Origin of the sequence: Sneathiella sp. P13V-1, from assembly GCF_015143595.1 — a bacterium.
GTDB lineage: Bacteria > Pseudomonadota > Alphaproteobacteria > Sneathiellales > Sneathiellaceae > Sneathiella.
Map to the genome: position 1 here is coordinate 570,759 of NZ_WYEU01000002.1, position 115,343 is coordinate 686,101.

The window sequence follows — 115,343 nt, forward strand, 5'->3', positions numbered from 1 at the left end:
CGCTCGCGGCGGGCTGCCCAATGGTGATTAAGCCAGCTGAAATGACACCATATTCCGCACTGGCTATGGCGGTACTTGCGGAACGCGCTGGAATTCCGGCGGGTATCCTCAGCATCGTGACCGGCATCCCGCAGGATATTGGCGGTGAAATGACGAGTAACCCTGATGTGGCGAAGTTGACATTCACGGGCTCCACGCCAACAGGTAAATTGTTGATGGAACAATGCGCCCGCACCGTGAAGAAAACTTCCATGGAACTTGGCGGTAACGCACCATTTATCGTGTTTGACGATGCGGATATGGATGACGCGGTTGAGGCGGCGCTGGCCTCCAAATACCGTAATGCGGGACAGACATGCGTATGTGCCAACCGTATCTATGTGCAGGAAGGCGTGTATGAGGAGTTTGCCTCTCGCCTTGCTGATCGCGTTAGGGATATGAAAGTGGGTAATGGTCTGGATGACGGTGTTGTTCAAGGACCACTCATTAACGAAGCTGCTGTTCAAAAGGTGGAAAGCCACATTGAAGACGCCCTTTCCAAAGGCGCGAAAGTGATGATTGGCGGGAAACGCCATGAACTTGGGCAGACTTTCTTTGAGCCAACCATCCTAACCGATGTTACCACAGATATGAAAGTGGCGCGGGAAGAAACCTTCGGTCCAATGGCGCCTTTATTTAAGTTTAAAACAGAAGAAGAAGCCATCAAACTTGCCAATGATACAGAATTTGGTCTGGCGGCCTATATCTGCGCCCGTGACATTGGCCGTGTTTGGCGCGTTAGCGAAGGTTTGGAATATGGTATTGTCGGCATCAATACAGGTATTATTTCAACAGAAGTCGCACCGTTCGGCGGTGTAAAACAATCCGGAATTGGCCGCGAGGGTTCAAAATACGGTATAGATGACTATCTAGAAGTGAAATACATGTGTTTAGGCGGGTTGGACAAATAAGTTTCGGGCGCACGAGCTTAATATAGAAAAGGATTAGTCCATTGTCATTTGACTATGATCTATTTGTGATTGGTGCAGGTTCCGGCGGTGTCCGGGCATCCCGCATTTCTTCATCACTTGGGGCAAAGGTCGCCATTGCTGAAGAGTATCGTGTTGGTGGTACCTGCGTTATTCGCGGGTGTGTTCCGAAGAAGATGTTTGTTTATGCAAGTCACTTTGCAGAAGATTTTGAAGACGCCAAAAATTACGGCTGGGATGTGACCCATGGTCCCCATGACTGGAAACGTCTGATTAAAAACAAAGATGCAGAAATTGATCGCCTGAACGGTATTTATCATACCATTCTGTCGAACAATAATGTGGAACTGTTTGAAGCTCGTGCTGAAATCATCGACAAAAACACGTTGAAAGTCGGTGACAAGACAGTAACGGCAAAATACATCCTGATTGCAACTGGCGGTACACCGATGATGCCGGATGTGCCGGGTATCGAACATGCCATTTCATCCAACGAAGCTTTCCATCTGGATGAGATGCCAAAGCGTGTCATCGTTGTTGGCGGCGGCTATATTGCTGTGGAATTTGCGGGCATCTTCAATGGTCTCGGCGCAGATGTGGTGCAGCTTTACCGTGGGGAGCAGATCCTGCGTGGTTTTGATCACCATGTTCAGGAAATGGTGGCGCAGGAAATCGTCAAAAAAGGCGTTGATCTTCGCACCCGTGCAAATCCTGCCAGCATCGAGAAAACCGAAAGCGGCCTGAAAGTTACGCTGGAAGATGGCAGTGTTCTGGAAACAGACGCGATCATGTATGCCACGGGCCGTAAAGCCAACACCGAAGGTCTCGGCCTTGAAAATGCCGGTGTTGAGATGAAGCCAAATGGTGCTGTGAAGGTCGATGAGTATTCCAGAACCAACGTGGATAATATCTACGCAGTTGGTGATGTGACGGATCGTATTGCCCTGACACCGGTAGCCATCCATGAAGGCATGGCCTTTGCGGAAACGGTTTTTGCCAATACTCCTCGGGCATTTGATCACAGTATTGTACCATCTGCCGTCTTCTCTCAACCACCTGTGGGGTCTGTTGGCCTGACAGAGGCTGAGGCGAGGGAGCAATATGGTGATGTGGATATCTATAAAGCTGAATTCCGTCCGCTGAAGCAGACCATCACACTCGGCAGTGAACGGGCCATGTGTAAGATCATCGTGGATCAGAAATCTGATCGTGTGCTTGGTGTGCATGTGGTTGGCGCTGATGCCGGCGAGATTATTCAAGGCGTTGGTATTGCCGTGAAAATGGGCGCAACGAAAGCGCAGTTTGATGCGACAGTTGGGGTTCACCCAACCCTTGCCGAAGAACTTGTGACCATGCGTGAGAAATATACGGGCGATTAGGCCTGTAAATTAATTCAAGATTTGGGGCCGATTTTATGCTTTTTGTATCGAGAAGCACTGAAATCGGCTCTTTTTGTTAAATTAGGCCTTGTTATCGTTTGCACTTGCGAAAAAAGGCTGTAGAAAAGATTTAATGTGTGTTGAACCGTAAATAACGCATATATGCGAACGATTATTAGGGAATAAGACGATGTCGAACAAATGGGCACCTGACAGCTGGAGAAACAAGCCAATCCGCCAGGTTCCAACTTATCAGGATGAAGCGCTTGTAAAGGCAGTGGAAAAAGATTTAGAAGGTTTTCCTCCACTCGTTTTTGCAGGTGAAGCAAGAAATTTGAAGAAACAACTCGCTGGCGTAGCCGCTGGTAACGGCTTTTTGTTACAGGGCGGTGATTGCGCGGAAAGTTTTGCAGAATTTCATCCAAATAACATTCGTGACACGTTTAAAGTCCTTCTACAGATGGCTGTGGTGCTAACCTATGGTGCCAACCGTCCTGTTGTGAAAGTTGGCCGTCTTGCGGGTCAGTTTGCGAAACCACGTTCTGCTGATATGGAAACAGTGGATGGTGTGGAACTGCCAAGTTACCGCGGTGATATTATCAACGGCTTTGATTTCACCGAAGAAGCCCGTATCCCAGACCCAAATCGTATGCTGACTGCTTATTCTCAGGCCGCGTCTACATTGAACCTGCTGCGCGCATTTGCTCAAGGTGGTTATGCTGATCTGCATCAGGTGCAGCAGTGGAACATGGGCTTTGTGGCAAGCCGACCGCAGGGTGCGCGTTACCACGAAATGGCGAACCGTATTCAGGATGCACTTGCCTTTATGGAAGCCTGCGGTATCAAGTCTGAAAACACGCCGCAGATGGCGAAAACTGATTTTTATACATCACATGAAGCGCTGCTGCTTCGTTACGAGCAGGCCCTGACACGTATCGACAGTACATCTGGCGAATATTATGACACATCCGCTCATATGCTGTGGATTGGTGACCGTACGCGCGATCCGGATGAAGCTCATGTCGAGTTCCTGCGCGGTGTTGGCAACCCTATTGGCGTGAAGGCTGGTCCATCTCAGGACCCAGACACACTTCTACGTTTGATTGACAAGCTGAACCCTGAAAATGAAGCAGGCCGCATGACTGTGATCTGCCGTTTCGGTGCTGGCAATGTTGAAAAGCACCTGCCTGCGCTGGTTCGTAAAATTGAACAGGAAGGTCGCAGCGTAGTCTGGTCATGTGACCCAATGCATGGCAATACAATTAAGTCTTCTACAGGATATAAAACCCGTCCTTTCGACCGCATTCTGACCGAAGTGAAAGAATTCTTCGGGGTTCACGCCGCAGAAGGCACTTATGGCGGAGGTGTTCATTTCGAAATGACTGGTCAGGATGTAACAGAATGTCTGGGTGGGGCATTCGAAATCACTGAGGAACGTTTGAGTGACCGTTACCACACGGCATGTGATCCGCGCCTCAATGCAAATCAGGCCTTGGAACTTGCCTTCCTGATTGCTGAAATGCTTAAAGATCAGAGAGGAAATGGAAAGGTTGCCGCTACGGCATCGTAATCCGTCATCGCTATGACACAAATTGATAAGAAATCGGATGCATTGTCCGCGATTGATGAAGTAATCGCGGCGCATACCGACCAGTATTTTAATCGCACCAAACAGATCGTTGGGGAGTTTGGGGACCAAACGGTAACCTACGCTGTCTTTATGCGTCGTCCCGTGATCTTTGCCCCGAAATTGATGCTCGACTGGCTCCACAGCATTAATGAATTGCGCGGCAATAATTTTCAAATCGAGCCCTGTTTTGAAGAAGGTGATTGGGTCGGTGCGGGTGAACCGCTTGTCTACATCACCGGCAGTTTTGTAGATCTTGTGGATCTGGAAACCTTGTATCTTCAGAAGCTGGGACCTGCCTGCGTTGCGGCCTATAATGCCTATCTGATGTGCCAAAATATGCCTAACTCTGCTTTTCTTGCCATGGATGCCCGTCATTGTGCTGGTTCTGAAATGGCAGAAATGATGGCCTATGCGGCATCTGTTGGCGGTCGCATCGCCAAGAAAGACCATAATGCAATTGGGTTCATTGGAAACGCAAACGACAGCACGGCCCATTATTTTGGTAATGAAAAAGGTCTGGGCACCATGCCGCACGCCTTAATCGGTTATGCTGGCAGTACTTTGCGGGCAGCTGAAATGTTTGTTGAACGTTATCCGGATGAAGCGCTGACTGTGCTTGTGGATTACTTCGGTAAAGAGGTGACGGATGCGCTTGCCGTCTGTGCACGTTTTCCGGAACTGGCAGCAGAAGGTAAAATCGCGGTTCGTATGGATACTCATGGTGGCCGCTTTGTGGAGGGTTTGGATCCTGCGGAAAGTTATGCTGTTCTAGAACGCCATATGCCCAAAGGCATCCGGCAGTACCGGTCCGAGCAGGAGCTTAAATGGATGGTAGGGACAGGTGTTTCCGCTGCGGCAATTTATCATATGCGGGAAAAACTGGATCAGGCTGGTTATGATAAGGTTCGCATCGTCGCATCATCAGGCTTCTCTGCAGATAAATGCCGTGTCATGGGCAGTCTAAACGCCCCAATTGACGTCATTGGAAGCGGATCCTACTTGCCTGAAAAATGGTCTGAAACTTACGCCACCGCAGATATTATTTCCTATGATGGCAAGCCAAGCGTAAAACTTGGTCGCGAGTTCTTGCTCAAGAAATAAAAACCTCTTAATCTAAAAAGAAAAGCCCTTCTATCCTTAGAAGGGCTTTTTATTTTTTAACGCAAAATCCCGCTAGCAGAAACTAATATTACGTGATATCGGTCGATCTGTATCAGGCAGTAGTAGCCCAGCCAATAAAGGCACTTGAGAAGTGTCTTAGGATAAGATTGTTCCAACTCACATATTTTATGTTTCCGCTGAGATAAGGCTACGCCTGTCAGTATTTCTTAAAGGGTCTTTTCGTGAAAAAAGCTTCCAAACTGAGAGAAAGCCAACCCAAACTGGTTGTTCGCAATACAACAACTGACGACATTGTACAAATCAGACAGTTGTATAAAAAAGTCTATCCTCACCTGTCAAATTACACAAAGGCTCAAATTCAAGCGCAAATACAACGCTTTCCAGAAGGCCAATTTGTTGTGCTATTTGAAGAGAAGGTTGTTGGTTTCTGTTCCACTTGCCGATTGCCAGAAAAGCTGGCACTGGGCAAACATAGCTGGGAAAGTATAACAGGTGGTGGCTTTGCCTCTCGGCATGATCCTAAGGGAGATTGGCTGTATGGCATCGAAATCATGGTAGACCCTGATATGCAAGGCAACAGAATAGGACAGCGACTATATAATGAACGCCGCAAACTATGTGTATCGCTTGCATTGAAAGGTATCGTTTTCGGTGGCCGTCTTCCTAACCTTGCAAAAAAATGGAAAATTGTGGGCAGTGCCGAGAATTACATTGAAATGGTTTTGAATAAATCATTTCGTGATCCCGTGCTCGGCTTTCAGGTTCGTAATGGCTTCGAGCCAATAGGTGTCCTGAAGGACTATTTCCCTGGCGATCAAGCTTCAATGGGATATGCCTCACATATGATATGGCATAACCACAAATACATTGATAACAGCACTCATCAAGCGGACCAACAACTGCTAAGAGCCAGTAACAATGTGCGTGTTTCGATTGTCCAGTATCAACAACGAAAGTTGTCCGGTTTTGACGAATTTGCAAAGCAGGTGGAGTATTTTGTTGATGTGGTAGCCGCTTATAAAGCGGACTTTGTCCTGTTTCCAGAGCTATTTACTCTGCAACTACTATCCATTGAAAATGAAGAAATACCAGCTTCAATGGCTATTGAAACACTGACCAGATATACAGCACCGCTTAAGGAACTGCTTAGTCGTTTAGCGGTGAGTTACAATATCAACATTATTGGTGGCTCGCATCCCACCAAAGATGAAAATGGCAACATCCTCAATATTTGTTACATTTGTCTACGTGATGGGTCCATTCATCAGCAGGCCAAGATACACCCGACACCGAATGAAAGTTATTGGTGGAATATTGAAGGTGGTCATGAGCTGCAAACCATTATGACGGACTGTGGCCCTATTGGGGTCTTGATATGCTACGATAGTGAATTTCCCGAATTGTCTCGGTATCTTGTGGATCAGGGGGCAGAGATCTTATTTGTACCCTTCTGCACTGATGAGCGTCAGAGTTATATGCGGGTTAGATATTGCTGTCAGGCAAGAGCCGTTGAAAACCAATGCTATGTTGCTATGGCAGGTAACGTTGGCAACTTACCTAACGTTGCGAACATGGATATCCAATATTCCCAAAGCAGCATCCTTACACCTTGCGATTTCCCTTTTTCAAGGGATGGGATCGCCGCAGATACAACGCCCAATGTAGAGACGGTGGCATTTGCGGACTTACGGATGGATAACCTTAGGGAAGCCAGACATGCGGGAACTGTTCAAAATTTGAAGGATCGCCGGTTTGATTTATATTCTGTGAGTTGGAAAGGGGAAAGCTAGGTAAGCCGAATATTTTTTAAATTAAGGAAACCTACGTCTACACAAATAGGGGAGTATCTTACCAGCTTCTGCAACTGGGTGGAGTATATTCTGTTCTTCAAAGGAATGAACTGATTTCAGTCACGGAAGGCCTGTGTAAGTATAATGCAAGATGCCAAAAATGCGCCCATTTTGGTATAATTTCTCGATTTCAGTATTGAGGTAATTTACAAATTTTTTTGCTCCCGCATTACACAGAAACCGCTCACCTGCGGTTTCAAGTTTTAGCTGGTGTTCATAGAGTTTTTGCTTGCCGCTGCTCATGTAGAATATGTTCATGTCCGGTTGGTGGATATAGGCGTATGGCGCGCGGCCAAGTTTGAGCATCTGGTAGACATCTTCGAGTTTTTTTACAGCAATAAATTTGACGCCGAGATCCTGAACTTCCAAAGGGATGGGAAAACCTTGTCTGACAACAATTGATTTTCCCTTCAGATCTTGCAGGGACCCGAACGCATTATTTTTTTCTAGGTAGGCAATTTTTCCATACACTGTGTTGAATGGGATTGATTGGATAAGATCTGTTGTGGGAAGGTTCAAACTTTCCGCAAGCTCAAAAGTCCCCGGAAAAAAGCAGGCAGGCTCCTTGGATGAAATCATGAGCTTTAGAGCTCTGGAATAGGGAAGGACATTAATCTCCACATGTTCTCGCTTCAGGGTTTCCCTCAGCATGTCAACATATGAACCTATACCATTGGCATTTACCAGCCCATCTATGTTGGGGGCATACAATTTGGGAATAGTCACATGGTCCGCATGGGCTGCGAAACTCACGAGCAATATAATCCATATACTCACAATTTTTTTGAGCATATCCAGTACCTATAACTTGATCTATTCACAAATATATTGTGGGAAACTTAACATAAGTTTTACGTGTGGTTTTCTTTTCACAAAGCAAAAGGCATCCCGTCTTGTACAATTGAGGAAAATCATCTGTTATAGAAATTCACTTATACATGCCGAAGTTGGGCTGGTGTGTCGTGATAAGTGACCTATGTCAAAAATGGTTGTCTGCAATGCTTATTCTTGACTTGATAGAGGCAAGTTGATGCCGCTACTGTAGTTTTCCAATGGAGGGAGATTGCATATATGAGGGAAGCACTTGCGGCATGTTGGCCTTTACTTTTGGGTATTGGGCTGATGATGCTGGGCAACGGAATGCAGGGAACGCTTCTGGGCCTTCGTGCCAATCTGGAAGGGTTCCCTACTGCGATAACCGGTATCATCATGTCTGGCTACTATGTCGGTTTTCTACTGGGCTCTGTATTGACACCGCGCATTCTAGGAAATGTGGGGCATGTGCGCGTGTTTGCAGCTCTTGCGTCTCTTGGGTCCACCGCCGCATTGATCCATGCTGTCTTTCCCGATCCGACAATCTGGACCATCTTTCGCGTTGTGACAGGTTTTAGCTTTGCAGGATTATACATTGTAAGCGAAAGCTGGCTGAACGATACCGCGACAAATGAAACACGCGGGCAGATTTTATCTGTTTATATGCTCGTTACCTTCATCGGTATAGCAGGTGGGCAGTTTCTTCTAACCATAGCGGATCCTGGTGGATACAGTCCCTTTATCATTGTGTCTATACTGGTTTCCCTCGCGCTTATTCCAACGGCGCTGACGGCATCCCCAATGCCAGCTGTCCAGAAAACTGAAAAACTTGGTGTGCGTCAACTTTACCGAATTTCTCCACTAGGAGTTGTTGGTATTTTGTTTGTTGGTGTGCTGCAAGGCGCTTTCTTTGCGATGGGGGCTGTATTCGGTGGATTGCAAGGGTTGACCGTGTTTCAGATTTCTATGTTCATGTCTTTGTCGGTTGTGGGTGGCGCCCTGTTCCAAATGCCTATTGGTAAAATTTCCGATATATTTGACCGGCGACAGGTATTGATGTTTTGTGCCCTCATTACAGGGGCACTTGCCCTTGCAACAGTTTATGTGGCGCAAAATTATTCAGTATATGCATTTTTAGCAATTGCTACTGTCTATGGCGGCTTCTGTATGCCTCTGTATTCCCTCTGTATCGCCCATACTAATGATCATATGGAGCCATCCCAGATGGTCGCCGCAAGTAGTGGTCTGATTTTGGTAAATGGTGCAGGGGCAATTGTTGGACCTATTATTGTCTCCAGTTTGATGGGGTGGTTTGGGGGCATCGCCTTCTATTTATTTATGGCAGCCGTATCATTTGTAATCGTTCTTTTTGCGCTATACCGGATGACGCGTCGTCAAGCCGTTCCCGAAGAGGATCAGAACGATTTTGTGGCGATGCCGGTGAGATCTGGTGTGGTCGCGGTTGGTTTGAACCCGGAAGCGGAATGGGAAGGAGAAGAGGAGGAGCTTTCCTCCGAAGCCGGTGAAGGTTCACTCACCAAGGCCTCCATGGCCATTCTGGAAGATTTATCAGATGACGATGATGAAGATGAATTAATGGATGATGGGCCTTCAATATGGAACAGGAACGGCTAAATCCCTATTTCTGAGAGAAAATTGATCCTTTCCGTTGCCGGATGAGAAAAGGGGCGGTAAAACCACCATTATGACTGATAAATTAAAAATAGCGCTGGCGCAGGCGAACCCAAAACTTGGGGATATCGAGGGTAACATTGCCCTTGCGAAAGAGTTTCGCAGTGAAGCCGAGGCCGAAGGCGCAGAACTTGTTGTCTTTCCGGAGCTGTTTATCTGCGGCTACCCGCCGGAAGATCTCGTCCTGAAACCATCCTTCATCACAGCGTGTGAGAAGGCAATGCAGGATCTTGCGGAACTGACGTTGGATGGTGGGCCAGCCATGCTGATGACGGGTCCCCTTTCTGAGAATGGAAAGCTATATAACGCGGTTTGCCTTCTTGAAGACGGTAAAGTCAGCGCGACACGTTACAAAAACAAACTTCCCAATTATGGCGTGTTTGACGAAGTGCGCGTGTTTGAGCCGGGGCCACTTCCGGGTCCGATCCCGTTTAAAGGCGTCCGCCTTGGCGTGATGATCTGTGAAGATATGTGGTTCCCAGATGTCGCCGAATGCCTGAAAGAGACAGGCGCGGAAATGCTGATCGTGCCAAATGGCAGCCCCTTCGATCATGAAAAAGGGGATGCACGTCTGAACTACGCCGTTGAGCGTGTTATGGAAACGGAATTGCCGCTTGTGTATCTGAACCAGATCGGTGGTCAGGATGAACTTGTCTTTGACGGTGGATCTTTTGTCTTGAACGGCGACAAATCTTTACCTGTTCAGATGCCCTGCTGGAAAGAAGATCTTCTGATTACAGAGTGGGAGCGGGGAGCTGACGGCTGGGCTTGCACCACCAACGAGCTGAAAGACCCTGGCAGCGCCATGTCCCGCATTTACAATGTGATGGTTCTTGGTCTTCGCGACTATGTGGAAAAGAACCGTTTTCCCGGTGTGGTCCTTGGATTGTCCGGCGGCATTGATAGCGCGCTAAGCGCTGCGGTCGCTGTGGATGCGTTGGGGGCGGATCGCGTGCATTGCGTGATGATGCCATCACGATACACATCAGAGGAAAGCCTGGACGATGCCCGCTTGTGCGCAGAATATCTTGGCGTAAAACTGGATACGGTTCCGATTGAGCCTGCGGTTGAGGCGTATAATGGGATGCTTGGGGATTTGTTCGCCGGCACCAATCAGGATATTACGGAAGAAAACATTCAATCCCGTATCCGCGGCGTTACCTTGATGGCCCTCTCCAATAAATTCGGGAAGATGGTTTTGACCACGGGTAATAAGTCCGAAATGTCCGTGGGCTACGCCACCATTTATGGTGATATGTGCGGCGGATATTCAGTGTTGAAGGATTTGTACAAAACGCTGTGCTTTGAGGCATCTGAGTGGCGGAACAATAACTTCGAAAGTCACTTCAAAGGGCCGGATGGCCTTGTGATGCCAAAAAATGTCATTGTGAAGCCACCAACCGCGGAGCTTCGCGAAGATCAAAAAGATGAAGATAGCCTGCCGCCCTATGAGGTGCTGGATGCCATCCTTCATGCTTTGGTTGAGGATGAGAAATCCTACGCAGAAATTGTAGCAGAGGGGTTTGACGGTCCGACGGTGACACGTATTCAGAACCTGCTCTATATTGCAGAATATAAACGACGTCAGGCACCGCCCGGCGTTAAAATTTCCACCCGTAACTTCGGCCGCGATCGTCGCTATCCGATTACAAACGGGTTTAGGGACAACAGATGACAACGAAATTCAGATTTGCACCAAGCCCGACAGGTTACCTTCATGTCGGTAATGCCCGTCTTGCCCTGATTAACTGGCTTTACGCCAAAAAGACAGGCGGCATCTTTTTGCTGCGTCTCGATGACACGGACGAGGAACGATCAACCGAAGAGTTTGCCAATGGCATTCAGGAAGACCTGAAATGGTTGGGGCTTGAGTGGGATGAGCTTGAGAAGCAATCAGATCGTACCGCAGCTTATGATGCGGCGTTCGATAAGCTAAAAGCAGCAGGGCGCCTCTATCCTTGTTATGAAACTGGGGATGAGCTGGAATATAAGCGCAAACGTCAGTTATCTCGTCGCCTGCCACCGGTTTATGATCGCTCCGCCTTAAAACTCACAGATGAAGAAAAAGCAGCGTTTGAAGCGGAAGGGCGCAAACCTCACTGGCGTTTCCTGCTGGATCAGGAAGTGGTCGGTTGGAACGACCACGTGCGCGGGGATGTTGAAGTTGACTGCGCCAGCATGTCTGACCCGGTATTGATCCGTTCTGATGGGCGTCCGCTTTATCATTTGCCATCTGTTGTGGATGATATCGACCTGAAAATCACCCACGTAATTCGTGGTGAAGACCATGTCTCCAACACGGCTTTGCATATTCAATTGTTCAAGGCGTTGGGTGCGGAAAAACCGGAATTTGCTCATATCCCATTGTTAATGGGGCCGGACGGCGGGCCATTGTCCAAGCGATTAGGCAGCCTGTCACTCAAAGACTTCCGCGAAGAAGGGTTGGAGCCAATGAGCATCAACTCCTTGCTCGCTCGTCTTGGTACATCCGACAATGTGGTGCCTCAGCTGGATTTGGCGGCTGTGATCGAAGGGTTCGATATTGGGCATTTCAGCCGTGCAGCCGCGAAATTTGATCCGGCAGAACTTCGTAATTTGAACGCCAAGATCATTCACGATATGCCATGGGATCAGGTTCAGGATCATCTGGGTCTTGATGGGGCAAGTGAAGATTTCTGGATGACTATTCGTGGCAATATCAATGTGGTCGGCGAGGCTGCCCTTTGGTGGAATGTGGTCAGTGGTGACGTTGCCCCCGTTGTTGAAGATCAGGATTTCTTATCCAAGGCAGCAGAATTGCTACCAGATGGGGAATTTGATGATACGACATGGAAAACTTGGACAACTGCGGTTAAAGATACGTTAGGTGTGAAGGGTAAAGCCCTTTTTATGCCATTGCGTCAGGCACTGACTGGGCAATCCCACGGACCTGAAATGAATAGAATGATCGTGCTGATCGGGCGGGAGAAAGCCGTTCTTCGATTGGCTGGTAAAACTGCGTAAATTTAAAGGACAGATAAAGTGACCATCAAACTATACAATACAGCGAAGCGCGAAGTTGAAACCTTCGTTCCCCGCGACCCCAAAAATGTGGGGATGTATGTGTGTGGTCCTACTGTCTATGACACGGCCCATATTGGTAACGCACGCCCTGCGGTGATCTTCGATGTTCTGGCACGTCTCCTGCGTCAGGAATATGGCGATGATCATGTGACTTACGTGCGTAATATCACCGATGTTGAAGATAAAATCATTGATGGTGCTGCAAAACGCGGAATTTCTATTGAAGAACTGACCAAAGAAACAACTGCGCAATATCATGCGGATATGGCCGCACTTGGAGTGGAGCTTCCAAATCGAGAGCCGAAAGCGACCGAGCATATTCAGGGGATGATCGAAATGATCGAAACTTTGATTGCCAAAGGCCACGCCTATGAAGCCGAAGGTCATGTTCTTTTCTCCGTACCGAGCATGCCAGATTATGGCAAGCTGTCTGGTCGTAACCGGGATGAAATGATCGAAGGCGCCCGTGTTGAAGTTGCCCCGTTCAAGAAGGATCCCGCTGACTTCGTTCTTTGGAAGCCATCTCCAGGCGATATGCATGGATGGGAAAGCCCCTGGGGCAAGGGGCGTCCGGGCTGGCATATCGAATGTTCAGTCATGTCTAAGGCTGAACTTGGGGAAGCCTTTGATATTCATGGCGGTGGTCGGGATCTGATCTTCCCGCATCACGAAAATGAAGTGGCGCAAAGCTGCTGTGCAAATGATGATAAAACATTTGCACGTTATTGGGTTCATAACGGCTTCCTGACTGTTGATGGCAAGAAGATGTCTAAATCCTTGGGCAATTTCTTCACGGTTCGGGATTTGTTGGAGAAAACGACCCGTCTTGAAGGTTGTGCCGGAGAGATCTACCGCTTTGTCCTGTTGAACACGGATTACCGTAAACCGCTCAACTGGACGGAAGACGGTGTGACAAATGCGGAAAATTCCCTTGATACCATTTATACGGCTTTGAAAGCCTTGGAAGGTGTTGAAGCAGATGAAACTCAGGTGGCGGAAGGTGTGATCCACCACCTTGAAAACGATCTGGATACACCCTTTGCTTTGAAAGAGTTGATCGCCATCGCGAAAGAGGCCAACAAGGCAGGTGATGCGACAGAGAAAGCCCGTTTGAAGGGGCAACTGTTGGCGGGTGCCAAACTTCTGGGACTGGCACAGCAAAGCCTTGATGACTGGTTTAAAGGCGTTCGGGATACAGGTGAGGCCGAAAACGGTTTGACCGATGAAGGTATCGATGCTCTGATCGAGGAGCGCGATGCCGCAAAGAAAAATAAAAACTATGCACGGGCCGATGAGATCCGTGATGAGCTAAAAGCTGCGGGTATTATCCTTGAGGATAGTCCGGAGGGAACAACTTGGAAGAGGGCGTAATGGCAAAAGAAAGATTATATCTATTCGACACAACGCTGCGCGACGGGGCGCAGACACAAGGCGTTGATTTCAGTGTCGAGGATAAGATCATTATTGCCGAGACCCTTGATAGGCTAGGGATTGATTATATTGAAGGTGGTTGGCCAGGGGCAAACCCGGGTGACACGGCGTTTTTTGACAAGAAGCCAAAGTTCAAAAACGCAACTTTTACTGCCTTTGGTATGACACGCCGCCCGGGCCGCAGCGCGTCTAACGACAGTGGCCTGAAAGCCGTGCTGGACGCGGAAACACCAGCGGTTTGTCTGGTGGGGAAATCCTGGGATTTTCAGGTGAAAGTCGCCCTTGGCATTGAACTTGATGAGAATGTCGACCTGATCGCCTCTTCCATCGAGGAATGTAAGCGTCTGGGCCGGGAGCCCATGTATGACGCGGAGCATTTTTTTGATGGTTATAAAGCCAATCCGGAATATGCCCTGAAATGTGCAAAAGCCGCTTATGAAGCTGGTGCGCGTTGGGTGGTTCTGTGTGATACCAATGGCGGTGCCTTGCCGCATGAGGTGGAAGAGATCGTTTCAGAAGTTGTGAAACATATCCCGGGCGATCATCTGGGTATCCACACCCACAATGATACAGAAAATGCCGTTGCCAATTCGCTGGCCGCGATCCTTGCTGGTGTGCGTCAGGTGCAAGGCACCTTGAACGGCCTTGGGGAGCGGTGTGGTAACGCCAATATGGTCAGCCTCATCCCATCCTTGATGTTGAAAGAGCCGTTCAAATCGAAATTTGATATCGGTATTTCAAAAGAGGGGCTTAAAGGTCTTCTCGGCGCGTCTCGTCTGCTGGATGAGATCCTGAACCGCACCCCAAATCGGCATCAGGCTTATGTAGGGGCGTCTGCCTTTACCCATAAAGGTGGCCTTCATGTATCTGCGGTTCAAAAAGATCCATCTACTTATGAGCATGTGGATCCGGCGCTTGTGGGTAACAAACGGGTTATTCCGGTTTCCAATCAGGCAGGCCGTTCCAACCTGATTGCTCAGTTCGAAGGCTTTGGTCTGGAAATTGATCCTAAGGATCCAAAAGTAGACCGCCTTCTGGACGAGGTGAAAGAGCGGGAATTTAACGGCTACAGCTATGATGGCGCGCCAGCAAGTTTTGAGCTGATGGCCCGTCGCCGTTTGGGGCAGGTCCCCAAATATTTCGAAGTGGAAAGTTTCCGCGTACAGGTGGAGCGACGCCATAATGCCAAAGGGGATCTGATTTCAGTCTCCGATGCGGTGGTAAAGGTGATTGTAGACGGTGAACGCCTGATGTCCGTTGCCGAAGGTAATGGTCCGGTGAACGCCCTTGATGGTGCCCTTCGCAAAGATCTGGGTAAGTACTCTGAATATCTGCAAGACTTGCGCCTTGTGGACTTTAAGGTCCGTATCCTTAGCCGGGGTACCGAAGCGATCACCCGTGTGCTGATTGAAAGCACCGATGATAGCGGTGATAGCTGGATTACAGTTGGCGTGTCGCCAAACATTGTGGACGCGTCTTTTGCGGCCCTCATTGATAGTATCAATTACAAACTGCTGCGTGATGGGGCGCCTGCTGGCACCTGATCCCACGGGAATTAAAGTAGATGTCTTTGGATAAGAACGCACCTGCCGTCATTCTGGTTGAACCCCAAATGGGGGAAAATATCGGGGCGGCGGCCCGTGCCATGTTAAATTTTGGTCTGACCGATATGCGGATTGTGAATCCGCGCGATGGCTGGCCGAACGAGCGGGCGGTGGCACTGGCCTCTCGCGCTGATATGGTTCTGGAAAATGCCCGTGTCTTTGACACAGTTGCAGAAGCAACCGAAGATCTCACGCACGTCTACGCAACGACCGCGCGCCCACGGGACATGATCAAACATGTGGCAACACCTGCGGGTGCCGCCAAAGCCATGCGCGAAATGACCGCAAAGGAAGAACGGGCAGGGATCCTGTTTGGCAAGGAAAGCTTTGGCCTTTCCAGTGATGATATTTCATATGCCGATACCATTATCACGGTGCCGCTAAACCCGGATTTTTCATCCATCAATCTGGCGCAGGCTGTGCTGCTGGTGGCGTATGAGTGGTTTCAGGCGGAAGATGAAACACTGGATCTGGTTCTTCGAAATGAAGAGCGTCCAGCCAATAAAAAAGAGATGGTGGCGCTGTTTGATCGGATTGAAAGCGCCTTGGATGCAAGGGATTATTTTGAACCCATTCAGGATCGCCGCCCGGTGATTTTGAAAAACATGCGCAATATGTTCCAACGCTTTGGCTTAATGGAATCGGATATTCGTGCCTTTCATGGTATCATCAAGGGACTGACAGCAGATAAAAAGGAAAAATAAAATGGCTGACATCACTACACGCATCGCGGATCTGGGACATATCAAGTTGCATATGGCAGAAAGCGGGGCGGGGCGTGATGATCTGGTGATCCTGCTGCACGGTTTTCCTGAGTTTTGGTACACATGGCGCAAGCAACTTCCCGTTCTTGGCGACAAGTATCACGCGGTCGCGCCTGATATGCGGGGCTATAATCTGTCTGACCGTCCGGCAAAGGCAGAAGCCTATAAGATCAATCATCTGGTAAAAGACATCCTCGCGCTTGCCGCACATTTGGGTCATGAAAGTTTCTATCTGGTCTCCCATGATTGGGGGGCGGCGGTGGCCTTTGCGCTCACCATGTTTGCGCCGGACAAGGTTAAAGGGTTGATGGTCTTAAACGGCGCGCATCCCTATATCTTCGCTAAATTGCTGGAGACGAACGAAAACCAGATCGCCCACAGCAAATACATCACCGAGTTCAACGATCCTAAGATGGAAGAGAAACTTCTTGCGGATAACTGTGACTGGCTCTGGAACTGGACCTTTGCCGAACATGAAAAGAGGGGCTTGATAACACCGGATGAGAAAGCCGAGTATATCAAAGCGTGGCAGCAACCGGGGGTCGTGACAGCCATGCTCAACTACTACCGCATGTCACCGGTACGCCCACGCCCTGCGTCAAAAGGGGAGAAGGGCCTTAATCTCGATCCCAAACAGTTTATGGTTCATGTCCCAACCTACATTTTATGGGGGGAACAGGACCACGCTTTAATGCCAGAAAACCTGGATGGCATTGAAGACTTTATCCCAGACCTCGAAATTGAACGTTTTCCAGATATCAGCCACTGGGTCACCCACGAAGCCCCCGATGTAGTGTCAGAGAAGGTGGGTGCGTTTATTGAGAAGGTAAAAGGCAGAAAATAGCGCTTTTCAGTGTTGACTTTGCAGTTTGCCTAAGTATATTGCCCACTTCTGTGCAGGCCTCGTCGGCCAGCCTTATCCTTTTTATATGATTGGAATAAGTCATGTCTAAGCGTATTAACGCAAAATACAAAATTGACCGCCGTATGGGTGAAAACATCTGGGGTCGTCCTAAGAGCCCAGTAAACACTCGTGAATATGGACCAGGCCAGCACGGCCAGAGCCGTCGCGGTAAACTCTCTGACTACGGTATCCACCTTCGTGCGAAACAGAAGCTGAAAGGCTACTACGGCAACATTACGGAAAAAGGTTTCCGTCGTCTTTATAAAGAAGCCGTTCGTATGAAAGGCGATACATCCGAAAATCTTATCGGCCTGCTTGAGCGTCGTTTGGACGCGGTTGTATACCGCATGAAATTCGTTCCAACTGTGTTCGCAGCCCGTCAGTTCGTCAACCACGGCCATGTGCTGGTAAACGGAAAGAAAGTAAACATTCCTTCTTACCAGGTTAAACCAGGTGACGTGATTGAAGTTCGCGAAAAATCCAAACAGCTTGCTATCGTTCTTGAAGCGGCTGCCCTTGCTGAGCGTGACGTTCCTGAATATGTGGACGTTGACCACAAGACAATGAAAGGCACATTCAACACAGTGCCAGCGCTGTCAGACGTTCCATACCCAGTAATCATGGAACCAAACCTGATCGTGGAATTCTACTCTCGCTAATCTCAAGCGAGACGACCTCGAACAAGAAACGCTCCGCTTTGCGGGGCGTTTTTTTGTGCCCAAATCAACGATTGATAGTTTTCTACGGGTTTTCATTTACGTAAGTAAGTGCTAATCAAAAGGGGTGTCAATCAACCGGACCGTTCAAACCATGCGCTACTTTGCCCTGAGCTTTCTCATTTTTATTGCACTTCTATCGACAGCAAGTGCAAGAACACAGGTAAATGTGGGGCTTACTTCGGTTCAACCGCCCTTCGTTGTGGATGTGGAGGCTAAAAAAGGGGTTATTTTTGATCTCCTTAAAGCCTTAAATGACACACAGGAAACATATGAGTTTCTGCCGCTCCTTTATCCTGCCCGCCGCATGCTATCTGACTATAAAACACTCAATATTCATGTTGTAGCCTTTAATAATGTGAATTGGGGGTGGGTGCAGAGAGGCGGTATCCCGAGTATAAATTTAACGAACGGTAGGGATTTGTTTGTCTCACTCGCCAAGTCAGATCCCAATAAAACAGATATCACGGATATTGGCGCTGTCAGGGGATTTCACTACGCTTTTGCAGATTATGATGCAGATAAACTTGCTCGAATGCAGAATGTCAGTCTGGTTGAAAGTGAAGCAGATGTTTTGAAACTGATCAAATTCAATCGCGTCAAAAAAGGGGTGATAAGTGAAGCATTTCTAGGATGGGTGTCAATTTCTAATCCGCAACTCTACAAGATTTTAAAGATAGATCGAGCTAACCCAGATCACACCTACCACCGGCAGCTTATAAGATTGGCATCTTCCCCGATTTCTTTGGAGGAAATCGATTTACTTCTGGAAAAAATGAAAAACAATGGTGCATTACAGGCGGTATACGATAAGTATGGCCTCAATGTTCCCGATTTTTAAACAAATCGTATGATCTGGATAAGTCGCGAAAAAGTAATATAGTGGTATGTGTTATGCGAAAATTCATTTATTCCCTTTTGATCTCGGCTTTTATTCCGGGCGTTCTTGCCGCTGATGAAAAAGAAGCCGTTTTATTTGCCTGTAATGAGTTTCCCCCTCAAAAAATGGAAAACTCTGCTGATGGCAAAAAGGGAATTGACGTGGATATTCTAGAGGCTGTTTTTCAAGACATAAATATAGATTTTGAGATCAGATACTACCCCTGGAAAAGAGCCCTGCAATTGGCGCAGAATGGGAGCGTCGATGGTCTTTGTTCCTGTTCATATACCAAGGAAAGAGAACAGTATTTCCACTACACAGAGAAAATGGGGGATGTGGGAATAGGACTGTTTTATAAAACGGGGAAATCACCTGACAATATTCTGGATAATGGGAACAGGATTGGCGTTATCAGGGGGTATGCGCTCTCCAGAGATCTGGTTAAGAAGAATGTAGAAAAAGTGGATTTTAACGATGATCTGCTGGCCCTGAGAATTTTGAATGTAAACAGGATTGAAGGTTTCTATTCATATCGCGATACCGGTCTTTATCTCCTTAGAAAGAACCCGTTGATTAAGGATATCAAGTATAAGGAGTATCATTCATCCGATTATTTTAGCTGCTTTTCAAAAGAAACGTTTAACGACAGATCCCTTGTAAACAAGTTCAACAAGGGACTGAAAAAGCTGAAAGAAAACGGTGAGTACGACAAGATCCTGAACGAGTATCGCTAGTATCGCACATTAAATAATATTTATTTTTCTAATCTGATCACGTATAGTGCTTAATAATTGGGCATAGCATATATGCCTAATGGAAGGGGCTTGTATGCTGTTCAGGTATTTCTCACCATTTTTTGTCATTTTTCTTCTACTGAGTATGAATAGTGCTTCCTACGCTGATGAAACTGAAATCATCAGAAGTGAGGTTGAAGTTTACGGTCATGTGAAGCTGCTACTTCGGGTCAGTCCAGAAGAACAGTTCAGCGTGAAAGTGTATGAACCTGAAGAAGATCATTGCGTCATCGACGATAAAAAAAGCACGGCTCATGTTGCGGAGGTCTTAAGAAGCACCGGCCATCTTTATGATGAAGGAGCCGGGGAGAGTAAATTCAGAATTGATGTGGACTACTTTGTTGGTTACGACAAAAAGAAACACTGTTTGATAAGCTACGAAGTATATTTGACCGAAAATTTCGAAGTCTCGGGTTCCTTGGTAGATGTAGTCGAGGAAATATTTGACTATGAAGAAAGCCGGCCCATCGTAAAAATCAATGGGATCATTCACGCTGAAGAGCGTGATATTGATGACGTATTCCGCGTGGAGGTTGGTTCTGCAACCAAAGAGTTGATGAAGGCAATTCATGATCTTCAAAAACACATTGCCAAGAAAGCCCTAGAAGTGAAATAAGATCTTTCTCATTCTTATCATTGGATCTGTTATCACCATGAAATTCCTGAAATCCAAATCCTACACAGGCGATCGCGCGTGGGCAGCCGCTGACATTGCGGAAATTGAAGGGGCAACCGTTCGCCTTCATTGGACCGATAAGCCCTACATTTGGCATGTGAATGACGGTGACGAAGTGTTCGCTGTATTGGATGGTGAAGTTGAAATGCGTTACCGCGAAGATGGAGAGGAAAAGTCATACTTAATGACTGTTGGAGACATTTTTCATGCGGCTTCTGGCGACGAACATGTGGCCCATCCCACAGGTGAGGCGCGCATTCTTGTGATTGAGAAAAATGGAAGTATCTAGCCGCTTTCCTAATAAAGAAGGGAAGACTACCGGGCTAGCAATAGTCTTCCCCTAGACAGGATTGGTATTCCTGGAACCTGCGAGTAATTCAGGAAAAGCCCTGTCTTACTGTTTACGCAGTCAGATCCTATCTTCAATTTTTTTTAGTTTCATTGATGTCCATCAAGGCAATGACAGGAAACTTCTTGTCTTTGTTTTCCACTTTTTGGCTTGCGTCAAAGGGTTAAGACCCATATTTCTGGCTTTAACCTGAATTTGAACAATGGTGAATTGATGTTTCTATTGGATATTCTGACGGATCCGACAGCGCTAATCGCGTTGCTCACATTGATCGTTATGGAGATCGTTCTTGGGATCGATAACCTGATTTTTGTATCCATTCTCAGTAATAAGTTGCCGGAACATCAAAGAAAAACAGGCCGAATGGTAGGGATCGGACTTGCCATGTTCTTAAGGCTCGCGTTGTTGTCGCTGATCGCAGTGATCGTTTCCCTAACCAAGCCTGTCTTTGAAATTATGGATCACGCTTTTTCATGGCGTGATTTAATCATGCTGGCAGGCGGTGCGTTTCTCGTGTGGAAGGCAACAACTGAAATTCATCATCATATGCAGGGTGCAGAAGAGGCGGAAGAAGACGGCCCATCTGTTGCGCTTGGCTTTGGTACCGTGATTTTTCAGATCCTGTTGCTGGATCTCGTCTTCTCCGTGGACAGTATCATCACGGCGGTTGGTATGACCGATCAGGTCTCCATCATGGTGATAGCAGTTGTGGTTTCAGTTGGAGTTATGCTGGTCGCTGCCAATCCATTGTCGGAGTTTATTTCCCGCAATCCAACTGTTGTCATGCTGGCGCTCAGTTTCTTACTTATGATCGGCATGACGCTTGTTGCTGATGGTTTGGGATTTCATGTTCCAAAAGGCTACATCTATGCTGCGATGGCATTTTCTGCCGCGGTGGAAACACTTAACTTACTGTCACGCCGGTTTAAAAAACGGAAAAAAATTCAAAATAGCTGACAACTCAACTGTTACATAAGAGGAAACGCTCATTATTTTCTGGTGTTAGACCGAGAATAGTACAAATTTTCTAAAGCAGCATATTTTTCTGAATGCTACGTCCTATATAGCTAGCTTAGAGATAAAGGTCTCAGGGGGCTAAGTTAGTTGAAGGAGTAGTTATCGTGAAAAAAATCACCCCCTTATTTCTTGTTTTCTTTGTTGTCCAGCCCCTTTCCACTGTGTCGGCTGATCAACTGAAGTTCTGCTTTGAAAGTTGGGAGCCTTTCCATTACTTGGCAGAAGGAAAACCTACTGGAATTCAGGTGGAGTTAGTGGACAAGGCTCTGACTTCTTTAGGACATACGGTCACTTACAAACAGCTGCCATATGCTAGGTGCATAAAAGAGGTCAAAAGAGGAACATATGATGCTATCTTGCTCACCTCTGATGAAGAGCCTCTTATTCCAACTACCGTTACGCCTGTGTTTTGGGAAATGGGATTTGTTGCTCGGCCGAATTGGTCCAGCGAGAATTATAATTCCTTAGATGTATTCAATGGCAATAAAGCGGGACTAGTTAAATCATATGATTATGGTGAGGCCGTCGCCAAAGCGTCAAAAAACTGGGATCTTGAGCCGTCCACAGATGCAATTACAAACCTAAGAAAGCTATCTGCCGGACGCATTGATTTTACTTTAGTTGATCTGCCGTGGGCGCAAATGGTGGCAAAGAGAGAAGGGCTCCAAATCAAAATACTGTCTCCCACTTTTACTTCTAGCCCGCAATATACATATTTCAATGAAGGCAAAGGTATATATGTAGCGCCTTTAAGTGCAGCGGTTCAAAGCCTGATAGAAGATGGAACAGTTGATAATCTGTACCAGAAATACCTTGGGCAAAGTTATGGTCAGATTTTGGCGCGGAACAAATCTACATATGCTCCCAAATAAAAATTAGTTGTCCTCTGACGGATTTATCAGAGATGTATCAGGCTCAGATGCATCAATGATTTTTGCGACAGAACCATGAACCTTCACCCGGCGTTCCGCAATCAATTTGAGCGCTAGCGGGTAGATGCGATGTTCCTGCACAAGAATACGGGCGGCCAGATCGTCAGGTGTGTCGTCCTGCAAAATTGGAACAGCTGCCTGAGCAATGATTGGGCCGTCATCCATTTCAGGGCGCACATAGTGAACGGTGCAGCCGGTAAAGCGCGCACCTGATTCAATGGCCCGCTCATGTACATGAAGGCCTTTAAAGGCAGGCAAAAGGGACGGATGAATGTTGACGATCCGATCTCGCCATTTGTTCACAAATTCAGCTGTTAGAAGGCGCATGAAACCTGCAAGGCAGATCAAATCAACGCGCTGTTCCGTCAAATACTCACTAATGGCCGCATCAAAATCTTCGCGATTTTCATAGTCGCGGTGATTGATGACTTTCGTAGGAATATTGTGGGAAGCCGCAAATTCCAGTCCACCTGCATCAGGGTTGTTGGACAAGACCGTGACGATCTCTGCAGGGAAGCCTTCGGCCTCACATGCCCGCACCAAAGCCTGCATGTTAGACCCACGCGAGGAAATAAGAACAGCTACTCTCACTTCAGAAATGCCTCTTCCAGATCAATAATATGAACCTGTTCCGCATCATTTTCACGTTTCACAAGGCGGCCAATTCTAGTGACGTTTTCTCCATGTTCAGATAGCAGGACCTCCAGCTTATCCGCGTTTTCAGGAGAAACGGCAACGACCATTCCCATACCGCAGTTAAATGTGGTTGCAAGTTCACGTGGGGCAATATTACCAAGTTCCGCCAGCCATTTAAACAAAGGCGGCAATTCCCACGCGTTGGCATCCAGTTCGGCCACCAGATTATCCGGCAAGATCCGCGGGATGTTTTCGTATAACCCGCCACCAGTGATATGGGAGAGCGCCTTGATATATCCGGCTCGGACGCCTTCAAGGCAGCTTTTGACGTAAATTTTTGTTGGGGCAATAAGAGCGTCACCCAGTTTTACATTTTCATCAAATGGAGCCGGAGCACCAAGATCCATTTCAAAATCTGCGATCAGACGGCGAACAAGTGAGTATCCGTTGGAATGTACACCTGTTGATGAAAGACCAAGCAAAACATCGCCTTCTTCTAAGGTGTCCGCCATCAGAAGCTGATCACGTTCCACAGCGCCAACCGTAAAGCCGGCCATGTCGTAGTCACCCTTGGCATACATACCCGGCATTTCGGCGGTTTCACCACCAATAAGTGCGCAGCCTGCCTGACGGCAACCATCTGCGATACCGGCAACGATATCGCGGGTTGCTTCAACATCGAGGCCACCAGTTGCGAAATAGTCGAGGAAGAACAAAGGTTCAGCCCCTTGCACCACCAGATCATTTACGCACATGGCAACAAGGTCGATTCCGACCGTGTCATGCTTGTTCATGTCAATCGCAAGTTTCAACTTGGTGCCAACGCCATCGGTTGCGGAAACGAGTAGCGGGTCTTTAAAACCAGCTGCTTTAAGATCGAAAAGGGCACCAAACCCGCCGAGGTCTGCGTTTGCGCCGGGGCGTTTCGTGGACGCGGCAAAAGGTTTGATCTGATCTACGAGTGAGTTACCGGCTTCAATATCGACGCCTGCGTCTTTGTAGCTGTAACTTTTTTTGGAGCTATTGCTGTTCATGGGATATGCTGTATCCAAATTCCTGATACTGTTCGGGTCAACATACTTTTTTTCTTGTGGTTTGCAATGACGGAAACACAAAATAAACTAACTCTTAGGTCAACTTTTGCAGCAATTATGCTGCTTTTCCTCACCTTTTGTGCTGGGAATGCCTTCTCTGCAGGTGAAGATTTTTATACGATTAGAGGAATTTCAGTAGATAAAACAGCGGCTTCCGCGCTTGAGGCGCGTCAACAGGCTGTTGCTGAGGGGCAGCGACGTGCTTTTTCAGCTCTTTATCGGAAGTTGACATTAAAAACTGACCGTGGAGCGATGCCTCAGCTCAGTGAAGAGGAACTGACCTCCATGATCACCGGATTTCAGGTTTCTGGTGAGAAGACGTCAGCTGGTCGGTATATTGCAGATCTCAGTTATGAATTCAGACGGGAAATGATACTGCCAATCCTAGAGGCAAATAACATTCCTTATTCTGAGAGCGTTTCCAAGCCGATTGTAGTTCTTCCTGTATTTGATGACCGTGGCGTCAAGAATTTGTGGAATGAACCAAATCCCTGGCGAGATGTGTGGTTGAACATCTTCGAAGGCGGGGCAGGACCAGAAGGAAGCCAGAGCCGAAAAGATGACTGGGCACAGACAAAGTTGCTGCCGATTGTCGTCCCGTCAGGAACTATAGACGATTTTAAGGCCATTACTGTTGATCAGGCTGTTTATCTTGATAAGGACGGGGTTGCCAACATCACAGATATTTATGGCGCGGGTGCCGTATTGGTTGCCTACGCAACATTGCAGAATAACAACGGGGTTCGTCGCCTGGATATCTCTTACCAGCGGAGTGACTTTTTAAGCCCGGCTGTTGTGGAAACCTTTACTGGTGGGGATACGGATGAAGATATCTTCCGAGCTGCCATATTTGACGTGGTGCTAAACCTTCAAGAAGGGTGGAAAGATCAGAATATTTTGGATAGATCCATCCAAAATAGGCTGGCAATAACGAGTAAAATCAATAATTTGCAGGAATGGCTTCAGATCAAAGGTACGGCGTCCAACATTCCCGCTGTACAACAAATTTCTGTTCGGGAATTATCGGTTGGCAATGTGTTTTGGGAAATTTCTTTCGTAGGTGATTTAACCCAGTTAAAAAGTGCACTCGCTCAGAGAGATCTTATCTTGCAAAACGAGGAGGGCTATTGGACCCTCGGTATGTCAGGTGAGAATTGATCCGATAAGTATTTGGAATAACATTTGTGAATATCCCCAATAGCATAACGTTGGCGCGTATCTTATTCGTGCCCCTCATTGTCTGGCTGATTCTGAAAGAAGAGCGGATGGCGGCATTTGTTGTCTTCGTCCTAAGCGGTGTATCAGATGCGCTTGACGGGCTGATTGCCAAACAATTCAACTCCGTCACCCGCCTTGGTAAATATCTTGATCCATTGGCAGACAAAATTCTACTGGTCTCAATATATGTGACCCTTGGGTTTAAGGAGGACATTCCTTCCTGGCTTGTCATTCTTGTGGTAAGCCGGGATTTGCTGATTGTAGGGGGGATCCTTTTTTCTTATCTGATGGATGTTGTTGTCAAAATCAGGCCTTCAAGAATAAGCAAGGTAAACACCTTCTTTCAGATACTGCTTGCCGCGGTTGTGTTGGGGGCAGGGGCGTTGGATCTGTCTCTGGGCTTTGTTGTACCGCTAATTGTCTATACAGTAGCCATAACAACAGTTCTGTCCGGGTTTGATTATTTGCGGATGTGGATGAGAGAATATAACCAGATCGGAGCTTGAGGCTGAATGACGTTAAAACAGCAATTTAAATTCTGGGCAATTCTAACCGCGGTTTTCGTGGCAGCCTTGGTATTGCTTAGCAATATTCTTTTGCCGTTTGTGTTGGGGATGGCCGTGGCTTACTTTCTTGATCCAGTTGCAGACAAGCTGGAAGAAAAAGGAATGGGAAGGACGACCGCCACGACACTTATTGTCGGTGCTTTTATCCTGATCAGTGCCTTGGTAATTGTATTATTGGTACCGGCTTTGCTGGACCAATTAATTGGCCTGTTAAAACGCTTGCCGGGCTATGTCATTTCCCTTTACGAACTTCTAAAGCCTCTTGTGAGCCAGGTCATTGATATTCCGGGTCTGAAAGACAGTGAAGAGTTCAAAGAAATTGTGACTAAGCAATTGGGCGGCGCAGCCAGCAATATCGGGACTTTGCTTTCTAAGCTGCTGGATCAGGGACTTGCTTTCTTCAATGTGATTTCTTTGCTGGTGATTACGCCTGTCGTGGCGTTCTACCTTCTTCGTGACTGGGACCATATTGTCGCCAAGGTGGATAGTTGGCTTCCAAGGAAAAATCTTTCAGTCCTTCGTAAGCTAGCCAAGGATATTGATGATGTGCTAGCGGGTTTTGTGCGCGGGCAATCCACAGTTTGTTTGGTGTTGGCGGTTTATTATGGGGTCGCGCTGCTGTCCGTTGGATTGGAATTTGGTCTTGTGATTGGCATTATCACAGGTCTTATTTCGTTTATTCCATTCGTAGGTGCCATCGTAGGATTTATCGCTTCGGTTGGTGTCGCTTTGTTCCAGTTCTGGCCTGATTTTGTACTTATCGGTATTGTGGGCGGTATCTTTGTTGTCGGGCAGATCCTTGAGGGATATGTCTTAACGCCAAAACTGGTTGGCGAAAAAGTAGGGCTTCATCCGGTTTGGGTGATGTTTGGCTTGCTGGCAGGCGGTAGCTTGTTTGGGTTTGTAGGTGTTTTGATTGCTGTGCCTGTTGCCGCTGTTGTGGGTGTGTTAAGCCGCTTTGCCCTGTCACAATACATTGCAAGCCCGGTATATGGACGTGACGCTGCAGAAATTCCGGAAGAAGATCTGGAATTATTAGATAAATGATGCAAATACCTTTTGAATTCGATACCCGCGCGGCAAACGGGCGGGAAGACTTTCTGGTTTCAGAACCAAACGCAGAAGCCGTTGCTTGGATTGATCGTTGGCCAGATTGGCCAGGTCCTTATTTGCTGTTGGTTGGTCCTGGTCAAAGCGGGAAATCTCATCTTGGACAGGTTTGGGCAAAAAAATCCAATGCAGTAACGCTGCAGGCCTCTGATTTGCAAGATCTGGATATCACTGCACTTAACGAACTCACGTCTCAGCCGTTACTTCTTGAAGATATTGGTGAGGGGGTGGACGAGCAGTCTTTATTCCACCTTTACAATCTCGTGAAAGAGAAGGGAAGTTGCGTTCTGATGACGTCACGAACAGTTGTAAGTGAGTGGGAGCTAACCTTACCTGATCTCAAATCCCGGATGGGGGCAGTTCAGGTGGTACGCATTGGCGAACCTGATGACATGCTTTTTAGCTCGGTTCTCTTAAAACACTTTATGGACAAGCAGTTACAGGTAACACCTGAAGTTCTGCAATATCTTGTTAGTCGCCTTGAGAGGTCATTTGAGGCGGCTTCAAAGACAGTAGATGATATCGATCTTCTGTCACTGGCGCAAAAACGAAACATTACCATTCCATTGGTACGCTCTATCTTGGAGAAAAAGGAAGAATAATATGGATTTTGGAATTAAAGGCCGCAAAGCCATCGTCTGTGCCTCAAGTAAAGGACTTGGTCGTGCCTGCGCCGAAGCATTGGCTGAAGAAGGCGTGGATCTTGTGATGACAGCACGCGGTACAGAGGCCCTGGAAAAAACGGCAGAAGAAATCCGTGCAAAATATGGTGTGAATGTCACAACCGTTGCAGGTGACATCACGACAGAAGAAGGCCGCGCAGCAGTCCTTAAAGCCTGCCCAACGCCGGACATCCTCGTGAATAACGCAGGGGGGCCACCTCCAGGTGATTTTCGCGATTGGACAGTTGAGGATTGGATGAAGGCAGTGAATGCAAATATGATCACTGCGATTGAACTGATCCGCCAAACCGTTGATCATATGGAAGCACAGAAATTTGGCCGTATTGTCAATATTACCTCTGCTGCGGTGAAGGCACCGATTGATATTCTCGGTTTGTCCAACGGTGCGCGGGCAGGTTTGACGGGTTTCGTGGCAGGAATTTCACGCAAAACAGTGGCTAACAATGTGACTATCAATGGTTTGCTTCCGGGTCCATTCGACACGGATCGTTTGGCTGCCACCATGAAACCGGCAGCTGAAGCATCTGGGCGTCCAATAGAAGAGATTGCGGCAGAACGCGCTAAGATGAACCCAGCGGGTCGTTTTGGCCTCCCAGAAGAGTTTGGAGCGGCCTGTGCTTTCCTTTGCAGTGACAAGGCTGGTTTTATTACGGGCCAGAATATTCTATTGGATGGCGGCGCGTTCCCGGGTACACTGTAAGCCAAAGAAATAAAGGGGGTCTGATGAAAAAACTTGGTTTAGCAATTGGATTGGTCGCACTGTCCGCAACTTTCGCTTCTGCTTCTGAAAGTTCCGTTTTAGGACAGTGGAAGACCGAAGGGGACAAGAGTATCGTTGAGATTTCCAAATGTGGGGATAATAAATACTGTGGTAAAATTCTTTCTTTGAAAGAACCACTTGATCAAAGTGGACAACCAAAGAAAGACATCAATAATCAGGATGATAACAAAAAAAGTCAGCCTATTGTTGGTCTTCAGATTCTCTCCAATCTTGAAAAGGCTTCGGATACCCTTTGGGAAGATGGCGACATCTACAATCCAGAAGATGGAAACACTTATAACGCCGAAATGTCTTTGAAAGACGCAAATACGTTAGAAGTTAAGGGATGTTTCCTGTTTATCTGTAAAGCTCAGACGTGGCAACGGAACGGCTAGCTGATTGTTTTTATTGAAGGGTGTCATAAAAGGGTGACATCCTTCGGTTAAGTCTTTGGGGAGATAGTGTATTAAAGTCAGGATAGAGCCGTGAATTCACCTACCAATGTCAAAAATGAACTGTCCGAAGACGTAATTAATCTTCAATCACCGCAGCGTTTCATTAACCGTGAACTGTCCTGGCTATCCTTTAACTGGCGTGTTCTGGAAGAGGCTGAAAACGAAGCCCATCCTTTATTGGAACGCCTACGATTTCTAGCGATTTCTGCCACCAATCTTGATGAGTTTTACATGGTGCGTGTCGCTGGTTTGGTGGGCCAGCTCAACGCACAAGTCCCAACGTTAAGTGATGATGGTCTGACCCCGGGTCAGGCATTAGAACAGATTGAGGACAAGGCTGGACGACTTATCGCCCAGCAACAGGAAATATGGAAAACGCTTATCCATGCGATGGATGAGGAAGGAATTTCCGTTCTTCAGGAAGGTCAGCTGACGGAAGATGAAGTGAGCTGGCTGGAAATTCATTTCGAGGAACAGATTTTCCCGCTTTTGACCCCGATGGCTATTGACCCTTCTCATCCGTTCCCCTTTATCCAAAATCTGGGATTTGGCATGATCCTTCAGATGGAAGCCCAAAAAGATGGGCCAAAACTGAACGCGCTTTTGCCTTTACCGCAAACCATCAGTCGCTTTGTGCGCTTACCTGGGGATGCCATTCGGTATATTGCCCTGGAGCATATCGTGCATTTGTTCCTGGATAAGTTGTTTCCAGGTTATACGGTTGCAGGTAAGGGCCTTTTCCGCCTCATCCGTGATAGTGATCTGGAAGTTGAAGAAGAAGCGGAAGATTTGGTTCGCTTGTTTGAGACGGCCTTGAAACGCCGCCGCCGCGGGAGTGTTATCCGCTTGAAAGTGGACAAAGGAATGCCGGAAGGTCTGGTGACGTTCCTGTCCGAAAAGTTAGGGGTGGACCGCCGGGCGATAATTGAAATTGACGGTATTCTCGGGATCTCTCATATCTCGCAATTGATTACAGCGGAACGCCCCGATCTTTGCTTTGAACCTGCAGAACCCCGCTATCCTGAACGGGTGAGAGATGCGGGCGGTAATATTCTGGAAGCCATCAGCACCAAAGATTTCGTTGTTCATCACCCTTATGAAAGTTTTGACGTGGTGGTACAGTTTCTGCGGCAAGCCGCGGCTGATCCCGATGTTGTTGCCATCAAACACACACTTTACAGAACATCTTCCGATAGCCCCATCATTAAGGCGCTGATTGAAGCGGCCGAAGCAGGTAAATCAGTAACTGCGCTTATTGAACTGAAGGCCCGGTTTGATGAAGAGGCAAACATTCGGTGGGCACGTGATCTGGAGCGGGCAGGGGCACAAGTCATCTACGGTTTCTTTGACCTTAAGACCCACGCTAAAGTGTCTGTGGTTGTTCGGCGTGAAGGAGCGGCGCTGAAAAGCTATATGCATTTTGGAACAGGCAACTATCACCCAACAAATGCGCGGATCTATACCGACTGCTCCTATTTTACGGATGATCCGGTGCTGGCAAAAGATGTGACCCTGATGTTTAATTACATTACGGGATATGCAATGCCAAAAGGTCTGTCCAAGCTCTATCTGTCACCGCATAACATGCGGAATACATTGATGGAACTGATCGACAAAGAGATCGCTTTTGCAAAAGAAGGAAAACCCGCCACCGTATGGGCGAAGATGAATTCTCTGGTAGATGCCAAAATCATCGACAAGCTCTACGAAGCCAGCAATGCAGGTGTGACAATCCGGCTTATTGTGCGCGGGATATGTTGTCTGCGGCCCGGGGTGCCAGGGATGTCAGAGAATATTCATGTGAAAAGCATCGTGGGACGTTTTCTTGAACATTCACGGATCGTATGCTTTGGAAATGGATATGAAATGCCGTCTTCAAATGCAAAAGTCTTTATCTCATCAGCGGATTGGATGCCCCGAAACTTTGATCGGCGCGTGGAAACACTTGTTCCGCTTGAGAATGAAACAGTACACCGGCAAGTGCTGGATCAGATCATGGTTGCCAACCTGAAAGACACCCAGCAGACCTGGACCCTGGATGGTGATGGGAATTACATTCGCCATCCTGACGTGAAAAAACCTTTCTCCGCGCACAACTATTTTTTGACCAATCCGTCCCTTTCAGGTAGGGGTAAAGCATTGAAGGTGAATAACCCGGTGCCAATTTTGACACCGCCAGAATAATGGTCAGAAAAAGAGTATCGTTTTGCAGGACTTTCTTGATAGGGGAAGAAGGGACCTGGTTCAATCCAGTGCACCCCGGCAGAGATTAACAGCCGTTATTGATATCGGTTCCAACTCTGTTCGTTTGGTTGTCTTTGACGGCCCATCCCGCGTACCCATGCCGAAGTTTAATGAAAAAGTGCTTTGCGGACTTGGTCGGGATCTTGGACATTCCTCTCTTCTTGGCGAAGACGCCATGGAAGAAGCGATGACCGCCTTGAAGCGTTATGCGGCGCTTGTAAATCACATGGGCATTGATCGTGTGCTTGTAGCAGCGACAGCGGCGGTTCGTGAGGCGGACAATGGTGCGGAATTTGTTTCTGACATTGAGCAGGAATGTGATCTCAACGTTCAGGTGTTGAGCGGGAAACAGGAAGCCCGCTACGCAGGACTTGGCGTTTTGTCAGGCATGCCTTACGCCAATGGCCTTGTCGGTGACCTCGGTGGTGGTAGTCTTGAGCTTGTCCGTGTTGGCGACAGCAAAATCGGGGACACAGCGACTTTGCCATTAGGTGCTTTGCGTCTGTCTCGAATGGGGATGGATGATAAAGAGCTAAAAAAATATGTCTCTAGGCAGATTAAAGAAATCAGCTGGCTGAACGACCAGAAGGGTAAGAGTTTCTATGTGGTGGGTGGTGCATGGCGTGCAATGGCCCGCTATCACATGTCCAAGACAAACCACCCGATTAACATCATTCATAACTACAAATTGAAGGTGAGTGATGTTCTTGAACTGATCGAGGATATCCTGAACAAAAGCGAAGAAGAGATTGCTGCGGTACCACTGGTTCCGAGCTCTCGGGTTTCGACCATGAAAACCGCCGCGCGGATCATGAAGCAGGTTCTTAAGACTGTTGAGCCGAAGAATGTAGTCTTTTCAGCAAATGGTCTTCGTGAAGGCATGTTGTTCTCAGAGATCAAGAAGAACGTGCGAAAGCAGGACCCGCTTCTTGAAGCATGTCGGGACATGGCAGCGAAAGAAGGCCGTTTTGCTGAACATGGTGAAGAGATTTACAACTGGTTGAAGCCCGTCTTTACAGATATTGGTGTCAAAGGCCAGCGTTTGGCGTTAGCGGCTTCTACCTTGTCTGATATCGCATGGACCATGAGCAGTGATTATCGCGCAGGACAAGCCTTCCGCCGCATTTTCCGCGCACCGTTTAGCGGTATTGGCCATAAAGGCCGTGCCATTGTCGCGCTGGCGGTGTACGCGCGTTATAATGGTAATCTGATTGGTAACGCCCCTGAAGACGGAATTGCTTTAATCGGGGAAGAAGAGCGAAATCATGCCCTTAGTCTTGGTCTTGCACTTAGATTGTCTCATACATTGAGCGGTGGTACGCAAGGCATTTTACCCCATACAAGCCTTTATATGAGCGATGAAAATCTGGTACTCAGTGTCCCCGAAGAGTTGTCAGTTCTTCTGGGAACAAATGTCGACAAGCGGCTTACAGCCTTTGCGGAAAGTAAAGGCCGCAATGCCGTTCTGAAAGTTGTCAAAGTTTGATGACGTGAATATTCTTGCCCTTGATGGTGAAGGCAATTTTCCCCGCTTTCAGATCAAGGGCATCCTTCCCAAAGACTTCATAGCGCCAGCCCTTCAAGGCCGGAACATCGGCGTCGCTACCGGCCGCGATTTTTTCAAGGTCACCTGTTGAGCAGACCAGTTTCTGTGCCACATCATTTTCTTCGCAACGCATTTTAAGCATCACGCGAAGCAAATCCATTAAAGGCCCAAGACCTTTCGGCAAAGGTTCTTTCTTGGCAACCACGGGGCACTGATCATCAGGAATAGAGCGCCCCTGTTCAATGGCAGCAAGCAGGCTTGCGCCCATATGTCCTTCTGCAAATTTATTGCCGATCCCTCGAACGTGAGAGAGCTTCTCTGCGTTTTTGGGAGGATTTGACGCGATATCCAGCAAGGCCTCGTCCCGTAAGATGCGGTTGCGCGGCATATCCTGTTTATGCGCCTGCGTTTCCCGCCAAGCGGCTACGGCTTGTAGAATGGCAAGGAAACGTGGTTTGTTATTGCGGGTTTTGATCCGCTTCCAAGCATGTTCCGGTGGCGTGAAATAAGTTTCTTCTGATTGGAGTATTTTCATTTCAGATACCAGCCAGTTGGCGCGGCCTGTCTCTTCCAAGGTGGCCTTCAGGCTTTTGTAGGCATCACGCAGGAAAGTGACGTCTGCTTCTGCATAGGAGAGCTGACGATCGGTGAGGGGGCGGCGAGACCAATCTGTAAACCTGGAGGACTTGTCGATTTGTGCTCCTGCTAATTTGGTCACCAATGTATCGTATCCGACTGACTCGCCAAACCCGCAGACCATGGCGGCAACCTGAGTGTCAAATATCGGTGTAGGAACTTTGCCCGTCAAACGATGGAAAATCTCCAAATCCTGACGACCCGCATGAAATACCTTTATAACATCTTCATTTTGAAGAAGATCGAAGAGGGGGGCCAGATCAATCCCCTTGGAGAGCGGATCTACAATGGCGGATTCATCATCACTTGCTAACTGGACAAGGCAGAGCTGCGGCCAGAAGGTGTTCTCCCTCAGAAATTCTGTATCAATGGTAATGTAAGGGTGTTGGGACAGGCGTTTACATAGGGCGTCTAGGTTTTCAGTATTTGTTATAATCTGCATATTATTTTTTCTGGTCAAAGCGCACCCTTACGCGACTGAAGAATGGTAAATTGACCCCTGTTATCCAATTCAAGTAAATTTCCTGTTCCGTTATACACAAAGAAAGTTGGCCTGCGTCAAAAAAGTATGTAATACAGGCGTCTTGATACCAGAAATTCTGGAAAATGGTCTAAAAGGTTAAAGAGAAAACTGATGCATAGCTATCGTACACATAATTGTGCCGAGTTGCGGGATACAAATGTCGGCGAAACTGTTCGCCTTTCCGGTTGGGTTCACCGTAAGAGGGACCACGGTAATTTGCTCTTTATTGACCTGCGTGACCATTATGGGATTACGCAATGCGTGATCGAAACAGATGTTGAAATCTTCAGTCAGGTTGAAGCTGTTCGTTCTGAAAGTGTGATCACCGTAACGGGTAAAGTTGTTGCCCGCAGTGACGAGACTATCAACCCAAATCTGCCAACTGGTCAGATTGAAGTTGATATCACAGATTTCGCTCTGCAGTCCGCTGCGGATGATCTGCCAATGCCGGTTTTTGGTGAACAGGAATACCCAGAGGAAATTCGTCTGCGCCACCGTTATCTGGACCTTCGCCGCGAACGTCTGCACAATAACATTGTTCTGCGCTCCCAAGTGATCTCCACTCTGCGCACCAGCATGATTGATCAGGGCTTTATGGAGTTCCAGACACCGATCCTGACAGCCTCTTCTCCAGAAGGTGCGCGTGACTTCCTGGTGCCAAGCCGAATGCACCCAGGCCAGTTCTATGCTTTGCCGCAGGCACCGCAGCAGTTTAAGCAGCTTGTCATGATGTCTGGTTTCGATCGCTACTTCCAGATCGCACCTTGTTTCCGTGATGAAGACGCGCGTGCGGACCGTAGCCCTGGCGAGTTCTACCAGCTTGATATCGAAATGGCGTTTGTAACACAGGAAGATGTGTTTAACGCGGTTGAGCCTGTGCTGACAAATGTGTTCCAGAAATTTGCGGGTGACCGTAAAGTTGAAACACCATTCCAGCGTATTCCATTTGATGACGCGATGATGAAATACGGTTCTGACAAACCAGATCTTCGTAACCCGATCATTCTGTCAGATGTAACCGAAGTCTTCCGTGGCTCAGGTTTTGGTCTGTTCGCTAAATCTGTTGAAAACGGATCCGTAGTGCGTGCAATCCCGGCACCGGGTGCTGGCGATCGCGCACGTAGCTTCTTCGACAAAATGAACGATTGGGCACGTAAAGAAGGCGCAGGTGGACTTGGTTACATCATCTTTAAAGACGGTGAAGCAAAAGGTCCGATTGCTAAAAATCTTGACGAAGATCGTCTGGCACAAATTCAGGAAATTGCCGGCGTCAAAGATGGCGATGGTATTTTCTTCGCCTGTGATAAAGAACTGGCTGCCGCTGAACTTGCTGGCAAAGCCCGTAATATCATTGGTAACGACCTTGATATCTGCGAAAAAGATGTCTTCAAATTCTGCTGGGTCATCGACTTCCCAATGTTCGAATATGACGAGAAAGAGAAGAAAATCGATTTCAGTCATAACCCGTTCTCCATGCCGCAAGGTGGTCTGGAAGCGTTGGAAAACATGGATCCGTTGGAAATCAAAGGTTACCAGTATGATATCGTCTGTAACGGTATCGAACTGTCCTCCGGTGCGATCCGTAACCACCGCCCAGAAATCATGATGAAAGCATTTGAAATTGCGGGTTATGACAGCTCTGTGGTGGAAGATCGTTTCGGTGGCATGTTGAATGCATTCCGTTACGGCGCGCCTCCGCACGGTGGTATTGCCCCAGGTGTTGACCGTATTGTTATGCTTCTTGCAGATGAGCCAAATATCCGTGAAGTTATCCTGTTCCCAATGAACCAGCAGGCACAGGATCTTATGATGCAGGCACCTGCACCTGTGCCGCCTAAGAACCTTCGGGAATTGCATATCCGGACGGTGATGCCGGAGCCAAAACCGGAAAGTTAAATCATATATTTAAAAAGCTCGCTTCGGCGGGCTTTTTATTTGCTCTTTTTTAATACATCTCCGCGTAGTCTTATCCCAATATGTATATGGGGAGACCTTCGTGGTTGAAACATCCAAATTAAATGAACTGAGAGATGACAAAGAACGCTTTGTCGCTTTTTCGTTTGCTGCAGCTGATCTTCTAATAGAGCTCGATAAGAAGGGTAATATCTGCTTCGTCTCTGGTGCCTCCAAGGGGATTACGGGCAAATCCATCGAAGAACTGATGGGCAGTTCATTTGTTGATATTCTGGATCCATTGGATCAACGTGTTGTCAGCTACCTACTCTCCAATATGAAAGAAGGGCAAAGAATTACCCCTGTATCCGCGAGAATGAGCAGTACAGATGTTTTTGCCGTGATCGGTGCCTGTAGTCTTCCCAGAACCCATGGTCATATCTATCTGACGATCAATGTAACCGGCCTTCCCGCCGCACAATCCTTATCTGTCAAGCGTGATAAAGAAACCGGTTTGCTGGAGAAAAATGATTTTCTTCAATTGGCAAATGATCAACTTTCCATCGCTGCAGATACCGGCCAGGATTTAGAACTGACATTGCTGCATCTGGATAATTTGAAGGATATGGCGGATGCCACACCTGAAAGCCAGATGGATGAATTTTTTGAGCAAATGGGCAGCATTTTAAGAAGCTACTCGGTTGGTGGTGACAGTGCGGGCCGGATCGATGGTGACAAATATGGTGTCCTGCATAGCAAAAATCTCGATGGCAAAGTTCTACAGGAAAAAGTAGAAAATATTTCCGAAGAGATCTCTCCTGGTAATGGTGTGAAGGTGTCTCCTTCCTCTGTGAGCCTTGATAAAGGTAATTTGTCTAAGGAAAATGCCAGTAATGCACTGATGTTCGTCATTAACAGTTTTGTTGATGCGGAGGATGGGACATTCGAGATTGAAAGTCTTGCAGATGGATTGCAGGGGCGGATGGAAAATACGATGAATCGTATTTCCAAACTGAAATCCGTCTTTCTGAAACATGATTTTAATCTGGTGTATCAGCCAATCGTGCATCTGGTTGATGAAAAACCTCATCATTATGAAGTGTTGTGCCGCTTTAAAGAAGGGGAGTCCCCGTTCGAGACGGTCACATTCGCGGAAGAAGTCGGTATTATTCTTGATCTGGATCTCGCGGTGTACAAAAAATCCGTGGAGTATTTGAAGAGCTTTAAGCCTAAGGGCCAAGAAACACCTCATCTGGCGGTTAACATTTCAGGACATTCAATTGAATCAAATGAGTTTATTGACTCCTTGATGCAATTGGTGAATGAAAACAAGGATGTAAGTGGCAATATTGGGTTGGAACTTACAGAAACCTCGCAGGTGAAAGACCTTGTTCGTGCAGAGCGGGTTATCCAAAAATTCCGGGAAAAAGGTATTCATGTGAGTCTGGATGACATGGGTGCGGGCGCCGCATCCTTTCAGTATATTCGGGCGTTGAATACTGACTTCGTTAAGATCGACGGCGGTTATGTGCGTGATGTATTGAATAATGATCGTGATAAAGCCATTCTTCGCAGCATGTCGCAACTCTGTCATGACCTGAAAATCGGAACCATTGCCGAAATGGTTGAAACCAAGGAGCATGTGGATCTCTTAAGGTCATTAAGAGTGGATTACGGGCAGGGATGGTTATTCAGCAAACCATTGCCTGAAATTGAAGCACCTAAAGTTAAGCGCTCCATCACTATGAATGCCAGAAGAAAAGGTTACAAAACCGGTTGGGGGTAATAAAAAAGCCCGAATCCTTGGGAGGATCCGGGCAAATTTGCGCAATACTTACTGTGCACTACTCATTACTCGTAACCTGTACTACAGGCGTTTCACTCCCCCGGAAGGCTGGACGTACCCTCGGTGAAACTACCCCTCAAAGACTTCTGACTAGGGAAAAAACAGAAGTCAGCTTAGGGACCTGTATTTGATCGGGCAGATGCGTCGTTTTTAAACCGATCAGGAACACCCGCTGGTCGAACCGCAGGTATCACACTTCATACAGGTCCCATTCCGAACAAGAGTGAAATTGCCGCATTCCGTGCAGCTATCACCCTCATATCCCTTCATACGCGCTTCCATCACTTTATCCATACGAGAGGAGGAGGCGCTTGAACTTCCACTGCTGGTTGACGTTGAAACAGTTGCCGCAGACATCGTGGCACTTGTCGCGCCGTCCGTCCCGGTTTGAACTGTTGCTGTCGCAGCACTTGCGGTCAAGTTCATGTGCGACAGCCCGCCTTGCAGAACTTCAAAATTCTTGGAGCGAATGTAACCGGTGGAAGTCAAATTAATTACATTGTCTAGTTGAGTTGACATTTCCTGACGTTCATCTTCCGCGATCTCAGCTTGAGCTTCGCCGCCGCCAATGGCATCTGTGCGAAGATCATCCAGATCCACATGGGCCAGATCATTTCGGCCGAGGTAGGAAATAGCCAGTTCGCGGAACAGATAATCCAGAATAGATGTGGACATCTTGATTGCGTCATTGCCTTCTACAATGCCTGATGGTTCAAAGCGCGTGAAAGTGTATGCCTCGACAAATTCTTCCAGTGGAACGCCGTATTGCAGTCCAATCGAGATCGCAATGGCGAAGTTATTCATCAAGCTGCGGAAGGCGGCGCCTTCTTTATGCATATCAATAAACAGCTCGCCGATTGATCCATCGTCATATTCACCAGTCCGCAAATAAACTTTGTGCCCGCCGACAACGGCTTTCTGAGTATAACCTTTACGGCGTGTTGGCAGTTTGCGGCGTCCTTGAATGACTTTTTCAACAATCCGTTCTGCAATGACGGTGCTTGCCGCCGCCGGAGATGCCTTCGCCACCTCTTCCAGTTCCATTTCATCTTCTTCATCAATGGAAATAGCAGACAATGGCTGGCTGAGCTTGGAGCCGTCACGATAGAGCGCGTTGGCTTTCAGACCCAGTTTCCAGGATAGCATGTAGGCGCTTTTACAATCTTCAACAGTGCTGGAATTTGCCATGTTAATCGTTTTGGAAATCGCACCAGAGATAAAGGGTTGAGATGCCGCCATCATGAGAATATGGCTATCAACAGAAAGGTAGCGCTTGCCGATGCGACCACATGGGTTGGCACAGTCAAAGACAGGTAGGTGCTCCTCTTTCAGGTGAGGGGCACCCTCAACAGTCATTGTACCGCAGCAATACGCATTGGCTTCTTCGATTTCTTTTTTGCTAAAACCGATGGTGGCCAGCATATCGAAGTTATAGTCGTTGAGGTCGTCAGCGTTCAGACCCAGAACATTAACGCAGAAATCTTCGCCCAATGTGAATTTGTTGAATACAAATTTGATATCGAAACTAGTGGCCAGACCTTGTTCGATGGCCTCCAGTGCATCATCACTGAAACCTTTTTCCCGAAGGGTCAGGTGGTTGACACCCGGCGCATCCTGCAAGGTTCCATGACCCACAGCATAGGCAATGATGTCATTGGTCTGCATGCGGTCGTAACCAAGTTTCTGCAGAGCTTCCGGAATGGTGCGGTTGATAATTTTGAAATAACCGCCGCCGGCAAGTTTCTTGAATTTCACTGTGGCGAAGTCGGGTTCAATCCCTGTCGTGTCACAATCCATCACTAGGCCGATTGTGCCAGTAGGTGCGATAACCGTCGCTTGCGCATTGCGATAACCATGTTCTTTACCAAGAGCCAAAGCATGATCCCATGCGTTTTGCGCAGCTTCCACCAGATCTTTATCCTGGCAGTTATCAATATCCAGTGCTACGGGATCAACAGAAAGGCCTTCATAGGCGGAAGGCGCCCCAAAGGCGGCATTGCGATGGTTGGCAACAACGCGCAGCATATCTTTAGCGTTTTTCTTGTAACCTGGGAAGGCACCCAGTTCAGCCGCCATTTCAGCACTTGTTTCGTAAGATGTACCTGTCATCAGCGCGGAGATCGCGCCGCAAAGCGCACGGCCTTCGTCACTGTCATATGGCAGACCTTGCGACATCAGAAGGCCGCCAATGTTGGCAAAGCCAAGGCCCAAAGTGCGGAATTTATAAGACAGTTTGGCAATTTCCTCTGATGGGAACTGTGCCATCAGAACAGAGATTTCCAGTGTGATTGTCCAGAGGCGACATGCGTGGATAAAGCCTTCAACATCGAAGCTTTTATCAGCACGGCGGAAATTCATAAGGTTCAGGGAAGCAAGGTTACAGGCCGTGTCATCCAGGAACATATATTCTGAGCAAGGGTTGGACGCGTTAATACGACCATCCTGCGGACATGTATGCCAATCGTTAATTGTGGTGTCATACTGCAGGCCCGGATCCGCAGATTGCCAGGCACTTTCACCGATTTTTTCCCACAGATCACGGGCTTTCACGGTTTTGGCAATTTTTCCGTCCGTGCGGCGGATCAGATTCCAATCCCCGTCGTCCTGTACGGCTTGCAGGAACTCGTCTGTCACACGAACAGAGTTGTTGGAGTTCTGTCCAGAAACGCTGAGATACGCTTCTGAGTCCCAATCAGTGTTGTAAGTGGAAAATTCAATTTCAGTGTAACCCTGTTTGGCAAATTCGATCACGCGCTGAATGTAGTTTTCTGGGACCATTGCCTTGCGGGCACCAATAATCGCTTTTCTAAGGGCTGGATTTTCAGCGGTGTTATAGGCCTCATCGCCTTCAGTTTCCGTGCAGGCTTTCATCACTTCGTTAAGATGCTTGGCGCATAACTTGGAGCCAGCAACAAGTGCAGCTACCTTTTGCTCTTCAACCGCTTTCCATTCGATATATTCTTCAATATCCGGGTGATCCACATCCAGTGTCACCATCTTGGCGGCGCGGCGTGTTGTGCCACCTGATTTGATCGCACCAGCTGCGCGGTCACCAATTTTCAGGAAGCTCATCAGGCCGGAGGATTTGCCGCCGCCGGAGAGAGATTCCCCTTCGCCGCGGATATTGGAGAAGTTGGTTCCAGTACCAGAGCCGTATTTAAAGAGGCGTGCTTCACGAACCCAGAGGTCCATAATGCCGCCATCATTTACCAGATCATCCCCCACGGACTGAATGAAGCAGGCATGTGGCTGTGGATGCTCATAGGAGTTTACGGATTTCTTCAGTTTACCGGTTTTATAGTCCACATAAGAATGGCCCTGAGCCGGTCCTGAAATGCCATAAGCCCAGTGAAGGCCGGTGTTAAACCATTGCGGGGAGTTAGGTGCCGCCATTTGTTTGGCGAGCATGTAACGCATGTCGTCGAAATAGGCTTCGGCGTCGTCTTCAGTATCGAAGTAGCCGCCTTTCCAGCCCCAATATGTCCAGGTACCTGCGAGGCGGTCAAACACTTGTGTTGCAGATGTTTCACCAATGTAGCGTTCGTCTTCTGGAAGGTCCGCCAGAGCTTCTTCGTCAGCGACCTGACGGGACAGCCAAGTTGGTACGTCTTTTTCTTCGTCAAGTTTCAGGCGGGCAGGGACGCCAGCTTTACGGAAGTATTTCTGTGCGATGATATCGCAGGCGACCTGAGACCATTCAGCAGGAACATCAATACCGTCGAGCTTAAAGACTACCGATCCATCCGGGTTTCGAATTTCACTGGTCGCCTGACGAAATTTGATTTTGGCATATGGTGATGAATTCGCATCCGTAAATCGACGTGAAACCCGCATTGAAGACCCCAATAATTAAATCATAATTGACTGCTTATTTCCCCTGCCAACGATGAGAAAGTTCAGTTTTTTCGCGGTCTGCGATCTCCCTGCGTCACCATATGTGGTGTATGTTCTCCCCGATAGCCACAAGACCTTAGCCAAGGGAAAAGTACCATGTCAACGATTCAATACTGGTTTAAAACACAATATATAGCGCCTGTGTTGCGCGACGGTTTCTATATGATGATTTTGTGGCAGTTTTTTGACACTTCCAGTTTTGCAAGAAAAAAATAGGTGCGAGATATAAAAAACATATGCCTCAAAAACAGGCAAAATTGATCGCCATATCAACGCTACAAAATAAGAATCACATTCTTGTTATCTGAATTTTACGGCATCGGCGGATTGATATGCCGCATTTACCAAATTTTTGCTTTAGATATGTAAAGTTAGACTGGACGGGAAGGGTGTTGAGTGCCATATTCCCCCGAAACTTTGTAAGTTTTCTGAGAAGAGAGAATATTATGGCGACGCTTGGAACATTGCTTTTTACATGGCGTAAGGGTGAACAAGTCGGTGAAGACGAGTTCGGTAACCGTTACTACAAGGAAAAAGGAAAACCAACAGGTGTACTGGGGCGGGAACGTCGCTGGGTGATTTACAAAGGGAAACCTGAAGCCTCCAAAGTGCCGGCTGCATGGCATATCTGGCTTCATCACACCACAGATCTGCTGCCTGCGGATCAAAATGTTGCAAAGAACAACTGGGAAGAAGATCACCTGCCAAACCTGACAGGTACTGATTTTGCTTACCATCCGGGTGGATCCGTGGTGAAACCTGGTGAACGTCAGAAAAGTACGGCTGACTATGAAGCGTGGAAGCCTGAATAAGGCGCCACATTTTTGCCAGCAATTAGAAGTAGTGCTGGTAGGGTGATTTGTGACCTGACCTAAAGGGGGTTGGTTTTGGGAAACAATATAGTTGAGACCATTATTGGTGCTGTTGTGTTGGCTTTTGCGGCCATCTTTCTTGTGTTTGCTTATAGAACAGCAGACATTGGTGCCGGCGGAAACGGACTTAACCTTATTGCCAAATTCGATCAGGTGGACGGCCTTCAAGTGGGCAGCGATGTCCGTATGAGCGGTATCAAGGTCGGTACAGTTACAAGCCAGACACTAGATACTGAATCTTATCGTGCTGTGATTGGCTTCAGTATCAATGATGAAATTAAGCTTCCTGAAGACAGTGCTGCCAAAATCGCGTCAGAAAGCCTTCTTGGCGGAAGTTATCTTGATCTGGAACCTGGTGGTGCGGAAGATATGCTGGGCGAAGGTGATGAGGTCACTTTCACTCAGAGCTCCGTCAGCCTAATGGATTTGATCGGTCAGGCCATCTTCAGCGCAACATCGGATGACGATAAATAGTCGTGCTAAGAACCTCAACTAACTATTTGAAAATTCTGAGCATTGCTGTGTTGTCGGCGGTGCTTTATGCGGGTGCCGCACAGGCAGAAGATCTGATTGGTAGTGCGGTTAAGTTGAGGGCGTTGGATAAGATCACGGGCCGCACACAGGATATCGTTATCCCCATTGATGAGGCGGTTAAGTATGGCACGTTGGACATTACCGCAAGAAAGTGCCTGAAGCGTCCGCCGGAAGAAACACCAGAGACAACAACTTTTCTGGAAATTCGTGAAACCCCACAAGATGAAGATCCGATCATTCAGTTTATGGGCTGGATGTTTGCGTCAAGTCCGGCACTGAATGCGCTTGAACACCCTGTCTATGATGTCTGGGTGATCGACTGTATTATTTCGTCTGACGAGGCGTCAGAGGCCAAGGAATAGAAGTCGCCTTCGAAGCTGAGCGCTTGATCCAGACGGCGATGATATTCTTCCCGGGAAATCTCCACCGCTCCAAGAGATGCCAGATGGTCCGTTAAGAACTGAGTATCCAGCAAATGAAAACCGCCTTTGTTAAGGCGCGCTACAAGATAGCAAAGGGCCAGTTTACTTGTATTGCTCTCTATCGAGAACATGCTTTCCCCGCAGAAAACGGCGTTAAATGACACCCCATACAGGCCACCAACCAATGTATCGTCGCGCCAAACCTCAATAGAATGGGCGTGACCTTGTTGATGCAACTCAGTGTAGAGATCAAGGATGGTTCGGTTAATCCAGGTGTTTTCACGGCCTTTTGCAGGCTTGGCGCAAGACTTCATAACTTGTCGAAAAGCCTTGTCGACCGTGACTGTGTAGGGATTTTTGCGGATCAATTTGCGCATACTGCGGGAGAGATGGAACTCATCAAGCGGGAAGATGCCGCGCCACTCAGGATCAACCCAGAAAAGGTCCGGGTCATCTTGTGATTCAGCCATGGGAAATATCCCATGGCTGTATGCAGTAAGTAGAATTTCTGGTGTCAGAACTGTCATACTAAGGTCGGAAGAAGCTGTTTAAGCCTTTCCATCAATGAATTTTTCAAGCCAGTGAATATTGTAATCACCTTTTTGGAAATCTTCATTGGCAAGTAGACGTTGATGCAGTGGCAAGGTTGTCTTGATGCCTCCTACAACAAACTCTTCCAAGGACCGGTTCAGACGCGCCATACATTCCTCACGGTTGCTTCCGTGAACAATCAGTTTGGCAATCAAGCTGTCGTAGTAAGGCGGAACGGAATAACCGGAATAAAGGGCTGAATCTACACGAACACCAAGACCCCCCGGCGCATGATATTCCAAAATAGGGCCTGGACATGCAGCAAAGGTATCTGGATCTTCCGCCGTAATACGGCATTCGATGGAATGACCGGAAAACTTGATGTCATCCTGTGTCAGGGTGAGCTTTTCACCATTGGCGACACGGATCTGCTCACGAACCAAATCAAGACCTGTGATCATTTCCGTGACCGGGTGTTCCACTTGAAGGCGCGTATTCATTTCAATGAAATAGAATTCTTCATTTTCATAGAGGAACTCGATAGTGCCTACACCCTCATAACCCATGTCGCGAATAGCAGCAGCACATTTGTCACCGATATCAGAACGAAGTTTGTCAGTGAGAGCAGGAGATGGTGTTTCTTCCAGAGCTTTCTGGTGGCGACGTTGCAATGAACAATCGCGTTCACCCAGATGAACCACATTTCCTTGACCATCTGCCAAAATCTGAATTTCAATATGGCGCGGGGTCGTTAGATATTTCTCGATATAGACAGCATCATCACCGAAGGCCAGTTTTGCTTCCGCACGGGCGGAAGAGAATGCTTCAGAGATATCGGCTTCGGTTTGGGCCACTTTCATGCCGCGACCACCACCACCTGAGGAGGCTTTGATAATGACCGGATAGCCCATGCCACCAGCAATCTTTTTAGCATCTTCAATGGTTTTAACTTCACCGTCAGAACCCGGAACGCACGGAACGCCAAGTTTCTTCATGGTGTCTTTGGCTGTAATTTTATCACCCATCATACGGATATGATCTGCGGATGGGCCGATAAATTTGATGCCATGCGCAGTTACAATATCCACGAATTTGGCATTCTCGGACAGGAAGCCATAACCCGGATGGATGGCATCCGCATTTGTAACTTCAGCCGCTGCAATGATGGATGGAATGTTGAGATAACTGACGGCCGGGCTTGGGGGGCCAATACAGACGCTTTCATCAGCAAGGCGCACATGCATGGCATCTGCATCCGCTTCTGAATGAACTGCAACAGTCTGGATTCCCATTTCACGACATGCCCGCAGGACACGAAGTGCAATCTCACCCCTGTTTGCAATGAGGACTTTTTTAATCATAGGGAACTACCTGCCTTATTCGATAACGACAAGTGGCTGACCAAATTCAACGGGTGCTTCATTGGAAACCAGAATATCCACAATTTTACCGCCTTTAGGGGCCGCAATTGGATTCATGGTTTTCATGGCTTCAACGATCAGCAGTGTCTGGCCTTGTGCAATGGTGTCGCCAACGCTGATAAAATTCGCCGCGCCTGGCTCTGGCGCCAGATATGCTGTGCCGACCATTGGGGACTTGACGGCCCCTGGATGTACGCCAGCGTCAGCCGCTGGTGCTACTTCAGCGGGGGCCGGTGCTGCTACTGGAGCGGCAGGTGCTGCAACAGGTGCCGCGGCTGCAACAGTGGTGACACCACTGGAGCCTCTGGACACGCGCAAACGGTGGTTACCGCTTTCAACCTCGATTTCACCAAGACCTGTCTCATTCATGATTTCCGCGAGTTCGCGAATGACTTTTCTGTCGATGTCCAGTTTACTCATCGTGTTCGACTTTTCATTTCCGTTGTTCAAATTTGTTAGCAAGTGCGTCTAGAGCTAATAGATAGCTATCAACTCCAAATCCGCAAATAATTCCTTCCGCAACAGGAGAGATGAAGCTGTGATGGCGAAATTCTTCCCGCGCGAAAGTGTTGGATATGTGTACTTCAATGGTTGGTAGTCCGACAGACTTGATCGCATCCATTAGCGCAACAGACGTATGTGTATACGCAGCCGCATTAATGATAATGCCATCATGCTGTCCCAAAGCACCTTGAATAGCGTCCACAAGGGCGCCCTCGCTGTTGCTTTGCATAAATCCGATCGCCAAGCCACGGCTGGCTGCATGCTGCTCGCATCTTTCCCGAATATCATTGAGCGTTAAATGCCCATAGATCTCGGGCTCCCTTGTGCCCAGCATGTTCAGATTTGGTCCATTAATGACTAGAACTGACTTTCCCATTTCCACCCCAGATTGGCCTTTTGCCAGTGAGTTGTGACAGACCCTTATAAAGCAGTTTTCGGTGATGATAAAGCCGAACCGGAGCTTATTGTGAAGAAAGTATGACATTAGGGTCTGACAGAGGTTGCATCTGCCGCCGAGCCAAACCATAATCTGCCCATATTCGCAGTTTTAACATGAAAAATGTAAGGTTAAGTCTATGAACCTCACCATTAATGGGGAAGGCCGCCAGTTTGATCGCGCCTTGACCATTGCAGAACTCCTTGTGGATCTGGAACTGGATGGCGGCAAGGTTGCCATTGAACGCAATCTTGAGATCGTTCCCAAATCTACTTATGGCGAAACACAGCTGGTAGACGGCGATAAATTGGAAATCGTTCACTTCATTGGTGGCGGAAATACGGATACGGATATGGAAAATGATCCTTTCATAGTGGCGGGGCAGGAACTTAAATCCCGTCTGATTGTTGGAACCGGCAAATACAAGGATTTCGAAGAGACAAAACTTGCTATTGAAGCCTCTGGTGCTGATATGGTGACTGTGGCCGTACGCCGTGTGAACATCACGGATCGGAACCAGCCAATGCTGGTAGATTATGTGGATCCGAAGAAATACACATACCTTCCGAACACAGCATTCTGTTACACCGCTGACGAAGCCCTTCGGACATTACGCTTGGCCCGTGAAGCAGGGGGCTGGGATCTGGTGAAACTGGAAGTTCTTGGGCACGAAAAGACATTGTATCCAAATATGCCGGAAACCCTAAAGGCTGCTGAAACATTGATCAGCGAGGGCTTTAAGGTGATGGTTTACTGCTCAGATGATCCGATCATGTGTCAGGAACTTGAAGATATGGGATGTGTCGCCATCATGCCGTTGGGCGCACCGATTGGATCCGGCCTTGGCATTCAGAACCCTGTCGGCATTGGCATCATTAAGGATCAGGCGAAGGTTCCTGTGATTGTGGATGCGGGTGTCGGTACAGCATCAGATGCGACCATAGCTATGGAGCTTGGCTGTGATGGTGTGTTGATGAATACAGCGATTGCGCATGCAAAGAACCCAATCATCATGGCATCTGCCATGAAAGACGCGGTGACAGCGGGACGTAAATCCTTCCTTGCAGGCCGAATGCCACGTAAGAAATACGCCGATCCAAGCTCTCCGCTTGCAGGACTTATCTAAAAAACAAAGGCGGCACTTAGCCGCCTTTTTATTTGGGTTTTAGCTCGTCCGCTCGTTGATCGAGCTTACCTAAAAACTTGTCCAGTGCTTCGATTTCTTCGATACTAAACTCGCTCAGCAATGATGCTTCATATTCCTGTGCCAGCGGAATGATCTTATCCAGAATCTCCTGTCCTGCTTCCGTAAGGTGCAGGGAATAGGATCGACGATCTTTGGCCACAATGCGCCGCTCCAACCGGCCTGATTTTTCAAGCCGTTCAATAGCACGGCTCATATTCACTTTATCGAGCGATGAAAGTTCACCCACTTCACGGGCGGTAAGGCCCGGACGTTCGCCCAAGTTAGCAACAATGCGCCATTCCTGAATGGTGAGGTCAAATTTTTCAGAATAGTGCTGCGCCAAGGATCGACTGACCATTCCTGACAGTTTTGTCAGGCGATAAGGCAGAAAACGCTGCAAATTGAGTTTTGTTTCTTCTTTTTTCATGTTGGTATCTTGACTTTTCGTCTCAAAAAGAACAACTTCAAAATAATAGTTGCATTTGTAACTAATAGCCATGTTTTTTTAGGATGGAGGAAAAACAGTGTCAGATCTTTGGGAAAACCCAATGGAGACCGACGGTTTCGAATTTGTGGAATATGCAGCACCTGATCCTGCTGCATTGGGGGCGTTGTTTGAAAGCATGGGCTTTAAGGCCGTTGCCAAGCACCGGTCCAAGAACGTCACTCTGTACCGTCAGGGTGACGTAAACTTCATTATCAACGCAGAACCAAACAGCTTTGCGCAGTCATTTGCGCGTATTCATGGTCCTTGCGCCTGTGCCATGGCCTTTCGCGTGAAAGATGCGGCTAAGGCAATTACACGCGCTAAAGAATTGGGTGCGTGGGTTGTTGAATCCGAAGCCGGTCCGATGGAGCTGAATATTCCTGCTATCAAGGGTATCGGTGATTCCCTGATTTATCTGGTGGATCGTTATGGCGATAAAGGCTCCATCTATGATGTGGACTTTATTTTCCATGATGAAAATGACCGCAATCCTGAAGGAGCGGGCCTGACTTATATCGATCACCTCACGCACAATGTGCACCGTGGTCGTATGGATGAATGGGCCGAGTTCTACACACGTCTTTTTAACTTCAAGGAAATTCGTTATTTCGATATCGAAGGTAAGCTGACTGGCCTGAAGAGTAAGGCAATGACCAGCCCTTGTGGTAAGATCCGAATTCCGATTAACGAAAGCTCTGACGACAAGTCACAGATTCAGGAATATCTGGATGCGTATCACGGGGAAGGTATTCAGCATATCGCCCTTGGTACAAATGATATCTACTCAACAGTAGATTCCATGACCAGCACTGGCGTGTCTTTCCAGGATACACCTGATACCTATTACGATCTGTTGGATGAGCGCGTGAAGAACCACGGCGAGCCAACGGAAGAGCTGAAAAAGCGTCGTGTTCTTCTGGATGGTGCGCCAACCGAAGGGCAGGGGCTCCTGCTACAGATCTTTACTCAGAATGTAATCGGTCCGATTTTCTTCGAACTCATTCAGCGTAAAGGCAATGAAGGCTTTGGTGAAGGTAACTTCCAGGCGCTGTTTGAATCAATTGAACTGGACCAGATCAACCGCGGTGTGATCTGATCCAGTTTTAGTAATCTGAATTAGTTGGTTGTCGTATTGACCGTTTTATCGCGGGCTTGGGCAACCAACTGCTTCATACGGGCTTGCGGGATGGCACCAGGTGCCAACTGTCCACCAATGATAAAAGCAGGTGTTCCTGTAATGCCGAGAGCCTGCGCCAGATCATATGTCCGGCGAAATTCTGCGGTAATTTTCTCTGATCCCATATCTTTTTCAAGTTTTGCAGCATCCATTCCCAGATCTTTTGCAATATTCATCAGACGATCTTTTGTAATGCCGCCACGAAGCTGCATTAGCGCATTATGAAATTCCATATACTTGCCTTGCTCGCGTGCTGCGGTAACGGCGCGGGCTGCCAATACTGATTGCTCTCCCAGAATTGGGAATTCTTTCATCACAAGGCGAATGTTGCCGTCATCTTCGACAGTTTTCATCAGATCCGGAAAACTGCGTTTACAATAGCCACAACGATAGTCAAAAAATTCTACAATCGTGACATCACCGTTCGGGTTGCCACCAACAAAGCTGTACCCATCATTTTCAATTTCATCTTTAAGGTCTGTCAGAAGGCGTGCTTTACGAATTTCCTCTTCTCGTGCTTCCGCCAGTTGAAGACGTTCTACTGCTTCACGAATAACTGTCGGATTTTCAAGCAGATAAGCGCGTACTTGCGCACCAAATTCCTTGTCGGCCGAGGCTACATATTCCTGTTTTGGTGTGATTTCCCGATAAAAGAGGAATATCAGAGCACCCACAATTGAAATCGCAACTGCGGCGAGGATAGGGGCAGGTAGGCTGTTTTTGTTCATTTGTACGTCTCTATACTGAGGGAATGTTCCTAAAAGGTATCTGGAAATGATCCAGATTCAATTAACAAGCTCGTGAGCTAACCTATTTGTTAAGCTGGCGACTGGCAATTGTAATGATATCGTCAGCCCGCAGATAACCAGGAGAACCCGCAGACATGTTCTCTTGCACTCGTTTGGCATGAAAGATGGCTTTATCCCACTTGCCGAGCAATGCAAACCGTTCTGCTGTTGCCAGAGACAGATTCCCTGTGTCCCCTAAACGGTTATAAGCGATCGCGAGCTGGTTCCAGCTATTCGTTGCATAAGGATCATAAGCAGTTGATGTCCTTAAAATTCTCACCGCTTCTTCTAAATACTGGTTGTCGCCCGTAGCCAACAAAACTGTCCCGTAAAGGGTTAGGATGAGAGGTTGGTACGGGGCCACATCTGCTGCAATTTTCAAGGAAGGAACTGCGCTATAAGGATCACCATTTTCAAACAGCATTTGCCCTTTCAATTCATGGAAATAAGGATCAGCTGGATATTCCAGAAGAAGGTTGTCGATCTCTTTCAGACCTTTTTCAAGGTCAGGGTATTTGAAATACGCGATCGAGCGGGCATAGCGAGCACCAAGAGATTTATCTGATACTGGGTATTTCCGCAGTGTTTTTCTAAGACCCTTTGTGAAGCCGTAGAGTTTGGCTTGCATACGCTCCAATGCAATCCAATCCTGTTTAGAGGCTGGTTTATCTTTATACGGGGAGGCATCCACTGCCGAGCGCAGCGCTGCAATACGTTCACCGCTAATCGGGTGACTTCTCCAGTAAGGATCAATTTTACCGTAAGCTACTGTTTCCTGTTCACCCAGAATTTCTAGAAATTCTACCATTCCCTGACCTGATGATCCTGTATCAGTCAGGTATTTAATGGACGCCTGATCCGCAGATGATTCTTGTTCGCGGCTATATTTCAGGAAGGATTTCTGTGCTTCAGCCTGTGCTCCCCCAATTACTGCGGCACCGGCCTTGCCGCCACCCGCAAAAATAACAGCGGCCCCCAGCAGATATCCTAAAATTGATTTGGTAGAGGCATTGCGCAACGCTTCCTGAGTTCTGGCAAGGTGCCCACCGGAAATATGGCCGGTTTCGTGAGCTATCACGCCCTTTAGCTGGTTAGGATTCTCGACCCTTTCCAGCAGTCCTGTAAAGAAGAACATACGCTGACCACCAGCAACAAAAGCGTTGATGACCTTGCTATTGACCAGATGAATGGAGACGTCTTCTGCATTTAGTCCCGCAGAGGTGAAGAGAGGGGTTGCGTAGGACCTCAGGGTATGCTCAATTTCAGCATCACGGATAAAGGACAGTTTGGACTGGGCCATAACTGTCTGGATCTGGAGCAACATTACCAGAAAGACCGAAAAAGATATAAATATGCGCTTGATCAAGAACTTTACCCCTAGTGTATCCTCTAAAGTTAAGAACTGTCTGTCGCCGCGTCAATGGTCCCGTACCGCAATTACCGCTGCAATGGGATCACTTTTAATTTTATCCGCTTGCGAGACAGCAGAACAGGAACAGCTTGGGGTTATTGACAGTGTTGAAGGCCCGCTGGGGGGGATCGCAGCGGATGAGCCGCGTGCAACGCTTGTGGCCCAAGATATCTTGTCAGCGGGCGGTAGTGCGGCAGATGCTGCAACAGCGCTCTATTTCACGCTTTCTGTGACCTATCCAATTGCCGCATCCCTTGGCGGGGGCGGGGAATGTGTGGTTTACGACAATAAGACAAGTAGCCTCGAAGCGCTGTCTTTCCCTGTAGGTAAGCCAAAAAATGGCGGTGAAGTCGGTGTTCCAGGCAATATTCGCGGATTTGCCGCGCTTCATGCCCGTTACGGTAAGCTGCCTTGGTCTTCGCTGCTTGCACCTGCTGAGAAACTGGCAAATTTTGGGGAAAATATGTCCCGTGCCCAGCATGTTGCCATGCTTAACAGCGAAAAACGGGTTTATATGGATGAACGCCTTTCTGCTGTTTTCAAGAAAAAAGACGGAACATTCTATCCAGAAGGTACAAGAATTGAACAAATTCGGCTTTCTAGCGTCTTGACCAACATTCGCTCAAAAGGAGGGGCATTCTTTTATGGGGGCGCTCTGGCACGTTCTTTCGTTGAAGAAGTGAACCTTGCAGGTGGAAATCTTGTCACACGTGATTTGATCGATTATCGCCCTGTATGGCAAGAAGCCAGAACTTTTGATTTCGACGTTCTGACCGTTGGCCTGTCTACAGGTGAGCAAGGGCGTGTCATGCAAAATATCTGGCAAAGCGTCTTTTCAGGCAAAGGCTTCCTGCAATTGGAGCAGGACCTTCCTTTGTCAGCGCTGGTGGCAGCAACAGCAAAGGAATTTGGGCAGTATACGCAAAGCAATGCCTATGGATCAGGCGCTAATACGTCTTTTGTCACAACGGATAAAGAAGGCAACGCTGTCGCCTGTAGCGTTGGTATGGGTAAGCCTTTTGGCACCGGCAAGATGGGTCGCGTGACTGGTATTATTTTGGCGCCAGTTCTGAAACCGGGCGAGGGTGAGTTTCCAACTTCTCCAATGTTGATTGTCAATAATCCCAACAAAGACTTCTACTTCGCGGCAGGCGGCAGCGGCGGGGCAACCGGCACATTGGCCTCTGTCTATACTGCTTTGGGTGTTTTTGCCAAGGATCGCGGGCTTGAAGTGGCGCTAGATGCAGCGCGGGCCTTTACCTTGGGGCCGGGCCTTCCACTTCTGTATGAAAGAGGCGTGCAACCCGCCGAAATTCAAGCGCTTGCCAATACCAACCCAATTCCCATCGAAGTGCAGCGTATCGGCGTCGCCAATGCCATTTATTGTGCTGAAGGCAAGTTACCCAACTGCATGTCCCGCGCGGACCGCCGCGGATATGGGCTATCTCTTATTCAACGTTAACAGTACCAAGTCATAGGTGTCATTGTGAAAGTAGCCAATCGAGGTGACGTTAAGCCTTTCTATGCGATGGAGGTTATGAAAGCCGCCAACAAACTGGAAAGTGAAGGGCGTCGTATCTATCATATGGAAGTAGGTCAACCGGCCACATCAGCACCTCAAGCCGTTCTGGATGCCGCTGAAAAGGCGCTTAAAGATAACCCCATCGGTTATACTGAAGCCCTCGGTATCCCAGAGTTGAGATCAGCGATCGCCAAGCATTATGGGGATATGTACGGGTTGGATCTGGACCCTAAACGCGTCGTGGTGACAACAGGCTCCTCCACCGGATTTCTTCTGACATTCCTGTCCCTGTTTAATACAGGGGACAGGGTTGTTCTGGCAGAGCCTGGCTATCCGGCATATCGCAATATTCTTGGTGCTTTGGACATTGAGGCGGTTGGACTGCCCTGCGGGCCCAACACAAATTTTCAGCCATCTCCTGACTTGATGGCAACAATCAAGGATCCGGTTCAAGGGTTACTGGTTGCAAGTCCGTCCAATCCTGCGGGAACCATGCTGACATCAGCCGAGCTTGAAAAGCTCATAGGATACTGTGAGGAACGGCATATCAGTTTCATTTCTGATGAGATTTATCACGGGCTTACCTATGAGCAGGATGCAGCGACAGCCCTTCAGTTCACAAATGATGTGGTGGTGATTAATTCCTTCTCCAAGTATTTTTCCATGACAGGGTGGCGTTTGGGCTGGATGATTGTTCCAGAACAACTGGTGACCACCGTTGAAAAACTTGCTCAAAGCATGTTTATTTCTGCTCCTTCCGTTAGCCAGCACGCGGCTGTCGCCGCCTTTGACTGCAAGGGAGAGGTTAAGGGCTATATCAACGCTTATGCAAAGAACAGGGAGCTTTTACTGAGAGAACTTCCAAAAATTGGTTTTGATAAACTGGCTGCTGCCGATGGGGCGTTCTACATTTACGCCAATGTAAATCACTTAACAGATGACAGCATGGAGTTCTGCCAAAAAATGCTGAACGAATGTGGGGTCGCGGCGACTCCGGGTATCGATTTTGACCCTCATAGAGGGCATGAATATATTCGTCTGTCGTTTGCTGGGGCTTATGAGGAAATGGAAGGGGCTATAAACGCTCTTCGTCAATGGCTCATTTGATATCAAAAACAACCAATAAAAAAGGCCGCTTTTCAGCGGCCTTTTTCTCTAGTCTTTCTTGCGGCTCCACCAACCAGCCCGGCGGCTGGTTCTAGGGGCTTCTGAAACATCTTTCACAACTGTTTCAACTGAAGAAATTGGGCCTTCAGGGACAGGTGTTGGTTTTGGAGCCTCAACCTTAGGAGTTTCAACAGGCTTTTCAGCTTTAACTTCTTTAGGTTCAGAAGGTTGCTCAGATACTGCTTCTTTCTTAGGTTTGCGTCCGCGGCGCTTTTTAGGCTGTTCTTCCGCTTCTTCACCATCCGTCTCAGGTTTTTCAACTTTCTTACGGCGGCCGCGTTTTGGCTTTACTGCCTCTTGGGCTTCGTCAGTAGGAGCGTCAGCAGAGGCTTCTGCTACTTCTTTTTGCTCCACAGTCTGTTCACCAGCCTCTTCAGCAGGCTTCCTTGTCCGTCTGCGGCGTCGGGGACGCACCTTTTCTACGCCCTCTGCTTCTTCTGACGCTTCTTGAGGAGCTGGTGCAGCCTCAGAAATTTCAGTTGCGGCTTCCTCTTCAACAGCATTTTCTTCTTTACGGCGGCGACCTCGGCGGCGCGCAGGTTTCTTCTTCTCCTCGCTTTCGTTATCAGCCGATGCCTCAGTTTCTGTAACATCCTTTGCTTCAAGCGCAACGGCCTCAATAGAGGTTTCTGCTTCTGGGCCTGAAATCGGAATCACTACAATTTCCGGCTCAACATCAGTATCGGCACCTAATGTTTCAAACTGGTCGCTGTCTGTGTTGCTGCCACGAGAGCGGCGACGTCCACCACGTTTACCACGGCGCCGGCGGCGAGGCTCTTCGTCCTGATTTTCAGAAGAGGTTTCAGTATTTTCTTCATCTGAATCGGTTGCTTCAACTGGTATCTCATCACGATCTTCATCATCACGGTTCTTCCGGCGACGACGGCGGCGGCGACGTTTAGCAGAACTGCTTTCTTTCTCCAGTTCTTCCTCTTCACCTTCAAGGGATCCACCTTGTACCGCGTCAGGTACTGTGCCTTCCGTAATCTCAGCAACAGGTTGGCGAGTGCCTTTTTCGCGATCAATCTGGTGATCGTTCTGGTCAAGTGTCGGATCCGCAAGGATAAGGATCGTCAATCCATAAGTACTTTCCAGGTCCTGAATAACGGAACGTTTCTGGTTCAGCAGATAAATGGCGACGTCTGTATGAACGGTAACAGTGATTTTAGCACTGCGTCCACGAACGCCTTCTTCTTCCAAAGCGCGGATAATCAACAATGCTGTTGATTCAGTAGAGCGTACAAAGCCTGATCCACCGCAAGTTGGGCAGATATTGGTACTTGTTTCCAAGAAGGAAGGGCGCAAACGTTGGCGCGACATTTCCAGAAGGCCAAATGGGCTGATACGTCCCACCTGAATACGCGCACGATCCGATTTCAGGCAATCTTTAAGGCGGCGTTCAACCGCTTTATTATTGCGATTGTCATCCATATCGATGAAGTCGATGACGATAAGACCTGCTAAATCCCGAAGGCGAAGCTGACGGGCAATTTCCTCAGCTGCTTCAAGGTTAGTCTTCACCGCAGTCTCTTCGATGCTGCGCTCTTTGGTGGCTTTACCAGAGTTCACGTCGATGGAAACAAGCGCTTCCGTTGGGTTGATCACGATGTAGCCACCAGATTTCAGGGTGACTTCCGGATTGTACATGGATGCAAACTGCTGCTCCACCTGGAAACGGTGGAAAAGAGGGATGCGGTCCCGGTATGGCTGTACCTTCTTCGCGTGGCTTGGCATCAATTTCCGCATGAAATCTTTGGCTGTCCGGTATCCGCCATCACCTTCAACAAGGATCTCGCTGATATCCTTGGAGTAGAGATCTCGAATGGAACGTTTGATCAGATTTGCTTCTTCATAGATGCAGCAAGGCGCCATTGATTTGAGTGTTAGTTCGCGAATGTCATCCCACATACGTAGCAAGAATTCATAGTCGCGACGAATTTCAACCTTCGTCCGGTTAAGGCCCGCGGTGCGAATAATAACACCCACACCTTCTGGAACTTCCAGTTCAGAGGCAATTTTCTTCAGGCGTTTGCGATCACTTGGATTGCTGATTTTACGGCTGATACCACCACCACGACCGGTGTTTGGCATTAGAACGCTGTAACGTCCTGGTAATGAAATGTATGTGGTAAGAGCGGCACCTTTGTTACCGCGCTCTTCTTTAACGACCTGAACCAGAAGGATCTGACGACGCTTGATCACTTCCTGAATTTTATAGGTGCGTTTAATGTCAGTTTTATGTCCAGGCTCGGCTTCGTCATCGCCGCCCAGATTTTCAACAACATCCTGATCTTCACTGTCTATGGTTTCAAGACCACCAAGAGTGTCGCCTTCATCATCCACAACACCTTCTTCATCGTCATCTGATGTTTCAGAGGCTGCCGCATCAATTTCTTCAGTCTCTGTTTCAGTTTCACTTGAGGTCAACTCATCTACATTCAAATCTTCCGCTTCAAGAGCTTCTTTTTCAGCAAGGCTATCTTGCTCTATTAGCTCTTCACGGTCTGAGACTGGAATTTGATAATAATCGGGATGAATTTCTGAGAAGGGAAGGAAACCGTGGCGATTGCCACCATATTCAACAAAGGCCGCCTGAAGCGAGGGTTCAACCCGTGTCACCTTTGCGAGATATATATTTCCTTTTAATTGTTTTTTTGAGGCCGTCTCGTAATCAAATTCTTCAAGACGGGTACCTTTAACAATAACTACCCGCGTCTCCTCATCATGAGACGCGTCTACAAGCATACGCGTAGCCATTCATTAGCTCCGTGACGGTCAGATTTTCTGTGAGTCGAAAACACGAACCGTCTATGTTTTTAGGGAAATCGCTGGCGCCGGTCCCATTTACTCTTGCTGGAAATTTCCAGTGCACTTAGGGGCTTTATCGGCTGCCGAACCCGCGTAACATACTTCGCCGCGGAACGATTTCAGTTTCTACCTATTGCTTTTGCATTGTCTTGAGCACTGCATACAGACGCTTGAGGGGATCGAACAAGATGCCGGCACAAGCTGTCGTAATACGGCGCCGCCCAATTTTCTCGTGCCGTTCTTTTAACGGTAGAGGATCAAATGGGACTGACCACAAAATCTCACATACACAATGATAGTTACTTGTTGGCAACATGCCAAACGAATAATTGCCTTCAAACAAAAAAACTTTTGACCATGAAATGGTTATCAGGGATTGCCTTTAAGTTATCATGATTTTAAACCATCATAGGATGGGAACGGAATTTAAGGTTAATCAAGTCTAGTGATGCGATCAGGAAAGCGACAATACAGGACAAGTGTCATAACCTTTGTAACGATGATCGTTGCGTGGCTTATGTCTATGAGCGTCGCATGGTCAGCCACAAAAGTGGACGCTATTCGCATTGGCGTTCATCCTGATAAGACCAGATTTGTTGTGGAGCTACAGCAAAAGCCGGATCACAGGATTTTCTACCTTCAAAACCCCGATCGCATTGTTATTGATATGCAGGAGTTGGACTGGCAGGGGGTAAACACAGCCCGCCGTAAAGTAGGTCTGATATCAAACTATCGATATGGTCTATTTCGCAAAGGGACGAGCCGACTGGTTCTGGATCTGAAACAGCCTGTTAAGATCACCAAAAAAGTCGTTCTGCCGCCAGCCGCAGGTAAGCCTTACCGTTTTTTTATTGATATTACCTCAACAGATCGAAATACCTTTGCAGAGTTGGTAACCGAGAGCCGTAAACAACAGGCAAAGAAACTGAAACCTGTTGTCGTTGCGACTGAGGCCGGTAACAGTAGAAAGAAATGGACCGTGGTTGTCGATGCTGGACATGGTGGCATTGACCCCGGGGCGATTGGTCAAAGCGGCGTTTATGAAAAACAACTGACCTTGGCGGTTGCCAAAAAGCTGAGGGCCTTACTGCACAAGAACCCTAGTTATAAGGTGATCATGACCCGTGACAATGACACCTTCCTTAGCTTGAGGGAGAGGGTAAGCGTGGCGCGTAGAGCCAAGGGCGACTTGTTTATCTCCATCCACGCAGATTCCATTGGGCGCCCTGAGTTTAGAGGGTCCACCGTTTACACTTTGTCTGAAAAAGCATCGGATAGAGAGGCGGACGAACTTGCACAGGTCAATAACAAATCAGATGTGATCGCCGGCGTTGATCTGGAGGAACAAGACGATACGGTGCAAGGTATTCTGATTGATCTTGCACAGCGCGAGACCATGAACTTCTCGGTTCGATTTGCGAAAATTCTACTGCCTGAGATTTCGCGTTCAGGTATGAAAGTGGGCAGTAAATCCCATCGTTTCGCTGGATTTAGGGTGCTAAAAGCACCAGATGTTCCGTCTGTACTGGTAGAGCTTGGATATTTGTCTAACCGCACGGACGAGAGAATTATGAAATCCAATGAAGGGCAAACGAAATTGGCAAATTCTCTGGCAAAAGCCATTGATAGATATTTTGCTGACTTGGAATCATAATCGTGCCTTATCTTTATATTAGATTAAGCCTTCATGGGCAGAATAGACACCGCTTTGGGCCGATCCGAAAAGAGCAAATATCAGAATGAAAAGACTACTGAAAGTACTGTTGATCCTATTTTGTCTCGTAATTCTGGGAGGAATTTTTGCTGCGGGTGGCGTTCTTTGGGGGTTCTGGCACTTTGGTAAGGGTTTGCCTGATTATGAACAGCTGGCAAGTTATGAACCTGCGGTGATGACCCGGGTTCACGCCGCAGATGGCAGCCTTATCGCCGAATATGCGCGTCAACGTCGCTTGTTTGTACCGACTACCGCCATTCCTAAGAAGGTCAAGCAGGCCTTCATCGCCGCTGAAGACCAGAATTTCTATAATCATTTTGGTATTGACCCGATCGGTATCATTCGTGCCGCTGGTATCAATGTCATGAATGTGGGGAAGGGCCGGCGTCTGGTGGGGGCATCCACCATCCCGCAGCAGGTTGCCAAGAACATGCTGCTGACTAATGAGGTTTCTTACGAGCGTAAAGCCAAAGAAGCCATTTTAGCGATCCGCATTAACAGAAGTCTTTCCAAAGAGCGCATTCTGGAGCTCTATCTGAATGAGATCTATCTGGGATATCGGGCCTATGGTGTTGCCGCAGCAGCGCTTTACTATTTTGATAAACCGCTCAATGAGCTGACTGTTGCCGAGATTGCCTATATAGCGGGTCTGCCAAAGGCACCCAACAACTATGACCCGTTCCGTTACCATGAACGGGCCGTGACACGCCGTAACTATGTGGTCGGGCGTATGCTGGAAGATGGGTATATCTCAAAAGAAGAAGCAGATGAGGCCATTGCTAGTCCATTGGAAGTAAAGCGTGGTCGTGATGCTGAGGTTATTCAGGCGGAATGGTTTGTTGAGGAAGTTCGCCGTGAACTATACGACCTTTATGGAGTGGAAGGCCTTTATGATGGTGGTCTGTCCGTTCGCACCACAATGAATAGTGATCTTCAGCGAGCAGCAGAACAGGCTTTGCGGGCTGGTCTGCGTCGTTATGACCGCAAGCATGGCTGGCGTGGTCCTATTTATCGTTTGAAAGACGTTGAGAACTGGCAGGACGGATTACCGAAGATTGCCGATCCTAAAGGCTTGAAGCCATGGAAGCTCGCTGTTGTTCTTGAGCTGCATCAGGAGTATGCGGAAATTGGCCTTAAAACCGGAGATCGCGCAAAGATCTTATTTGATGACATGAAATGGGCACGACCGTGGCGCGAAAAGCAGCGTTGGGGACCATTCCCAAAGAAACCATCTGATGTGTTGGAAGTCTCAGATATTGTTGCTGTGGCGCCGCTCGAAGGGGAACGGGCAAGGGATGATCTTTACCAGCTTGAGCAGATGCCAGATATCTCAGGTGGTCTTGTTGCCATGGACCCGCACACAGGCCGTGTTTATGCGATGGCAGGTGGGTGGAGTCACGAGATTTCAGAATTTAACCGCGCCGTTCAAGCGCAGCGCCAACCGGGATCCTCGTTTAAGCCGTTTGTTTACGCGGCTGCACTGGATAATGGCTTCACACCTGTAAGCAAGGTCATGGATGGTCCCTTTGTTCTGACACAGGAAAACGGGGAACGCTGGAAGCCACGCAATTACACCAAAAAATTCTATGGTCCCAGTACCTTACGCCTTGGACTTGAGAAATCCCGCAACCTGATGACGGTACGCGTGGCACGCTCCATCGGGATGGAAAAAGTGGCAGATTATGCGGCCGAATTTGGTATTCACAATAATCTTCAGCAAACATTGGCCATGTCCCTTGGGGCGATGGAAACCACATTGTTGAAGATGACAACGGCCTATTCCGAATTTGTAAATGGCGGCAAGGAAATCGTTCCAACCTTGATCGACCGTGTTCAGAACCGTCGTGGCATTGCGATTTACCGCCATGATACCCGTGAATGCAAAGGGTGCCGGACTGCTACCTGGCATGATCAGGAAAAGCCCGAAATCGAAGATGACCGCGCGCAGATTATTTCACCGGCAACCGCCTATCAGATCGTTTCCATGCTGGAAGGTGTTGTCCAGCGGGGAACGGGACGTAAAGTTCTGGAAGTGGGTAAACCGCTTGCCGGTAAAACAGGAACCACCAATGATGCAAAAGATACCTGGTTCGTTGGTTTTTCCCCTGATCTTGCGGTCGGCGTATACATTGGTTTTGACCAGCCAAAAACACTAGGCCCAAAAGAGGGTGGCGGCAGTGTTGCCGCCCCTGTTTTCAGGGACTTCATGAAGGTTGCGTTGAAAGATCAGCCAGCTATTCCGTTTCGTGTTCCCGAAGGGGTGCGTTTGGTCCGTGTAAACGCCTCAACCGGCGAACTTGCGCGCACCGGAGACAGAGGTGTCATTCTTGAGGCCTTTAAATCCACTGACAAAATTGGGTCCAACAGCGTTGTTATTGACGGCTCCGAAACGGGTTCTTCTTCTGGAATTAATCTGCAAGCACCAAAAGATCCTGTGACTTTTGGTACAGGTGGGCTTTACTGATCGGGCTTAAGTCTCTATTTTCTCGCCAACAAATAAATACCGAATTTGAATGGAGTAATTATGCGCGCCGAGCATCAGGTTGTCGTGGATGAAATCAAGCAGGCGATGGACCTGCTGAGGAGGCATCTTTAACTGGGATACAGCTGTTAGAAGACTGGATGAGCTGAATTCCCTCGTTGAAGATCCTGAGCTTTGGAATAATGCCACCAAAGCTCAAGGCCTGATGAGAGAGCGCACAACTCTCGATACCGCTATCAACGCCTATAAGCGCATTTCGCAAGATCTGGAAGATACGGTTGAACTGATCGAACTTGCGGAGATGGAAGAGGACGAAGATACATTGAACGAGGCGGAAGAAGCCCTCAATGATCTTCGTGTTGAAGTTGATAAGCGCCGTCTTGAAAGCATGTTGTCCGGCGAAGTGGATGGGAACGATTGTTACCTTGAAATCCACGCCGGTGCGGGCGGTACGGAAAGCCAGGACTGGACGCAGATTCTGCTGCGCATGTATATGCGTTGGGCGGATCAGCATGGCTGCAAGACCAAAGTGCTTGAGGAAAGCGCAGGCGAGGAAGCAGGTCTTAAATCCGTAACCATTGAGATCTCCGGTGAGAATGCGTATGGCTGGTTGAAGACAGAATCTGGTGTACATCGCCTTGTGCGAATTTCACCATTTGATTCAAATGCCCGCCGCCATACGAGCTTTTCATCTGTTGGCGTGTATCCGGTTATTGATGACGATATTGATATTGAGATCGAAGAAAAAGATCTTCGTATTGATACATACCGCGCTTCCGGCGCCGGTGGTCAGCACGTGAACCGGACGGAATCTGCGATCCGTATCACCCATATTCCGACAAATATTGTGGTGCAATGTCAGAACGATCGCTCCCAGCATAAGAACAAAGCGGCGGCGATGAAGATGTTGAAATCTCGCCTTTACGAAGCTGAGCTGCAAAAGCGTGAAGAAGCGGCAGCCGAAGCGCGCGGAACGCAAACCGATATTGGGTGGGGGCATCAGATCCGATCTTACGTTCTGCACCCATATCAGATGGTCAAAGACCTTCGCACCGGCGTTGAAAAAGGAAACGCCCAAGGTGTTCTGGATGGTGATCTGGATGATTATCTTGCCGCGGCCTTGTCACAGCGAGTTGGTGAGGGGGACGACTAGGTCATATCCCTTAAAATTAACTCAAAAGCCGGCCTTATGCAGAGGCCGGCTTTTTTATTTTATACAAATATTTAAAATACTTATCGGGCATTGGTTTGATCATCATGGCGATCGGAACGACCATAATGATAGTCAGAAGAACCCGGCCGATCAGCACACCACTCCAATGGCCACCGCAAGCGATGATGATGATGGTATCTTCAACTAGACTGTGACCAAGGCAAATAAAAATCATGGATAAGAAAACACTTTTCGGCTGCAGGTGATCTTTTTCAACTTCCCGAATAATCAAGCCCCCTCCAAAAGACAATCCCAGCAAAATACCGACCATGGCAAGCGGGGCTGCGTTTGGGCCAATTCCGATTAAGCGCAGCAGTGGCGTGAGGAGTTTGATCAGCTGCTTGGTAATACCTGTGATATCCAGCAATTTCATCAGGGTAATCAGGCCAACAAGAATGACAAATATCATGGCCAGCCCCTGCAAGGAGGAAATACCCCAATCCAACCAGCTTTCAGGACCCTCAGAGGCGCTATCAAGAGCGATTAGGATATTCGCAGGTCCTTCGAACATTCCCACCGATGTGATGATTACATGGGCAAGCCATCCGTAGATCACCATGGCAAGTAGGCGAATAAAGGTTGAAAAGACAATGGAGACGCCCGTTTTCTTCACGATGAGCTGTTCAACCGGCAACACATGTGCAAATAACATCATCCCGCCAAGAACGGTCATATCAGCGGTGGTAAAGGCCACTTCTGGGGCAAGGGCCATTAGGACTGCGGCAGCGGGGTATAGGCCCACAAGGATCGTTGTCACCAGAATAAGCGATGCCTCCGCTGGCAGGCCGAAGATCGCCATAAAAGGCGCGCTCCATTCACCCAATATCTCAACAATTCCGTGGCGGATGGCAAATTCCACAACAATCATCACAGGCACGATGATTTTGATCAGAGCCCAGTAGACCGCCACGGATTCAGTGGCAATCTCTTTGGCAAGGGATTTAAGTCGGGTCATATATTATTCTGCAAAGGCGGATGCAACAGCAGTTGCTGCGGTTTTGAGGGCTTTGTCCGCGTCTTCAAATAACCCGCTTAAGGACATGAAGCCGTGAACCATCCCTTCATAGCGTATTACGCCCATCGGTACACCTGCTTCTTTCAAAGCCGCCGCATATTCTTCTGCTTCATCCCGCAACGGATCAAACCCTGCTGTCATGATCAGGGTAGGGGCCAAGCCTTCCAGGTCTTCTGAAATACTGGGGGAGGCCCGCAAATCATTCATATCTTCAGGCGTGTTCAAATAATGACCGCGGTACCAATGCATCCGCTCTTCCGTCAGGAAAAAACCGTTGGCAAATAGTTTATGGCTGTTGGCAGTAAAATGGCTGTCAGTTGTTGGATAGATAAGTAGCTGGAATTTAGGTTGAGGTGTCCCGTTGCGCTTTGCATCCTGCGCGGCAACAGCCGCCAAATTACCACCAGAACTGTCACCCCCCACGGCGACATTATTCTGATCCAACCCTTTACTAAGGCCGTTTTCCTGAACCCAACGAAGCGCCGCATAGGCATCATCAACAGCAGCAGGGAATTTGTTCTCAGGCGCGAGGCGATATTCCACGGATAGAACCGCAAAATTCCCGAATTTAGCGAGACGGCGGAACATGCCATCGTGGGATTTGATGGACCCCCGAATAAACCCGCCCCCGTGATATCCGACAAGGACCGGTATGGGGTTGCTTTCATCGCTTTGGCGCGGTTTGTAAAGCCGGACAGGAATATCCCCACCAGGGCCGGGGATGGTGAAATCCTCTACATGCGGAAGGTCAACGAAATCACCGGCAAAGGTCACGCCAAGCGTTTCGATTTGCTCCCGTGCACGCTCAACGGTTTCCTCATCAATAGGTGGGGTTTGTTTATCAACAATTTTGCAAAGAAACTGCGCTTTTGCGTTCAGGATCTGCCCATCTTTTTTAACCCGGCGACCAAGATATAGAAGGTTAAACACCCCTTCAGGTATCTTACACAAAATATCCGCAAGCTTGGCCTGATCCATTTTTCCCCCCAATTCAGGTAATCAATTTACCCTAAAATATTATAGGCATAAATATGATCATATCTCAGGAAATCGTCAAAGGCTTATCTGATGTACTTATTGTTTGCTTTAAGTGTATGCAAGATCCAGGCTCGATCTGCCTCACTTAAGTCTTCTGCAAAAGTGTGTAGTTTGCCGTTTCTGTTGAAGATGATCTTATTTCCCGACAGATGTAGGTTCTTCAAATCACTGAGCAACAGTGAGAATGTTTCTTTCCTGGCAAACGGGTTATGGAAGATGCTCGTTGAGCTTCCCCCTTTTTCCACAAAGATCTCCAGACCGGATATATGGATCTTTTCTTTACGTTGTGGGATGCCCGCAATAATCATCCCAATAAAGCAGAGTATTGCACCGGCAACGGGCATATAAATCTGTTCTAGTAAGGCATGGGAACGTGGGTGCGCCAAGGTTTCGTCATATCCGATGGCTTTATATAGTTTCCAGAGGACCGTCACTTCATCTGTCGTTTGATACAGACAGATGCAGAACGCGATAAAAAGCGCAATGGCCGCATAAACGCGCAAAAAGCCAGCTTCTTTTATACCCGCAGCATATTTAAGGGTTATGCCTCGATGATCTTTGATTTTCTGGATGGCGGAATTTGCGGGAAGGGCAACATCCTTTAATTCTGGAGCAGGAGGCTCGTCTGCGTCCAATGGAGCTGGCTGCTCTTTTTCTTTCTCTTCCAGTTTTCTCATACGCTCCAGAAGCGGAGTATGGTCTTCCTCAGGCAAGGTATCTTCTGTTGGAACATTTTCAGGGGAGCCCTCATCAACTTGATCTTTCAGCAATTCATACACCCACTTTATGTCACTTACGGGCATTTCATCGCTGATCATCAATTCATTTTTGGAATTTTTCAGCTGAATGGCTTCTCCGCTCCGGGTTCGAAGCAGTTCCGCTTCTGATGCCTGTTTTGGGGTAACATAAAACAGATTTTTGGGGGGCAGGGCAGGTTGGCGATGTTTGCTTTCCAATCTGCTCACTGATGGGGCCTTGTATCCACCGGTGATTACAATGGCATTCTTAAAAGGACCACTTGAATAAACACCCCCGACAAGCACGAAGGGCACCATCATAGCGATATAAATCTCAAACATAAATTCGCGGAAAAAAGGCAGGGGGAGGGCGTTTTGAAAAAAGAATAGAAAAACCAAGAAGAAGAGTATGATTGACGAGACAAATCTGATTTTTCGCGCGAGCGCTGATATTGGGTATGAAATCTCTAACCCCTCATCTGTTTCTCGCACCCTTACATAGGTGAAAGTCACCAAATTCAGAATAAAATCCCCACCTGAGCTAATTTTATTCGCGCTGTTTTCGCCCGTTGTCATTTAGTTTCTCTTTCAAGGGAAATAAACAGCCACGGTATGGTGTTCGGCATGATTGTTTCTGTGATGCCGCCTTTTTGTCCTATCTGTATATCTGATGACCGTGATTGCATATTTTCCCCTCAATGCAAAATCATCGTTTGTTATTATGGTGAGTCCATTCAACTATATGGCGGGTGGTAAGGCAATAAGAAAACAAAATCTTATTAAGCCTCTTAACAACTAGAATTTAGAATGGTTAGCGATGGAAGAGAAGTTCATTTTATTCAGGAAAAAAAATCAAAAAAATATAAAACCTATATTTTTCAGTTAGTTATAGGAAAATATTTGGTTTGGCCCTGAGCGGTGTATTCTTTATAATTAGAGAACACTCAAAGAACACGAGTGGCCCCTCCCTACTGCTTGCCGGCTGAATAGGGAAGGGCAATTTTCGCGCATGCAAGGAAAATTTTGCATGAATACGTTAACTCATCATCCAGAAAGGTTTTATGATGAGAAACAAAGATAGTATAGTTACATTTCGTAACTCTGTAAATGTCAACATGTCAAGAGAACAGCGGAAATGTTTAGAGCTGAAGCTTAGGCTAGTTAACTCCGCTAGGCTGACTTATGGCGTGAAAGACGCTCAGGATTTGTGGAAAAAGTTGAATTTACCTCAAACTGATGGAATGTCATTTCCTGCACAGCTAGAGTTACCATTATCTACACTAGCTCGTAATGATAATGGTCCAACAGTGATTTAGTTACGACTTGTTGCAATAAAAAACGGCGCTTGAGGAAGCGCCGTTTTGAAAAATGAGTCCAAGGGCAGTTTAGCTTGCCATTGTGACCTGTTTTTCGTCGAAAAGGCCTTGTAGTTCGCCTGTTTCAAACATTTCACGCATGATGTCACAGCCACCGATAAATTCGCCTTTGACGTAGAGCTGAGGAATTGTTGGCCATTGGCTGAATTCCTTGATGCCTTCGCGGATGCTTGGGTCGCTCAGTACGTCAATGCTGCTGAATTTAACATTCAGGTGTGACAGGATTTGAACCGCAGTTGCGGAGAAACCGCATTGTGGAAATACTGCGGAACCTTTCATAAACAGGACGACGTCGTTAGAGCCGACTTCCTGCTTAATGCGTTCTTCTGTTGCTTGATCAAGCATTATTAGCCCTTTCTAGATTAAGTGTTAGGTACAGAGGTTTGCAGTGCCAGTGCGTGAAGATCACCGCCCATCTTGCCTTTCAAGGCTTGATAAACCAGTTGATGTTGCTTCACACGAGGCAGGCCTTCAAAAGCGGAAGAGATAACAAGCGCCGCATAATGGTCACCATCACCGCGCAGGTCGGTGATTTCCACCTGCGCATCAGGTAGGCTTTCCATAATCAGGCGTTCGATTTCACTCGCATCCATTGCCATGCAAATTACTCCTTTTCGCTTCCAGGGGCGGCCATCAGGCCAGGAAGCCAGTTTGTATGTGCGTCCCTAATGTCATTTAGGGATACGGTTACAGATTTTCCAACCTTGATTTCATTATGACCGGTCGTTCCAACAATTTGAAGAGGCACATTTTCATTTTTGGCCAATTCCGCAATCTTTTCCGCATTTTCTGCGGTGGCGGTCACAATATAACGGGCCTGATCCTCGGCATAAGCCGCCACATGAAGCGGCAGATCATCACCAAGATCCAATTGGGCACCCATTTTACCAGCCAATGCCATTTCAGAAAGCGCTACCAGAAGGCCGCCATCTGCAATGTCGTGACAGGCGGTGACTTTGCCGTCATGAATTAGGCCACGAACGAAGTCACCATTTTTGCGTTCGGTCGCCAGATCAACAGAAGGCGGCGCACCTTCTTCACGGCCTTCGATTTCCTTCAGGTAAATGGTTTGACCCATCTCACCTTTGGTTTCACCAACAACCATGATGGTCTCACCGGCGTCTTTCAGCGCCAATGTCATCATATGTTCGGATTTTTCAAGAAGCCCCACACCACCAATGGCTGGTGTTGGGAAAATGCCCGTACCGTTGGTTTCATTGTACAAGGACACGTTACCGGATACGACAGGGTAGTCGAGGGCATTACACGCATCACGCATACCATCGATACAGCCCACAAACTGACCCATAATCTCAGGGCGTTCAGGGTTACCGAAATTCATGCAGTCTGTGATGGCAAGTGGTTTTGCACCCGTTGCCGTCAGGTTCCGCCATGTTTCGGCAACTGCCTGTGCTCCACCTGTTTGTGGATGGGCAAAACAGTAACGTGGTGTACAGTCAGTAGTGACAGCCAGCGCTTTATCTGTGCCGTGAACACGGACAACACCCGCATCACCACCCGGGCGCTGAATGGTGTCACCCATCACCATGTGGTCATACTGCTCCCAGATCCATTTGCGGCTGGCGATGTTGGGGGATCCCATCATTTGAACCAGTGTTGCACCCAGATCATTTGGGGCCTGAACATCATCTGCGCCCAAAGAAGCAGGAAGTTCAGTTGGAACCCAAGGACGATCATATTCTGGGGATGAATCTGCCAATGGGGCAACAGGCAGGTCCGCAACTGTCTCACCATGCATGGTCAGAACCATACGGCCAGTGTCGGTCACTTTACCGATAACGGCGAAATCCAGTTCCCATTTATGGAAGATGGCGCGTGCTTCGTCTTCACGGCCAGGTTTCAGGATCATGAGCATCCGTTCCTGGCTTTCAGACAGCATGATCTCATATGGCGTCATGCCTTCTTCACGCATTGGAACATTATCCAGATCAAGCTGGATACCAACGCCGCCTTTATCTGCCATTTCGAAAGAGGAGGAGGTGAGACCCGCAGCACCCATATCCTGAATGGCAACGATGGCGTCTGTTGCCATTAGCTCAAGACAGGCTTCCAGAAGAAGTTTTTCAGTGAACGGGTCACCAACCTGAACGGTTGGACGCTTTTCTTCACTGTCATCGTCAAATTCTGCAGATGCCATTGTGGCACCGTGAATACCGTCACGACCCGTTTTGGAGCCCACATAAACAACAGGGTTTCCAATACCCGCCGCAGCGGAATAGAAAATATTGTCTGTTTCAGCCAAGCCAACAGTCATGGCATTGACGAGGATATTTCCATCGTAGGATTCATGGAAATTGGTCTCACCGCCAATTGTCGGAATACCCATGCAGTTACCATAGCCGCCAATACCCGCAACAACACCAGATACAAGGTGACGTGTTTTCGGATGATCCGGGCGCCCAAAACGCAAAGCATTCATGTTGGCAACCGGGCGCGCACCCATTGTGAATACGTCACGCAGGATACCACCAACACCAGTCGCAGCGCCTTGATATGGTTCGATATATGAAGGGTGGTTATGGCTTTCCATTTTGAAAATAGCAGCCTGACCATCACCAATGTCAATGACACCAGCATTTTCACCCGGACCACAGATCACCCATGGGGCTTCTGTTGGCAGGGTTTTCAGCCATTTCTTGGATGACTTGTAGGAACAGTGCTCACTCCACATCACAGAGAAAATACCAAGCTCTGTTAGATTTGGGGTGCGGCCCAGAATTTCCAGGGCCAGTTCGTATTCGCTTTCCGACAGGCCGTGTTCAGCGACGATTTCTTTTGTAATTTCCGTCATGGTGCTACTCAGCTCAGGGAATTGATCAGGTTATCAAAGAAGGTTTTGCCATCAGTGCCGCCCAACTGTTCACTAATCAGGCGCTCAGGATGCGGCATCAGGCCCAGAATATTGCCAGCCTCGTTGTAGATGCCGGCGATATTATTGCGTGATCCATTGATATTTGTGGCGTCGTTCACGTTGCCATCTTCGTTAGCGTAGCGGAACGCCACCTGACCTTCACCTTCAAGACGCTTTAGGGTCTCGTCATCAGCGTAGAAGTTACCGTCATGATGGGCAACAGGGAAGCGAACGATCTGACCTTGTTCAAATGAGCCAACAAAGCGTTCATTTTCGGAAACAACCTGAAGGTCTACATCTTTACAAATGAATTTCTGGTTGGCGTTGCGAAGCAGGGCGCCTGGTAGCATGCCTGTTTCTGTTGCCACTTGAAAACCGTTACACACGGCAAGAACAGGGACACCTTCGGATGCTTTCTTCACAACTTCACGCATGATCGGGGAATTACCTGCGATGGCGCCACAGCGAAGATAGTCGCCGTAGGAAAAACCGCCGGGAATTGCGATTAGGTCAGTTTCAGGAAGTTCACTATCACCATGCCAGACCATTGCGGGGGCGCTCCCCATGGACTGCTCAATGGCAACTTTCATATCACGGTCACAATTTGAACCGGGAAAAACGATAACTGCGGCCTTCATCGGGCTCAGTCTCCTATAGTTGGGATCAGTCCAGAAGTTCGATTGCGTAATTTTCAATTACAGTGTTGGCCAGCAGCTGTGTGCACATTTTGTCAACAGTTGCCGGGGCGTCTTCTTTGGAAATATCGCCCAGATCCAGTTCAATAACTTTTCCCTGACGGACGTCATTTACACCCTCAAAACCCAGGCCATGCAGCGCATGTTCAATAGCTTTACCTTGTGGGTCCAAAACACCGTTTTTCAGTGAAATCGTTACACGAGCTTTCATCGTCTATTACCTTGTCGTATCTAGCCAAGAAAAAAGGCGCAAATATTGCGCCTTTGAATTTATTGAATTGCAGTTGAGCCTTTCAGGTCGCCGGGGCCACCCTCTGGCATGATGCCAAGTCGCCGGGCAACTTCCTGATAAGCTGCTTCAACACCACCAAGATCGCGCCGGAAACGGTCCTTATCCAGTTTCTCATTCGTCTCTAGATCCCAGAGGCGACAGTTGTCGGGGCTGATTTCATCCGCGAGGATGACCTGCATCTCGTCACCATTGAAATAGCGACCAAATTCCAGTTTGAAATCAACGAGGCGAATGCCGATACCCGTGAACAGGCCACAAAGGAAATCATTGACGCGAAGAGACATGTTCATAATTTCATCAAGCTCGCGCGGGGTAGCCCAACCAAATGTCGTGATATGCTCTTCCGCGATCAGCGGGTCATTCAACTCATCTGACTTGTAGCAGAACTCAACCAGCGACCGGGGCAATGCGTTCCCCTCTTTCAAGCCAAGGCGCGTACAGATGGAGCCTGCGGCCACATTGCGTACGATGACCTCAACGGGAATGATCTCAACCTCTTTGATCAACTGCTCGCGCATATTCAGGCGGCGGATGAAGTGGTTTTGAACACCAATTTCCGTCAGACGGTTCATCAGATGCTCAGAAATTCGATTGTTGAGAACGCCCTTGCCGGTAACAGTGGATTTCTTCTCACCATTAAACGCAGTTGCGTCGTCTTTAAAATATTGAACTAGGGTTCCTGGCTCAGGTCCTTCAAAAAGGACTTTGGCCTTGCCTTCGTAGACACGTCTACGGCGGGTCATATGCGCCACTCCAACATAAGGGCCAGATCAATTGGCCGAGCGGAAATTACCTAAAAGGGGGCGGGGGAGACGTCAAAAATTTGCCATATCCATCTGCCATACCTGTTACTGGATTCGGGAATTAATCTCGAATCTGAGCGGACCATAGTTCAGATGTTGAATAAAGACAATATCCCGTAACAGTTTTGACATAGAAATTGGAAAAAAAACCAAGTCGACTATGGCGTTTGCTCACTTTTGATGTATATAGAAAGCAGAAAGGCCGGGGGTGGCAAAAGCCCGGTATCATTTTAGGGAATTCAGAAGGACCGGAAGATGTCAGGTATTGATGATCTTGGAAAAGCACATGAAGGCAAATTCGCCCTTGATGAAGAGCAGGAATTTAAAGCGGTTGCACGTCGCAATAAATTGCTTGGTCTCTGGGCAGCAGATCTGATGGGTCTGACAGATGATGCCGCTCAGGAATATGCCAAAGAAGTTATCGTTGCTGACCTTGAAGAAAAAGGTGATGATGACGTATTCCGCAAAATTCGCGGTGATCTGGATGCGAAAAGTGTCGAGATGTCTGACCACCGTATCCGCCGCGAAATGGAAGAGCTCCTTGCAACAGCACGCGAACAGATCCATAACGGTGAATAATTAGGTAATCGACCAGATTACGAAAAAGGCCTGCTGAAAAGCAGGCCTTTTTTATTGGTGGTTTGAAAGTTTATACCGACCTGACGTCTTCCAGGAATACTGAGATATTTTGTTGTAGATCATCAGACAGAGCACTGAGATTGGTGGATGCATTCAATACTTTGGACGAAGAATCTTTTGTCTCATGCGCTTTTTGAGAGACTACTTCGATTTTTGATGAAACCTGTTCCGTGCCGCGAGAGGCTTCCTGTACATTTCGGGATATTTCACCCGTCGCGGCTGTCTGCTCTTCAATCGCGGATGATATACCGACATTGGCTTCCCTGATTGATTCAATCACCTTGCTGATTTTCTCAATCGCCTCAACCGTACCATCAGAGGCGGACTGCATATCTCCGATCTGGCTTGCAATCTCTTCTGTCGCTTTCGCAGTTTGGTTTGCAAGGGATTTAACCTCGCTTGCAACGACAGCAAAGCCTTTGCCAGCTTCACCTGCACGAGCCGCCTCAATCGTGGCATTCAACGCCAACAGGTTGGTTTGAGAGGCGATGTCGTTGATGATATTAATAATTTCGCCAATTTTGCGGGTGGATTGAGCAAGCGAAGATACAGAAGCGCTCGAATTTTGAGCTTCTTCCACAGCTTCTTCAGATACACGTGATGCCTGGGATACCTGTCTGTTGATTTCTGCGATTGAAGCGGAAAGTTCTTCTGCTGCTGCGGCCACTGTATGAGTGTTGCCGGATGCTTCACGAGCGGCATTTGCAACCACTTCAGCAATCTCCTGAGAGCTATCAGCATTTCCAACCATTTGCTGCGCAGTCCCTTTAAGGTCACCTGCAGAATGTTCTAACTGGGACATTTGGGCAGAAACTTTCTCTTCGAATTTTCGCACGATTGAAGTGAGTTGCTCTGCCCGGGCTGTTTTCTCTGCTGCGATCTGTGCTTCGCGTTCGCGTTCCTGGGCTAGTCTTGCTTCTTCTTCTGCTCTCGTTTTTCTTCTCTGTTCTGTCTCCTCAGCTTCCCGCTGCCTTCTTTCTTCCCGCATTCTTTCTTGTTCAATGGCTCCATCTTTAAAGATGGAAACAGATCTTACCATCTCTCCAATTTCATCTTTTCGTTGGGTTTTCTCCAACTCAATTTCAAGATTACCACTCGCCAGCTCTCCCATGATATTGGTCATGGAGGAGACGGGGCCCGCAATGGATTTGGTCAGGACAAATGCAAGAAGGATGGAGATCAGAACGAGAGCCGTCACGGATCCCGTAATAACGTATGTAAATTCCTGATTGGCAGTTTCTTTGGTGATAAGTGTCTCACTCAGAATGTTCTTGATTGCATTGTTCAGCTCATCCGCTGCTGCATAGAACTGATCTACCTTCATCTGAGGTTCACCTGATACTTCAATAGCGCGCGCTTCATTTACGGTGAGGTGATTTCTCATTAACGAAAGTTGCTTTGAAGCAATTGAATCGCACCAATCCAATTGAATTGACCTGACTTTAGATGCCAATTCTAGCAGAGTAGCGTCTTCGACGGCGTCGACGAGAGAGTTATAATGCACTGTGGCTTGAGCGTGGGCATCCTGCAAACTTGTTTCAAAAGACCTGTCGGCAGTCAGCAAATAAGAGGACATACTACTTACTTCAATTTGAAAGCTCTTTTGGTACGCGTTGTTAATTTCAGCAACTCGCTGAGCCTTTTGACCAACTTGGTCTGCTTCTCTGATGTTGGAAATTGAAATAAATGCAGCAACTACCATTGCAATTGTAATCACAATCAACAGGGCGAAGCTGACTGATAGCTTTGAAGCTATTTTGAGATTTTGAAAAAAATTCATAGTCGTTCCGTTCTTATTGATTGTCAGGAATTGCCAGCGCGGCGAGATAACTCTGTCAGGTTAAATTCCACAGTAATTGCCCCAATTGGGCTGCCGGATGCATCGGCTACTGTGGCATTAAACTGGGCTTTCCAAATACCCCGCTCATCGTCGAATTCAGCCTCATCAACGAAGTAGGCCTTTGCTCCATTTGGGAAAGTTTTTTGGAATTTAGCTTCATCTCCTTGCCAGTAATCAGAGGAGATGGAACTTTGTCCCACATTCAACCCCTTCGCATCCATAACAAAAATCTCTGTATACAGACCGAGAGATGCTGCTTGGATTTGCGTTAGATAACTGGAGAGAGGGTTAGTCAATGTAGAGGCGATAAGGGGCTGGTCTTCCAGTTTTCGCTCTGCGCGCCATTGTTTATCAAGGCGATCAATTTCAGCCTGATCAATATTTTTATGTCGTTTGTTCTGTGAATGAACCGAAATTCTTAGAACTGGTTTATTGAAGATATCGTTGATTTTACTGATGACCTGTTGGTCAATTAAATCTGTGCTGGGTGCAGGAGGTTGAGCATTCGCGGAGACTGAGGAAATGATGGTGCAGATTACCAGTAGACCGGCGAATTTCACGTAGTCAAAGACACACATGTTAGGTCCCTTATTTAACTAGAACAGAGAGCAGTGGCTCCCCGATCTCATTTGTTTACTTGGACCATATTGACCATCAAGAGTTAATGGTCAGTTAATAATATTATTTAGTAATATATTGAGAGCTTCCTATTTCTGGGTAGTTCGGTAAAGAATATGGCGTTTCAATGGATGCCCATTGTCGAGGGCGGGATGGTCAAAATATTCCCCTTCATGGGTCATTCCAATCCGTTGCATGACTTTCTGGGAAGGTTCGTTGATTTCTGCAGTGAAAGAGATGACTTCGTCAACACCCAGTTTATCAAAGGCGTATTTAAGAACGCCTTTGGCGGCTTCAGATGCATATCCTTTCCCCCAATAGGGCTCATCCAGACGCCAACCGATTTCAACAGAAGGCGAGAAGGGCATATTGTCACCGGTTTTGTTAAGGCCAACAAATCCGATAAACGCACCATCTTCTTTGCGCTCAGTCGCCCAGAAGGTGTATCCGTTTTTCTCCTGCCGACGTCCAAGTTCATCCACCATCGAATTACTTTGTTCAACGGTTAGTGTGGATGGAAAATAACGCATGACTGTCGCATTGCCGTTAAGGCGTGCAAACGGTTCGCGGTCACTGTCCCGAAAAAGGCGACAGATGAGGCGTTCCGTTTCAAAAATGATATCGGCAGTCATAAATGGCTTCTCCCAATAAAAAAAGCTGCCCGAATGAAACATCGGACAGCTTCCATTCAGATTGAATTCCTTATTCGCCGAAGACGCGCTTGAACAAAGTGTCCACATGTTTTGTGTGGTATTCCAAGTCAAACACGCTTTCGATCTGCTCATCAGACAGGGCTGCGCTGACTTCTTCATCATTTTTCAGCAATGTCATGAAGTCTTCGCGCTCACGCCAGACGACCATTGCGTTACGCTGTACCAGACGGTAGGCATCTTCACGGCTTACACCAGCTTGTGTCAGGGCAAGAAGAACACGTTGAGAGTGGATCAGACCACCCAGCTTGTTCATGTTGTCGAGCATATTTTGTGGGTAAACAACCAGCTTCTCAATCACACCGGTCAGACGCGCCAGTGCAAAATCAAGTGTGATAGTTGCATCTGGACCGATACCACGCTCAACGGAGGAGTGGGAGATATCGCGTTCGTGCCATAGCGCCACATTCTCCATGGCAGGTGTTACCGCCATACGAACGAGGCGGGCCAGACCTGTCAGATTTTCTGTAAGAACCGGGTTGCGTTTATGCGGCATCGCGGAGGAGCCTTTCTGACCTGGAGAGAAATACTCTTCCACTTCCAAAACTTCCGTCCGTTGGAGGTGACGAATTTCAACGGCCAGACGCTCAACAGAGCTTGCGATGACGCCGAGAATGGCGAAGAACATGGCGTGGCGGTCACGTGGGATAACCTGTGTGGAAATCGTTTCTGGCTCAAGGCCCAATGATTTCGCCACATGCTCTTCAACATACGGGTCAATGTTGGCGAAAGTGCCAACGGCACCGGAAATAGCACAAGTTGCGATTTCTTTACGGGCCATTTCCAGACGTTCACGATTACGATCAAATTCTGCGTAGGCTTGCGCCATCTTAAGACCGAAGGTTACCGGCTCAGCGTGAATACCGTGAGAGCGACCAACACAAACATCGTCTTTATGCTCATGCGCTTTTTTCTTCAAGGCAGCAAGCAGGTCATCCATGTCTTTTAACAGAATGTCAGCCGCTTTAGTTAGCTGAACATTCAAGCAGGTATCCAGAACATCGGATGATGTCATCCCCTGGTGGACGAAACGGGCTTCGTCACCCACATATTCCTGAAGGTTAGTCAGAAACGCAATCACATCATGCTTGGTTTCGCGTTCAATTTCGTCAATGCGGTCGATTTCAAAATCGCCACGCTCCCATACAGCTTTTGCAGCTTCTTTTGGGATAACCCCCAGTTCAGCCTGTGCATCACATGCATGAGCTTCAATTTCGAACCAGATTCTAAATTTGCTTTCTGGTTCCCAAATAGCGGTCATTTCCGGGCGGGCATAGCGGGGTATCATGGCAATTCACCTATTTTGAATGCGGCAGATAGTGTAAAAAGTCGTTACACTAATCCGTAAAAGTCTATTCCGATGGGCGTTCACTAGCAGACGATAAAAAAAATCACAACAACTTCTGCTCTTTGATTTGCCTAGAAATTATATCAAGTTGTTTATATTGGTAACGGTCAACGTGAATAGAGGTGGATATAATTCTTGTGTTTTTCGTATTTGATTCCGATTTTTTCAGTTAAAAAATAATATGGTTACTGAGAGAGATATACTGGAAGCGACGATTACCGTGTTGGCATATAAGCCGGATGCGACCATGCATGACATTGCCAATGAGGCAGGGGTCACCAGGATAACAATAAATAGAAAGTTTGGCAGCAAGGCAGATCTCATCGAAGCCGCTGCCCGACATAGCTTGCAAGAACTTCAAAGAATTGTACGTCGCGCTCTGTCAGGGAAAAAGCCCCCGATGGAGAAATTCTTCCGAATAATGCGGGATTATTACCGTTTAAGGAATCATCACTTGTTCTGGATGAGAACAATGATTGATGACAGCGACAGAAATCGAAAAGCCTTTTTAAGGCAGTTGGAAAAAATAGAAACACTGGTTAAAGAAGCCCAAGAAAACGGAGAGGTTAAAAGTGATCTGCCTTCAGGATGGGTTGCCTGCTTTTTTGATTACATCGTCATGACGGCCTCGATGACGAGGTATCGTGGAATAGTTGCAGAGCGGGATGTTCTAAACACTGCCTGGAACACCTTCATGTATGGGGTTGCTCATCAGCGTGCATTTTAGGGCTGACTATCCAAGATGGTATCAATTAAGTCTCTGACTTCTTTGCGAAGCTTGTCATCCGTAATTCTGGAATAGGCCCGGACCAGTTCAAGGGTCTCTCTTGTGTTGGCCGGATCGTGTTTTTCCTGATCCTCACTTGTGGAATTGTCATCAACAGATTGTTCGGTCTTAAAAAAGTAGCTTATGTCAGTCTCAAGCGCTTTCGCAAGGCTGTAAAGCCGACTGGCGCCGATCCGGTTTATGCCTTGCTCATACTTTTGCAACTGCTGAAAAGTAATGCCCACTTTTGCCGCAACTTCAGCCTGACTAAGGCCCAAAAGTGTTCGTTTTTGACGTAGTTTTTGACCGACGAGACGATCAGTAATCTGCTGATTGCCTTCACGTTTATCGCGGTTATGAGTTGTCTTATCCCGTTCCATTTTATAAGCACAATTCCCCCAAATGAACCAACATCAGCCATGTGCCAACAGCGGTTGTCTGCTTAAATTTATAAAATGGAATATTTAAAGAAGCCTAAACTGCTACATTAGACCGAGGGATTTTAAGCTAGTGCTTTCATTGCGGCTGACAATTAAGTGGTCATGCACTTTAATATTAAGGGCATCTGCAGCTTTAACAATTTCACCTGTCATCTGGATGTCAGCGCGGGAAGGGGTTGTGTCCCCAGATGGGTGGTTGTGAACCAGAATGAGGGAGCTTGCATGTAGTTCAAGTGCTCGCTTTACCACTTCTCTTGGATAAACGGCGGTGTGGTTTACTGTGCCGGTTTGCTGAATTTCATCGGCGATAAGATGGTTTTTATTGTTGAGGAACAGAATACGGAAATTCTCAACCTCTTTGCGACCCATAACAACTTGGCAGTATTCCTGTAAGGCCTGCCAGGAGCTTAAGACGTTCTTTTCTTTAAATTCGCCGCGAAGAAGTTTTTCACCCAATTTTTCAGAAATGCGAATTGTTGCAATTGCAGCATCGCCAACACCATCTATTTTTTTTAGTGTTTCGTTTGAAGCGCTCATCACCCCAGACAAATCACCAAATTCATTTATCAAACGTTTAGCGAGAGGTTTGGTGTCACCGCGAGGGGAGGCCGCAAAAAGGAGCATTTCAAGAAGTTCGTAATCCGCTAGACTCTCGACCCCAAGAGTTAGGACTTTTTTCCTCAAGCGTTCACGATGGCCTAATTTGTCATCGAATTTTATTTTTTTTGCGGTTGAGCTGTCGGAAAGTCCCTCATGATCGTTCTTGTCGTGAGGGGTATAAGGAATATTGGGACCTTTGACATTGGACGGTAGCAAGTCGCTTTGAACAACTTGCTCTTTAAAACCAGTGTTTTTAGAAGTTCCCTCAGACGTCATATGGTGGATGATCCAAGCCTTTAGGCGATTTTGTGAAGATCTCGTATCCGTCAGCGGTAACACCCAAGGAATGTTCAAACTGTGCGGATAAAGACCTGTCGCGGGTTACAGCGGTCCAGCCATCTTCCAGCACTTTCACCTGCCACTTACCCAGATTGATCATTGGCTCAATGGTGAAAATCATACCCTCACGAAGTTCAACACCTTCGCCCGGGGTGCCGTAGTGAACCACATTAGGAACGTCGTGGAAAACCTGACCCAGACCGTGGCCACAAAAATCACGAACAACAGAGCAGCGGTTCTTTTCAGCAAACGACTGAATGGCATAGCCAATGTCACCCGTTGTTGCGCCGGGTTTGACAACTTCAATACCCCGCATCAGGCATTCATATGTGATGTCGATCAGGCGACGTGCTTTTACATTTGGTTTGCCCGCAATGAACATGCGGCTTGTATCACCATGCCAGCCATCCACAATTGGTGTCACATCGATATTGATGATGTCGCCATCTTTCAGTTTCTTATCACTTGGAATACCATGACAGACAACATGATTGATGGACGTACAGATGGATTTTGGAAACCCGCGATAGCCAAGCGGTGCACAAGTGCCGCCGCGTTCCGTAATGAAGTCACTGCAAAGCGTGTTCAGCTCGTCCGTGGAGACACCAGGGACTACATGTTCCGCGATCATGTCCAGTGTTTCAGCAGCCAACTGCCCAGCTTTGCGCATACCCTCAAAGCCCTCAGGACCATGAAGTTTGACAACGCCGGTATTTTCGACGGGTGTTTCTTTGCTGCTGATATATTTCATCTGTCTAATTGGTCTTTTCTGAATACTATACTGGTTTCTATCATTAAGGGAAGTTGAAGTTAATCATTTTCTATCAATGAGATAGTATGATTTATTCCAATCCGCTCTGGTGTTATATGGCAATCATAGCAAATGATTTCCACACCTGCAGCCACAGCTTCCTTAAAGGCTTCCGAATAAGCCGGATCAATGTCAGATGCAAGCCTGAAACGATCACAATCGGTGCGCTGAACCAGATAAAACATGGTGGCCCGATGGCCTTGTTCAACCATATTTGCCAGTTCTTTCAGATGTTTCGTGCCGCGTGCTGTGACGGCATCTGGAAATTCTGCCAACCCGTCTTCACGGGAGAGGGTGACGTTTTTCACCTCAACATAGCAGTCTGCCTTGCCTTCAGACTGAAGCAGAATATCAATACGGCTGTTCTCTCCATATTTTACTTCATTACGAAGTGTATCATATCCGGCGAGTTCAGGAACTTCTCTGTTTGAAATCGCTTCTGAAACAATCTTATTGGGATGAGAAGTATTGACGCCAACAAGGGCGGGGCCTGTATCCACAAGTTCCCAAGAGAATTTCAGTTTTCTTTTCGGGTTGTCAGATTTTGAAAGCCAGACTTTGTATCCGGGTTCTTTCAGCCCCATCATGGATCCGGAATTGGCGCAATGGGCAGTCACGACCTCGCCATTTTCCAACGTGATATCGCTCAAGAACCGTTTATAACGTTTGATGAGAGTGCCTGAAATTAAAGGGGTTGGAAAATCCATGATATATGCCGTCCGGTTTTATTCTTAATTTCGTCTGCATGAAAAGGCTTTGTGTTTTTTGACATTCTCGTCAAAAATGCCTGCAAACAGAAAGACAATAGGCATTCAGCTGGAAAAATCAAATGTCAGAAACAAAAGAAAAACCGATCATCAAAACCGCAGCAATGGTTGTCATTGGGGATGAAATCCTCTCTGGTCGCACCCAGGACATCAACGTGGCGCATGTGGCAACCAAGATCGGCGAGATTGGCATTCAAATGCGAGAAGTTCGCATTATTCCAGATATTGAGCAGGAAATTGTGGATGCGGTGAATTATTGCCGTGCCAAATATGATTACGTCTTTACAAGTGGTGGCATTGGCCCAACCCACGACGATATTACAGCTGATTCCATTGCGGCGGCGTTCGGGGTTGGCATTGGTTACCATCCGGAAGCTTTTGACATTCTAACGAAACACTACGAACAAGCTGGCGTCGAGTTTAACGAAGCGCGTAAAAGAATGGCACGTGTTCCGGATGGCGGCTCTTTGATTGATAACCCGGTGAGTAAGGCACCCGGTTTCAGAATGGAAAATGTCTTCACCATGGCTGGTGTGCCCGCAGTACTGCAAGCGATGATGGAAAGCATTGTTCCAACCCTTGAAGGCGGGGCAAAGATGCTTAACCGGTCAGTACAGGTATCTCTGCCAGAAGGTCGTGTAGCTAAAAATTTGGGCGAACTGCAGGAAAAATTCCCTGAAGTTTCAATGGGTTCTTACCCATACTTCAAGGCGGGTAAAGTCGGCACCAATCTGGTGCTTCGTTCTGTTCACCCGGATTTATTGGATCAAGCCCAAGCTGAGCTTATTCAAATGCTTGAAGCAGAAGGTGCGGAATATCAGGCGGAAGAATAGAAGAGGGGCGTAAATCCGCCCCTTATTTTTAGCTGAAGATTTCAGGCAAGGTTGCCAGTCTATAACCTTCTTTTGTTAGTCGCTCTTTGACACCGTTGGCGATATTAATGGCCCCATCAGAATCTCCATGAACACAGATACTGTGGATTTCAGCTTCAATCCCTTTACCTTCAGGGGTGAGGATTTTACCGCTATCAAGAAAGGACAGGATCTGATCCGCTGCCTGATTGGCATCATGGATCATGGAGCCCGGTTGTGATCTTGGTGCGAGATTTCCATTTTCATCATAAGTGCGATCCGCAAAAATCTCACCTGCCGTAGGAAGCCCCGCGTTAATACCGCCTTTAAACAGGCAGGATCCAGCTGTTGCCAGAAGGATAAGATTGCTATCGACGGCCTTGATCGCACGTGCAATGGCATCTGACATGTCCTGATCCACTGATGCCATATTGTTAAGCGCGCCGTGCGGTTTGACATGCGTAACCACCGTGTCGTTCATCGCAGCCATGGCCATAATGGCACCGATCTGATAGGCGACCATGGCCTCCAATTCATCTGATGAAAGATGCATTTGGCGGCGGCCAAAACCCTGATGATCCGGAAAGGAAGGATGCGCGCCGATACTCACGCCGTTTTGCTTGGCGCGGGCAATGGTTTCGCGCATCACCAAAGGATCGCCAGCATGATAGCCACAAGCAATATTGGCAGAATTGACAGTTGCCAGCATGGCCTCATCATTGCCGATGCTATACATGCCGTAGCTTTCACCCAAATCTGCGTTCAAATTCACCTGTTTTGTCATAGCTCTTCCTCTAACTGTCCGGTTATGCGCCCCGGATCCATCGCGTTTACCACGCCATCAATGATATTTTCTTCATAGAGGGCTTTCACGTTTATCTTTCCAACTTCGATATAGGTATCAATCGAAGAAATGCACTTCTCAATTTGGGCATATCTGGCAAGTCGAAGCTCACTGGCCTGTTCAAGGCTGACAAATTCAAATTGCATGCTTTGATTAGGTAGGACTTGCCCAAGACGATGCATATCTGCAGCAATCACAGTGCCGATTTTGGGGTATCCACCAATTGTCTGGCAATCCATAAACAGGATAATGGGTTGTCCACTTCCAGGGACCTGAATGGTGCCGGGAACAGATCCATCAGAAATCAGATCATGTCCTTTTTCGGGAAGGGCAGCAATTGCGTCCCCTTCAAGCCTGATCCCCATGCGATCCACATCTTTTGTGACCGCAAAAGTTTGGTTGGCAAACCTACTCAGTGTCTCCTCTGAGAAATAGTCGTCTTGAGGCCCTTTGATAATGTGAATTGGGGTGTTATCAGCCGTAAGGGGTGATTTTACAATCTGGTCCTCACCATGAACAGACGCCTGATTTAAAGGAAGTTGATCTCCTTCGTTAAGGACGCTGCCATTTAGTCCACCAAGGCTTGCGCGGGCATAGGTTGATTGACTTCCCAATACGGTTGGCAGGTTAAATCCGCCTTCAACAGAGAGATAACCTGTTGCAACGCCTTTCAAAGGATGAAGATGCAGTTCATCTCCATCATGCAAGGTCACGCTCCGCCATGCGACAATCTCAATTGGATCCTCGTCAGATTTACGGATTAATGTCGCGGTTGTGTCAGCGGCAAGGCCAAGGCGAAGGGGACCGCCAATGGCTTTTACTTTGGGTCCCATAAAGCGAAATTCGATGGCCGCCGTAAAAGGCTCATTGCCCACAAGCGCATTACCGATTTGCAGAGATACCGGGTCCACAGCACCGCTTCTTGGAACGCCGGAACTTGCCATTCCGTATCGACCTTTATCCTGTATGGAGGACAGAAGGCCCGGGTGGAGAATTTCCAGATGAGCCGTCATTTCTGCACCTCAGTTGTTGAGGCCAGATCTTCTAGGGATAACTCACCACTTTTATAGGCGGCATCAAGTTCTTTGAAAACCTCCTCGCTCACTGGCTTAAAACGGATCAGGTCGCCCGGGGCCATTAAGGCCGGGCGGCTTCTGTTCTGATCGAAAAGAGGCACTGGGCAGCGTCCGATTAGATGCCAGCCACCTGGGCTCTCCCACGGATAAATAGCCGTTTGTGCATTGGCAATGGCAACGGATCCCGGCGGAACTTTCACGCGTGGGGATTGGCGACGCGGAAAACGAATGCGTTCGTCAATTTCCCCAAGGAAAGGAAAACCTGGCAAAAAACCGATCAGCAATACGTCATAATCCTGTCCAGTGTGTATATCGACCACTTCGGAAGTGGACAGACCACTCCGTTCTGCGATTTCTTGCAAATCCGGTGCGTATTCCCCTTCATAACAGGCGGGCAGGGTCCATAAGGTTCCTGCGCTCTCGGTTGTGTTACTTTCAGCGCCTACCAAGGATTTAACAACAGCAAGGTTTGCGCGGAAATCTGCCAGATCCGGGTCCATCACCAGGGTGAGGGAGCGCACAGCGGAGATGATATCCAGAACACCACCAATAGCACCGTCTTCAATTTTCTGATCGATCGCGACGCGCAAGGCCCGAATATGACGGGCGCCGACCACACCGCTGAGATCTGGAAATTCAACCGTGAAGGCGGAATCCCCGAGCATCAGAAATCGCGAGTTCATTTTCTTATCCGTTGTTTTTCAGCACACTGACAGGGGGTGATCCCACCCCACTGTTTTTAGTAGAAAAGTTGCGGTAACCACAAGGCCAATTCTGGGAAGGCAATCAAAAGCGCGATCATGGCAAACATGGTTGCCACGAACGGCAATGCACCAATCATTAGGTCTTTAAGCTGTCCCGATGACCGAATGGATTGCACCACAAACAGGTTGATCCCAATGGGTGGTGTGATCAGCGCGGTTTCAAGAAGCACCATCAACAGGATACCAAACCAGACCGGATCATAGCCCATGCTGACAACGATCGGGGTGACGATGGTTGCCGTGGTGATCAACATGGAGAAAGTTTCCATAAAGCAGCCTAGAATAATATAGAAGGCCACAATCAATAGAAGCGTTCCAAGCGGTCCTAGACCCAGTCCAACAATAAAATCAGTAAGTTGCGTAGTCAGCCCAATGGCGGAAAGTACAAAGTTCAGGAATACAGCCGCCACGATAATTAGCATGATAATGCCGGTGGTGCGCATAGTGCCTTTGAAGACTTCCTTCAACATTGAAATGCTGAGACTGCGGTGGAAGGCTGCCAGAATAAGGGCTGCCACCACACCTAATGAGGCGGCTTCGGTTGGTGTCGCCCAGCCAGCGTAAATCGATCCCACTACAACAAGGAAGATCAAAATCGGGGGTCCTAAATGGACAAGACTTTTGATCTTTTCAGACCAGGTGTAAGTGATTTTCTCACCGCCCCATTGCGGTTTGTAGAGACAGGCAATGATCACTGTCGCCATAAACAGGCCCGCCAGAAGAAGACCCGGTACAAAACCCGCCAGATATAGCTCTGATACGGATGTATTGGTGAGCAATCCAAAGACGATCAGGTTAATGGAAGGCGGGATCAGAATCCCGAGCGTTCCACCAGCCGCAATGGTGCCGAGGAACATAGGCTCATTATATTTGCGTTTATGCATTTCAGGCTCTGCCACAGTGCCGATGGTGGCGGCCGTTGCAACGCTGGAACCAGATGTGGCAGCGAATAAGGCGCAGGCGCCAATGTTGGAATGCATCAAGCCGCCAGGAAGCCAGGAAAGCCATTTCGCCATGGCGTCATACATTCGGGTTGCAATGCCGGAACGCAGCAGAATTTCACCGAGCATGACAAACATCGGGATGGCAACGAGCAGAAATTCAATGGAGTTTTGCCAGAAAATATCTCCGATCGCGCGGTGCACGGGCATCATCGTAAAGAAGTGACCCAAGATCAGGCCAAGCCAACCGAGTGCAGCCGCAACAGGAATACTGAGCGCGATCAGGACAAGAAGAATTAGAATAGCAGCGGGAAGCATTTAATCACCCTTCACATCAGAATTTGTGTGGGAGCGAAGCTTGTCTGCTTCTTCTCCGAGTTCAGTGGCAATTTCCTCATCCAAGGACGGGATGCCCATAAGTTGATCCACTTGATTCTGCTTGCCTTTCAGCATGTAGAAAACCGCAGTAATCAGCAGCAAAAACGAGGTGAGCGCCGCGAAACAAAGCCCCACATACCAAAGCGTCTGCGGATAGACGAGAGGGGTCTGAAGCGGGGTGATGGACCGGCTGTCATAGAGGAAGGCGTCTGAGACAATGTTGTAGGAGAAGTAACAAACAACACCGAAGAAGCCGAACATGGCCGCCATGCTCAGGATATCCAGCACGCGTTGAACGGGCGCTGGCAAGACGTTATACAGCAAATCAATTCGGATATTTGCCCGTGTGACCAAGGCGTATGAGTATGCGCAAGCCGTTGCCACTGCAAAAACATAGCCTGAGATTTCATCTGCACCCGCGATGGAATAGTTAAATACCTTCCGGGTGATAATGTCATAGGTCACCAGACACGCCGCGGCCATTAAGGACCAGCCGCCAACCTGTACAAGTGCGTTAATGACACGATTAAGTGGGCCAAACATTGATCTGCCTTTTCTAAATCGATTGGAGGAAGCAGGATCGGTGAGTGGCTCTCAACCGATCCCGCTTCAAGGGTTCCTTATTTGGAAACCGCTTTCATGTTCAGTACTTTACCAACTGTGTCATTCCAGTTGTCAGCACAATCTTTACCGCAACGCTCTGCCCAGCGGGACAGAACAACGTCATTTGCGATTTTGTCGCGGGCTTTCAGGTCGTCAGCGCTTGGCTCAACCAGTGTCATGCCGCCAAGTGGCGCATCTGCACCAAGAGGGCAAGATTTACCTGTAAGACATTGAATTGCAACATCATCTTCTTTTGCAGTTGCTTCCCACATGCTGTCGGTCAGCTTATCAAGACGGGCTTTCATGTCTTTCTGCTGATCCGCAGACATGGAGTTCCACTTGTCCATATTCATGGCACCGAAAGCAAGGCCCCAACCCACACGCATTGTGTAGACATAGTTTGCAGCTTGATACCATTTCGCTGTGTAAGCGGACATGGTGCCGGTGATCGCGCAATCTACAACGCCTTTTTCAAGGGCCGGAATAACTTCACCGAAGGATACAGTGACGGATGTGCCGCCAACACCTTCAACGAAATCACCAAGAGTTGTCGCGTAAACGCGGATTTTCTTACCTTTCAGGTCCTGAATGCCTTTGATTTCGTTTTTGCAGTAAAGGATCTGGGATGGGAAAGGATATAGCTGCAGCAGTTTTGCGTTATAGTATTTGGCAAACGCTTTTTCCAAAGTCGGGAAGTAAGCTTCAGCAACTTTCCGCTCTGTTCCGATATCCTGTGTCACGGAAGACAGATCACCACCTTCAAACACCGCGTTTTCAGCAGCCACATATCCCGGCAGACCATAGGCATAGTCAAACACGCCGGATTTCAGCATACGCATCACTTCAAAGCCCTTAAGGCCGAATTCAGAGTAAGACCCGATTGTAGAGATAACGCCACCTTTGGTTTCCTTTGCAATGCCGCGCCAGAAAGGGGCCTCACGGTCGTTATAGTTAGTCATGCTGTTCCATGTACCAATAACGCTCATTTTAACTGGTTTGTCTGCGGCATTGGCAGATGCCACACCCAGTGCAATCGTTGCTACCGCACCCGCGGCAAGGCCGATCGCCTTTACTTTGTTCAACATTGTAGATACCTCCGTGTATGAAAATTTGAACATTTCTTAAAATTCACTAATGGCCCCACGTCCGACATTCGCGCTCGGTATGTCCGTGATCAGCATGTGACCCGGTGCGTGGGTAATACAGATACTGGGTTTGGCGTTGGTGATGGCCACTTGCGGGGTCACGCCGCACGCCCAGAAAACAGGAATTTCGCCGTCTTTGATGGTCGTTGGGTCACCAAAGTCGGGTTTGGAGACGTTCTGAATACCGATCTCGGCCGGGTCCCCCATATGCAGGGGCGTGCCGTGGGCTTCAGGAAAGCGACTGGTAATCTCGATCGCCCGGATCGCATCTTTCACGGGCAGGGATCTCATGGATACCACATATTGACCAGAGAAGGGACCCGCAGGTTCCGCCTCGATATTGGTGCGGTACATGGGAACGGTGGTGCCTTCTTTAATGTGGCGGATTTCCATGCCGTCATTCATCAAGGCTTCTTCGAAAGAGAAAGAACAGCCCAGAACGAAGCTCACAAAATCTTCCTGCCAGATATCAGTCACATCCGTGACAATTTCCTGGAACTCGCCATTTCGGAAGATTTTATATTTTGGCACATCCGTGCGGATATCCACATCATGGCCCAAGGTCTGAACCACCGGGTTCCCCGTATCGGACACACCAACAAGCGGGCAAGGTTTGGGGTTCCGCTGACAAAAGCGGAGGAAGTCGGTGGCATATTCCGCCGGAAGAACCGCAAGGTTGCCCTGAATAAAGCCACCCGCAAGACCTGCCGTATCGCCGTCATAATCCCCAGCTCGGATTGCCTGCCTTACGGCAACCGGGGTTTCATCCTTTAGATCATCCCAACTCTTCATCTGTCCGTCCCGCTCATCTCCGTGCTTTTGATGCACTTTTTATGGAAGATCGAACGATGACAGTTTTATTCGATAAAGGCGAACTGAATAAATTTTGCAGATGTGATAAGTTTTTTTTATCAAGGGAGCCCGTTAAAACTCCCACGCGGTTGTGATCGCAAGTTCTGCCATTTTTTCCACGATTGGGTTGAACGGCTCCCGTGAATAAGACGCTGTGAACTCTAGATTGGAAGGCTGCCAGTTACTTTCAATGACTTTCAGCCGCCCCTTGGCAATTTCTTCCTCCACCATGGTGGTTGGCAACATGGCAATGCCAAGGCCATCCAGCGTCATGCGCATAATCGCCGCCAATGACGTTGAGGGAAACAACCTCAAATTTTCGATATCAATCCCACGGGCGAAGGCCTGCACCTCTGCAAAGGGACGGGTGTTGCGGGCATAGGTCATGATGGGATGGGCGAACATTTCCTCGATGGAGACAATATCAGAAATGTCAAAATCGGAGGAGCAAACCCACTTCAATTCAAAGGATTTAAGTTCCTCATTATGGATGCTGTATTCTGAAATAGGCCCCATCAAAAACGCCAGATCCAAGGACCTTGCCACTAGTTCGTTGCGCATATTGGCGGTCACATCCACACTCACCTCAATATTCACATTGGGGAACTGTTTATGGGCCTTGTTCAGGAAATCTGACAGCCATGTATGGACAATGGTTTCCGATGCGCCAAGGCGAAGGATGCCGGATAACGCATTGCTTTCACATGCTTTTTCCTTAAACCGCTCTGCCTGAAGAATAAGTTTCTGGGCTTGGGGGAGAAGCTCCACCCCTTTGGCGGTCAGCTCAAACGACCCGGCATGGCGGCGAAACAGCTCAACCCCCAGCGTCTCTTCCAAGGCGACAATGCGCGATGAAATGGCAGGCTGACTGGTGTTCAGTTTTTTAGCGGCTTTACGAAAGCTGCCAAGGGTGCTGACCCAGACAAAGGTTTCCAGTTGCTTTAGGTTCATAAGAGATGACTCTAACGGCGATAAAGAGCCAAGTATAGCCACATTGAACGCCTTCGATCTAGATGTAGGTCGTATCAGAACAACTTTATCTGAAGCTAGGTGAACTGAACTACAGATTGACCGGTTAAGTTTTCATCTCTTTATAAATCAGGAATTTAAAACGCAGAAAATTGACCAGTTTTTGTGGTTATAGGGAAAATGCAACCGTAGATACTACAACCATAGAGATAAGAGAAAGTTAGAGATCTTTGAAATGTGATGAATAGAAAACATATATATAAATTAGATATTAAAAATATAAAATAATTAAATATCAATAAGTTGACAGAAATAGAGTTAAACTTTATTGCATTTAAAAAAGATTGAAACAAAACAAATAAATCAATTCTGAGTGGGAAAACAACCAAATGGCAAAACAGATTGCAGCGCTATTTTGTGCAACAGCGATGTTGATGGGAACATCCGCAATGGCGGATGAAAATAATCATGATTTCACCTTTTCCCTGAACGGAGATTTGAAGGAATCCTGGGTTCCAACCACAGCATATACGGTTGATAGGAATGCGAATACAGAAGCTAAAACTGATGACAATATAACTCTTTATGGATTTAGTGCGGATGCCGCCTATCGTTTGTCAGAAGATAACTTTCTAAGTGGGTCTTTTCTTGGAAACCGTCCGTCAATCGGGATTTCAATCTTACATCTTACCGGGGAATCTAAAGCCAAAGATTTCTATGCAGTTTCAGGGGTTAATTCAGTCTTGGGTATCGACGGCGCCACTCCAAACACGTTTTGGGCAGCGGGCACCTGGACAAGTGAAAATGATGTGAAACTGTCTGATGTTTCTTTAACACTCTCTGGTACTGAAAACGCCAAGACTTGGTCTTTTATTCCTGAATTTGGGTTGTCATTTCGCCGGCATGATCTGGAATATAAGGCGAGCAGAAAAGGAGCTGTGACAGGTAACTACTTTGAAGTTGTTAATGGTGGCCTGGATACAAATATGTATGGTGGTACTCTTGGATTGAATGTACTTAGCCCTGTATCAGACGGCTGGCGGTTTGGAGTGCGTGCAGGGGTCACAGCAATGGTGACCTCGACAGATATGAGCCTTACTCAGGATGCAAATAGTGCTCTTCCAACGATCCCTGACGTTTCAGTGAAGGATAATGATAATTCTGGTTTTTACGAGGGCTCGCTTAGTCTTTCTGTTGAAAAAACGTTTGGCGCAGTCAGTATCTCATCTGAGGTCTATGGCAATGCCAATTACGGATTGCCTTATATTGACGGCACGTCCCAAGCAGGTGTTGCTACGAAAATTGCAAATGACAAAACTGCCTATGATCTAGGTGGTAGGTTGTCTTTGAACATCAAATTCTAAGTTTTAAAAGTGGACGCGGCTTTACTTGAGCTTTCACAAGAGCAGGTTATTCGCGTCTTCTTAACTTGTGGAGTTTTGTCAGGACCGCGTGATGAAACCAGAATGTAAGCGCCCGTCCTGACGAGTTTGCAGTATCGCCGAAATAAAAATCGCAAAGACGCATTTTCCCACTTGTCTGGGTGTGTAACTCTGAGTAGGTTAGCGCTGTTGCCCGCATGGTGAAATTGGTAAACACAGTAGACTTAAAATCTGCCGCGCGTATGCGCTTCCCGGTTCAAGTCCGGGTGCGGGCACCATCCTTCCAAAGAAAAACTATTCCACCGGAACCGCGTAGATCGTGATCCAGAGAAGGATCAGGGCGAGGGTGGTGAAGCCGGTGATGCGCAAGCTATTTCCGTTTTTATTGTCTGATCGTCTTGCCGCGATAATGGCGACGAGGCATTGGGTGAAATAGTAGAACGCGAAGGCGCGAGAGGCGTAGGCGACGATTTCGAAGATGTTGATCTGCCAGATCAGGATGATCGCGCCGATGGTGATGATGGCGTATCCGGCGCGGGCTGGGGCCATGCCCTGACTTTCCTCCCGCACGATGCCGCCACCGCTTAACGTATCGGCAACGGCGGCGCTGAACTGGCTGAAGGTGGCGGCGATAATCATCATTATAGGCAGGATGAAGGACACATGCTCCAACATGCCGATAATGGCGGTTTCTTCCGGCGGGACGTCCTGCACAAGCCCGAGGAGTGGCATAAACAGAAGCACAAACCCGATATAGATAGCCCCTGCCAGGATTTGGGCATATTTCATGCTGCGGATGCGGGTGGGGCCGTCATATTCATCCCCCAGATACCGGGATGTTTCAAACCCTTGCACCATCAACAACATGCCGCCTAACAGACGCAGGCTGTCCAGATCAAATTCCGTTTCCGCAACGGCGGGCAGGCTGCTGCCATTTTCAAGGGAGAACCACATCAAACCGGCGCAGGCCGCCCCGATAATGGCGAGTTTGATGCTGACGGAGTATTCTTCCAGCAATTCCAGCGTTTTAAGGCCTCGAAGCAGGCCGGCAACACAAATAAGAACCAGCACCAAGCTGGTGAGGATATTGGCGTTCGTCTCTGTGTTCATATCGACGCTGCGCAAGATAAAGGCGGACATGACACGAAGATAGAAGGCCACGGAAATCAGATATGCCGCAAATACCGCTAAGTTAGAGGCAAACTCCATGCTCTTTAAAAGATGCGGTGGGGCCTTGGTGTTGAGGAGCGGTTCCGCATGGGCGATGTTAAAGCGGATCACCCAGCCGATCAGATAAGAGAGGGCGATGATCCCCGCCATGGCGATGGGGGTCCATGTCCCCATACTTTCCCCAAGGATAGGGGCGGCAATGAGAAAGCCACTTCCGATGATGGAGGCAAGCGGTGTGACGGTCGCCCGCCAGAGATTATTTTCACGGATCGGTCGCCAGAAAAGAACGCCGAGAAGGACCAGCGCAACAAAGAGAAGAAAATAATCTATTATTTCCAGTGGCTTGCTCCCTTTGTTTTAAGTGATACAGGATCGCACTTTGCACGATCCTGTATGTCAGGAGATTACTCTGCTGCTGTGATCATGATCTCAACAGTGAAGCCCGGTGCTGCCAGTTTGGCTTCACCACAGGCGCGTGCTGGTGGGTTTTCTGGGTCCACCCATGCATCCCAAACTGCGTTCATTTCCGCAAAGTCGGCCATATCCGCCAGCCAGATTGTCGCCATCAACAGCTTGGATTTGTCGGAGCCGCAACGCTCCAGAAGGCTGTCGATCTGGGACAGGATCTGTTTTGTCTGATCAGTAACGCTCTCGCCCGGTGTTCCCACCTGACCTGCCAGATGGATTGTGCCATTGTAGACAACGGCCTGGCTCATACGGGGGCCTTTATCCAGACGGGTAATTTCTGTCATAATTATCACCTTTGAAATTAGATTGGATCCAAACGATTAGCATCAAGTGGACGTGCCCTCAATCCTAAATCTTTATATATTTCAATCGCTCAGGGATTTGCCTGATAGACGTCGCATCTTCGTTGGCGAATGCAAAGCGCAGATATCTTTCCTGTCCGGGGCCGAAAAACTCCCCCGGAATGGTAAGCAGCCCGCACTCTTTCGCGAGCTTTTCCGCAACCTCGATAGAAGACTTATCTGCAAAAGGGTGGCGGATGTAGCTAAAATACGCCCCGATGGCGATGATTTCCCACTCCGTTGCCTGTTGCATGGCTTCAACCATGGCCTCCGCGCGATTTGAAATCTCCTGCCTGTTGCCTTCGCGCCAGTCTTTCAAGTCATTCATCAGACGGGCAATGGCAATTTGTGGCGGGCGCGGGGCGCAGATCTGAATATTGTCCATGACCTTACCCATTTGCATCACAACATGGTCACCTGCGACCACAGCCCCAAGGCGGAGGCCCGGAATGCAGAAGGATTTGGAAAAGCTGTAAAGCTGGATCAAAGTTTCCTGCCAGCCGTAGCGGTTAAACAGGGTGTGAGGGCAACTCTGTTCACCTTTCAGAAAATCGCGATATGTCTCATCCAGAATAAGCCAGATGCCTTTTTCCTGACACAGGTCAAAGATTTGTGTCAGAAGATCGGGTGAATAGACCGCACCTGTTGGATTGTTGGGGGAGACGAGCGCAATGGCCTTTGTGTTATTTTCAATCGCGGCCGCAAGTGTCGCGATGTCCGGCACCATGCCATTATCGGCGCTTAAGTCAAAGCTGCCAACTTCAATTCCCAGCATCTCCATGGAGGTTTCATGGTTGAAATAGAAAGGGTTGGACAGAAGAATCTGATCACCTGCCTTGGCAACCGTCATAATCGCGGTAACAAAAGCCTGATTGCATCCGGATGTGATAAGTGTCTGATCGGCGGTAACTTCAGTCCCATAACGTGCACTGACATTTTGGGCGTACACATCCCGAAGTTCATCTTCCCCTTCAATAGGGCCATATCCATAAACAGATAGGTCTTCTGCAATTTTTGCCAGTTCTTCCCTCAAACTTGGGTGAGGGGGATAGTTAGGCACCGCCTGAGACAAATCAATAATAGGGCCCGCTTCGCCTGAATAGGCATCCAGCCACGCCTTTACCAAGGGAATAGGCGGTACACTTAAGGTTTCGATATTTTTATTGAGGGCAGGGGCAGTCAAGGCGTGGGTACTTTTCTTTTCCATTGAAAGAGGGAAGGCCCTTTATAATGGAAGTAGGAAGGCCACTGCAAAAGATTTTCCGCCTGAGATGTTGTGGAACCTCTCAGGCGGGATTGTCTGCTTAATATCCGATAGATGCTGTGGAACGTGACAGTTCTTTAGACAGATCTGTTTTGGCAATCATTTTGCCGTAATCGCGCGGTGGCACACTGCTTTGCTGATCTTCGGATTTGATCGCAGCTGCAACCGTTGTGTAACCCCCGTTTAGCGGGACACGGGACAGGTAACAATCCTGACCGTTTGCTTGCAGGGTTTCACACAGTTCAATTGGTTCCTGACGACTTGTAAAGCTGCCGATGCGAACGCGGTAATAGACACCTTTTTCAGGTCCAAGATCCGTAACCGCATAGACTGGTGAATACTCTCCAATCAGGTCTTTCTGACTTTGGCTGATTTCTTCCCAGCCGCGCATTGCCCGTTCTTTTGATCGGAAGGAAGCCAATTGCAGGAAGTAGAGGTTATCACCAGATGGTTTCTTGAAGGAAACTGTTGGGCTTTTGAAAACGGCTTTTTCAAGTTTGATATTTTCTGCAACCGTCTCCCGTGCGTCAACACGCGCGGTAATTTCCTGTTTCACGACCTCTGGCTTCTTCGCCACTGGTTCGATGATTTTACGAACAGGTTCCGCTTTTTGGGCGACTTTAGGTTCCGCCATTTTCTGAACTTCCACACTTACAGATGGGGCCGCTGCAACTGCAGTTGGCTCAGTTGAAGGGGCTACGCTTGCCCGTGCAAGGTCAATTTCGCGGCGTTTGCGGTCAACAAATGAAGAGGCGGCTGTATCTTCTTTTGCGACAACAACGGGTTCAGTACTTAAATCCTGCTCGGCATCATTCGTCCCGATATAGCTTTCCTGCTCCAACGGTTTGGACGCAACCGAGCGTGATTTAGGGGCTTCTTTTTTGGCGCGGGCAACTGCTGTTGCTGCATTATTTTGGGAAGGTGTGCCGTTTAAGGCTTCAAAATACATGGCGTTGTTGCGCGCCGCGGATTCGCTCAAATCCATGCGGGAATATTTCATGGCTTCTTTGGCTTTACCTGCCATGCCATATACCAATGCCAGATTTTGACGATGTTGAGCTGTTGCTTTTGGATGTGCTGTCACCACTTTCAGCAAAGCAATTGCCTGATCCGTCCGGCCTGTCAGCGCCAAGGAAAGGGCCAGGTTATTCTGATAGGTCAGGTTGTTTGGGGCCTGCTGAATGGCGAGGCGGTAATATCCGTGAGCTTTGTCATGCTCACCGGCCGTATCAAGGGCCAGCGCAAGACCACCAAGTGATTTCGCATTTTCCGGATCAATTTCTACTGCCGCTTCAAAGGCTTTTGCTGCCATATAGGGTTTGTCCTGGGTCAGCAGAATGTAACCAATGCCGGTATGTGGTTCTGCAATTTCCGGAAAACGTGCGGAAATGCGTTTATATAGATCCAGTGCGCCGTCTACCTTCTTGCTTTTGCGGAGGAGGTCAGCCATCGCAAGCGCGGGTTCCGGGTTGTTGGGGTCTTTCTGGCCTGCCATGGCGTAAAGCTGCATGGCTGTTCCTGTATTCCCTTTTTTGTAGGCATGAGCCGCAATGCGCATTAGACGCTTGGTGCCAAGATCCTCGCCACTGTAATCATTATCGTCCGCTTCGACTTCAACAGATGCAGTTGATGACAGTTCCGTCGTTTCAGTGTCCTGCATGTCATTATGCGAAACGTCCGCTGTCGTCGTGCTTCCGCAGCCCGCCAACACCAACGCAGTCCCCATCATCAGAACTGATTTGTTTGCTTTAAGAATATCTTCGAATGTCGCCACGATCCCGACTCCTTAAGATACTTGGATCCCATTGTGGAGCACCGTAGCGCAATCATCCTTAAAAACCGTTAATTATAACGGGCCGATTTTGGATAAATTTTCATAAAAACAGGGCTTTACTCGGATAACCTGCGTTTTTGAGGAGGATACCCGGCATATGAGGGTGTGAAACTCTGCTGCACCGGATCCGATACCGAATAGTGGTGTGGTGTTGGAGTTGCATTTGGTGGTACGAAATTCTGTGGCAATGTCGCGTGATTATAGCTTTGCCCTTGCGCGACTGTCGGCATGGCTGGTGGCGGTGCAACGGGTGCCGTGTTCGTATTTGGATCGATATATTTATCAAAAATCCCAGAAGAGAATTGCTGAGGTATAGCTTGAAACAAGGATACGGTGTTTTGCATTCCCAAACGGTTTACAAAGTTGGCGATGGTGATGGTCAAAAGGCCTGTTCTAACGCTTGCTTCATCAACACCCTTTTGTTTGCAGCGGGCCAAGGCATCGGAAAGTTCTTTGGCGACTATCTGATTTGCATTTGGGTTCATGTTTCCGTCTCCATATCCTTGTATGAACAAATTTGATGTCGGCATATGGACGTCTGCAAAGAAGAAATGTGAATTTTGGGCAGGCTGCTTTTTCTTATCCAAGAATTCACGTATAGTTCCTTAAAAAAGGAAGAGCTATGAGTGACATAGAAAAACTGGCCCACTTTATAGATGCGAGCCAAAATATCGTCTTCTTTACAGGGGCAGGGATCAGTACTGAATCCGGTATCCCTGACTTTAGAAGCCCCGGCGGCCTTTGGGAAAAGAACCGACCCATAGATTTCTCAGAATTTATCGCCTCGGAAGACGCGCGTCGGGAAGCCTGGCGACGTAAGTTCAATATGGAACGCGTTATGAAAGGGGCGGAGCCGAATATCGGTCACAAGGTCATTGGAGAGCTTTATAGCGCCGGAAAAGTAAACGCGGTAGTTACGCAGAACATTGATGGGCTTCATCAGCTGGGCGGTGTGGCAGATGAAGATGTGATCGAAATTCACGGAAATGGTACTTACGCCAAATGCCTTGAATGTCACAAAAAGATGAGCCTTGATGCGGTCAAGAAGATCTTTGCGGTAAATGAAACCCTTCCAACCTGTTCACAATGTGGGGGGATTGTTAAAACGGCGACCATATCTTTTGGGCAGGCCATGCCCGAAGAAGAGATGCGGCGCGCAGAGATGGAAGCCATAGAAAGTGATCTATTTATTGTTGCAGGCTCATCATTGGTCGTTTTCCCGGCGGCGAATATTCCGGTCATTGCCGCCCAACATGGTGCAAAGCTGGTCATTATCAATCGCGAAGAGACACCGCTCGATCCATATGCGGAACTAACCATAAATTCAGAGATTGGGGAAACATTAAGCGGCGTCACAAAAATGTAATAACCCGCCGTCATATTAGCCAACCATTAAATTTACTGTCATGGTTTGGTCATAAATTGAGGATTTGCTCCTTTAGCAGTCAGAAAGCTAACCCAAAATGTTGAAATTTGTTGGTTTACTCGCAACCCCAGTTTTTTTGGTGTTGATGTGGTTTTTGTTTAAGGGAGAACTCCCCTTTGAATATGCCGCAGTGATCCTTTTTACCATTTTGGTTACGGCTTTCCTGATTTTTAGTCGTATTAACCGGGAAATGGTTGGACTGGCACGCAGATTGGAGCAGGCGACCGAAACCCCTTTAAGGCAGCGCGGTATTTCTTCGATGGGGCGCTCAGGTATTCTGCCATATGATGAATTGCTTCTGAGTATGCAGCAATATAAGCGTGTCTTGCAGAGCCTGCTAAAAGATGCCAAGTCACATCAACAAGACGCGATGCTTCTTTTTGATATGCTACCAAACCCAGTTCTTGTGTTGGACTCTCGCCGTCAAATCAGTCGGTCCAATGTTGCAGCGAAAGAGTTTTTCGATACAGATCATATGCAAGGGGACCTAACCACCTATCTTCGGCATCCAAATCTTTTGAAAGCTGTGGAAGCGGCCTTTAAAGGTCACACAGAAAATGAACGTGTGGAATTTGAGCTGGCGGGAAGTGTTTCGCGGCATATTGCGGCTTATGTTGTGAACCTCGAAGGGGAAGGCGGGGAGGATCTTAGGGTTATTCTAACCGTTCATGATCTTACCAGGGCCAAGAAAACAGAGCAGATGCGCGTTGATTTTGTGGCAAATGCCAGCCATGAACTTAGAACACCACTTGCCATTCTTATTGGGGCCATTGAAACACTGCAAGGTCCGGCGTCTAAAGATGAAGAGGCCCGTCAGCGGTTTCTTGGGATGATGCATGTCCAAGGCAACCGGATGTCACAGCTCATTGATGATCTGCTGTCATTGTCGCAAATTGAGATGAGCGAGCATGAACGCCCGTCTGAACCTGTGAACATCAACGATCTTCTACAAAGCGTAGCACATATGCTGTCTGTGAAGGCAAATGAGCTTGGTAAGGGGCTTCAGCTTAATCTGCAGGATGATGTTCTATTTGCAATTGGCGAAAAGAAGCAGCTTTATCAGGTCTTTATCAATCTGGTCGACAACGCCCTGAAATATAGCCGTGAAGATACGACGGTAACGATTAACCTTTTTGAGGAAGAAGGAGAGATCAATATCGCTGTAGAAGATCAGGGCGAGGGTATTTCAGCTGATCACCTTCCAAGGCTTACTGAACGCTTCTATAGAGTGGATAGTGATCGTAGCCGTGAAATGGGGGGCACAGGTCTTGGCCTTGCCATTGTAAAACACATCGTGAGTCGCCACAGAGGACACCTTGATATCGACTCAGTACTGGGTGAGGGATCCACTTTTACAGTTCGCCTTCCAAAAACCACCTCTACAAATGGCTGAATTTGTAGAGATTTCGCGTTGTAACATTACTGTCATATAACTGTAGTAATCCGGTCACCGAGCAGCGTCATTGTCCCGGCCATCGACAGGAGACGCTGTCGTTCAAGATGAACGGAGAATTAGACGTGTTGAAAAAAACTCTCGGAATGGCTGTCGTTGCGACAGCAGTATTTGCAGGTCAGGCAGAAGCTCGCGATCAGATTCGCATCGTAGGTTCTTCTACTGTATTCCCATTTGCAACAACTGTTGCTGAAACTTTCGGTAACAAAGGTACTTTTAAAGCGCCTGTTGTTGAAAGCACAGGTTCAGGCGGTGGTTTGAAATTGTTCTGCGCCGGTATCGGAACTGAGCACCCAGACATCACAAACGCTTCACGCCGGATCAAAAAATCCGAAGTTGAAAAATGTGCGAAAGCTGGCATCACTGAAATCACTGAAGTTAAAGTTGGTTTCGACGGTATCGTGCTTGCTAACTCAAAAGCTACTGCACCAGTTCAGTTGACCAAGAAGCAGATCTTCATGGCACTTGCTAAACAGGTTCCGGTAGACGGCAAACTGGTCGATAATCCATACAAAACATGGAAAGACGTTGACGCCTCTCTGCCAGCTACAAAAATTGAAGTACTGGGCCCACCTCCAACCTCCGGTACACGTGACGCATTTGTTGAACTTGCTATGGAAGGCGGCGCGAAGAAATTCCCAAGCCTGAAAGCACTTCGCAAATCTGACAAAAAAGCATTTAAAGCAATCGCTCATTCCGTACGTGAAGATGGCGCATACATCGAAGCAGGTGAAAATGACAACCTGATCGTTCAGAAGTTGGTTGCTAACAAAGATGCTATCGGCATCTTCGGTTTCAGCTTCCTTGACCAGAACGCTGACAAAATCCAGGGTGGCATCATCGGTGGTGTTGAGCCAACTTTCGAAAAAATCTCAGCTGGTGAATACGGAATTTCCCGTTCCTTGTACTTCTATGTGAAAAACGCTCACGTTGGAACAGTTCCAGGCATCAAAGAATTCGTTGCTGAGTTTACAAGTGAAGATGCATTCGGTGAGTTTGGTTACCTGACAGAAAAAGGTTTGATCCCACTGTCTGAAGCTGAGCGTGCAAAAGTTCGCGCTGACGCGACAAGCCTGACAAACCTGAAAATGATGTAATCATTGATCGTTAAGTGGCCGGGGATGACTCGGCCACTTTTTCATGTTTCTCCAGCCAATGTAGGCATAAATTTATGAGTATTTCCCCACTCATCATCGTACTGCTCGCCTTGTGTGCCGCCGGGTACTGGTTCGGCAGTAAAAAAGCTCTCGCCATCAATACAAATAGAACCAGCAGAGTTTTTTCCAGCAGACCTCACCAGTACGGTATGTATGTTGTTGCCTGGGGTGCTGTGCCTTCAGTTGTGTTACTTGTTCTCTGGTTTGTGTTATCCATAACACCAGTCGGCGCCTCCGCAACATTTACAGAACTTGTAGAGCGGATCCTGTTCCCGGTCGTCATCCTTCTTGCCGCAGTTGGCGGTGTGTTTTTTTCCTTTAAGAAAATTGACGCTGATTTGCGTGTCAGAAAAACATTGGAAGGTGTTGTCTACGGCGTTTTGATCCTGGCATCTACACTTTCTATATTCACGACTATTGGAATTGTATTCTCGCTGCTGTTTGAAACCCTGCAGTTCTTTGAAAAAGTTCCTCTATCAGAATTTTTCTTAGGTCTGGAATGGAGTCCCCAAACTGCCCTTCGTGCAGATCAGGTGGGATCTTCCGGAGCCTTTGGTGCTATTCCGCTTTTCGCAGGCACTATGCTGATTACGCTGATCGCCATGATCGTGGCTGTGCCTCTTGGGCTGATGAGTGCTATTTATATGACAGAATATGCCAGCAGTAGATTTCGCGCGACTGTGAAACCAATCCTTGAGATCCTGGCAGGGATCCCAACCGTTGTTTACGGTTTCTTCGCTGCTTTGACCGTTGGCGTCTTCTTCCGCGACGTCGGTACGTCATTGGGCCTTAGTGTTGTATCCGAAAGCGCGCTTGCTGCTGGTGTTGTGATGGGAATGATGATCATTCCATTTATTTCATCCTTGAGTGACGACATCATCATGGCAGTCCCTCAAAGCCTTCGCGATGGCTCTTACGGACTGGGTGCGACCCGTTCAGAAACTGTTGTCAAAGTTATTATACCTGCTGCGCTGCCAGGTATTGTCGGTGCGATCTTGTTGGCGGTTAGTCGCGCAATTGGTGAAACAATGATCGTGGTGATGGCCGCTGGATTTGCCGCCAACCTGACGGCAAACCCGCTAGAGGCGGTAACAACCGTAACAGTGCAGATTGTCGGCCTGTTGGTTGGTGACCAGGAATTTGATAGCGCCAAGACGCTTGCTGCCTTTGCACTTGCACTGGTTCTCTTCGCTATCACCCTTGTACTTAACGTGATTGCCCTTGTGGTTGTCCGGAAATACAGAGAAAAATATGACTGATATTTCTTCTTCAAATAAAGCTGTAAAAGATTGGGCATCTGCGGAGACAGTATCCAATCTGAAGAAGCGTCATCGTTCAGAAAAACGTTTCCGTATTCTGGGCATTGGAGCAATCTTTACAGCTTTGACCCTGCTGGCCATTCTGATTGTCAGTATTGTTGGTAAGGGCGCGACAGCCTTCTTGCAGACAACCGTAACACTTGACGTCACCTTTAAAGAGCAGGTCATTGATCCTAAGGGAACACGTGACGAAGCCACAATGAGAGCTGCGTCTTATGGTGGGCTTGTACGTGATGCGCTTCGCGCGGAATTTCCCGATGTAAAAGGACGCCGTGACCTCAGAGTTCTTTTTGGCTTTGTAAGTAAAGGCGCGCCGCTGCAACTTCGTGACATGGTTCTGGAAAATCCTGACCTGATCGGCCAAACAATACCAGTGACTCTGGTCGCCAGTGATGACATCGATATGTTCAATAAAGGATATATCCCTCGAGATGTTCCTGAAGGGGATCGCCGGGTTAAGGACAAGGAAATTACCTGGTATGACCAATTGGCTGAGAAGGGCCATGTTGAAACACGTTTCAATGTAGACTTCTTTACCAGTGGTGATAGCCGCGAGCCTGAGATTGCTGGTATTTGGGGTGCAATTGTTGGATCAATGTACACCTTGTTTGTCACTTTCATTATCTCATTCCCAATTGGGGTAATGTCTGCCATTTATCTTGAAGAGTTTGCACCTAAGAACAAGCTGACAGACTTGATTGAGGTGAACATCAATAACCTGGCTGCTGTGCCGTCTATCGTATTTGGTCTCTTAGGTTTGGCGCTCTTCCTGAACGTGGCACATTTACCAAGGTCGGCCCCATTGGTGGGTGGTTTAACCCTTGCACTGATGACGTTGCCAACGATCATTATTGCGGCGCGTGCGTCAATTCGTTCCATTCCAGACAGTATTCGTGACGCGGCTTTAGGACTTGGTGCCTCCAGACAACAGATGGTTTTCCATCACGTCTTGCCGCTTTCGATGCCGGGTATCATGACAGGCACAATTATTGGCCTCTCGCAGGCTCTTGGTGAAACTGCTCCGCTATTGATGATTGGTATGGTCGCGTTTATCGTGGATATACCAGGTGCCGTTACAGATCCTGCAACCGTGCTGCCCGTCCAGATTTTCCTTTGGGCCGATAGTCCGGAACGTGCTTTTGTTGAGAAAACCTCTGGTGCCATCATTGTGTTGCTTGGTTTCCTCGTCTTTATGAACGCGCTTGCAGTTGTGCTTCGCAAGAAATTTGAACGTCGCTGGTAAAGGATATTTGTTATGCAAATGCTGGCAGAAGTGGATACACCCGTGAACAACGAAGAAAAAGCTATTATCACCGCACGCGACGTAAGCGTTTATTACGGCGATAAGCAGGCGTTGAATAAAGTTTCTCTGGATATTCCAGAGAATAAGATTATTTCCCTGATCGGCCCCTCCGGTTGTGGTAAGTCAACATTCCTGCGTTGCTTGAACCGCATGAACGACACTGTGGAAGGGTGTCGTGTTGAAGGTGAAATCCTTATGGATGGTCACAATATCTATGACCCGAAAGTAGACGAAGTGTTGTTGCGCGCGCGGGTTGGTATGGTGTTCCAAAAGCCAAATCCTTTCCCGAAATCAATTTATGACAACGTGGCATATGGCCCTCGAATTCACGGTTTAGCCCAGAATAAAGACGAACTTGACGATATCGTTTTGACCAGTCTTGAAAAAGCAGGCCTGCTGAAAGAAGTACGTGATCGTCTGACATCAACGGGTACTGGATTGTCCGGTGGTCAGCAGCAGCGCCTCTGTATTGCGCGAGCGCTTGCCGTTCAGCCTGATATCATTCTGATGGACGAGCCTTGTTCTGCCCTTGATCCGATTGCAACGGCCAAAGTTGAAGAGTTGATCGAGGAGCTTCGTGAGAATTACACGATTATCATTGTGACGCACTCCATGCAGCAGGCGGCGCGTATCTCCCAGAAAACTGCGTTTTTCCACTTGGGAGAAATTGTAGAAGTCGGAGATACAGAACAGCTCTTTACAAGTCCGAAAGATGAGCGGACACAGGGCTATATTACAGGCCGTTTCGGTTAATTGTCGGATAAGGGATAAGAAAGATGAATGATACAAAACACATCGTGCAATCCTTCGACGAAGATTTGCAGAAAATGCGCAATTCCATCATTGAGATGGGGGGATTGGCCGAGTCCCAATTGGAGGCAGCCATTCGGGCATTGACCGACAGAGATTCTGATCTGGCACAGAGAACAATCGAAGCCGATGTTGAAATCGATGAACTTGAGAAAGAGATCGATAATATGGCTGTGCGCATTCTGGCGCTTAGAAATCCGGTTGCGGACGATCTCCGTCGCGTGATTTCAGCGTTGAAAATTGCGTCCTTGCTGGAGCGTGTTGCTGACTATTCTGCTAATCTTGCCAAACGGGTGATCGCGCTTAACCTTGCACCGACTGCACGCCCGGTTGCCGCTATCCCACGGATGGGTGAATTGGTTCGCCATATGATCCACGACACACTGTCGGCATATGCGCAAGGTGATGTAGATCTTGCTTTTGATGTTTGGCGTCGGGACAAGGAAGTTGATCAGCTTTATAACAGCATGTTCCGTGAACTGCTGACCTATATGATGGAAGATCCGCGTAGTATCACAAGCTGCACGCATTTGATCTTCATGGCAAAAAATATCGAGCGTATAGGTGATCATATGACCAATATCGCGGAAATCATCATCTATCAGATTACTGGTGAAACACCGAAGGAAAGCCGTCCAAAAGGTGACAAAACCAGTATCACGATGATTGAAAAAGAAGATTAAGTAGACACAACGGATTGTAATGTTATGAAAATTCTGATTGTCGAAGACGAACCGTCTATGGTTGAGCTGCTTCGTTATAATCTTGAAAGCGAAGGCTTTGAGGTTTGCTCTGCATTGGATGGTGAAGAAGCCTGGCTTTGCATTGAAGAGCAAAAACCAGATATGGTCCTGCTGGACTGGATGCTGCCAAAGCTGTCTGGTATAGAAATCTGTCGCCGCCTTCGCCGGGATCAGGAGTTTAGAAACCTACCGGTCATCATGATCACGGCACGCGGCGAAGAAAGTGATCGCGTTCGTGGTCTTGATGTGGGCGCGGATGACTATGTCTCAAAACCATTTTCACCGGCTGAATTAATGGCCCGCATTCGTGCGGTGCTTCGTCGTCATAATCCAAATATGTCAAATGATAACATCACTGTTGCTGATGTGGTGATGGACCTCGTGGCATATAAGGTGAGCCGTGATGGCCGCGAATTACATCTTGGTCCAACAGAGTTTAAACTCCTTCGCTTCTTTATGGAGCGGGCAGGGCGTGTCCTGACGCGTGAGCAGCTTCTTGATGGTGTCTGGGGACAGAATGTCTATGTGGAAGACCGCACAGTAGATGTTCATATCCGACGTCTTCGCAAAGCCTTGAACGAAGACAATGACGTAGATCTTATAAGAACCGTTCGCGCTGTAGGCTATTGCTTTGAAAAAGGGGATAGCAATAAAAAAGCCTCCTGATCAGGAGGCTTTTTCTTAGCTTTTCTCTTCAATATGACTTTTGAGCTTCTCGATAAGTCCGCTGACCTTGCCGCCATTTGAACTGATCACCGCTGAGAATTCTTCCCGGTGGGTGAGCGCCATACTCACATTTTCAACAATAATGTCGACAATTTTAAGCTCGCCGCTTTTCTTGCGGCGAACACGCCAGTCGAGTTTGATAGGAGGGCCACTTGGACGCACAATCTGTGAGTTCACAAGTTCCTCTTTCTTGTTGAGTTCCTGAGATTTAATAATCTTGAGATTTTCACCTGAATATTCGCCAATCCGCTTTTGATAGGTGTTGACGATATATTTCTGGAAAAGAGCCAGATACTCTTCCTGCTCTTCTTTGCTGGCGTTACGCCAGTGTTTTCCAAGAACGAAACGTCCAATGAGACGCATGTCGAAGTCGCGCTCCAACAGACGCGTAAATCCTTCGCGTTTCTTGGTTTCGTCTAAATCAGCATTTGCCAGAAGCTTTACAGCTTCCTGCCCCAATTCATTGACAAGAGAAGTCGCAGACTTGGTTTCTTCTTTCGCATACGCGTGAGCGGGGCTTAGTACCCCGTCAACAGCAGGTGATGCTAGAATAAAAGTGGCAGATAGTGCCAGAGTTGCAAAACGCAGCATCTTCATCCTCTACCTCGCAAGGAAATCAGTTTAGTTCGTTGATTTCTTGACTGAAGGTGAGGCTTCATCATCTTCTTCGATAAGAAGAGAGATGCTGTCTTTTTTGGTAGGCTCATCATCCAGTTCGAAAGAAATATCGGGTAACGGTGTCAATTTATTTTCACCGTCCATAATCAGACTTTTACGATTTTGGCGATACAAGCTACGAACTGCTGCGTAGAAATCGATTGAGTTCTTTTCAATTTCATCCAGAGGCTCAATAGAAGGGGCCCGTTTATCAACGGCTGATACTCCTGCACGAATAAGTGCAAAATTATCGACGTCGTTGTTTCTGGCAACGAGATTGGCTGGATCGATGAAATATTCACCAACGATACCTACAGCTTCGCGAGTTGTATTTGGTCCTAGAATTGGCAGCACAAGATATGGTCCCTCAGGAATACCCCATACGGCAAATGTTTGTCCCAAATCTTCGTCATCAGTATCGAGTTGAGCAATGTCAAACAGACCACCGAAGCCAAGGAATGTGTTCGTAAAGAAGGCGCCCATGTTATCGCCAGCACCGTTCAGGTCGCCCTGAAGGATGTTGTTGATGAAATAGATAGGCTGAGACAGGTTTGTCAGGAAGTTGCTGACACTGTCTTTAACACCTTCAGGAAGAGCGTCACGATAGATATGTGAGACTGGTTTCAAAGCCAGTGCATCAAGCGCGTAATTGACGTCAAAGAAGTAACGGTTTAGCGGCTCAATAGGATCCTGCACTTCGTTGTATGTCACGTTTTTAGGATCTTCTCCTGGAGGAGTGGTACAACCACTAACCAAACCAGCAAAAGCGATTGCAATACATCCACCTAAAAGAGTCGATTTGAACTTCTTCGAAATCATATTTTCAGCTCTTCCCAACTTGTCGCTAAGAGTGACCATAAAACACATTAAAGGTTACGTATTCCTTTATGTCACATCACATTTAGTAACAAGCTCAGTAATTCTTTTTAATCTTAGAAAAATACTCACTCCAGATCAGTGTCTATCACACTCCTAAGTTATTGGCTAGGCGTTGTTTTGTACACAAACAGCGACTCACTTCACTGTTGCGAAAAAGTCGCGAAAGAGACTTGAAACTCAATTTAAAAAGATATAAAGATATGTTTATATCATGAAAATGACGGGGTAAATGTATGGAAGCGATGCTACAAGGATTGAGAGCTGCAGGCGAAGAGACAAGGCTTCGTCTGTTGGTTTTATGCGCTCACTCCGAGCTTACTGTAAGTGAGCTTCTTCAAATACTTGGCCAAAGCCAGCCAAGGGTTTCAAGGCATCTGAAGCTCTTGTGTGAGGCGGGGCTTCTCGATCGCTTTCAAGAGGGCAGTTGGGTTTATTACCGCCTGGCAAATCGAGGCTCAAATGCTCTACTTGCTCGCTACCTCGTTGATTTAACACCGGAAGATGACGTTACGATTGCGCGTGATCTGGATCGTTTGGATGCTGTGCGCCAAGCAAGAAATGACGCAGCGATGGCATATTTCAAGAAAAACGCCTCTCAGTGGAACGAGATTCGCTCCCTTCATGTGGCTGAAAAAGAGGTGGAAACCCGCTTAATCGACATTTTGGATAAATGCGAGAAAAGCAGACAAGGCAAGTTTCGTGATTTCCTTGATATAGGAACAGGTACCGGCCGAATGCTGGAACTGTTTGGTCCGCGTGTTGCAAACGCGGTTGGAATCGATAATAGCAGAGAAATGTTAAGCTATGCCCGTGCCATGATTGAAGATAAAGGGTTGCGCAATAGTCAGGTGCGTTTGGGCGATATGTATACATTACCCGTTGCGAGCCAGTCTCAGGATCTGGTGATGGTGCATCAGGTTATGCATTACGCGGACCGGCCCAAGATAGTCCTTGAAGAAGCACGCCGAGTTCTACGTGAAGATGGCATATTGATTGTTGTCGATTTCGCGCCACATGACTTGGTCAATCTGAAAGAAGATCACGCGCACCAGCAATTGGGATTTGATTTATCCCAGATGGAGCTTTGGTGCGATGAAAACAACTTTGAAACATTTGAAACACATAGTCTTCCGGGACAACCACTTACTGTAAATATTTGGGTAGCTCGCGCGAAACCGAGTGAATTGGGAGTAATAAAATGAAATTGCCTGGTAAAAAAGGATCTCAAGCGGAAAATACGCCGTTGAATCTTTCAGGATCCAGCCCGTTGCAGGTGTCGTTTGAGTTCTTTCCGCCTGCGACAGAAGCAGCGACGAAGAAACTCTGGACAACATTGGAGCGGCTAGCACCACTTGATCCATCATTTGTTTCTGTCACTTACGGGGCAGGTGGCTCAACCCGCCAAACCACCCATGATGTGGTTGCTCGTATCAGACAGGAAACGGACCTAGAGCCCGCAGCGCATCTAACATGTGTCGGTGCCTCAAAAGCTGAGATTGAAGAAGTGGCCCATGCTTATTGGGAGGCTGGTGTTCGGCATATTGTGGCTCTCCGTGGTGATCCGCCTCAAGGTGAAACCGAATTTAAACCCCACCCAGATGGTTTTTCAGGATCGGTTGAGCTCATCGAGTTTCTGAAAAAACTGCATGATTTTGAAATCACTGTGGGTTGTTATCCTGAAATCCATCCAAACGCCCATTCCAGTCAATCGGATCTGGATTACTTGAAGCGCAAAATGGACGCAGGGGCGACCCGCGCTATTACGCAGTTTTTCTTTGATCCGGAAACCTATTTGAATTTCGTGGAGCGGGCTGCTTCCAACGGTGTGGATATTCCAATTGTTCCAGGCATTCTGCCGATCACAAGTTACTCTCGCATTAAAAGTTTTAGTGCCCAATGCGGAACTCAAGTTCCTGCTTGGCTAACGCACTTGTTTGAAGGGTTAGAGGATGATCCCGCCACAAGGGATTATAATGCAGCGATTGTGGCCTCTGAATTATGTCGCAGACTTCAGTATGAGGGGGTCAAGAATTTCCACTTCTATACCTTAAACCGGGCTGACCTTGTTTACGGCGTCTGTCATTCCATTGGTGTGCGCCCTAAATCTTCGATCATTGAGTAAAAATTCGTAACTCGCCTTGCCGCGATAAGTTGAAAAGGTTCTGTAACATGCAGAAATCAAAATCATATCAGACTATTATTGATGCCTTGTCCCGTAAGATACTGGTTCTTGACGGTGCTATGGGAACCATGATTCAGGGCTTTAGTTTGACTGAGGAAGATTATCGCGGAGATGCGTATCGCGGATCCAATATCGACCTGAAGGGGAACAGTGATCTTCTGACTATCACACGGCCGGATGTGATTGACAGCATCCATGATCAGTTTCTGGCCGCGGGTTCAGATATCCTTGAAACGAACACCTTCAGCGGGACGTCAATTGCGCAGGCTGATTATGGCCTGGAAGCTGAAGTCTACAAGATTAACAAAGAAGGTGCCGCTCTTGCCCGTAAAGTCGCGGATCGTTGGACGGAAAAAACACCGGATCAGCCGAGGTTTGTTGCAGGTGTCCTCGGGCCAACCAACAGAACCGCGTCTATTTCACCGGATGTAAATGATCCGGGTTATCGTAATGTGACTTTTGATCAGCTGGTTGAAGCCTATTACGAGGCAACACAAGGTCTTGTTGATGGTGGCGCCGATATCATCCTGATCGAAACCGTGTTTGATACGCTAAATTGTAAAGCGGCTATCTATGCGGTTTTGAAGTATTTTGATGATACGGGTGTAGAGTATCCCGTGATGATTTCCGGTACCATTACAGATGCCTCAGGACGTACGCTGTCCGGGCAAACCGCGGAGGCCTTCTGGGCGTCTATCTCTCACGCCAAACCGATTACTGTTGGGTTCAATTGTGCATTGGGTGCCAAAGACTTACGTCCACATGTTCAGGCAGTATCTTCAATTGCAGATACAGGTATCAGTGTTCATCCAAATGCGGGCTTGCCCAATGAATTGGGGGAATATGACGATACGCCAGAATATATGGCGTCCATGCTGAAAGAATTTGCTGAAAGCGGACTTGTCAATATTGTTGGCGGTTGCTGCGGCACGAGGCCAGAGCATATCAAAGCCATTGCAGAGGCCGTTTCTTCGGTTAAACCGCGAACAGTTCCGGAAAAAAATACGATTTGCCGTCTAAGTGGGTTGGAGCCTTTGTATCTGGATGACACAGTTGGTTTTGTAAATGTGGGAGAGCGCACCAACGTTGCCGGCTCCGCACGTTTCAAAAAACTGATCATGGAAGGCGAGTATGATACCGCCCTTGATGTAGCCAGAAGTCAGGTGGAAAACGGCGCGCAAGTCATTGATATTAATATGGATGATGCGATGCTTGAGGCTGAGGAGGCAATGCCGACATTCCTCAATCTGATTGCATCGGAGCCAGATATCAGCCGTGTCCCGATTATGGTGGACAGTTCCAAGTGGGACGTCATCACAGCTGGCCTTAAGACCGTTCAAGGCAAGGGGGTGGTGAACTCGATTTCCCTAAAAGAAGGGAAAGAGGAATTCATTGAACATGCGAGAGAAATCCGCCGTTTTGGTGCGGCCACGATCGTTATGGCCTTTGATGAGAAGGGACAAGCTGACAGTTACGAGCGGATGATCGAAATCTGTGAAAAATCCTACAAGATTTTGACAGAGGAGGTCGGTTTTCCACCAGAAGATATTATATTTGATCCAAATATTTTCCCGATCGCTACTGGGATTGATGAGCACCGGAATTTCTCCAAGGACTTCATCGAGGCAACCAAATGGATTAAGGAAAATCTACCTTACGCTAAGATCAGCGGCGGTGTCAGTAACATGTCCTTCTCGCTTCGGGGCAATAACCCGATGCGCGAATCCATGCACGCTGTTTTCTTGTATCATGCCGTTCATGCGGGCATGGACATGGGCATCGTGAATGCCGGTCAGCTTGCGGTTTATTCCGATATCCCTGAGAAAATTCGCGATCGTGTAGAGGACGCTGTTCTCAACCGGCGGGAAGATGCCACAGATCGTCTGCTGGAAGTCGCAGAAGAAGCGGTCGGGCAATCCAAGGAAAAAGGGCAGGATCTCAGTTGGCGTGAAGGCGATGTACAGTCACGGATCACTCATGCCTTGGTGAAAGGTATTTCTGAATTTATTGAAGAAGATGCTGAAGAAGCGCGGCAAATGGTGGATCGCCCCATTCAGGTGATTGAAGGGCCACTTATGACAGGCATGAATGTGGTTGGTGACCTATTTGGTGACGGTAAGATGTTCCTGCCGCAAGTGGTGAAAAGTGCCCGTGTGATGAAACAGGCGGTTGCCTATCTGCTTCCCTTTATCGAGGCGGAAAAAACCGGTGATGAAGTCAATGACAGCAAAGGTAAGATCTTGCTGGCGACGGTGAAAGGGGACGTTCACGATATTGGTAAAAACATCGTGGCGGTTGTCTTACAGTGTAACAACTTTGAAGTGATCGACCTTGGTGTCATGGTGCCATATACGACCATCCTCGAAACGGCCAAGAAGGAAAAAGTGGACATCATTGGCCTGAGTGGTCTGATCACACCATCCCTTGAAGAAATGTCCATTGTCGCATCTGAAATGCAGCGCGGGGATTTTGAAGTGCCGCTGTTGATTGGTGGTGCCACTACATCAAAAGTCCATACGGCACTAAAGATTGCCCCAAATTATGAAGGGTCGACCATCTACGTCACCGACGCGTCCCGTGCGGTGGGTGTAGCCACGCGCCTGACAAGTGACGAACAACGCTCTGTTCTGATTGAGGAAATTAAGTCTGAATATGAAACGGTTCGGGATAATTACTACAAAAAAGACCGCAAAGACGCTTTGGCACCATTTGAAGAAGCAACTCAAAATGGTGTTGGTGTCTCCTTTGACGGCTATACGCCACAAGTGCCAACCTTCCTTGGGGAGCGGGTATTTGAAGAAGTAGATCTTCAGATATTGACCCAATATTTTGACTGGTCACCTTTCTTCCGCACATGGGAGCTTGCAGGGCATTTCCCAAAAATTCTGGAAGATGAGGTTGTCGGAGAGACCGCGACAGAGCTTTACAACGACGCGAAGACGATGCTGAAAAAAATCATCGATGAAAAATGGCTCACCGTAAATGCGGTGGTTGGATTTTATCCTGCTGCGCGTGATGGGGAAGATGTCATCGTTTACGACGATGAAGATCGCAGTTCCGAGAAACACAGGTTCCATTTCCTGCGTCAACAAATGAAACGTGGGGAAGGGCGCTCCAACTATTCGTTGGCTGATTTCATCGCGCCCGTTGGGTCTGGCGTAAAAGACTATATCGGTGGTTTCACGGTGACGGGCGGTCTTGGAATTGAAAGTAAACTTGCTGAGTTTGAGAAAACTCATGACGATTACAGCAGTATTCTTCTGAAAGCGCTGGCAGACCGTTTTGCTGAGGCCACAGCTGAGTATTTCCATGAACTCACAAGGCGTGAGCTGTGGGGGTACGCCTCAGGTGAAAGTCTGGATAACGACAGCCTGATCCGGGAGAAATATCAAGGCATCCGTCCGGCGCCTGGCTATCCTGCTTGCCCGGATCACAGTGAAAAAACAGGGCTATTTGATCTGTTGGGATCAAAAGAAAAAATCGGTGTCAGCTTGACCGAAGGCTACGCGATGTATCCTGCGGCCTCTGTCTCCGGTTACTATTTCGCTCATCCGGAAGCGCGTTATTTCGGTGTTGGTAAGGTTGGCCAAGATCAGGTGAAGTCTTATGCGGAGCGCAAAGGTGTTAGCATGGAACAGGCGGAGCGTTGGCTCGCGCCGAATTTGGGGTATGACCGGGGCCGATAATCACAATCACCTGACAGAATTGTGATTATATTTCCCAATCATTTTGTGTGATTTTCGGAGCATGTTTTTCATGGGAGAGATACATGTTCCGAAAGTTCACAACTGTTTTTGCCTTCCTTATCCTGTTTGCAGGTACAAATACGGCCTTCGCTTTTGAGGAAATAAATACCGGCTATTTCAACGACCTGGCCCTGCATGGTTTTGATAGCGCAGGTTATCACACAAGCGGTAAAGCCATGGAAGGAACAGGAGATCTGGTCTTTAATTGGAAAGGGGCTGAATGGCGCTTTGCCAATAAAGAAAGCCGTGATCTGTTCGCAGCAAACCCTGAAAAATACTCCCCACAGTATGGCGGATATTGTTCCAATCAAATGAGCCTTGGAAATCTGGCGGATGTTGATCCGGGGGTTTGGCTTATTCACAAGGAAAAACTCTATTTCTTCGGACATCAGGCTGGCAAAGATCGCTGGCTTCGCACCGGTGTGGATGCGCGCATTCAGGATGCGGAAAAGAACTGGAAAAAGTATCTGGCGCAGAAAAACTAAACGTCTACTTGTCTTCAATCTTCCCTGTCGTTACGTTCAACCCCACAGTTTGATTTACGACAGGGATTAATCATGAAAGTTATCGGCTACGAAGAAGCGGATTCTAAACTCAACTGGTCAGAAATGGCCGATGCCATGGAAGCCGGACATAAGCTGGAACCTGCAGAAATTGGGGATCTTCTTCTTGCGAAAGGGGATCGCAGTATCCTGAACCGGGCCGCCTGGATTGATGGCATGGGGATTGCCCTGAAATCCGTTACGATCTTTCCTGAAAACAATAATCGCGTACCGCCAATCCCGTCCATTCAAGGGGCGATGTTTGTCTTTGATTCAGATACGGGCGCCCTTGAAGCCATCGTTGATGGTCCGTTGGTGACCAAATGGAAAACAGCAGGGGATAGTGTCTTGGGTGCACGTCTCTTGGCGCGGAAAGACAGCGAAAATTATTTGGTGGTTGGTGCTGGAACTGTGGCCAAAACACTGTTGCAGGCGTACCGGGAAGTTTTCCCGTCATTGAAGAAATTTACTGTTTGGAACCGAAGCAAGGGCCGAGCAGAAGAGCTGGCCGAAGAAATGAAATCAGAAGGTTTTGAGCTGATTGTGGCAGATGATCTGGAAGCCGCAGCTCGTGAAGCCGACATCATTTCTACGGCCACAATGGCAAAAGAACCGGTATTGAAGGGTGAATGGGTGCAGGAAGGCACACATGTTGACCTTATTGGCGCGTTTCGACCTGATATGCGTGAAGCGGATGATGACTTGATGTTGAAAGGGCGTTTGTTTGTGGACGCCCGCGAAACAACTATTGGCGAAATTGGAGAGTTGATGATCCCGATGGCGGCGGGTTTGTTCGCTGATGATCACGTGGTGGCGGATTTCAGGGATCTTTGCAATGGCGCACCCGGCAGGGGGGCAGATAGTGAAATTACCCTGTTTAAAAATGGTGGCGGAGCACATCTGGATTTGATGACCGCCCGTATGATCGTTGAGAAGATGAACTCATGACAATTGAATTTCTCCTGACATCTCTTGTCGTGGTTCTGCTTCCTGGCACAGGTGTGATCTACACTTTGGCTGTGGGGCTCGGGCGTGGTTTTAAGGCAAGCGTTGCGGCGGCTTTTGGATGCACGATGGGCATTCTACCCGCAGCAATTGCCAGTATCGTTGGGCTTTCCGCACTTCTGCACACAAGCGCCCTTGCGTTTCAGGTTATCAAATATCTTGGGGTGGTTTATCTGTTTTACATGGCATGGAACATCTTGAAAGATGGTGGCGCCATGGATGTCAAAGAGGAGAAAACGTCAAAAAGCTATGGAAAGATTGCGGTCACGGGAACGCTCATTAATGTTCTCAATCCAAAATTGTCTCTTTTCTTTCTTGCCTTCTTGCCGCAATTTATTTCGGCCAATTCTAGCAATGTGACGATGGATCTCGTCTCCCTTGCCCTGGTGTTTATGGCAATGACCTTTGCCGTCTTTGTCATCTATGGCGCATTTGCGGCAGCGGCCCGTGACTACGTGATTTCGCGGCCCAATGTCATGAATTGGATCAAAAGAAGCTTTGCGGGTGCCTTTGGGTTCCTTGGCTTGAAATTGGCCTTTTCTGACTAATAAAAAAGCCCTCCTAGTAGGAGGGCTTTTTGTTTAAGCTTTGCCATAGCCCCCGCCACTTGGGGTGTGGATGACGAAGATATCACCCGGCATCATTTCAGCTTTGTCACGGCCTTCCATCAGGTCTTTGGTGCCATTGGCACGCTCGATCCATTGTTTGCCGACTTCACCATTTGCACCTCCGTTCAGCCCAAAAGGCTCAACTGTTCGGTGACTGGAGAGAAGGGCGGCCGTCATTTGCTCGTTGAAACGAAGTTTGCGGATTGCGCCATCACCGCCTTTATGGGCGCCGCTGCCGCCAGACCCACGACGAATTTCAAAATCCATCAACGTAATCGGGAAACGCCATTCCAGAACTTCGGGGTCCGTGAGGCGGGCGTTGGTCATGTGGGTGTGAACCGTGGTGCCATCAAATGTTGGCCCGGCGCCTGAACCACCACAGATGGTTTCGTAATACTGATAGGTATCATTGCCGAAGGTGAAGTTATTCATGGTACCTTGCGCCGCTGACATAACCCCTAAAGCACCGAATAGGGTATCCGTAAGGCACTGGCTTGTTTCCACATTTCCGGCGACAACCGCAGCGGGATATTCAGGGGACAGCATGGAACCTTCCGGCACGATAATATCCAGTGGCTTCAGGCAGCCCGCATTTAGTGGAATATCGCTGTCCACCAGACACCGGAAGACATATAGAACAGCTGCTGTTGTCACTGCACGCGGGGCATTGAAGTTGAGCGGATGTTGCCCGCTGGTACCCGTAAAGTCGATGGTGGCGCGGCGGTTTTCTTTGTCGATGGAGATTTTGACCTTAATTTCATGCCCATCATCCATGGGGTAGGTAAACTCACCGTCTTTCAAAACATCCAGAACCCGGCGGACGCTTTCTTCCGCGTTGTCCTGAACATGCCCCATATAGGCGTGCACCACATCAATGCCGAAATGCTCAACCATTTTGCGAAGTTCCTGAATGCCTTTTTCACAGGCGGCGATCTGTGCTTTCAGGTCAGCAATATTCTGGTGGGTGTTTCGAGATGGATATGCTCCGGACTTCAGAATTTCCGTAATTTCTTCTTCAAGGAAGCGTCCGCCGTCAACCAGCAGGATATTATCCAGAAGAACACCTTCTTCTTCCACAGTACGGCTGTCAGGAGGCATGGAGCCGGGGGTGAGGCCGCCAATATCTGCGTGATGTCCTCGGCTCGCCACATAGAACAGGATATCCTTGTCGTTATCGTCAAAAACTGGCGTGATCACAGTAACGTCTGGCAGGTGCGTACCGCCGTTATAGGGCGCGTTCAATACAAAGACGTCACCCGCCTTCATCACATTTCCATGTTTTCGAATGACAGATTTGATACTTTCCGACATGGATCCCAGGTGCACAGGCATATGAGGGGCGTTCGCAATCAGATCGCCGTTCAGATCGAAAATCGCACAAGAGAAATCAAGCCGTTCCTTGATATTGACGGAATAGGCGGTTTTCTCAAGCACCGTTCCCATCTGTTCTGCGACATTCATAAAGAGGTTGTTGAACACCTCCAGCATGACTGGATCAACACTGGTTCCAATGGCCTTATCACGCTTGATCTCTTCCACGCGTTCCAGATACAGGTCACCTAATGGGGTAAGCTCGGCTTGCCAACCGGGTTCGATGACGTTGGTGCCGGTTTTCTCTATGATAACAGCGGGACCTTTTACCTTTTGTCCGGGCTGCATACGATCCCGATCGTAGAAATCACAATTCTTGTATGCATTACCAAAAAAGATCGGTTGGTTCGCAATTGATACTGCGTCATCTTCGGCTTTAACATCAGAGACAAGGGATGCATTGACCTTTTCAGCAAGGCCGACGACCTCAACCGCGACAGCTTCGATAATCAACTTTTTCTCAGG

The 115,343-nt window shown here is 48.0% G+C and carries 103 protein-coding genes and 1 tRNA gene (2 of these 104 cut by a window edge); 58 read left to right on the forward strand and 46 right to left on the reverse strand.

Features of this window, described 5'->3' with window-relative positions:
* The 5 genes from gabD to GUA87_RS09775 all read left to right on the forward strand — a co-directional run.
* Positions 1-950 carry the 3' portion of an NADP-dependent succinate-semialdehyde dehydrogenase gene (gabD, locus tag GUA87_RS09755; protein ID WP_193716367.1) on the forward strand. The gene continues 529 nt to the left of window position 1, outside the view, so 950 of the gene's 1,479 nt are visible here — the last part of the coding sequence; the start codon falls outside the window, past its left edge; it ends in the stop codon at positions 948-950.
* A gap of 41 nt (positions 951-991) precedes the next feature.
* Positions 992-2,347, forward strand: coding sequence for a glutathione-disulfide reductase (gene gor, locus GUA87_RS09760; protein ID WP_193716368.1), 1,356 nt, complete (start codon positions 992-994; stop codon positions 2,345-2,347).
* Positions 2,348-2,537: 190 nt separating this feature from the next.
* Positions 2,538-3,917, forward strand: coding sequence for a class II 3-deoxy-7-phosphoheptulonate synthase (locus GUA87_RS09765; RefSeq protein WP_193716369.1), 1,380 nt, complete (start codon positions 2,538-2,540; stop codon positions 3,915-3,917).
* 12 nt (positions 3,918-3,929) lie between these two features.
* A complete protein-coding gene (locus GUA87_RS09770) occupies positions 3,930-5,078 on the forward strand; it encodes a nicotinate phosphoribosyltransferase (RefSeq protein ID WP_193716370.1) in 1,149 nt (382 codons plus the stop codon).
* Between the two features lie 242 nt (positions 5,079-5,320).
* Positions 5,321-6,889, forward strand: a complete 1,569-nt coding sequence (locus tag GUA87_RS09775; protein ID WP_193716371.1) for a carbon-nitrogen hydrolase family protein — start codon at positions 5,321-5,323, stop codon at positions 6,887-6,889.
* Between the two features lie 120 nt (positions 6,890-7,009).
* On the opposite strand, the gene GUA87_RS09780 is transcribed toward GUA87_RS09775, so the two are convergent.
* On the reverse strand, positions 7,010-7,741 hold the full coding sequence (locus GUA87_RS09780; protein ID WP_193716372.1) for a transporter substrate-binding domain-containing protein: 732 nt from the start codon (positions 7,739-7,741) through the stop codon (positions 7,010-7,012).
* 279 nt (positions 7,742-8,020) lie between these two features.
* Between GUA87_RS09780 and GUA87_RS09785 the strand changes: the two genes are divergently transcribed.
* From GUA87_RS09785 to GUA87_RS09850, 14 genes are all read left to right on the forward strand, one after another.
* Positions 8,021-9,397, forward strand: coding sequence for an MFS transporter (locus tag GUA87_RS09785; RefSeq protein ID WP_193716373.1), 1,377 nt, complete (start codon positions 8,021-8,023; stop codon positions 9,395-9,397).
* Between the two features lie 70 nt (positions 9,398-9,467).
* Positions 9,468-11,129: an NAD+ synthase gene (locus GUA87_RS09790; protein ID WP_193716374.1), complete on the forward strand. Its 1,662-nt coding sequence runs from the start codon at positions 9,468-9,470 to the stop codon at positions 11,127-11,129.
* A complete protein-coding gene (gltX, locus tag GUA87_RS09795; protein WP_193716375.1) occupies positions 11,126-12,457 on the forward strand; it encodes a glutamate--tRNA ligase in 1,332 nt (443 codons plus the stop codon). Before GUA87_RS09790 ends, gltX begins: the two co-directional genes overlap by 4 nt.
* An 18-nt stretch (positions 12,458-12,475) precedes the next feature.
* Positions 12,476-13,888, forward strand: coding sequence for a cysteine--tRNA ligase (gene cysS, locus GUA87_RS09800; protein WP_193716376.1), 1,413 nt, complete (start codon positions 12,476-12,478; stop codon positions 13,886-13,888).
* Entirely contained in the window at positions 13,888-15,492 is a 1,605-nt protein-coding gene (gene cimA, locus GUA87_RS09805) for a citramalate synthase (protein WP_193716377.1), read from the forward strand. The genes cysS and cimA overlap by 1 nt, the downstream gene beginning before the upstream one ends.
* Before the next feature lie 20 nt (positions 15,493-15,512).
* Positions 15,513-16,256 carry an RNA methyltransferase gene (locus GUA87_RS09810; RefSeq protein ID WP_193716378.1) on the forward strand — a complete coding sequence of 248 codons (744 nt, stop codon included), beginning with the start codon at positions 15,513-15,515 and terminating at the stop codon, positions 16,254-16,256.
* A gap of 1 nt (position 16,257) precedes the next feature.
* Positions 16,258-17,160: an alpha/beta fold hydrolase gene (locus GUA87_RS09815; RefSeq protein WP_193716379.1), complete on the forward strand. Its 903-nt coding sequence runs from the start codon at positions 16,258-16,260 to the stop codon at positions 17,158-17,160.
* Between the two features lie 101 nt (positions 17,161-17,261).
* Positions 17,262-17,879 carry a 30S ribosomal protein S4 gene (gene rpsD / locus GUA87_RS09820; protein WP_193716380.1) on the forward strand — a complete coding sequence of 206 codons (618 nt, stop codon included), beginning with the start codon at positions 17,262-17,264 and terminating at the stop codon, positions 17,877-17,879.
* Between the two features lie 151 nt (positions 17,880-18,030).
* Entirely contained in the window at positions 18,031-18,777 is a 747-nt protein-coding gene (locus GUA87_RS09825; RefSeq protein ID WP_193716381.1) for an ABC transporter substrate-binding protein, read from the forward strand.
* 53 nt (positions 18,778-18,830) lie between these two features.
* Positions 18,831-19,550 (forward strand): substrate-binding periplasmic protein, encoded by a 720-nt coding sequence (locus GUA87_RS09830; RefSeq protein ID WP_193716382.1) that lies wholly within the window; start codon positions 18,831-18,833, stop codon positions 19,548-19,550.
* A 145-nt stretch (positions 19,551-19,695) separates the two neighbouring features.
* Positions 19,696-20,226: a hypothetical protein gene (locus GUA87_RS09835; protein ID WP_227711824.1), complete on the forward strand. Its 531-nt coding sequence runs from the start codon at positions 19,696-19,698 to the stop codon at positions 20,224-20,226.
* A gap of 37 nt (positions 20,227-20,263) precedes the next feature.
* The gene (locus GUA87_RS09840) at positions 20,264-20,575 is read left to right on the forward strand and encodes a cupin domain-containing protein (protein WP_193716384.1); all 312 of its coding nucleotides are present in this window, start codon (positions 20,264-20,266) and stop codon (positions 20,573-20,575) included.
* A 270-nt stretch (positions 20,576-20,845) separates the two neighbouring features.
* On the forward strand, positions 20,846-21,592 hold the full coding sequence (locus tag GUA87_RS09845) for a TerC family protein (protein WP_193717016.1): 747 nt from the start codon (positions 20,846-20,848) through the stop codon (positions 21,590-21,592).
* A gap of 164 nt (positions 21,593-21,756) precedes the next feature.
* Positions 21,757-22,524 carry a substrate-binding periplasmic protein gene (locus tag GUA87_RS09850; protein ID WP_193716385.1) on the forward strand — a complete coding sequence of 256 codons (768 nt, stop codon included), beginning with the start codon at positions 21,757-21,759 and terminating at the stop codon, positions 22,522-22,524.
* Between the two features lie 3 nt (positions 22,525-22,527).
* Here the strand turns inward: GUA87_RS09850 and purN are convergent, their stop codons facing one another.
* Both purN and purM read right to left on the reverse strand, forming a co-directional pair.
* Positions 22,528-23,175 carry a phosphoribosylglycinamide formyltransferase gene (purN, locus tag GUA87_RS09855; RefSeq protein ID WP_321575896.1) on the reverse strand — a complete coding sequence of 216 codons (648 nt, stop codon included), beginning with the start codon at positions 23,173-23,175 and terminating at the stop codon, positions 22,528-22,530.
* Positions 23,172-24,254 carry a phosphoribosylformylglycinamidine cyclo-ligase gene (gene purM / locus GUA87_RS09860; RefSeq protein WP_193716386.1) on the reverse strand — a complete coding sequence of 361 codons (1,083 nt, stop codon included), beginning with the start codon at positions 24,252-24,254 and terminating at the stop codon, positions 23,172-23,174. The genes purN and purM overlap by 4 nt, the downstream gene beginning before the upstream one ends.
* Positions 24,255-24,320: 66 nt before the next feature.
* Here purM and GUA87_RS09865 point away from each other — a divergent pair, with 66 nt between their 5' ends.
* From GUA87_RS09865 to GUA87_RS09900, 8 genes are all read left to right on the forward strand, one after another.
* Positions 24,321-25,472: a DUF2066 domain-containing protein gene (locus tag GUA87_RS09865; protein WP_193716387.1), complete on the forward strand. Its 1,152-nt coding sequence runs from the start codon at positions 24,321-24,323 to the stop codon at positions 25,470-25,472.
* A 26-nt stretch (positions 25,473-25,498) separates the two neighbouring features.
* Complete coding sequence (locus tag GUA87_RS09870) at positions 25,499-26,038, forward strand: CDP-alcohol phosphatidyltransferase family protein (RefSeq protein ID WP_193716388.1); 540 nt, start codon at positions 25,499-25,501, stop codon at positions 26,036-26,038.
* A 6-nt stretch (positions 26,039-26,044) separates the two neighbouring features.
* Positions 26,045-27,145: an AI-2E family transporter gene (locus GUA87_RS09875; RefSeq protein ID WP_193716389.1), complete on the forward strand. Its 1,101-nt coding sequence runs from the start codon at positions 26,045-26,047 to the stop codon at positions 27,143-27,145.
* Positions 27,142-27,810, forward strand: coding sequence for an HdaA/DnaA family protein (locus GUA87_RS09880; RefSeq protein WP_193716390.1), 669 nt, complete (start codon positions 27,142-27,144; stop codon positions 27,808-27,810). Before GUA87_RS09875 ends, GUA87_RS09880 begins: the two co-directional genes overlap by 4 nt.
* 1 nt (position 27,811) lies before the next feature.
* Positions 27,812-28,591 (forward strand): SDR family oxidoreductase, encoded by a 780-nt coding sequence (locus tag GUA87_RS09885; RefSeq protein ID WP_193716391.1) that lies wholly within the window; start codon positions 27,812-27,814, stop codon positions 28,589-28,591.
* A 23-nt stretch (positions 28,592-28,614) separates the two neighbouring features.
* The gene (locus GUA87_RS09890) at positions 28,615-29,046 is read left to right on the forward strand and encodes a DUF2147 domain-containing protein (RefSeq protein ID WP_193716392.1); all 432 of its coding nucleotides are present in this window, start codon (positions 28,615-28,617) and stop codon (positions 29,044-29,046) included.
* A gap of 90 nt (positions 29,047-29,136) precedes the next feature.
* Positions 29,137-31,290, forward strand: coding sequence for an RNA degradosome polyphosphate kinase (locus GUA87_RS09895; RefSeq protein ID WP_193716393.1), 2,154 nt, complete (start codon positions 29,137-29,139; stop codon positions 31,288-31,290).
* Positions 31,291-31,312: 22 nt separating this feature from the next.
* A complete protein-coding gene (locus GUA87_RS09900) occupies positions 31,313-32,836 on the forward strand; it encodes a Ppx/GppA family phosphatase (RefSeq protein WP_193716394.1) in 1,524 nt (507 codons plus the stop codon).
* Here GUA87_RS09900 and rnd read toward each other — a convergent pair.
* A complete protein-coding gene (gene rnd, locus GUA87_RS09905) occupies positions 32,826-33,974 on the reverse strand; it encodes a ribonuclease D (RefSeq protein ID WP_193716395.1) in 1,149 nt (382 codons plus the stop codon). The genes GUA87_RS09900 and rnd overlap by 11 nt on opposite strands.
* Positions 33,975-34,166: 192 nt before the next feature.
* On the opposite strand from rnd, the gene aspS reads away from it, so the two are divergent.
* Both aspS and GUA87_RS09915 read left to right on the forward strand, forming a co-directional pair.
* Positions 34,167-35,951 carry an aspartate--tRNA ligase gene (aspS, locus tag GUA87_RS09910; protein WP_193716396.1) on the forward strand — a complete coding sequence of 595 codons (1,785 nt, stop codon included), beginning with the start codon at positions 34,167-34,169 and terminating at the stop codon, positions 35,949-35,951.
* 100 nt (positions 35,952-36,051) lie between these two features.
* Entirely contained in the window at positions 36,052-37,734 is a 1,683-nt protein-coding gene (locus GUA87_RS09915; RefSeq protein WP_193716397.1) for an EAL domain-containing protein, read from the forward strand.
* Between the two features lie 219 nt (positions 37,735-37,953).
* On the opposite strand, the gene GUA87_RS09920 is transcribed toward GUA87_RS09915, so the two are convergent.
* A complete protein-coding gene (locus GUA87_RS09920; RefSeq protein ID WP_193716398.1) occupies positions 37,954-41,628 on the reverse strand; it encodes a vitamin B12-dependent ribonucleotide reductase in 3,675 nt (1,224 codons plus the stop codon).
* Between the two features lie 506 nt (positions 41,629-42,134).
* Between GUA87_RS09920 and GUA87_RS09925 the strand changes: the two genes are divergently transcribed.
* From GUA87_RS09925 to GUA87_RS09935, 3 genes are all read left to right on the forward strand, one after another.
* Positions 42,135-42,500: an NADH:ubiquinone oxidoreductase subunit NDUFA12 gene (locus tag GUA87_RS09925; RefSeq protein WP_193716399.1), complete on the forward strand. Its 366-nt coding sequence runs from the start codon at positions 42,135-42,137 to the stop codon at positions 42,498-42,500.
* Positions 42,501-42,575: 75 nt separating this feature from the next.
* Complete coding sequence (gene mlaD / locus GUA87_RS09930) at positions 42,576-43,034, forward strand: outer membrane lipid asymmetry maintenance protein MlaD (RefSeq protein WP_193716400.1); 459 nt, start codon at positions 42,576-42,578, stop codon at positions 43,032-43,034.
* 2 nt (positions 43,035-43,036) lie between these two features.
* On the forward strand, positions 43,037-43,456 hold the full coding sequence (locus GUA87_RS09935; RefSeq protein WP_321575897.1) for a DUF2155 domain-containing protein: 420 nt from the start codon (positions 43,037-43,039) through the stop codon (positions 43,454-43,456).
* Here the strand turns inward: GUA87_RS09935 and aat are convergent.
* Genes aat through aroQ form a run of 4 tightly spaced genes read right to left on the reverse strand, consistent with a single transcriptional unit; the run spans position 43,393 to position 46,348 of the window.
* A complete protein-coding gene (aat, locus tag GUA87_RS09940; protein ID WP_193716401.1) occupies positions 43,393-44,043 on the reverse strand; it encodes a leucyl/phenylalanyl-tRNA--protein transferase in 651 nt (216 codons plus the stop codon). The genes GUA87_RS09935 and aat overlap by 64 nt on opposite strands.
* Before the next feature lie 21 nt (positions 44,044-44,064).
* A complete protein-coding gene (gene accC, locus GUA87_RS09945) occupies positions 44,065-45,408 on the reverse strand; it encodes an acetyl-CoA carboxylase biotin carboxylase subunit (RefSeq protein ID WP_193716402.1) in 1,344 nt (447 codons plus the stop codon).
* A 15-nt stretch (positions 45,409-45,423) separates the two neighbouring features.
* Positions 45,424-45,888: an acetyl-CoA carboxylase biotin carboxyl carrier protein gene (gene accB, locus GUA87_RS09950; RefSeq protein ID WP_193716403.1), complete on the reverse strand. Its 465-nt coding sequence runs from the start codon at positions 45,886-45,888 to the stop codon at positions 45,424-45,426.
* Between the two features lie 13 nt (positions 45,889-45,901).
* Positions 45,902-46,348 (reverse strand): type II 3-dehydroquinate dehydratase, encoded by a 447-nt coding sequence (aroQ, locus tag GUA87_RS09955; protein ID WP_193716404.1) that lies wholly within the window; start codon positions 46,346-46,348, stop codon positions 45,902-45,904.
* Positions 46,349-46,547: 199 nt separating this feature from the next.
* Between aroQ and thiS the strand changes: the two genes are divergently transcribed.
* Complete coding sequence (gene thiS / locus GUA87_RS09960; protein WP_193716405.1) at positions 46,548-47,534, forward strand: sulfur carrier protein ThiS; 987 nt, start codon at positions 46,548-46,550, stop codon at positions 47,532-47,534.
* Positions 47,535-47,562: 28 nt separating this feature from the next.
* Here the strand turns inward: thiS and GUA87_RS09965 are convergent, their stop codons facing one another.
* Positions 47,563-48,021, reverse strand: coding sequence for a MarR family winged helix-turn-helix transcriptional regulator (locus GUA87_RS09965; RefSeq protein WP_193716406.1), 459 nt, complete (start codon positions 48,019-48,021; stop codon positions 47,563-47,565).
* A 121-nt stretch (positions 48,022-48,142) separates the two neighbouring features.
* Between GUA87_RS09965 and hppD the strand changes: the two genes are divergently transcribed.
* Positions 48,143-49,177, forward strand: a complete 1,035-nt coding sequence (gene hppD, locus GUA87_RS09970) for a 4-hydroxyphenylpyruvate dioxygenase (RefSeq protein ID WP_193717019.1) — start codon at positions 48,143-48,145, stop codon at positions 49,175-49,177.
* A 20-nt stretch (positions 49,178-49,197) separates the two neighbouring features.
* Here the strand turns inward: hppD and GUA87_RS09975 are convergent, their stop codons facing one another.
* Positions 49,198-49,986 carry a DsbA family protein gene (locus GUA87_RS09975; protein ID WP_193716407.1) on the reverse strand — a complete coding sequence of 263 codons (789 nt, stop codon included), beginning with the start codon at positions 49,984-49,986 and terminating at the stop codon, positions 49,198-49,200.
* Positions 49,987-50,068: 82 nt separating this feature from the next.
* Positions 50,069-51,370, reverse strand: coding sequence for a M48 family metalloprotease (locus GUA87_RS09980; protein ID WP_193716408.1), 1,302 nt, complete (start codon positions 51,368-51,370; stop codon positions 50,069-50,071).
* A gap of 28 nt (positions 51,371-51,398) precedes the next feature.
* On the opposite strand from GUA87_RS09980, the gene GUA87_RS09985 reads away from it, so the two are divergent.
* Positions 51,399-52,919, forward strand: coding sequence for a gamma-glutamyltransferase (locus GUA87_RS09985; RefSeq protein ID WP_193716409.1), 1,521 nt, complete (start codon positions 51,399-51,401; stop codon positions 52,917-52,919).
* A gap of 24 nt (positions 52,920-52,943) precedes the next feature.
* A complete protein-coding gene (locus GUA87_RS09990; protein WP_321575899.1) occupies positions 52,944-54,086 on the forward strand; it encodes a pyridoxal phosphate-dependent aminotransferase in 1,143 nt (380 codons plus the stop codon).
* Between the two features lie 48 nt (positions 54,087-54,134).
* Here the strand turns inward: GUA87_RS09990 and GUA87_RS09995 are convergent, their stop codons facing one another.
* Complete coding sequence (locus GUA87_RS09995; RefSeq protein ID WP_193716410.1) at positions 54,135-56,903, reverse strand: Rne/Rng family ribonuclease; 2,769 nt, start codon at positions 56,901-56,903, stop codon at positions 54,135-54,137.
* A 574-nt stretch (positions 56,904-57,477) separates the two neighbouring features.
* Here GUA87_RS09995 and GUA87_RS10000 point away from each other — a divergent pair.
* The 3 genes from GUA87_RS10000 (at position 57,478) to prfB (ending at position 62,303) form a co-directional block, all read left to right on the forward strand.
* Positions 57,478-58,608, forward strand: a complete 1,131-nt coding sequence (locus tag GUA87_RS10000) for an N-acetylmuramoyl-L-alanine amidase (RefSeq protein WP_193716411.1) — start codon at positions 57,478-57,480, stop codon at positions 58,606-58,608.
* An 85-nt stretch (positions 58,609-58,693) separates the two neighbouring features.
* Positions 58,694-61,132, forward strand: coding sequence for a penicillin-binding protein 1A (locus GUA87_RS10005; protein WP_193716412.1), 2,439 nt, complete (start codon positions 58,694-58,696; stop codon positions 61,130-61,132).
* A gap of 60 nt (positions 61,133-61,192) precedes the next feature.
* Positions 61,193-62,303, forward strand: a protein-coding gene (gene prfB, locus GUA87_RS10010; RefSeq protein WP_193716413.1) for a peptide chain release factor 2 whose coding sequence is annotated in 2 segments (ribosomal slippage) — positions 61,193-61,261 and positions 61,263-62,303 — 1,110 coding nt in all. Because the reading frame shifts where the segments join, the coding sequence is not laid out codon by codon here.
* 34 nt (positions 62,304-62,337) lie between these two features.
* On the opposite strand, the gene GUA87_RS10015 is transcribed toward prfB, so the two are convergent.
* The 9 genes from GUA87_RS10015 to purC all read right to left on the reverse strand — a co-directional run bounded on the left by GUA87_RS10015 (position 62,338) and on the right by purC (position 71,131).
* The gene (locus GUA87_RS10015) at positions 62,338-63,318 is read right to left on the reverse strand and encodes a hypothetical protein (RefSeq protein WP_193716414.1); all 981 of its coding nucleotides are present in this window, start codon (positions 63,316-63,318) and stop codon (positions 62,338-62,340) included.
* Between the two features lie 3 nt (positions 63,319-63,321).
* A complete protein-coding gene (locus GUA87_RS10020; RefSeq protein WP_193716415.1) occupies positions 63,322-64,356 on the reverse strand; it encodes an alpha/beta hydrolase in 1,035 nt (344 codons plus the stop codon).
* A gap of 83 nt (positions 64,357-64,439) precedes the next feature.
* On the reverse strand, positions 64,440-65,729 hold the full coding sequence (locus GUA87_RS10025; RefSeq protein WP_193716416.1) for a hypothetical protein: 1,290 nt from the start codon (positions 65,727-65,729) through the stop codon (positions 64,440-64,442).
* A gap of 809 nt (positions 65,730-66,538) precedes the next feature.
* Positions 66,539-66,874 (reverse strand): Grx4 family monothiol glutaredoxin, encoded by a 336-nt coding sequence (gene grxD / locus GUA87_RS10030; RefSeq protein ID WP_193716417.1) that lies wholly within the window; start codon positions 66,872-66,874, stop codon positions 66,539-66,541.
* A 17-nt stretch (positions 66,875-66,891) separates the two neighbouring features.
* Positions 66,892-67,128: a BolA family protein gene (locus GUA87_RS10035; RefSeq protein WP_193716418.1), complete on the reverse strand. Its 237-nt coding sequence runs from the start codon at positions 67,126-67,128 to the stop codon at positions 66,892-66,894.
* 5 nt (positions 67,129-67,133) lie between these two features.
* Positions 67,134-69,341 (reverse strand): phosphoribosylformylglycinamidine synthase subunit PurL, encoded by a 2,208-nt coding sequence (gene purL / locus GUA87_RS10040; RefSeq protein WP_193716419.1) that lies wholly within the window; start codon positions 69,339-69,341, stop codon positions 67,134-67,136.
* Between the two features lie 8 nt (positions 69,342-69,349).
* Positions 69,350-70,039, reverse strand: coding sequence for a phosphoribosylformylglycinamidine synthase subunit PurQ (purQ, locus tag GUA87_RS10045; RefSeq protein WP_193716420.1), 690 nt, complete (start codon positions 70,037-70,039; stop codon positions 69,350-69,352).
* A gap of 25 nt (positions 70,040-70,064) precedes the next feature.
* A complete protein-coding gene (gene purS / locus GUA87_RS10050) occupies positions 70,065-70,307 on the reverse strand; it encodes a phosphoribosylformylglycinamidine synthase subunit PurS (protein ID WP_193716421.1) in 243 nt (80 codons plus the stop codon).
* 59 nt (positions 70,308-70,366) lie between these two features.
* Positions 70,367-71,131: a phosphoribosylaminoimidazolesuccinocarboxamide synthase gene (gene purC / locus GUA87_RS10055; protein WP_193716422.1), complete on the reverse strand. Its 765-nt coding sequence runs from the start codon at positions 71,129-71,131 to the stop codon at positions 70,367-70,369.
* 315 nt (positions 71,132-71,446) lie between these two features.
* Between purC and GUA87_RS10060 the strand changes: the two genes are divergently transcribed.
* Positions 71,447-71,770, forward strand: coding sequence for a DUF1476 domain-containing protein (locus tag GUA87_RS10060; protein ID WP_193716423.1), 324 nt, complete (start codon positions 71,447-71,449; stop codon positions 71,768-71,770).
* A gap of 70 nt (positions 71,771-71,840) precedes the next feature.
* Here GUA87_RS10060 and GUA87_RS10065 read toward each other — a convergent pair whose 3' ends face one another.
* From GUA87_RS10065 to purB, 4 genes are all read right to left on the reverse strand, one after another.
* Entirely contained in the window at positions 71,841-73,610 is a 1,770-nt protein-coding gene (locus GUA87_RS10065) for a methyl-accepting chemotaxis protein (RefSeq protein ID WP_193716424.1), read from the reverse strand.
* A 23-nt stretch (positions 73,611-73,633) separates the two neighbouring features.
* Positions 73,634-74,248: a hypothetical protein gene (locus GUA87_RS10070; protein WP_193716425.1), complete on the reverse strand. Its 615-nt coding sequence runs from the start codon at positions 74,246-74,248 to the stop codon at positions 73,634-73,636.
* A 129-nt stretch (positions 74,249-74,377) separates the two neighbouring features.
* Entirely contained in the window at positions 74,378-74,920 is a 543-nt protein-coding gene (locus GUA87_RS10075; RefSeq protein WP_193716426.1) for a GNAT family N-acetyltransferase, read from the reverse strand.
* A 70-nt stretch (positions 74,921-74,990) separates the two neighbouring features.
* Positions 74,991-76,286, reverse strand: coding sequence for an adenylosuccinate lyase (purB, locus tag GUA87_RS10080; protein WP_193716427.1), 1,296 nt, complete (start codon positions 76,284-76,286; stop codon positions 74,991-74,993).
* 241 nt (positions 76,287-76,527) lie between these two features.
* Here purB and GUA87_RS10085 point away from each other — a divergent pair, with 241 nt between their 5' ends.
* Positions 76,528-77,073, forward strand: coding sequence for a TetR/AcrR family transcriptional regulator (locus GUA87_RS10085; protein ID WP_193716428.1), 546 nt, complete (start codon positions 76,528-76,530; stop codon positions 77,071-77,073).
* On the opposite strand, the gene GUA87_RS10090 is transcribed toward GUA87_RS10085, so the two are convergent.
* From GUA87_RS10090 to sfsA, 4 genes are all read right to left on the reverse strand, one after another.
* Positions 77,070-77,492: a helix-turn-helix domain-containing protein gene (locus GUA87_RS10090; protein WP_193716429.1), complete on the reverse strand. Its 423-nt coding sequence runs from the start codon at positions 77,490-77,492 to the stop codon at positions 77,070-77,072. The two genes, GUA87_RS10085 and GUA87_RS10090, sit on opposite strands and share 4 nt — an antisense overlap.
* A 102-nt stretch (positions 77,493-77,594) precedes the next feature.
* Positions 77,595-78,428, reverse strand: a complete 834-nt coding sequence (gene radC, locus GUA87_RS10095; RefSeq protein WP_193716430.1) for a RadC family protein — start codon at positions 78,426-78,428, stop codon at positions 77,595-77,597.
* On the reverse strand, positions 78,418-79,242 hold the full coding sequence (gene map / locus GUA87_RS10100) for a type I methionyl aminopeptidase (protein WP_193716431.1): 825 nt from the start codon (positions 79,240-79,242) through the stop codon (positions 78,418-78,420). Before map ends, radC begins: the two co-directional genes overlap by 11 nt.
* Positions 79,243-79,301: 59 nt before the next feature.
* Positions 79,302-80,009: a DNA/RNA nuclease SfsA gene (gene sfsA / locus GUA87_RS10105; protein WP_193716432.1), complete on the reverse strand. Its 708-nt coding sequence runs from the start codon at positions 80,007-80,009 to the stop codon at positions 79,302-79,304.
* Positions 80,010-80,131: 122 nt separating this feature from the next.
* On the opposite strand from sfsA, the gene GUA87_RS10110 reads away from it, so the two are divergent.
* On the forward strand, positions 80,132-80,902 hold the full coding sequence (locus GUA87_RS10110; protein ID WP_193716433.1) for a competence/damage-inducible protein A: 771 nt from the start codon (positions 80,132-80,134) through the stop codon (positions 80,900-80,902).
* 28 nt (positions 80,903-80,930) lie between these two features.
* Here GUA87_RS10110 and GUA87_RS10115 read toward each other — a convergent pair whose 3' ends face one another.
* The 8 genes from GUA87_RS10115 to GUA87_RS10150 form a co-directional block, all read right to left on the reverse strand.
* Entirely contained in the window at positions 80,931-81,704 is a 774-nt protein-coding gene (locus GUA87_RS10115) for a LamB/YcsF family protein (protein WP_193716434.1), read from the reverse strand.
* Positions 81,701-82,777: a biotin-dependent carboxyltransferase family protein gene (locus tag GUA87_RS10120; protein ID WP_193716435.1), complete on the reverse strand. Its 1,077-nt coding sequence runs from the start codon at positions 82,775-82,777 to the stop codon at positions 81,701-81,703. Before GUA87_RS10120 ends, GUA87_RS10115 begins: the two co-directional genes overlap by 4 nt.
* Positions 82,774-83,523: a 5-oxoprolinase subunit PxpB gene (pxpB, locus tag GUA87_RS10125; protein WP_193716436.1), complete on the reverse strand. Its 750-nt coding sequence runs from the start codon at positions 83,521-83,523 to the stop codon at positions 82,774-82,776. The genes GUA87_RS10120 and pxpB overlap by 4 nt, the downstream gene beginning before the upstream one ends.
* Before the next feature lie 56 nt (positions 83,524-83,579).
* Positions 83,580-84,863: a TRAP transporter large permease gene (locus tag GUA87_RS10130; RefSeq protein ID WP_193716437.1), complete on the reverse strand. Its 1,284-nt coding sequence runs from the start codon at positions 84,861-84,863 to the stop codon at positions 83,580-83,582.
* Positions 84,864-85,466, reverse strand: coding sequence for a TRAP transporter small permease subunit (locus tag GUA87_RS10135; protein WP_193716438.1), 603 nt, complete (start codon positions 85,464-85,466; stop codon positions 84,864-84,866).
* 77 nt (positions 85,467-85,543) lie between these two features.
* Positions 85,544-86,611, reverse strand: a complete 1,068-nt coding sequence (locus GUA87_RS10140; RefSeq protein WP_193716439.1) for a TRAP transporter substrate-binding protein — start codon at positions 86,609-86,611, stop codon at positions 85,544-85,546.
* Positions 86,612-86,647: 36 nt separating this feature from the next.
* Entirely contained in the window at positions 86,648-87,463 is an 816-nt protein-coding gene (locus GUA87_RS10145) for a putative hydro-lyase (RefSeq protein ID WP_193716440.1), read from the reverse strand.
* A 132-nt stretch (positions 87,464-87,595) separates the two neighbouring features.
* Complete coding sequence (locus tag GUA87_RS10150; protein WP_193716441.1) at positions 87,596-88,474, reverse strand: LysR family transcriptional regulator; 879 nt, start codon at positions 88,472-88,474, stop codon at positions 87,596-87,598.
* 407 nt (positions 88,475-88,881) lie between these two features.
* Here GUA87_RS10150 and GUA87_RS10155 point away from each other — a divergent pair, with 407 nt between their 5' ends.
* Both GUA87_RS10155 and GUA87_RS10160 read left to right on the forward strand, forming a co-directional pair.
* Positions 88,882-89,856: a hypothetical protein gene (locus GUA87_RS10155; RefSeq protein ID WP_193716442.1), complete on the forward strand. Its 975-nt coding sequence runs from the start codon at positions 88,882-88,884 to the stop codon at positions 89,854-89,856.
* Between the two features lie 209 nt (positions 89,857-90,065).
* Positions 90,066-90,152, forward strand: a tRNA-Leu gene (locus GUA87_RS10160).
* 16 nt (positions 90,153-90,168) lie between these two features.
* On the opposite strand, the gene GUA87_RS10165 is transcribed toward GUA87_RS10160, so the two are convergent.
* The 5 genes from GUA87_RS10165 to GUA87_RS10185 all read right to left on the reverse strand — a co-directional run bounded on the left by GUA87_RS10165 (position 90,169) and on the right by GUA87_RS10185 (position 95,436).
* Complete coding sequence (locus tag GUA87_RS10165) at positions 90,169-91,218, reverse strand: hypothetical protein (protein ID WP_193716443.1); 1,050 nt, start codon at positions 91,216-91,218, stop codon at positions 90,169-90,171.
* A gap of 230 nt (positions 91,219-91,448) precedes the next feature.
* Positions 91,449-91,796 carry a RidA family protein gene (locus GUA87_RS10170; RefSeq protein ID WP_193716444.1) on the reverse strand — a complete coding sequence of 116 codons (348 nt, stop codon included), beginning with the start codon at positions 91,794-91,796 and terminating at the stop codon, positions 91,449-91,451.
* 64 nt (positions 91,797-91,860) lie between these two features.
* Positions 91,861-93,060: an aminotransferase gene (locus tag GUA87_RS10175; protein WP_193716445.1), complete on the reverse strand. Its 1,200-nt coding sequence runs from the start codon at positions 93,058-93,060 to the stop codon at positions 91,861-91,863.
* Between the two features lie 97 nt (positions 93,061-93,157).
* Positions 93,158-94,891 (reverse strand): tetratricopeptide repeat protein, encoded by a 1,734-nt coding sequence (locus GUA87_RS10180; protein WP_193716446.1) that lies wholly within the window; start codon positions 94,889-94,891, stop codon positions 93,158-93,160.
* 116 nt (positions 94,892-95,007) lie between these two features.
* Positions 95,008-95,436: a hypothetical protein gene (locus GUA87_RS10185; protein ID WP_193716447.1), complete on the reverse strand. Its 429-nt coding sequence runs from the start codon at positions 95,434-95,436 to the stop codon at positions 95,008-95,010.
* 137 nt (positions 95,437-95,573) lie between these two features.
* Between GUA87_RS10185 and GUA87_RS10190 the strand changes: the two genes are divergently transcribed.
* The 8 genes from GUA87_RS10190 to phoB all read left to right on the forward strand — a co-directional run bounded on the left by GUA87_RS10190 (position 95,574) and on the right by phoB (position 103,828).
* Entirely contained in the window at positions 95,574-96,317 is a 744-nt protein-coding gene (locus GUA87_RS10190; RefSeq protein WP_193716448.1) for an SIR2 family NAD-dependent protein deacylase, read from the forward strand.
* Positions 96,318-96,414: 97 nt separating this feature from the next.
* Positions 96,415-97,770, forward strand: a complete 1,356-nt coding sequence (locus GUA87_RS10195; RefSeq protein ID WP_193716449.1) for an ATP-binding protein — start codon at positions 96,415-96,417, stop codon at positions 97,768-97,770.
* Positions 97,771-97,877: 107 nt separating this feature from the next.
* Positions 97,878-98,927: a PstS family phosphate ABC transporter substrate-binding protein gene (locus GUA87_RS10200; RefSeq protein WP_193716450.1), complete on the forward strand. Its 1,050-nt coding sequence runs from the start codon at positions 97,878-97,880 to the stop codon at positions 98,925-98,927.
* Positions 98,928-99,001: 74 nt separating this feature from the next.
* Positions 99,002-100,246, forward strand: a complete 1,245-nt coding sequence (pstC, locus tag GUA87_RS10205; RefSeq protein WP_193716451.1) for a phosphate ABC transporter permease subunit PstC — start codon at positions 99,002-99,004, stop codon at positions 100,244-100,246.
* Positions 100,239-101,549, forward strand: a complete 1,311-nt coding sequence (gene pstA / locus GUA87_RS10210; protein ID WP_193716452.1) for a phosphate ABC transporter permease PstA — start codon at positions 100,239-100,241, stop codon at positions 101,547-101,549. The genes pstC and pstA overlap by 8 nt, the downstream gene beginning before the upstream one ends.
* Before the next feature lie 18 nt (positions 101,550-101,567).
* On the forward strand, positions 101,568-102,362 hold the full coding sequence (gene pstB, locus GUA87_RS10215) for a phosphate ABC transporter ATP-binding protein PstB (protein ID WP_193717021.1): 795 nt from the start codon (positions 101,568-101,570) through the stop codon (positions 102,360-102,362).
* A 23-nt stretch (positions 102,363-102,385) separates the two neighbouring features.
* Positions 102,386-103,102, forward strand: coding sequence for a phosphate signaling complex protein PhoU (phoU, locus tag GUA87_RS10220; protein WP_193716453.1), 717 nt, complete (start codon positions 102,386-102,388; stop codon positions 103,100-103,102).
* Between the two features lie 24 nt (positions 103,103-103,126).
* The gene (phoB, locus tag GUA87_RS10225; RefSeq protein ID WP_193716454.1) at positions 103,127-103,828 is read left to right on the forward strand and encodes a phosphate regulon transcriptional regulator PhoB; all 702 of its coding nucleotides are present in this window, start codon (positions 103,127-103,129) and stop codon (positions 103,826-103,828) included.
* A gap of 15 nt (positions 103,829-103,843) precedes the next feature.
* Here phoB and GUA87_RS10230 read toward each other — a convergent pair whose 3' ends face one another.
* On the reverse strand, positions 103,844-104,479 hold the full coding sequence (locus GUA87_RS10230) for a phospholipid-binding protein MlaC (RefSeq protein WP_193716455.1): 636 nt from the start codon (positions 104,477-104,479) through the stop codon (positions 103,844-103,846).
* 30 nt (positions 104,480-104,509) lie between these two features.
* Positions 104,510-105,256 (reverse strand): VacJ family lipoprotein, encoded by a 747-nt coding sequence (locus GUA87_RS10235; protein ID WP_193716456.1) that lies wholly within the window; start codon positions 105,254-105,256, stop codon positions 104,510-104,512.
* A gap of 401 nt (positions 105,257-105,657) precedes the next feature.
* On the opposite strand from GUA87_RS10235, the gene GUA87_RS10240 reads away from it, so the two are divergent.
* From GUA87_RS10240 to GUA87_RS10265, 6 genes are all read left to right on the forward strand, one after another.
* The gene (locus GUA87_RS10240; protein ID WP_193716457.1) at positions 105,658-106,626 is read left to right on the forward strand and encodes an ArsR/SmtB family transcription factor; all 969 of its coding nucleotides are present in this window, start codon (positions 105,658-105,660) and stop codon (positions 106,624-106,626) included.
* Complete coding sequence (metF, locus tag GUA87_RS10245) at positions 106,623-107,546, forward strand: methylenetetrahydrofolate reductase [NAD(P)H] (protein WP_193716458.1); 924 nt, start codon at positions 106,623-106,625, stop codon at positions 107,544-107,546. The genes GUA87_RS10240 and metF overlap by 4 nt, the downstream gene beginning before the upstream one ends.
* A gap of 47 nt (positions 107,547-107,593) precedes the next feature.
* A complete protein-coding gene (gene metH / locus GUA87_RS10250; RefSeq protein WP_193716459.1) occupies positions 107,594-111,292 on the forward strand; it encodes a methionine synthase in 3,699 nt (1,232 codons plus the stop codon).
* 83 nt (positions 111,293-111,375) lie between these two features.
* Positions 111,376-111,837, forward strand: coding sequence for a YHS domain-containing (seleno)protein (locus GUA87_RS10255; RefSeq protein ID WP_193716460.1), 462 nt, complete (start codon positions 111,376-111,378; stop codon positions 111,835-111,837).
* 72 nt (positions 111,838-111,909) lie between these two features.
* Positions 111,910-112,842 (forward strand): ornithine cyclodeaminase family protein, encoded by a 933-nt coding sequence (locus GUA87_RS10260; protein WP_193716461.1) that lies wholly within the window; start codon positions 111,910-111,912, stop codon positions 112,840-112,842.
* Positions 112,839-113,447 carry a LysE family translocator gene (locus GUA87_RS10265; RefSeq protein WP_193716462.1) on the forward strand — a complete coding sequence of 203 codons (609 nt, stop codon included), beginning with the start codon at positions 112,839-112,841 and terminating at the stop codon, positions 113,445-113,447. Before GUA87_RS10260 ends, GUA87_RS10265 begins: the two co-directional genes overlap by 4 nt.
* 33 nt (positions 113,448-113,480) lie before the next feature.
* On the opposite strand, the gene GUA87_RS10270 is transcribed toward GUA87_RS10265, so the two are convergent.
* On the reverse strand, positions 113,481-115,343 hold the 3' portion of the coding sequence (locus tag GUA87_RS10270) for a hydantoinase B/oxoprolinase family protein (protein WP_193716463.1). It continues 1,758 nt past the right edge of the window; only the last 1,863 of its 3,621 coding nucleotides appear in the window; its start codon lies off the right edge, out of view; the stop codon is at positions 113,481-113,483.

Bases quoted from the DNA above. Each gene is read 5' to 3' on its own strand.
- GUA87_RS09765 (WP_193716369.1), top strand. From the start codon at position 2,538: ATGTCGAACAAATGGGCACCTGACAGCTGGAGAAACAAGCCAATCCGC.
- GUA87_RS09770 (WP_193716370.1), top strand. From the start codon at position 3,930: ATGACACAAATTGATAAGAAATCGGATGCATTGTCCGCGATTGATGAA.
- GUA87_RS09780 (WP_193716372.1), bottom strand. From the start codon at position 7,741: ATGCTCAAAAAAATTGTGAGTATATGGATTATATTGCTCGTGAGTTTC.
- GUA87_RS09785 (WP_193716373.1), top strand. From the start codon at position 8,021: ATGAGGGAAGCACTTGCGGCATGTTGGCCTTTACTTTTGGGTATTGGG.
- GUA87_RS09790 (WP_193716374.1), top strand. From the start codon at position 9,468: ATGACTGATAAATTAAAAATAGCGCTGGCGCAGGCGAACCCAAAACTT.
- gltX (WP_193716375.1), top strand. From the start codon at position 11,126: ATGACAACGAAATTCAGATTTGCACCAAGCCCGACAGGTTACCTTCAT.
- cimA (WP_193716377.1), top strand. From the start codon at position 13,888: ATGGCAAAAGAAAGATTATATCTATTCGACACAACGCTGCGCGACGGG.
- GUA87_RS09810 (WP_193716378.1), top strand. From the start codon at position 15,513: ATGTCTTTGGATAAGAACGCACCTGCCGTCATTCTGGTTGAACCCCAA.
- GUA87_RS09815 (WP_193716379.1), top strand. From the start codon at position 16,258: ATGGCTGACATCACTACACGCATCGCGGATCTGGGACATATCAAGTTG.
- rpsD (WP_193716380.1), top strand. From the start codon at position 17,262: ATGTCTAAGCGTATTAACGCAAAATACAAAATTGACCGCCGTATGGGT.
- GUA87_RS09825 (WP_193716381.1), top strand. From the start codon at position 18,031: ATGCGCTACTTTGCCCTGAGCTTTCTCATTTTTATTGCACTTCTATCG.
- GUA87_RS09830 (WP_193716382.1), top strand. From the start codon at position 18,831: ATGCGAAAATTCATTTATTCCCTTTTGATCTCGGCTTTTATTCCGGGC.
- GUA87_RS09835 (WP_227711824.1), top strand. From the start codon at position 19,696: ATGAATAGTGCTTCCTACGCTGATGAAACTGAAATCATCAGAAGTGAG.
- GUA87_RS09840 (WP_193716384.1), top strand. From the start codon at position 20,264: ATGAAATTCCTGAAATCCAAATCCTACACAGGCGATCGCGCGTGGGCA.
- purM (WP_193716386.1), bottom strand. From the start codon at position 24,254: ATGAACAGCAATAGCTCCAAAAAAAGTTACAGCTACAAAGACGCAGGC.
- GUA87_RS09865 (WP_193716387.1), top strand. From the start codon at position 24,321: ATGACGGAAACACAAAATAAACTAACTCTTAGGTCAACTTTTGCAGCA.
- GUA87_RS09875 (WP_193716389.1), top strand. From the start codon at position 26,045: ATGACGTTAAAACAGCAATTTAAATTCTGGGCAATTCTAACCGCGGTT.
- GUA87_RS09880 (WP_193716390.1), top strand. From the start codon at position 27,142: ATGATGCAAATACCTTTTGAATTCGATACCCGCGCGGCAAACGGGCGG.
- GUA87_RS09885 (WP_193716391.1), top strand. From the start codon at position 27,812: ATGGATTTTGGAATTAAAGGCCGCAAAGCCATCGTCTGTGCCTCAAGT.
- GUA87_RS09890 (WP_193716392.1), top strand. From the start codon at position 28,615: ATGAAAAAACTTGGTTTAGCAATTGGATTGGTCGCACTGTCCGCAACT.
- rnd (WP_193716395.1), bottom strand. From the start codon at position 33,974: ATGCAGATTATAACAAATACTGAAAACCTAGACGCCCTATGTAAACGC.
- aspS (WP_193716396.1), top strand. From the start codon at position 34,167: ATGCATAGCTATCGTACACATAATTGTGCCGAGTTGCGGGATACAAAT.
- GUA87_RS09920 (WP_193716398.1), bottom strand. From the start codon at position 41,628: ATGCGGGTTTCACGTCGATTTACGGATGCGAATTCATCACCATATGCC.
- GUA87_RS09925 (WP_193716399.1), top strand. From the start codon at position 42,135: ATGGCGACGCTTGGAACATTGCTTTTTACATGGCGTAAGGGTGAACAA.
- aat (WP_193716401.1), bottom strand. From the start codon at position 44,043: ATGACAGTTCTGACACCAGAAATTCTACTTACTGCATACAGCCATGGG.
- accC (WP_193716402.1), bottom strand. From the start codon at position 45,408: ATGATTAAAAAAGTCCTCATTGCAAACAGGGGTGAGATTGCACTTCGT.
- accB (WP_193716403.1), bottom strand. From the start codon at position 45,888: ATGAGTAAACTGGACATCGACAGAAAAGTCATTCGCGAACTCGCGGAA.
- aroQ (WP_193716404.1), bottom strand. From the start codon at position 46,348: ATGGGAAAGTCAGTTCTAGTCATTAATGGACCAAATCTGAACATGCTG.
- thiS (WP_193716405.1), top strand. From the start codon at position 46,548: ATGAACCTCACCATTAATGGGGAAGGCCGCCAGTTTGATCGCGCCTTG.
- GUA87_RS09965 (WP_193716406.1), bottom strand. From the start codon at position 48,021: ATGAAAAAAGAAGAAACAAAACTCAATTTGCAGCGTTTTCTGCCTTAT.
- hppD (WP_193717019.1), top strand. From the start codon at position 48,143: ATGGAGACCGACGGTTTCGAATTTGTGGAATATGCAGCACCTGATCCT.
- GUA87_RS09975 (WP_193716407.1), bottom strand. From the start codon at position 49,986: ATGAACAAAAACAGCCTACCTGCCCCTATCCTCGCCGCAGTTGCGATT.
- GUA87_RS09980 (WP_193716408.1), bottom strand. From the start codon at position 51,370: ATGTTGCTCCAGATCCAGACAGTTATGGCCCAGTCCAAACTGTCCTTT.
- GUA87_RS09985 (WP_193716409.1), top strand. From the start codon at position 51,399: ATGCGCTTGATCAAGAACTTTACCCCTAGTGTATCCTCTAAAGTTAAG.
- GUA87_RS09995 (WP_193716410.1), bottom strand. From the start codon at position 56,903: ATGGCTACGCGTATGCTTGTAGACGCGTCTCATGATGAGGAGACGCGG.
- GUA87_RS10000 (WP_193716411.1), top strand. From the start codon at position 57,478: ATGAGCGTCGCATGGTCAGCCACAAAAGTGGACGCTATTCGCATTGGC.
- GUA87_RS10005 (WP_193716412.1), top strand. From the start codon at position 58,694: ATGAAAAGACTACTGAAAGTACTGTTGATCCTATTTTGTCTCGTAATT.
- GUA87_RS10015 (WP_193716414.1), bottom strand. From the start codon at position 63,318: ATGACCCGACTTAAATCCCTTGCCAAAGAGATTGCCACTGAATCCGTG.
- GUA87_RS10020 (WP_193716415.1), bottom strand. From the start codon at position 64,356: ATGGATCAGGCCAAGCTTGCGGATATTTTGTGTAAGATACCTGAAGGG.
- GUA87_RS10025 (WP_193716416.1), bottom strand. From the start codon at position 65,729: ATGACAACGGGCGAAAACAGCGCGAATAAAATTAGCTCAGGTGGGGAT.
- grxD (WP_193716417.1), bottom strand. From the start codon at position 66,874: ATGCTTGATCAAGCAACAGAAGAACGCATTAAGCAGGAAGTCGGCTCT.
- GUA87_RS10035 (WP_193716418.1), bottom strand. From the start codon at position 67,128: ATGGCAATGGATGCGAGTGAAATCGAACGCCTGATTATGGAAAGCCTA.
- purL (WP_193716419.1), bottom strand. From the start codon at position 69,341: ATGACGGAAATTACAAAAGAAATCGTCGCTGAACACGGCCTGTCGGAA.
- purQ (WP_193716420.1), bottom strand. From the start codon at position 70,039: ATGAAGGCCGCAGTTATCGTTTTTCCCGGTTCAAATTGTGACCGTGAT.
- purS (WP_193716421.1), bottom strand. From the start codon at position 70,307: ATGAAAGCTCGTGTAACGATTTCACTGAAAAACGGTGTTTTGGACCCA.
- purC (WP_193716422.1), bottom strand. From the start codon at position 71,131: ATGACCCGCCGTAGACGTGTCTACGAAGGCAAGGCCAAAGTCCTTTTT.
- GUA87_RS10060 (WP_193716423.1), top strand. From the start codon at position 71,447: ATGTCAGGTATTGATGATCTTGGAAAAGCACATGAAGGCAAATTCGCC.
- GUA87_RS10065 (WP_193716424.1), bottom strand. From the start codon at position 73,610: ATGAATTTTTTTCAAAATCTCAAAATAGCTTCAAAGCTATCAGTCAGC.
- GUA87_RS10070 (WP_193716425.1), bottom strand. From the start codon at position 74,248: ATGTGTGTCTTTGACTACGTGAAATTCGCCGGTCTACTGGTAATCTGC.
- GUA87_RS10075 (WP_193716426.1), bottom strand. From the start codon at position 74,920: ATGACTGCCGATATCATTTTTGAAACGGAACGCCTCATCTGTCGCCTT.
- purB (WP_193716427.1), bottom strand. From the start codon at position 76,286: ATGATACCCCGCTATGCCCGCCCGGAAATGACCGCTATTTGGGAACCA.
- GUA87_RS10085 (WP_193716428.1), top strand. From the start codon at position 76,528: ATGGTTACTGAGAGAGATATACTGGAAGCGACGATTACCGTGTTGGCA.
- GUA87_RS10090 (WP_193716429.1), bottom strand. From the start codon at position 77,492: ATGGAACGGGATAAGACAACTCATAACCGCGATAAACGTGAAGGCAAT.
- radC (WP_193716430.1), bottom strand. From the start codon at position 78,428: ATGACGTCTGAGGGAACTTCTAAAAACACTGGTTTTAAAGAGCAAGTT.
- map (WP_193716431.1), bottom strand. From the start codon at position 79,242: ATGAAATATATCAGCAGCAAAGAAACACCCGTCGAAAATACCGGCGTT.
- sfsA (WP_193716432.1), bottom strand. From the start codon at position 80,009: ATGGATTTTCCAACCCCTTTAATTTCAGGCACTCTCATCAAACGTTAT.
- GUA87_RS10110 (WP_193716433.1), top strand. From the start codon at position 80,132: ATGTCAGAAACAAAAGAAAAACCGATCATCAAAACCGCAGCAATGGTT.
- GUA87_RS10115 (WP_193716434.1), bottom strand. From the start codon at position 81,704: ATGACAAAACAGGTGAATTTGAACGCAGATTTGGGTGAAAGCTACGGC.
- GUA87_RS10120 (WP_193716435.1), bottom strand. From the start codon at position 82,777: ATGACGGCTCATCTGGAAATTCTCCACCCGGGCCTTCTGTCCTCCATA.
- pxpB (WP_193716436.1), bottom strand. From the start codon at position 83,523: ATGAACTCGCGATTTCTGATGCTCGGGGATTCCGCCTTCACGGTTGAA.
- GUA87_RS10130 (WP_193716437.1), bottom strand. From the start codon at position 84,863: ATGCTTCCCGCTGCTATTCTAATTCTTCTTGTCCTGATCGCGCTCAGT.
- GUA87_RS10135 (WP_193716438.1), bottom strand. From the start codon at position 85,466: ATGTTTGGCCCACTTAATCGTGTCATTAACGCACTTGTACAGGTTGGC.
- GUA87_RS10140 (WP_193716439.1), bottom strand. From the start codon at position 86,611: ATGTTGAACAAAGTAAAGGCGATCGGCCTTGCCGCGGGTGCGGTAGCA.
- GUA87_RS10145 (WP_193716440.1), bottom strand. From the start codon at position 87,463: ATGAAGAGTTGGGATGATCTAAAGGATGAAACCCCGGTTGCCGTAAGG.
- GUA87_RS10150 (WP_193716441.1), bottom strand. From the start codon at position 88,474: ATGAACCTAAAGCAACTGGAAACCTTTGTCTGGGTCAGCACCCTTGGC.
- GUA87_RS10155 (WP_193716442.1), top strand. From the start codon at position 88,882: ATGGCAAAACAGATTGCAGCGCTATTTTGTGCAACAGCGATGTTGATG.
- GUA87_RS10165 (WP_193716443.1), bottom strand. From the start codon at position 91,218: ATGGGGACATGGACCCCCATCGCCATGGCGGGGATCATCGCCCTCTCT.
- GUA87_RS10170 (WP_193716444.1), bottom strand. From the start codon at position 91,796: ATGACAGAAATTACCCGTCTGGATAAAGGCCCCCGTATGAGCCAGGCC.
- GUA87_RS10175 (WP_193716445.1), bottom strand. From the start codon at position 93,060: ATGGAAAAGAAAAGTACCCACGCCTTGACTGCCCCTGCCCTCAATAAA.
- GUA87_RS10185 (WP_193716447.1), bottom strand. From the start codon at position 95,436: ATGAACCCAAATGCAAATCAGATAGTCGCCAAAGAACTTTCCGATGCC.
- GUA87_RS10190 (WP_193716448.1), top strand. From the start codon at position 95,574: ATGAGTGACATAGAAAAACTGGCCCACTTTATAGATGCGAGCCAAAAT.
- GUA87_RS10195 (WP_193716449.1), top strand. From the start codon at position 96,415: ATGTTGAAATTTGTTGGTTTACTCGCAACCCCAGTTTTTTTGGTGTTG.
- GUA87_RS10200 (WP_193716450.1), top strand. From the start codon at position 97,878: ATGAACGGAGAATTAGACGTGTTGAAAAAAACTCTCGGAATGGCTGTC.
- pstC (WP_193716451.1), top strand. From the start codon at position 99,002: ATGAGTATTTCCCCACTCATCATCGTACTGCTCGCCTTGTGTGCCGCC.
- pstA (WP_193716452.1), top strand. From the start codon at position 100,239: ATGACTGATATTTCTTCTTCAAATAAAGCTGTAAAAGATTGGGCATCT.
- pstB (WP_193717021.1), top strand. From the start codon at position 101,568: ATGCTGGCAGAAGTGGATACACCCGTGAACAACGAAGAAAAAGCTATT.
- phoU (WP_193716453.1), top strand. From the start codon at position 102,386: ATGAATGATACAAAACACATCGTGCAATCCTTCGACGAAGATTTGCAG.
- phoB (WP_193716454.1), top strand. From the start codon at position 103,127: ATGAAAATTCTGATTGTCGAAGACGAACCGTCTATGGTTGAGCTGCTT.
- GUA87_RS10230 (WP_193716455.1), bottom strand. From the start codon at position 104,479: ATGCTGCGTTTTGCAACTCTGGCACTATCTGCCACTTTTATTCTAGCA.
- GUA87_RS10240 (WP_193716457.1), top strand. From the start codon at position 105,658: ATGGAAGCGATGCTACAAGGATTGAGAGCTGCAGGCGAAGAGACAAGG.
- metF (WP_193716458.1), top strand. From the start codon at position 106,623: ATGAAATTGCCTGGTAAAAAAGGATCTCAAGCGGAAAATACGCCGTTG.
- metH (WP_193716459.1), top strand. From the start codon at position 107,594: ATGCAGAAATCAAAATCATATCAGACTATTATTGATGCCTTGTCCCGT.
- GUA87_RS10255 (WP_193716460.1), top strand. From the start codon at position 111,376: ATGTTCCGAAAGTTCACAACTGTTTTTGCCTTCCTTATCCTGTTTGCA.
- GUA87_RS10260 (WP_193716461.1), top strand. From the start codon at position 111,910: ATGAAAGTTATCGGCTACGAAGAAGCGGATTCTAAACTCAACTGGTCA.
- GUA87_RS10265 (WP_193716462.1), top strand. From the start codon at position 112,839: ATGACAATTGAATTTCTCCTGACATCTCTTGTCGTGGTTCTGCTTCCT.